At 51.6% G+C, this 115,343-nt stretch carries 108 protein-coding genes, 1 tRNA gene, 1 other RNA gene and 9 pseudogenes (1 of these 119 only partly in view); 17 read left to right on the forward strand and 102 right to left on the reverse strand.

Translation table 11 applies throughout. The features are described from left to right. Positions 1-24: 24 nt before the first annotated feature. From QSJ10_RS13380 to QSJ10_RS13410, 7 genes are all read right to left on the reverse strand, one after another. Positions 25-189, reverse strand: coding sequence for a hypothetical protein (locus QSJ10_RS13380; RefSeq protein WP_230581331.1), 165 nt, complete (start codon positions 187-189; stop codon positions 25-27). Between the two features lie 472 nt (positions 190-661). Then, positions 662-1,013: a transfer-messenger RNA gene (gene ssrA, locus QSJ10_RS13385) on the reverse strand. Between the two features lie 341 nt (positions 1,014-1,354). After that, positions 1,355-1,822 carry an SsrA-binding protein SmpB gene (smpB, locus tag QSJ10_RS13390; RefSeq protein ID WP_013144268.1) on the reverse strand — a complete coding sequence of 156 codons (468 nt, stop codon included), beginning with the start codon at positions 1,820-1,822 and terminating at the stop codon, positions 1,355-1,357. An 81-nt stretch (positions 1,823-1,903) separates the two neighbouring features. Next, complete coding sequence (gene rnr / locus QSJ10_RS13395) at positions 1,904-4,180, reverse strand: ribonuclease R (protein ID WP_033015117.1); 2,277 nt, start codon at positions 4,178-4,180, stop codon at positions 1,904-1,906. A gap of 22 nt (positions 4,181-4,202) precedes the next feature. Beyond that, positions 4,203-4,943, reverse strand: a complete 741-nt coding sequence (gene estA, locus QSJ10_RS13400) for a carboxylesterase (RefSeq protein ID WP_033008930.1) — start codon at positions 4,941-4,943, stop codon at positions 4,203-4,205. A gap of 74 nt (positions 4,944-5,017) precedes the next feature. Continuing rightward, complete coding sequence (secG, locus tag QSJ10_RS13405; RefSeq protein WP_033015116.1) at positions 5,018-5,254, reverse strand: preprotein translocase subunit SecG; 237 nt, start codon at positions 5,252-5,254, stop codon at positions 5,018-5,020. A gap of 254 nt (positions 5,255-5,508) precedes the next feature. Next, positions 5,509-6,645, reverse strand: coding sequence for an IS110-like element ISGka2 family transposase (locus QSJ10_RS13410; RefSeq protein ID WP_064213609.1), 1,137 nt, complete (start codon positions 6,643-6,645; stop codon positions 5,509-5,511). 676 nt (positions 6,646-7,321) lie between these two features. On the opposite strand from QSJ10_RS13410, the gene QSJ10_RS13415 reads away from it, so the two are divergent. Then, a complete protein-coding gene (locus QSJ10_RS13415; protein WP_033015115.1) occupies positions 7,322-7,537 on the forward strand; it encodes a hypothetical protein in 216 nt (71 codons plus the stop codon). Between the two features lie 100 nt (positions 7,538-7,637). Here QSJ10_RS13415 and QSJ10_RS13420 read toward each other — a convergent pair whose 3' ends face one another. The 3 genes and pseudogenes from QSJ10_RS13420 to QSJ10_RS13430 all read right to left on the reverse strand — a co-directional run. Then, positions 7,638-9,134 carry a carboxylesterase/lipase family protein gene (locus QSJ10_RS13420; RefSeq protein ID WP_033015113.1) on the reverse strand — a complete coding sequence of 499 codons (1,497 nt, stop codon included), beginning with the start codon at positions 9,132-9,134 and terminating at the stop codon, positions 7,638-7,640. A 241-nt stretch (positions 9,135-9,375) separates the two neighbouring features. Further along, a complete protein-coding gene (locus tag QSJ10_RS13425) occupies positions 9,376-9,555 on the reverse strand; it encodes an RHS domain-containing protein (protein WP_121625796.1) in 180 nt (59 codons plus the stop codon). A 183-nt stretch (positions 9,556-9,738) separates the two neighbouring features. After that, a pseudogene (locus tag QSJ10_RS13430) lies at positions 9,739-10,149 on the reverse strand (transposase); the annotation flags it as partial. On the opposite strand from QSJ10_RS13430, the pseudogene QSJ10_RS13435 reads away from it, so the two are divergent. Further along, a pseudogene (locus tag QSJ10_RS13435) lies at positions 10,132-11,121 on the forward strand (IS701 family transposase); the annotation flags it as partial. The pseudogenes QSJ10_RS13430 and QSJ10_RS13435 sit on opposite strands and share 18 nt — an antisense overlap. A gap of 154 nt (positions 11,122-11,275) precedes the next feature. Continuing rightward, complete coding sequence (locus QSJ10_RS13440; protein ID WP_029761341.1) at positions 11,276-11,548, forward strand: hypothetical protein; 273 nt, start codon at positions 11,276-11,278, stop codon at positions 11,546-11,548. A gap of 1,061 nt (positions 11,549-12,609) precedes the next feature. Here QSJ10_RS13440 and eno read toward each other — a convergent pair. From eno to QSJ10_RS13490, 10 genes and pseudogenes are all read right to left on the reverse strand, one after another. Further along, entirely contained in the window at positions 12,610-13,902 is a 1,293-nt protein-coding gene (eno, locus tag QSJ10_RS13445; RefSeq protein WP_033015097.1) for a phosphopyruvate hydratase, read from the reverse strand. Positions 13,903-13,943: 41 nt separating this feature from the next. Beyond that, positions 13,944-15,479: a 2,3-bisphosphoglycerate-independent phosphoglycerate mutase gene (gene gpmI, locus QSJ10_RS13450; protein WP_033015095.1), complete on the reverse strand. Its 1,536-nt coding sequence runs from the start codon at positions 15,477-15,479 to the stop codon at positions 13,944-13,946. Next, complete coding sequence (gene tpiA / locus QSJ10_RS13455) at positions 15,472-16,233, reverse strand: triose-phosphate isomerase (protein ID WP_033015090.1); 762 nt, start codon at positions 16,231-16,233, stop codon at positions 15,472-15,474. Before tpiA ends, gpmI begins: the two co-directional genes overlap by 8 nt. A gap of 61 nt (positions 16,234-16,294) precedes the next feature. After that, entirely contained in the window at positions 16,295-17,479 is a 1,185-nt protein-coding gene (locus QSJ10_RS13460) for a phosphoglycerate kinase (protein WP_033015089.1), read from the reverse strand. Positions 17,480-17,600: 121 nt separating this feature from the next. Then, positions 17,601-18,608, reverse strand: a complete 1,008-nt coding sequence (gene gap / locus QSJ10_RS13465) for a type I glyceraldehyde-3-phosphate dehydrogenase (protein ID WP_033015082.1) — start codon at positions 18,606-18,608, stop codon at positions 17,601-17,603. Positions 18,609-18,650: 42 nt separating this feature from the next. Continuing rightward, the gene (locus QSJ10_RS13470; protein ID WP_033015080.1) at positions 18,651-19,670 is read right to left on the reverse strand and encodes a sugar-binding transcriptional regulator; all 1,020 of its coding nucleotides are present in this window, start codon (positions 19,668-19,670) and stop codon (positions 18,651-18,653) included. Between the two features lie 122 nt (positions 19,671-19,792). Beyond that, positions 19,793-20,038, reverse strand: coding sequence for a glutaredoxin family protein (locus QSJ10_RS13475; RefSeq protein WP_033015078.1), 246 nt, complete (start codon positions 20,036-20,038; stop codon positions 19,793-19,795). Between the two features lie 29 nt (positions 20,039-20,067). After that, positions 20,068-20,316, reverse strand: a complete 249-nt coding sequence (locus QSJ10_RS13480) for an RNA polymerase factor sigma-54 (protein ID WP_230581333.1) — start codon at positions 20,314-20,316, stop codon at positions 20,068-20,070. Between the two features lie 28 nt (positions 20,317-20,344). Next, positions 20,345-20,401 (reverse strand): annotated as a pseudogene (locus QSJ10_RS15680) (hypothetical protein); the annotation flags it as partial. Between the two features lie 118 nt (positions 20,402-20,519). After that, positions 20,520-20,591, reverse strand: a tRNA-Arg gene (locus QSJ10_RS13490). 315 nt (positions 20,592-20,906) lie between these two features. Here QSJ10_RS13490 and clpP point away from each other — a divergent pair. Further along, positions 20,907-21,497, forward strand: a complete 591-nt coding sequence (gene clpP / locus QSJ10_RS13495; RefSeq protein WP_049625145.1) for an ATP-dependent Clp endopeptidase proteolytic subunit ClpP — start codon at positions 20,907-20,909, stop codon at positions 21,495-21,497. Positions 21,498-21,623: 126 nt separating this feature from the next. Here the strand turns inward: clpP and QSJ10_RS13500 are convergent, their stop codons facing one another. The 26 genes and pseudogenes from QSJ10_RS13500 to QSJ10_RS13625 all read right to left on the reverse strand — a co-directional run bounded on the left by QSJ10_RS13500 (position 21,624) and on the right by QSJ10_RS13625 (position 47,477). Beyond that, a complete protein-coding gene (locus QSJ10_RS13500; protein WP_033015070.1) occupies positions 21,624-21,881 on the reverse strand; it encodes an HPr family phosphocarrier protein in 258 nt (85 codons plus the stop codon). 14 nt (positions 21,882-21,895) lie between these two features. Then, positions 21,896-22,858 (reverse strand): DNA-binding protein WhiA, encoded by a 963-nt coding sequence (gene whiA, locus QSJ10_RS13505; RefSeq protein ID WP_033015064.1) that lies wholly within the window; start codon positions 22,856-22,858, stop codon positions 21,896-21,898. Positions 22,859-22,995: 137 nt separating this feature from the next. After that, positions 22,996-23,949, reverse strand: coding sequence for a gluconeogenesis factor YvcK family protein (locus QSJ10_RS13510; RefSeq protein WP_049625143.1), 954 nt, complete (start codon positions 23,947-23,949; stop codon positions 22,996-22,998). Then, entirely contained in the window at positions 23,946-24,842 is an 897-nt protein-coding gene (gene rapZ, locus QSJ10_RS13515; protein WP_033015060.1) for an RNase adapter RapZ, read from the reverse strand. Before rapZ ends, QSJ10_RS13510 begins: the two co-directional genes overlap by 4 nt. Before the next feature lie 18 nt (positions 24,843-24,860). Continuing rightward, positions 24,861-25,337: an NUDIX hydrolase gene (locus tag QSJ10_RS13520; RefSeq protein WP_053532260.1), complete on the reverse strand. Its 477-nt coding sequence runs from the start codon at positions 25,335-25,337 to the stop codon at positions 24,861-24,863. Positions 25,338-25,668: 331 nt separating this feature from the next. After that, positions 25,669-26,625, reverse strand: a complete 957-nt coding sequence (gene trxB / locus QSJ10_RS13525) for a thioredoxin-disulfide reductase (protein WP_013146376.1) — start codon at positions 26,623-26,625, stop codon at positions 25,669-25,671. A gap of 75 nt (positions 26,626-26,700) precedes the next feature. Then, complete coding sequence (locus QSJ10_RS13530; RefSeq protein WP_033015056.1) at positions 26,701-28,170, reverse strand: tetratricopeptide repeat protein; 1,470 nt, start codon at positions 28,168-28,170, stop codon at positions 26,701-26,703. Positions 28,171-28,448: 278 nt separating this feature from the next. Then, positions 28,449-29,096, reverse strand: coding sequence for a bifunctional phosphoribosyl-AMP cyclohydrolase/phosphoribosyl-ATP diphosphatase HisIE (gene hisIE, locus QSJ10_RS13535; protein ID WP_033015053.1), 648 nt, complete (start codon positions 29,094-29,096; stop codon positions 28,449-28,451). Continuing rightward, positions 29,093-29,851 carry an imidazole glycerol phosphate synthase subunit HisF gene (gene hisF, locus QSJ10_RS13540; protein WP_049625142.1) on the reverse strand — a complete coding sequence of 253 codons (759 nt, stop codon included), beginning with the start codon at positions 29,849-29,851 and terminating at the stop codon, positions 29,093-29,095. Before hisF ends, hisIE begins: the two co-directional genes overlap by 4 nt. Then, positions 29,848-30,582 (reverse strand): 1-(5-phosphoribosyl)-5-[(5-phosphoribosylamino)methylideneamino]imidazole-4-carboxamide isomerase, encoded by a 735-nt coding sequence (gene hisA, locus QSJ10_RS13545; RefSeq protein WP_053532259.1) that lies wholly within the window; start codon positions 30,580-30,582, stop codon positions 29,848-29,850. The genes hisF and hisA overlap by 4 nt, the downstream gene beginning before the upstream one ends. After that, positions 30,582-31,223, reverse strand: coding sequence for an imidazole glycerol phosphate synthase subunit HisH (hisH, locus tag QSJ10_RS13550; protein WP_053532258.1), 642 nt, complete (start codon positions 31,221-31,223; stop codon positions 30,582-30,584). Before hisH ends, hisA begins: the two co-directional genes overlap by 1 nt. A gap of 225 nt (positions 31,224-31,448) precedes the next feature. After that, positions 31,449-32,036, reverse strand: coding sequence for an imidazoleglycerol-phosphate dehydratase HisB (gene hisB, locus QSJ10_RS13555; RefSeq protein WP_033015142.1), 588 nt, complete (start codon positions 32,034-32,036; stop codon positions 31,449-31,451). 3 nt (positions 32,037-32,039) lie between these two features. After that, on the reverse strand, positions 32,040-33,314 hold the full coding sequence (hisD, locus tag QSJ10_RS13560) for a histidinol dehydrogenase (protein ID WP_033015041.1): 1,275 nt from the start codon (positions 33,312-33,314) through the stop codon (positions 32,040-32,042). 136 nt (positions 33,315-33,450) lie between these two features. Continuing rightward, entirely contained in the window at positions 33,451-34,074 is a 624-nt protein-coding gene (hisG, locus tag QSJ10_RS13565) for an ATP phosphoribosyltransferase (RefSeq protein ID WP_033012052.1), read from the reverse strand. 175 nt (positions 34,075-34,249) lie between these two features. Further along, the gene (locus QSJ10_RS13570) at positions 34,250-35,425 is read right to left on the reverse strand and encodes an ATP phosphoribosyltransferase regulatory subunit (protein ID WP_033015039.1); all 1,176 of its coding nucleotides are present in this window, start codon (positions 35,423-35,425) and stop codon (positions 34,250-34,252) included. A gap of 304 nt (positions 35,426-35,729) precedes the next feature. Continuing rightward, entirely contained in the window at positions 35,730-36,227 is a 498-nt protein-coding gene (locus tag QSJ10_RS13575; RefSeq protein ID WP_033012103.1) for an acyltransferase, read from the reverse strand. A 20-nt stretch (positions 36,228-36,247) separates the two neighbouring features. Further along, a complete protein-coding gene (ppaX, locus tag QSJ10_RS13580; protein WP_033015037.1) occupies positions 36,248-36,892 on the reverse strand; it encodes a pyrophosphatase PpaX in 645 nt (214 codons plus the stop codon). Further along, positions 36,889-37,828, reverse strand: a pseudogene (locus QSJ10_RS13585) (nucleoside recognition domain-containing protein). Before QSJ10_RS13585 ends, ppaX begins: the two are co-directional and overlap by 4 nt. A gap of 229 nt (positions 37,829-38,057) precedes the next feature. Further along, a complete protein-coding gene (lgt, locus tag QSJ10_RS13590) occupies positions 38,058-38,870 on the reverse strand; it encodes a prolipoprotein diacylglyceryl transferase (protein WP_033015140.1) in 813 nt (270 codons plus the stop codon). A 66-nt stretch (positions 38,871-38,936) separates the two neighbouring features. Then, complete coding sequence (hprK, locus tag QSJ10_RS13595; RefSeq protein ID WP_033015032.1) at positions 38,937-39,872, reverse strand: HPr(Ser) kinase/phosphatase; 936 nt, start codon at positions 39,870-39,872, stop codon at positions 38,937-38,939. A 249-nt stretch (positions 39,873-40,121) separates the two neighbouring features. Then, positions 40,122-40,484, reverse strand: a complete 363-nt coding sequence (locus QSJ10_RS13600) for a phage holin family protein (RefSeq protein WP_033015030.1) — start codon at positions 40,482-40,484, stop codon at positions 40,122-40,124. Positions 40,485-40,586: 102 nt separating this feature from the next. Then, the gene (locus QSJ10_RS13605) at positions 40,587-40,913 is read right to left on the reverse strand and encodes a magnetosome magnetite crystal formation protein family (protein WP_011232554.1); all 327 of its coding nucleotides are present in this window, start codon (positions 40,911-40,913) and stop codon (positions 40,587-40,589) included. 128 nt (positions 40,914-41,041) lie between these two features. Next, positions 41,042-43,900 carry an excinuclease ABC subunit UvrA gene (uvrA, locus tag QSJ10_RS13610; protein WP_049625150.1) on the reverse strand — a complete coding sequence of 953 codons (2,859 nt, stop codon included), beginning with the start codon at positions 43,898-43,900 and terminating at the stop codon, positions 41,042-41,044. Positions 43,901-43,916: 16 nt separating this feature from the next. Next, complete coding sequence (gene uvrB / locus QSJ10_RS13615; RefSeq protein ID WP_049625137.1) at positions 43,917-45,893, reverse strand: excinuclease ABC subunit UvrB; 1,977 nt, start codon at positions 45,891-45,893, stop codon at positions 43,917-43,919. 175 nt (positions 45,894-46,068) lie between these two features. Then, positions 46,069-46,290 (reverse strand): CsbA family protein, encoded by a 222-nt coding sequence (locus tag QSJ10_RS13620; protein WP_033012047.1) that lies wholly within the window; start codon positions 46,288-46,290, stop codon positions 46,069-46,071. Positions 46,291-46,304: 14 nt separating this feature from the next. After that, positions 46,305-47,477, reverse strand: coding sequence for a PDZ domain-containing protein (locus tag QSJ10_RS13625; protein ID WP_033015020.1), 1,173 nt, complete (start codon positions 47,475-47,477; stop codon positions 46,305-46,307). Between the two features lie 220 nt (positions 47,478-47,697). Between QSJ10_RS13625 and QSJ10_RS13630 the strand changes: the two genes are divergently transcribed. The 4 genes and pseudogenes from QSJ10_RS13630 (at position 47,698) to QSJ10_RS13645 (ending at position 52,518) form a co-directional block, all read left to right on the forward strand. After that, entirely contained in the window at positions 47,698-48,240 is a 543-nt protein-coding gene (locus QSJ10_RS13630) for a MerR family transcriptional regulator (protein ID WP_033012045.1), read from the forward strand. A gap of 283 nt (positions 48,241-48,523) precedes the next feature. Further along, positions 48,524-49,711, forward strand: a pseudogene (locus QSJ10_RS13635) (IS701 family transposase). A gap of 124 nt (positions 49,712-49,835) precedes the next feature. After that, complete coding sequence (locus QSJ10_RS13640) at positions 49,836-51,509, forward strand: DUF6044 family protein (RefSeq protein WP_080985662.1); 1,674 nt, start codon at positions 49,836-49,838, stop codon at positions 51,507-51,509. Positions 51,510-51,525: 16 nt separating this feature from the next. Continuing rightward, positions 51,526-52,518 carry a glycosyltransferase family 2 protein gene (locus tag QSJ10_RS13645; protein ID WP_033015013.1) on the forward strand — a complete coding sequence of 331 codons (993 nt, stop codon included), beginning with the start codon at positions 51,526-51,528 and terminating at the stop codon, positions 52,516-52,518. A gap of 88 nt (positions 52,519-52,606) precedes the next feature. Here the strand turns inward: QSJ10_RS13645 and QSJ10_RS13650 are convergent, their stop codons facing one another. From QSJ10_RS13650 to hpf, 15 genes are all read right to left on the reverse strand, one after another. Continuing rightward, a complete protein-coding gene (locus QSJ10_RS13650; RefSeq protein ID WP_033015012.1) occupies positions 52,607-54,067 on the reverse strand; it encodes a S41 family peptidase in 1,461 nt (486 codons plus the stop codon). 366 nt (positions 54,068-54,433) lie between these two features. Continuing rightward, entirely contained in the window at positions 54,434-55,147 is a 714-nt protein-coding gene (locus QSJ10_RS13655; protein WP_053532305.1) for a pirin family protein, read from the reverse strand. A 195-nt stretch (positions 55,148-55,342) separates the two neighbouring features. After that, entirely contained in the window at positions 55,343-55,567 is a 225-nt protein-coding gene (locus QSJ10_RS13660) for a heavy-metal-associated domain-containing protein (RefSeq protein WP_053532312.1), read from the reverse strand. Positions 55,568-55,756: 189 nt separating this feature from the next. Next, positions 55,757-57,004: an RNA-guided endonuclease InsQ/TnpB family protein gene (locus tag QSJ10_RS13665; RefSeq protein WP_289493437.1), complete on the reverse strand. Its 1,248-nt coding sequence runs from the start codon at positions 57,002-57,004 to the stop codon at positions 55,757-55,759. A 271-nt stretch (positions 57,005-57,275) separates the two neighbouring features. Then, the gene (locus QSJ10_RS13670) at positions 57,276-58,574 is read right to left on the reverse strand and encodes a murein hydrolase activator EnvC family protein (protein ID WP_049624811.1); all 1,299 of its coding nucleotides are present in this window, start codon (positions 58,572-58,574) and stop codon (positions 57,276-57,278) included. Between the two features lie 24 nt (positions 58,575-58,598). Then, positions 58,599-59,492 carry a permease-like cell division protein FtsX gene (gene ftsX / locus QSJ10_RS13675; protein ID WP_053532700.1) on the reverse strand — a complete coding sequence of 298 codons (894 nt, stop codon included), beginning with the start codon at positions 59,490-59,492 and terminating at the stop codon, positions 58,599-58,601. Further along, the gene (ftsE, locus tag QSJ10_RS13680; protein ID WP_053532701.1) at positions 59,482-60,168 is read right to left on the reverse strand and encodes a cell division ATP-binding protein FtsE; all 687 of its coding nucleotides are present in this window, start codon (positions 60,166-60,168) and stop codon (positions 59,482-59,484) included. Before ftsE ends, ftsX begins: the two co-directional genes overlap by 11 nt. A 217-nt stretch (positions 60,169-60,385) precedes the next feature. Continuing rightward, positions 60,386-60,718, reverse strand: a complete 333-nt coding sequence (cccB, locus tag QSJ10_RS13685; protein ID WP_053532702.1) for a cytochrome c551 — start codon at positions 60,716-60,718, stop codon at positions 60,386-60,388. Between the two features lie 61 nt (positions 60,719-60,779). Next, positions 60,780-61,643: a YitT family protein gene (locus tag QSJ10_RS13690; RefSeq protein ID WP_053532703.1), complete on the reverse strand. Its 864-nt coding sequence runs from the start codon at positions 61,641-61,643 to the stop codon at positions 60,780-60,782. Positions 61,644-61,779: 136 nt separating this feature from the next. Continuing rightward, positions 61,780-62,040, reverse strand: a complete 261-nt coding sequence (locus QSJ10_RS13695) for a type II toxin-antitoxin system RelE family toxin (RefSeq protein ID WP_053532704.1) — start codon at positions 62,038-62,040, stop codon at positions 61,780-61,782. After that, positions 62,009-62,266: a hypothetical protein gene (locus tag QSJ10_RS13700; RefSeq protein WP_080729666.1), complete on the reverse strand. Its 258-nt coding sequence runs from the start codon at positions 62,264-62,266 to the stop codon at positions 62,009-62,011. Before QSJ10_RS13700 ends, QSJ10_RS13695 begins: the two co-directional genes overlap by 32 nt. Before the next feature lie 112 nt (positions 62,267-62,378). Further along, positions 62,379-63,483, reverse strand: a protein-coding gene (gene prfB / locus QSJ10_RS13705) for a peptide chain release factor 2 (RefSeq protein ID WP_145956593.1) whose coding sequence is annotated in 2 segments (ribosomal slippage) — positions 62,379-63,407 and positions 63,409-63,483 — 1,104 coding nt in all. Because the reading frame shifts where the segments join, the coding sequence is not laid out codon by codon here. Between the two features lie 91 nt (positions 63,484-63,574). Next, on the reverse strand, positions 63,575-66,088 hold the full coding sequence (secA, locus tag QSJ10_RS13710) for a preprotein translocase subunit SecA (protein ID WP_053532705.1): 2,514 nt from the start codon (positions 66,086-66,088) through the stop codon (positions 63,575-63,577). Between the two features lie 46 nt (positions 66,089-66,134). Then, entirely contained in the window at positions 66,135-66,734 is a 600-nt protein-coding gene (locus QSJ10_RS13715; protein WP_230847143.1) for a hypothetical protein, read from the reverse strand. An 85-nt stretch (positions 66,735-66,819) separates the two neighbouring features. Beyond that, on the reverse strand, positions 66,820-67,368 hold the full coding sequence (gene hpf / locus QSJ10_RS13720; RefSeq protein ID WP_053532706.1) for a ribosome hibernation-promoting factor, HPF/YfiA family: 549 nt from the start codon (positions 67,366-67,368) through the stop codon (positions 66,820-66,822). 175 nt (positions 67,369-67,543) lie between these two features. Here hpf and QSJ10_RS13725 point away from each other — a divergent pair. Then, positions 67,544-68,622, forward strand: a pseudogene (locus QSJ10_RS13725) (HD-GYP domain-containing protein). A 140-nt stretch (positions 68,623-68,762) separates the two neighbouring features. Here QSJ10_RS13725 and QSJ10_RS13730 read toward each other — a convergent pair. From QSJ10_RS13730 to QSJ10_RS13765, 8 genes are all read right to left on the reverse strand, one after another. After that, positions 68,763-69,149 carry a DUF8042 domain-containing protein gene (locus QSJ10_RS13730; RefSeq protein ID WP_053532707.1) on the reverse strand — a complete coding sequence of 129 codons (387 nt, stop codon included), beginning with the start codon at positions 69,147-69,149 and terminating at the stop codon, positions 68,763-68,765. A 12-nt stretch (positions 69,150-69,161) separates the two neighbouring features. Continuing rightward, positions 69,162-69,515 carry a flagellar protein FliT gene (gene fliT, locus QSJ10_RS13735; protein ID WP_053532708.1) on the reverse strand — a complete coding sequence of 118 codons (354 nt, stop codon included), beginning with the start codon at positions 69,513-69,515 and terminating at the stop codon, positions 69,162-69,164. Continuing rightward, the gene (gene fliS / locus QSJ10_RS13740) at positions 69,515-69,916 is read right to left on the reverse strand and encodes a flagellar export chaperone FliS (RefSeq protein WP_049624805.1); all 402 of its coding nucleotides are present in this window, start codon (positions 69,914-69,916) and stop codon (positions 69,515-69,517) included. The genes fliT and fliS overlap by 1 nt, the downstream gene beginning before the upstream one ends. 202 nt (positions 69,917-70,118) lie before the next feature. Continuing rightward, positions 70,119-71,720 (reverse strand): flagellar hook-associated protein 2, encoded by a 1,602-nt coding sequence (locus QSJ10_RS13745; protein ID WP_053532709.1) that lies wholly within the window; start codon positions 71,718-71,720, stop codon positions 70,119-70,121. Between the two features lie 15 nt (positions 71,721-71,735). Then, a complete protein-coding gene (flaG, locus tag QSJ10_RS13750; RefSeq protein ID WP_044741923.1) occupies positions 71,736-72,095 on the reverse strand; it encodes a flagellar protein FlaG in 360 nt (119 codons plus the stop codon). A 216-nt stretch (positions 72,096-72,311) separates the two neighbouring features. After that, entirely contained in the window at positions 72,312-73,493 is a 1,182-nt protein-coding gene (locus QSJ10_RS13755; protein WP_289493438.1) for an IS701-like element ISBsm1 family transposase, read from the reverse strand. Between the two features lie 273 nt (positions 73,494-73,766). Further along, the gene (locus tag QSJ10_RS13760; protein WP_033014989.1) at positions 73,767-74,153 is read right to left on the reverse strand and encodes a pepsin/retropepsin-like aspartic protease family protein; all 387 of its coding nucleotides are present in this window, start codon (positions 74,151-74,153) and stop codon (positions 73,767-73,769) included. Next, positions 74,150-74,410, reverse strand: coding sequence for a hypothetical protein (locus tag QSJ10_RS13765; protein WP_033026284.1), 261 nt, complete (start codon positions 74,408-74,410; stop codon positions 74,150-74,152). The genes QSJ10_RS13760 and QSJ10_RS13765 overlap by 4 nt, the downstream gene beginning before the upstream one ends. Positions 74,411-74,888: 478 nt before the next feature. Between QSJ10_RS13765 and QSJ10_RS13770 the strand changes: the two genes are divergently transcribed. The 3 genes from QSJ10_RS13770 (at position 74,889) to QSJ10_RS13780 (ending at position 77,192) form a co-directional block, all read left to right on the forward strand. After that, entirely contained in the window at positions 74,889-76,025 is a 1,137-nt protein-coding gene (locus QSJ10_RS13770; protein WP_079935694.1) for an IS110-like element ISGka2 family transposase, read from the forward strand. A gap of 256 nt (positions 76,026-76,281) precedes the next feature. Further along, positions 76,282-76,821, forward strand: coding sequence for a hypothetical protein (locus QSJ10_RS13775; RefSeq protein WP_063210726.1), 540 nt, complete (start codon positions 76,282-76,284; stop codon positions 76,819-76,821). Continuing rightward, entirely contained in the window at positions 76,818-77,192 is a 375-nt protein-coding gene (locus tag QSJ10_RS13780; RefSeq protein WP_287136255.1) for a hypothetical protein, read from the forward strand. Before QSJ10_RS13775 ends, QSJ10_RS13780 begins: the two co-directional genes overlap by 4 nt. Positions 77,193-77,211: 19 nt before the next feature. Here QSJ10_RS13780 and istB read toward each other — a convergent pair whose 3' ends face one another. Together istB and istA are read right to left on the reverse strand one after the other, a co-directional pair. Continuing rightward, positions 77,212-77,967, reverse strand: a complete 756-nt coding sequence (gene istB / locus QSJ10_RS13785) for an IS21-like element IS5376 family helper ATPase IstB (protein ID WP_047817696.1) — start codon at positions 77,965-77,967, stop codon at positions 77,212-77,214. Further along, positions 77,964-79,166 (reverse strand): IS21-like element IS5376 family transposase, encoded by a 1,203-nt coding sequence (gene istA / locus QSJ10_RS13790; RefSeq protein ID WP_053532453.1) that lies wholly within the window; start codon positions 79,164-79,166, stop codon positions 77,964-77,966. Before istA ends, istB begins: the two co-directional genes overlap by 4 nt. Positions 79,167-79,578: 412 nt before the next feature. Here istA and QSJ10_RS13795 point away from each other — a divergent pair, with 412 nt between their 5' ends. Both QSJ10_RS13795 and QSJ10_RS15605 read left to right on the forward strand, forming a co-directional pair. After that, positions 79,579-79,740 carry a hypothetical protein gene (locus QSJ10_RS13795; protein ID WP_160270287.1) on the forward strand — a complete coding sequence of 54 codons (162 nt, stop codon included), beginning with the start codon at positions 79,579-79,581 and terminating at the stop codon, positions 79,738-79,740. 525 nt (positions 79,741-80,265) lie between these two features. Beyond that, positions 80,266-80,403 carry an IS66 family transposase gene (locus QSJ10_RS15605; RefSeq protein WP_434543309.1) on the forward strand — a complete coding sequence of 46 codons (138 nt, stop codon included), beginning with the start codon at positions 80,266-80,268 and terminating at the stop codon, positions 80,401-80,403. A 156-nt stretch (positions 80,404-80,559) separates the two neighbouring features. Here the strand turns inward: QSJ10_RS15605 and QSJ10_RS13800 are convergent, their stop codons facing one another. The 28 genes and pseudogenes from QSJ10_RS13800 to QSJ10_RS13945 form a co-directional block, all read right to left on the reverse strand. Beyond that, entirely contained in the window at positions 80,560-81,696 is a 1,137-nt protein-coding gene (locus tag QSJ10_RS13800; RefSeq protein WP_289493439.1) for an IS110-like element ISGka2 family transposase, read from the reverse strand. Positions 81,697-82,116: 420 nt separating this feature from the next. Continuing rightward, on the reverse strand, positions 82,117-83,253 hold the full coding sequence (locus QSJ10_RS13805; protein WP_079935694.1) for an IS110-like element ISGka2 family transposase: 1,137 nt from the start codon (positions 83,251-83,253) through the stop codon (positions 82,117-82,119). A gap of 398 nt (positions 83,254-83,651) precedes the next feature. Continuing rightward, positions 83,652-84,932, reverse strand: a complete 1,281-nt coding sequence (locus tag QSJ10_RS13810; RefSeq protein WP_033013870.1) for an IS110 family RNA-guided transposase — start codon at positions 84,930-84,932, stop codon at positions 83,652-83,654. 511 nt (positions 84,933-85,443) lie between these two features. Next, on the reverse strand, positions 85,444-86,580 hold the full coding sequence (locus QSJ10_RS13815; protein WP_064213609.1) for an IS110-like element ISGka2 family transposase: 1,137 nt from the start codon (positions 86,578-86,580) through the stop codon (positions 85,444-85,446). Between the two features lie 402 nt (positions 86,581-86,982). Next, positions 86,983-88,050 (reverse strand): glycosyltransferase family 2 protein, encoded by a 1,068-nt coding sequence (locus QSJ10_RS13820; protein WP_183084015.1) that lies wholly within the window; start codon positions 88,048-88,050, stop codon positions 86,983-86,985. Beyond that, a complete protein-coding gene (gene rfbD / locus QSJ10_RS13825) occupies positions 88,047-88,907 on the reverse strand; it encodes a dTDP-4-dehydrorhamnose reductase (protein ID WP_053532792.1) in 861 nt (286 codons plus the stop codon). The genes QSJ10_RS13820 and rfbD overlap by 4 nt, the downstream gene beginning before the upstream one ends. Further along, positions 88,904-89,917 carry a dTDP-glucose 4,6-dehydratase gene (gene rfbB, locus QSJ10_RS13830; protein ID WP_053532793.1) on the reverse strand — a complete coding sequence of 338 codons (1,014 nt, stop codon included), beginning with the start codon at positions 89,915-89,917 and terminating at the stop codon, positions 88,904-88,906. The genes rfbD and rfbB overlap by 4 nt, the downstream gene beginning before the upstream one ends. Then, a complete protein-coding gene (gene rfbC, locus QSJ10_RS13835; RefSeq protein WP_053532794.1) occupies positions 89,914-90,477 on the reverse strand; it encodes a dTDP-4-dehydrorhamnose 3,5-epimerase in 564 nt (187 codons plus the stop codon). The genes rfbB and rfbC overlap by 4 nt, the downstream gene beginning before the upstream one ends. 21 nt (positions 90,478-90,498) lie before the next feature. Beyond that, a complete protein-coding gene (locus QSJ10_RS13840) occupies positions 90,499-91,239 on the reverse strand; it encodes a sugar phosphate nucleotidyltransferase (protein ID WP_053532795.1) in 741 nt (246 codons plus the stop codon). Between the two features lie 35 nt (positions 91,240-91,274). After that, positions 91,275-93,584, reverse strand: coding sequence for a glycosyltransferase (locus tag QSJ10_RS15655; RefSeq protein WP_053532796.1), 2,310 nt, complete (start codon positions 93,582-93,584; stop codon positions 91,275-91,277). Between the two features lie 983 nt (positions 93,585-94,567). Beyond that, positions 94,568-95,662, reverse strand: a pseudogene (locus QSJ10_RS15660) (glycosyltransferase); the annotation flags it as partial. A gap of 13 nt (positions 95,663-95,675) precedes the next feature. Further along, positions 95,676-97,604: a glycosyltransferase gene (locus QSJ10_RS13865; protein ID WP_230847159.1), complete on the reverse strand. Its 1,929-nt coding sequence runs from the start codon at positions 97,602-97,604 to the stop codon at positions 95,676-95,678. 156 nt (positions 97,605-97,760) lie between these two features. Further along, a pseudogene (locus QSJ10_RS13870) lies at positions 97,761-97,877 on the reverse strand (flagellin); the annotation flags it as partial. Between the two features lie 343 nt (positions 97,878-98,220). Then, on the reverse strand, positions 98,221-98,940 hold the full coding sequence (locus QSJ10_RS13875; protein ID WP_053532800.1) for a flagellin N-terminal helical domain-containing protein: 720 nt from the start codon (positions 98,938-98,940) through the stop codon (positions 98,221-98,223). A gap of 185 nt (positions 98,941-99,125) precedes the next feature. Next, on the reverse strand, positions 99,126-99,365 hold the full coding sequence (gene csrA, locus QSJ10_RS13880) for a carbon storage regulator CsrA (RefSeq protein WP_053532801.1): 240 nt from the start codon (positions 99,363-99,365) through the stop codon (positions 99,126-99,128). Between the two features lie 176 nt (positions 99,366-99,541). Then, complete coding sequence (locus tag QSJ10_RS13885) at positions 99,542-100,678, reverse strand: IS110-like element ISGka2 family transposase (RefSeq protein ID WP_064213609.1); 1,137 nt, start codon at positions 100,676-100,678, stop codon at positions 99,542-99,544. A 210-nt stretch (positions 100,679-100,888) separates the two neighbouring features. Next, entirely contained in the window at positions 100,889-101,371 is a 483-nt protein-coding gene (gene fliW / locus QSJ10_RS13890; protein WP_053532169.1) for a flagellar assembly protein FliW, read from the reverse strand. Between the two features lie 22 nt (positions 101,372-101,393). Beyond that, positions 101,394-101,953 (reverse strand): annotated as a pseudogene (locus QSJ10_RS13895) (DUF6470 family protein). A gap of 15 nt (positions 101,954-101,968) precedes the next feature. Continuing rightward, positions 101,969-102,868 carry a flagellar hook-associated protein FlgL gene (gene flgL, locus QSJ10_RS13900; protein ID WP_031212447.1) on the reverse strand — a complete coding sequence of 300 codons (900 nt, stop codon included), beginning with the start codon at positions 102,866-102,868 and terminating at the stop codon, positions 101,969-101,971. Between the two features lie 10 nt (positions 102,869-102,878). Further along, entirely contained in the window at positions 102,879-104,420 is a 1,542-nt protein-coding gene (flgK, locus tag QSJ10_RS13905) for a flagellar hook-associated protein FlgK (RefSeq protein WP_053532168.1), read from the reverse strand. Positions 104,421-104,541: 121 nt separating this feature from the next. Beyond that, positions 104,542-105,075: a flagellar protein FlgN gene (locus tag QSJ10_RS13910; protein ID WP_023633641.1), complete on the reverse strand. Its 534-nt coding sequence runs from the start codon at positions 105,073-105,075 to the stop codon at positions 104,542-104,544. Further along, a complete protein-coding gene (gene flgM / locus QSJ10_RS13915; RefSeq protein WP_023633640.1) occupies positions 105,072-105,341 on the reverse strand; it encodes a flagellar biosynthesis anti-sigma factor FlgM in 270 nt (89 codons plus the stop codon). Before flgM ends, QSJ10_RS13910 begins: the two co-directional genes overlap by 4 nt. A 68-nt stretch (positions 105,342-105,409) precedes the next feature. Beyond that, a complete protein-coding gene (locus QSJ10_RS13920; RefSeq protein ID WP_044744237.1) occupies positions 105,410-105,817 on the reverse strand; it encodes a TIGR03826 family flagellar region protein in 408 nt (135 codons plus the stop codon). Positions 105,818-105,841: 24 nt separating this feature from the next. Next, the gene (locus QSJ10_RS13925) at positions 105,842-106,282 is read right to left on the reverse strand and encodes a YaaR family protein (RefSeq protein WP_020756448.1); all 441 of its coding nucleotides are present in this window, start codon (positions 106,280-106,282) and stop codon (positions 105,842-105,844) included. Continuing rightward, entirely contained in the window at positions 106,269-106,532 is a 264-nt protein-coding gene (locus tag QSJ10_RS13930; protein WP_023633638.1) for a hypothetical protein, read from the reverse strand. Before QSJ10_RS13930 ends, QSJ10_RS13925 begins: the two co-directional genes overlap by 14 nt. Then, entirely contained in the window at positions 106,529-108,238 is a 1,710-nt protein-coding gene (locus QSJ10_RS13935; protein WP_147438208.1) for a hypothetical protein, read from the reverse strand. Before QSJ10_RS13935 ends, QSJ10_RS13930 begins: the two co-directional genes overlap by 4 nt. Positions 108,239-108,304: 66 nt before the next feature. Further along, complete coding sequence (locus tag QSJ10_RS13940) at positions 108,305-108,997, reverse strand: ComFC family protein (RefSeq protein WP_053532165.1); 693 nt, start codon at positions 108,995-108,997, stop codon at positions 108,305-108,307. Beyond that, the gene (locus tag QSJ10_RS13945; protein ID WP_053532164.1) at positions 108,994-110,391 is read right to left on the reverse strand and encodes an ATP-dependent helicase ComFA; all 1,398 of its coding nucleotides are present in this window, start codon (positions 110,389-110,391) and stop codon (positions 108,994-108,996) included. The genes QSJ10_RS13940 and QSJ10_RS13945 overlap by 4 nt, the downstream gene beginning before the upstream one ends. Between QSJ10_RS13945 and QSJ10_RS13950 the strand changes: the two genes are divergently transcribed. Continuing rightward, the gene (locus tag QSJ10_RS13950) at positions 110,384-110,557 is read left to right on the forward strand and encodes a hypothetical protein (protein WP_155266788.1); all 174 of its coding nucleotides are present in this window, start codon (positions 110,384-110,386) and stop codon (positions 110,555-110,557) included. The two genes, QSJ10_RS13945 and QSJ10_RS13950, sit on opposite strands and share 8 nt — an antisense overlap. A 547-nt stretch (positions 110,558-111,104) precedes the next feature. Here QSJ10_RS13950 and QSJ10_RS13955 read toward each other — a convergent pair. The 3 genes from QSJ10_RS13955 to QSJ10_RS13965 form a co-directional block, all read right to left on the reverse strand. Further along, complete coding sequence (locus QSJ10_RS13955; RefSeq protein WP_053532162.1) at positions 111,105-111,950, reverse strand: DegV family protein; 846 nt, start codon at positions 111,948-111,950, stop codon at positions 111,105-111,107. Positions 111,951-112,193: 243 nt separating this feature from the next. Continuing rightward, the gene (locus QSJ10_RS13960; protein ID WP_053532161.1) at positions 112,194-112,868 is read right to left on the reverse strand and encodes a response regulator; all 675 of its coding nucleotides are present in this window, start codon (positions 112,866-112,868) and stop codon (positions 112,194-112,196) included. Further along, positions 112,865-114,046: a sensor histidine kinase gene (locus tag QSJ10_RS13965; protein ID WP_053532160.1), complete on the reverse strand. Its 1,182-nt coding sequence runs from the start codon at positions 114,044-114,046 to the stop codon at positions 112,865-112,867. Before QSJ10_RS13965 ends, QSJ10_RS13960 begins: the two co-directional genes overlap by 4 nt. Positions 114,047-114,260: 214 nt before the next feature. Between QSJ10_RS13965 and QSJ10_RS13970 the strand changes: the two genes are divergently transcribed. Together QSJ10_RS13970 and QSJ10_RS13975 are read left to right on the forward strand one after the other, a co-directional pair. Continuing rightward, a complete protein-coding gene (locus QSJ10_RS13970; RefSeq protein WP_033014932.1) occupies positions 114,261-114,902 on the forward strand; it encodes a YigZ family protein in 642 nt (213 codons plus the stop codon). Positions 114,903-114,934: 32 nt separating this feature from the next. Beyond that, a protein-coding gene (locus tag QSJ10_RS13975; RefSeq protein ID WP_033014930.1) for an LCP family protein crosses the window boundary here: on the forward strand, positions 114,935-115,343 show its 5' portion. The gene runs 599 nt beyond the window's last position; only the first 409 of its 1,008 coding nucleotides appear in the window; the start codon lies at positions 114,935-114,937; its stop codon lies off the right edge, out of view.

The raw sequence follows: 115,343 nt of genomic DNA on the forward strand, positions 1-115,343 counted from the left end.
GGCCGGACAGACTAGTCCGCCTCGTCATCCAATCAACCCAAGACGTAGCGCTTTTGCCACCGCTTCCGTCCGATTTTTGGCGCGAAGCTTCCTTTTGCCAAGCGCTTCGCCGATCCGCTTCCATTCCCGGTTCAATTCCGCCGCATACCTATGCAAGATGTCGGCCGCTTCATGAAGCAAACGAAGCAAATGATCATTTCATTCCTTCGACATCCACATCCTCCCCCCGCATCCCCGCTAGTGATCGACTACTTTGATCATCTACTTTCTTAATTCGATGGGTCAATTCCTTCTTTTACCCGTCACGGTTGTCCAACAGCACTAAAAAAATCCGACAAACATAGGGATGTAATGGAATGCATAATTATCATAAAATTTAAACATATTTAATGAAGCGCTTACAGGTCTGATCATTCAAAAAAGGGGGAGGAGAAACGCCATGGAAATGGCAACAAAACCGGTCATCAACGCAATCTGTTTCAAAATATGTTACATCTTCAAAAACAACGTACAATGCAAGGTAAAAACGCGGTGCAAAATCCGCGCAAAATTCTTGCAAATTCGATGGGCTTCTTTCGGATTCTTGAAAAAGCAAAAACGACCGCAAACACGGCCGTATCAAGAGGTTCACTATTTTTAATCCGAAACAGCAACATGTTGGAAATGGAGACGGTGGGAGTCGAACCCACGTCCAGAGGCATCGCCACTTAAGCATCTACGAGCGTAGTCGGTATATTTCGCTTCGCCGTCCGTTCCGCCTACCGACAGGCCTCCCGGCGGCTAGCCTGGTTCATCTCTTCCCTCATCCTCAGGCGGCGGATTTGGGCGTAGCCCGCTTCATATGAGCCCCTCGAACGCCACGCGGGCGATGGCGGGAGGAGCTAGCTGCAGCAATTAGGCAGCTAAAGCGTAGTTTTGTTTGCCAGTTATCTTTAGGTGACGTTTTTACGAGGACGTCCCCCTCGGCTCGCCGCTTAAGCTCGACCTACCCCTGTCGAATCCGGATCGTCCCCGCGGTGCGAAGAGATCGGAACAGCTTAAGCATCGGATAACTGGCTGTTGCACTTTTTATTATACCATGACGCGGTGCATTTTCAATGGGAATGTTTTCAATCTCGCCAAAAAACAGGCTCTTCTCCGAATGTTGTGCCGGATGATTGAGAACACGGCTTCTTGGCACTTGCCAAGAAAAATCAGCCCATCCCATTTTCCGTACACGGCGACGCAAGAAATGCCCCCGCTTGCCGCGATGAACCAAACATCCCTCCGCCGTTCCCAAACCGGCAATGCCCGCCAAAAGCCCGATGTTTCAGGCTCCCGCCCTCGACAAATGCCCGCTCGGCGGCTTGCCTCTCTACAGTTTTTGCCGCTCGCGGAACGCCCGCTCGATTTCGCGCTGCGCTTCTTTCCGCTTCATGTCTTCCCGTTTGTCGTATTTTTTCTTCCCTTTGGCCACCCCGAGCTCCACTTTGGCAAAGCCGTTTTTAATGTACAGTTTGAGCGGAACGAGCGTATACCCTTGCTCTTTCGTGTAGCCGATCAGCTTGTTGATTTCGCGGCGGTGCAAAAGGAGCTTTCTCGTCCGCAGCGGATCATGGTTGTAGCGGTTGCCTTGTTCATACGGGCTGATATGCATGTTATGGAGAAACACTTCCCCTTTTTCCACTTTGGCGAACGAATCTTTCAAGTTCACCCGGCCGTTGCGGATCGATTTGATTTCCGTCCCTTGCAAAACGAGGCCGGCTTCATACGTTTCTTCGATGAAATAGTCGTGGTGCGCTTTTTTGTTTTGGGCGATCACTTTTCCTTCGCCTTTCGGCATCCGTTTTCCCCCTCCTCATTGTAGCGTTTCTTATTTTACCAAAAACGAAAAAGAAGGAAAAGCCGCCCGTTCGGCTTTTCCTCACCGTTTTTTCTTTTTCTTCTTTTTCGCCTTCGCGCTGCGGTTTGAGCCGCTTTGCGCTTTCGGCTCCGCCTTCGCTTTTCCTTTCTTTTGCTTTTTCCCTTCAATGACGACCGGAGCGGCTTTCGCTTTCGGCGGACGGCGTCCCTTCATGCCGACGACTTCAAAATCGACGATCCGTTCGTCTTTGTTCACGTTGATGACGCGGACGGTGATTTCATCGCCGATGCGGTACATTTTCCCGGTCCGTTCGCCGATCAATGCGTAGTGGCGTTCGTCATAGCGGTAATAGTCGTCCGTTAAGTAGCTGACGTGCACCAAGCCTTCGATCGTGTTCGGCAGCTCAACGAACAAGCCGAAGTTCGTCACCGAGCTGATGATGCCGTCAAACTCCATCCCGATTTTGTCTTCCATAAACTCGGTTTTCTTCAGATCGTCCGTCTCCCGCTCCGCCTCAACGGCGCGCCGCTCCATATCGGAAGCGTGTTCCGCAATTTCAGGCAGCTTTTCCGCCCATTTTTGCTGGGTGTCAAGATCCATCTGGCCGTTAATGAGATACGTCCGGATCAACCGATGGACGATCAAATCCGGGTAGCGGCGGATCGGCGACGTAAAATGGGTGTAAAACTCAGTCGACAGGCCGTAATGGCCGAGGCTCTCGGCGTCATAGCGCGCCTGCTTCATCGACCGAAGCATGACGGTCGAGATCACCATTTCTTCCGGCTCGCCGCGCACCGCTTCGAGAATTTGTTGCAAAGCGCGCGGATGGATTTGGTTGCCCGTTCCTTTCACGACATAGCCGAAGTTCGTGATGAACTCTAAAAAGCGTTGCAGTTTTTCCGGCTTCGGATCCTCGTGAACACGGTAAATAAATGGCACGTTCAACCAATGGAAATGCTCAGCGACCGTTTCGTTCGCCGCCAGCATAAACTCTTCAATCAACCGCTCAGCGACCGACCGCTCGCGCAAGACGACATCGTACGGCTTGCCGTTTTCATCGACAAGCACCTTCGCCTCCTTAAAATCAAAATCAATCGCCCCGCGCTTCATCCGCTTCGCCCGCAAAATGTCGGCAAGCTCAGCCATCAACTCAAACATCGGCACAAGCGGCGCATATTTTTCCCGCAAGGCTTCGTCTTTGTCAACGAGAATTTTATTGACATCGGAATACGTCATCCGTTCCGCCGTGCGGATGACGCTTTGGAAAATGTCATGGCGGACGACTTCTCCTTGCGAGGTGATTTCCATTTCGCACGACAGCGTCAGCCGATCGACTTTCGGGTTGAGCGAGCAAATGCCGTTCGACAGCCGATGCGGGATCATCGGGATGACGCGGTCAACCAAATAAACGCTCGTGCCGCGCTCATACGCCTCGCGGTCAATAGGCGAGCCTTCCTCAACATAGTAGCTGACATCGGCGATATGAACGCCGAGCTTATAGTTGCCGTTTTCAAGCTTTGTCACGGTGACGGCATCGTCCAAATCCTTCGCATCTTCCCCGTCGATCGTGACGATCATCTCGCCGCGCAAATCGCGGCGCCCTTCCAAGTCTTTCTCCGTAATGACATCCGGCACCCGGTTGGCGTGCTCGATCACGTCTTCTGGAAATTGAAGCGGAAGGCCGTATTTATAGATGATCGCCAAAATGTCGACGCCCGGGTCGTTTTTATGGCCGAGAATTTGGACGACTTCCCCTTCAGCGCTCATTCGTCCTTCCGGGTACGAGGTGAGCCGGGCGACGACTTTATGCCCTTCGACCGCGCCGTTCGCCGCGTTTTTCGGAATGAAAATGTCGTTGACGATCCGCTTGTCATCCGGGATGACAAAGCCGAAATATTTGCTTTCCGTGTACGTGCCGACGACTTCTTTCACCCCGCGCTCCACAATGCGGACGATCGTTCCTTCGCGGCGCGCCCCCGATGAATCGGCTTGGACGCGCACAAGCACCGTGTCGCCATGCATCGCGTTTTTCAGTTCGGACGGCGGGATGAAAATATCATCCAGTCCCGGCTCCTCCGGTGTGACAAACGCGAATCCTTTCGGGTGGCCAATCACCTTGCCGCGCACGAGATTCATCCGCTCGGGCACACCGTAGCGGTTGCTGCGCGTCCGGACGACGAGTCCTTCCTCTTCCAGGGCGACAAGCGTTTTGACAAACTCCTTGAATCCATCGGCATCCTCGATGCCAAACGCTTCTTCCAACTCTTCGACCGTCATCGGCTTATACGCCTCATCGCGCATAAACGTTAAGATGCGTTCGGCCAACACATGATCCATTGTCCATCCCCTCCTTTCTCCATTACCAATCTAACGATTCAAGAAATGCATAAATATCTTCATGCAGCTGATCTTTTTCTTGATCAAGCGTAATCACATGGCCTGATTGCTCATACCACTTGATTTGTTTGACCGGCGATTCAATTTCGTTATAAATGATGTTCGCGCTGTCCGGGTTGATCATCTCATCATGGCGCGCCTGCACAACAAACGTCGGGGCATAAATCAAATCAAGATGGTCACGCACATCGGCGATCAGCTCCTGCAGCGCCTTTAACGTCTTCATCGGCGTCTGCTTGAACTTCTCCATCTCCTGTTCGATCTGCTCCTCTGATTTTCCTTCCCGCTTTTTATACTCGCGCGCATACTCGAGCACGCCTTCGTACATCGTTTCCTCGCTTTTGATGTACATCGGCGCGCACATCGTCACAATGCCCTCTATAGGTACAGTGTAACCTAATTTCAATGAAAATACGCCTCCAAGCGACAGTCCGGCGACGGCGATTTTTTCGTAGCCCTTGTTTTTCAAAAACTCGTAGCCGTTCATGACATCTTGCCACCAGTCATCCGGCCCGGTGTGGACGAGCTCCTCAGGCGGCACGCCGTGTCCTTTGTAAATAGGCGCATGGCACGTATAGCCTTTGGATTCTAAAAAACGCCCGAGCATCCGAACATCAGCGGAATTGCCGGTAAACCCATGCAACAGCAGCACCGCCCGCTCCCCGGCTTCAAAGAAAAACGGCTTCGGCGGAACAATTTTCATCATTCGTTCTCCTTCCTTTCTTGCTGAAATAGAAAAGGCAGCCCGCTTCTCTTTGGACCGCCCCCGTTTTTTGCTTATGATGGTTGGACATAAACAACAAGAATCGCCAACACAAAGAACAAAACGGCCAACACAACCGTCACGCGCTGAAACACCGCATCGAGCCCGCGTGCTTTCTGCTTCCCGAACAATTTCTCGGCGCCGCCGGTAATCGCCCCCGACAGCCCGGCGCTGCGGCCCGACTGCAACAAGACCACCGCGATCAGCGCGATCGACACAATGACAAGCAGCGTCACAAGCAAGGCATGCATGCCTGACACCTCCAACGACCGACATTGCAATACTTTCACTATACCATAGATCGCCGTTGGCGGCAACTGGCGGGCCTGTCTCAACACGACGAAAGGCACAAATTCACTTTTCCGTGAAAATCCCCACCACTTGGTGAGTGCGGTATACGCTCCTGATCCGTGAGGGTATACTGAAAATGGCCAAAAAAGGCAATAGGAAAGCAGAGGTGCCCGATTTTAGGCATCTCGTATAACCTGTCTGCCTTTTGGCTAGACTAAATAAGTTGTGGTTGGCGGAACGGCTCTTTGCGGGAGATCATGCAAAAGATGATCACCAACATCCGCCGAGCAATGGCGATGAGGGCTTTTTTCTTCCCGCACCGGGCCGCCAACGACCAAAACTTTCGGGACAAGGGATGCGTCTTGGATCGAGCTGCTGACCATGCCGCCTCGCATAACGCCGATCGGAGATGGGGATTGCCTTTTGTCGTGCGCGTGCTCTTTCGCTTTCCGGCGCTTTCATGGTTGCCGGGGGACAATCCAGTCCATGAAGCCGCCCGTTCCGGCGTTTCAAAGACGCTCATGTCGGTTCCCATCTCGGCGATGATGACGGCGGCGGTTTGTTTTTTCACTCCGGGCATGGTCATCAGCAGGTTCACTTCCTCGCGATACGGCTCGAGCAGGCGGTCGATGTGTTGGTCGACTTCTTCGATGAGCCGCTCCAATTCCTCAACGTGTTTCCACAAGAGGCGAAGGAGACGGAGCTCGTGTTCGGTCAAGGTGCCGAGCAGCGAATCGTACACCGCTTGCTTTTTCTTTTTGAGCCTTCCGCGCAGGCATTCATCCAACTCGTCCTTGTCCACGTATCCCTTCTCCAGCAGCCGGGCGAGGATGTCTTTTCCGGAAACGCCGAAGAGATCGGAGAGGACCGAGCCGAGTTTGACATTGGAAGACTCGAGCACTTTTTGAATCCGGTTTTTCTCCGAAGTCAGCTGTCCGACCCACTTTTTGCGGAGGCGGGTAAAATCCCGCAATTCGCGAATATCCGCTGGGGGGACGAAACTTTTTTCAACGAGTCCATGGCGGAGCAGCTTGGCGATCCACTCGGCGTCAGAGACATCGGTTTTTCTTCCCGGGACATTTTTGATCCGCTGCGGATTGGCCAGTGTCAAGTCGACATAGCCCTCGAGGAAGGCGAAGACCGGTTTCCAATACACGCCGGTGGATTCCATGGCGACATGGGTGACGCCATGTTCTTCGAGCCACTCAAGCAGGTCGCCAAGTCCCTTCGAGAACGTGGAGAAGGTTTGAATGTCCTTTTGAATGTGTCCATCTTCTTCCCATAGCGCGCAGGCGACGATGGTTTCGGCATGAACATCCAATCCTGCGCAGCGAGGATAGATGACATCCATGATGAAAATCCTCCTTTTCGATGATCGAGTGCGCAAACAGTGAATCCACGGGAGACATGCGGCAGTTTTCCGTTCGTCGTCACCTTTCCTCTATCACAGGAAAGGGCGGACAATGGGTGGTGCACCCAGTGGATTCAAACACTTTTCCGTACAGGGTCTAAGCCACCATTAAGCATAACGTCCTGTTAAACTGTTTGCGCCTATTCTTCATTATGGGAAGAAAAGGGGGATTTTCATCCCTGGGTGGAGGGCAAACCATTGCCCATGGATCTTTTCCGTGAAACATTTTTGTGAAACATTAGATTGGAAAGCCCCTCATCTAAAAGTTTTAAAAAAATACAAGCCAGAAGATGCTCAAATGGAGGAAATCGATGAAATCATTGACGAATGCCTGGCAAAAATCGCAACGTATCTGACCTGATCTGATCGGCCTGGAGGCAACGGAAGAATGGAACGGTGTTGAAGGAAAGACTGCGTTTCCTGTCTTTGCAAGACAGCTGAATCGGAGGGCGGGGGCCAAAAAAATTCCCTGCCTCTACCCCTTTGCATAGATGGGGGAACGTTTCATCCTCCATCTGCTTGACGCTCCATGCCTCGGGCGCGGTATGATCATTGTCGTCCGCAGCCGAAATGCGTTACAATAGAAAGCAAATCGGCAACGACTGGAGGGACTTCAATGGCAAGACCGGACGAACGAGTCGTCATCGCGATTGACGGCTATCAATTCAAACGGGCGCGCGAGGCAAAGGAAGGGAAAATTTTCGTCACCTCGCCGATCGGGGCGAACTTTACGTTTGACATCAACGTCATGCGCAAGCTCATCGAGGCCATCGACCGCGACCCGGCGCTCGCGGAACAGTTCGGGCTTCCTTCCCGAGGGGCGAACGAATAAAAAGGAACGGCGGTTGGCCGTTCCTTTGTTGGTTTAGCGGAGAGAGGCCGAAGCTCCATTTTTTCCGCAGACGGCGGTGCTCCCTCACGAATCAAATCTTCTAGCGTCCTTGCCATGCCGCCCGCTCGCGGCCGAACGGGTCGTCCTCGACATGGCTGGCGGCCGAAAAGACAAAGGCCGCCTTGCGCTCGTTCGTATACGCCGGCCACGCTTCCGGCAAGTGAGCACCGTTCGGGTCTCCGGTGCGGGCAAACGAGAGCCAAGCGTAATGCATTTCATTGGCGATCGCCTCGCGCTCCGGCCGGTTGCCGACGAAATTCGCGACGCCCGGCTGATGGAGATTGTGAAACACAAACGGCAGCTCGAGCGCGTGGCATGCTTTCAGCTGGCCGCCGAACACCGGCGTCTCATAGTCAAAGCGGTACATGTACACATCCGCCCCTTGCGCCGCTTGGGCGTCCGCCGTCCGCAGCATCCCCTCGACAAATACGCGGTACGTCATGATGCGAAGCCACGTTTGCCAAGTAGGCGCCGACGGCTCCGCCGTTTCTTTGTAATAGCGGATGGCCTCTTCTGGCACCGGCCCGACTTCCCGGTTGATTCGGTCAAGAAGTTCCTTTTCGCCAAGCTTTGTCCATGACGGATCCGTCAAGGTAAACAAGTTGTACTCGTCTTTCGTCACGCCGATGAGAATCGGAATGCCGCTGGCCGCCCCGTAGCGGAGCGCTTCGATCGGATGGCGGCGCAATACGCGGCCATCCACCACCGGACCGTACATGACCCCTGGACCGAGCGACAGCGCCGCCCGCAGCAGCTCCTCGGCAGGAATCGACAACAGCCGTTCGCGGTCGCCCGGACGGATGCCAGCCTTATCAAGAATGCGTTCGGTCATCGCCATCGCGGTCTCCGGCGAACGGAGAAGAAGCGATCCCGAACCGCTTTGCAACATGGCGCGCCGAAACAGCCCGCTGGCCTCCGGAAGCGACAACAGCACGCCGACGCTCGCCGCTCCGGCCGATTCACCGAAAATCGTGATGTTGTCCGGATCACCACCAAACGCCGCAATGTTCTCCTTCACCCAGCGCAGCGCCGCCACTTGGTCCAAAATGCCGAGATTCCCGGCTTGCGCGTACGCTTCGCCGAACGAATCACCGAGATGCAAAAAGCCAAACACGTTCATTCGGTAGTTGATCGTCACGACAACGACATCGCCGTGTTTCGCGAACGCCGTCCCGTCATACCACGGCGAAGAACCCGAACCGAACAAAAAGGCGCCGCCGTGAATCCAAAACAACACCGGGCGCTTCTTCCCATCCGCCGCCGGCGACCAAATGTTCAAGTACAGCCCGTCTTCGCTCGGCGCCTCGCTCATCCGCCCGAGCAATCCGCTGAAAATCGGATCCGACGGCTGCATCACGACAGGACCGAACGATGTCGCCTCCCGCACCCCATCCCACGCATCGGGCGGCTCCGGCGGCAAAAACCGGCGCTCACCGACCGGCGCTTTCGCGTACGGAATTCCTTTCCAAACAAAAACGCCTTCATTCATTTCCCCGCGCAACCGTCCGTACCTTGTTTCAACAACGGTTCGCTCCATCCCCATACCTCCTGAATATTCAAATGATTCAAGAAATATTATAAACCACCACCCCTCCCACGTCCATCGTTTTGCACCCGCATGAGAGGTGCTCATGCTGCTTCGAAAAGAGAGATGCCTCGCCCATGTACAAAAGTAAAGATAGCCGCAGCCGAAGCAGTGAACACCATGAAGGAGATGATTCGAGGCGCGATCACGCCAAAAACATTTTGTTTAAGTCACTCCATGCATGGTATCAAACTCAAGCCCCCAATGTATACGGATTTCCCGGACTGCCGCCAATGCCAGCGCGCCGGTTCACAATGTTGCCCCATGCGTCATACTCGTATTGGACAACGACATTTCCGCTTGCGTCCGTCAATGCCACGACATCTCCATGACCGTTCAAATGATAGTAGTAAGTGGCTCCGCCTTTCGTCATCGTGACCGGGTGGCCCAATGCGTCCCATGTATATTCCGCTGTGATGATGTTGTTGGCGTCTGTTTCAGCCGATAAACTAAGAAATACGTATCATCCCCTAAAAACAGATCCATGATGCCAATCCTAGCATCATGGATGCTCATTAGTTAAAGAAATGGACGATCCATTCCATATCTTCCAACTATAACACATAATAATCACATCGCTTTCGTTACACCATTCTCCTATGATTTGACGTTCTTCCTCCGTCAACTTCTCTAGGCATTAGCTCAATAACCGGCAAACGTAACGAACATTTCCGTGTTTCTTGCCCCCCTTTGTCCACATATTTGCGACAACGTTCTAACACATCGGTAAACAGCTGAATGACATGAAAATAATCCACCACATGTGTCGTCTCTGGGCAAACCCCTTGAATCGCTTTTTTCATCGCTTGGGACCCAATCGCTCACGACACACATGAGTCCATGCACGTCCAATGGCTTCCTGTTCTTTCCTGCTTCACTGGCATACACTTCTCCCGGCATCCATGATCGCCACTCCGTAGTCATGCCCTTTTCGAAAAGCAAACTCATTTTCACGAAAAGCCCTTGGAACGAGGAAAGGCTGTTTGAGAAGCTTCAAGAACGGGTTCTTCCCCAGATCGAACGCCTGGCCAAACGGACCCCAATCAGCCCCTTTTCCTTTCGATGGATGATACGATTTGCCAAAAAACGAAGCCTTCGTCACGGGCAACGCACGTCATTCAAGGATGTGATTGTCATGACTCCCATAAAGATCATCAAATGGTCTGGGGGCATTCGCTCGTTTGGCTGATGGTGCACACCTTCACGCAAGCGTTTCCGTTCGCGTTCCACTTGTATGACAAAAAGGTGGAAACCAGCAAAATGGACCTGGCAATCGAGATGCTTTCCTTGTTCAAAGGGAAACGGGCTCGTCCGATGTATGTGCTTATGGATTCATGGTATCCGTCCAAGGAACTCATCGAAGCCTGCCTGAAACAGGGATTCCATGTCATCGCCATGCTCAAGACGAACCGGATTCTTGATCCGAAAGGCATCGCCATCCAAACCAAGTCGTTGGCCCGCTATATCAAGCCTCAAGCCCCCGCCTCGTCACGGTGGGTCAGGAGCGTTACCGCGTGTATCGCTATGAGGGGTCGATCCATGGCCTCGATGACGCGGTGGTGCTGCTGGCTTAGAAGGCGGATCAGCCGATGACTCCGGACCATCTCCGTGTCTTCTTGAGCACCGATCGGGAGCTTAGCGACGAAGACATCTCGCGTTACGATGCCCAGCGTTGAACGAGCGAATGCGCTTTCCAGCAGGCGAAAGAGCAACTGAAGCTAGATGGATACCGCGTTCGCCATGTTCGGGCGGTGAAACGGTATGGGGCAGTGGTGCTTTAGCCTGCGTGTACAGCATTGCCGAATCCCAACAAACCCTTTCCGCTGGGCTGGAGTTGCTTCGATCGCGGAAAGGCCACAGCATCGTCGAGTTCATTGATAACGCTGCGAAGCAAGATATTCCCATTGATGCGATCAAAAAACAGCTCCATGTCGCCTAAGGAGTACCCTGTTTACCTCTTATGACATGGAAATTATTATAATGAAAAATACTCATCTACAGATAAAAAAACTATTTAAAACATTTCTATATTTTGTTAAAATTATATAAAAGATTTTGTTCAATCCATTTTCCAGTAAAAGGTGAAAGTGTAAATGAAGAAAATAATTCTTCCTGTAATTTTATTTATCAATCTTGTTTTTATAGTGGGTTACCTCATAGATACCGGGTTCCCCTTCGGTTCTTTATGGCTGGTATGGCTACCCTTTTTCGTTGCTGGTATCATCCTGTCCATTATGTTTCTAGTTCGTTATAGAAAGGAATCCAATGCCAACCTATTTTTATCGCTTGCTGTCTTGTTAAGTAGCCTTAGTTCTTTAGGTCTTTGGAGTTTTTATTATTATTTAGCCCGTGTTATGGGAGGATAAGAGCACGAAAAGAGAAGGTTGGAATAGACCTTCTCTTTTCATAAAAACATTTAGAAAATGCTACCTAATTTTCCTTGCGAGCACAATAATCCAAACTCGGCAACCATCCACCAGTCCGGATCATAAGTAGCGTATGCACAGAGATATCATTCGTAATCGCAACCATCGTCTCCTTTCCCAAAATTAGCCCAACAACGATCGTGAGCTTGGCAGCATCGGTCTAATGCGTTAATTGGTGTTCCACTTCTACACTTAGCTCCAAAGTAATTTTGGTAACAATATTTTTCATTACCAGAACCATAGGAAACTAAGCATCCCTCATACCAGGCTTCGGGTGCGATTTCACCTTCCATTATTTTATCAGTCCCCATTGGTTTTTTAAGCTCTTCTACAAACAAGAAGTAAGAAGCTTCAAAAGGAATTTCAACTTATCTCTAGGAGCCCGGTGATTTACTTAGCAACGAGGTAAAACCTATATTTTCTCAAATTCAGAAACCTTGATAAAACGTGCTTTTGTTTCTCATTCAGCTTCGTCGATTTCTCAAGTATCCTCGTTTTTCACCGGCCTTCTAGAGACAAAGATGTGATTGTTTAAGTATGAGAGTGAAATCATGGGAAATATTTGCAAGAAAATTAAAAAATATAATCAAATCAAAATTGATCTTCTCAAAATAGTTAAGTGTATTGATTGTTGTACGGAAGATGAAAAAGAACTTTACCAGAACAAAGAAGTGACAAGCTTGTTGCCCAAATGATTCGCCGATTTGTTTGAAATCCCTAAGACCCAATATTCAATCACTGTGTATGTAATGGGTGTAATATGGGAAAACGATTGCCTTCTTTTTGTCTCCACCGCCCTTGACGATTCTTTCCCACCTTTGTCGGGTGTTGGTCAAGGGCGACTCCATCCTTGAACATCCCTCCGATACTCAAGGGGATGGTCTATGTGGAGTCTTCATAACGCGCTTTTGACGCGACCCTTTGCTATCCTCGCCCGCCGCAAAAAAAGGCACCTTTCTTGGCAAACAGCCGAAAGGTGCCTGTAATGATTCTGTTATCGGTTATTTTTTCAAATTGTAAAACGAACGAATGCCTTGGTAAATAGCCGTATGGCCGAGTTCATCCTCAATGCGGAGCAGCTGGTTGTATTTCGCGACGCGGTCGGTGCGCGACGGCGCGCCTGTTTTGATTTGGCCGGCGTTGGTGGCGACGGCGATGTCGGCGATCGTGCTGTCTTCCGTTTCGCCGGAGCGGTGCGAGACGACAGCCGTGTAGCCGGCGCGTTTCGCCATTTCGATGGCGTCAAACGTTTCGGTGAGCGTGCCGATTTGGTTCACTTTGATCAAAATCGAGTTGCCGACGCCTTTTTCAATGCCTTCGGCCAGTTTTTTCGTGTTCGTGACGAACAAGTCGTCACCGACAAGCTGCACTTTTTTGCCGAGTCGCTCGGTCAGCAGTTTATGGCCTTCCCAGTCGTTTTCATCGAGCCCGTCTTCGATCGAGATGATCGGATATTTCGATACAAGCTCTTCATACCAAGCGACCATTTCTTCCGACGTTTTCACAACGCCTTCGCCTTCAAGATGATATTTGCCGTCTTCTTTGTTGTACAGCTCGGATGAAGCAACGTCCATGGCGAGCATCACTTGTTCGCCCGGTTTGTAGCCGGCTTTTTCGATCGCTTCGATGATCGTTTGCAGCGCTTCTTCGTTCGATTTCAAGTTCGGGGCGAAGCCGCCTTCATCGCCGACCGCGGTGTTGTAGCCTTTCGATTTCAGCACCGCTTTTAAGCTGTGGAAAATTTCCGCCCCCATGCGCAGCGCTTCGCGGAAGCTTTCCGCCCCGACTGGCATGATCATAAATTCTTGAATGTCGACGTTGTTGTCCGCATGCGCGCCGCCGTTTAAAATGTTCATCATCGGCACCGGCAGCGTTTTGGCGTTAAAGCCGCCTAAGTAGTGGTACAGCGGCAAACCAAGCTCGTCCGCCGCCGCGCGGGCCACGGCAAGCGAAACGCCCAAAATGGCGTTGGCGCCAAGTTTGCTTTTGTTTTCCGTGCCGTCAAGCTCAATCAACGCGCGGTCGATCGCCACTTGGTCGGTCACTTCAAGGCCGATGATTTCCGGCGCGATGATTTCGTTGACGTTTTCGACCGCTTTTAACACCCCTTTGCCGAGGTAGCGGTTTTTGTCGCCGTCGCGCAGTTCGACTGCTTCATATTCCCCAGTCGAGGCGCCGCTTGGCACCAGGGCGCGGCCGAAACCGCCTTCTTCTGTATACACTTCCACTTCTACGGTTGGGTTGCCGCGCGAATCGAGCACTTCGCGAGCGTAGACATCGATAATGGCAGACATGGGAACACACTCCTTTTCGTATCGTTTTCTCAAGATCATCATTATTTGACAATCAACGATTTCCCCGTCATTTCTTTCGGCTGCGGCAAGCCGAGCAAATCGAGCATCGTCGGCGCCAAATCGCCTAAGATGCCGCCGTCTCTAAGCTTGATGCCTTTTTTCGTCACGATGACCGGCACCGGATTCGTCGTATGAGCCGTTTGCGGCTTGCCGTCCGGCGTCAATACTTCATCGGCGTTGCCGTGGTCGGCGGTGATGATGGCGATGCCGCCTTTGGCCAAAATGGCATCGACGACTTTGCCGAGGCATTCGTCCACTGCCTCCACCGCCTTGATCGTCGGTTCGAGCTTGCCCGAATGGCCGACCATATCCGGGTTGGCGTAGTTCAAAATGATCGCATCGTACTTATCGGCTTCAATTTCCTTGAGCAGCGCATCGGTCACTTCATAGGCGCTCATTTCCGGCTTCAAGTCATACGTCGGCACTTTCGGCGAGTTGATCAAAATCCGGTCTTCGCCTGGAAATTTCTCTTCGCGGCCGCCGCTCATAAAAAACGTCACGTGCGGATATTTTTCGGTCTCGGCGATGCGCAGCTGGCGCAGTCCGTGCTGCGACAGCACTTCCCCGATCGTGTTGTCCAAGTTCGTCGGCTTGAACGCCACGTACCCTTTCACCGTTTCGCTGAAATGGGTCAAGCAGACAAAGAACAAATGCTTCGGATGTTTCGGGCCGCGGTCAAACTCGCGGAAATCTTCGTTCGTAAACGTGTTTGAAATTTGGATCGCCCGGTCAGGGCGGAAATTATAGAAGATAATCGCGTCATTGTCTTGAATCGTCGCCACCGGCCGGCCGTCTTCGCGGACGATGACCGACGGCAGGACGAATTCGTCGTAAATGCCGTGTTTGTACGAGTCCTCGATGCACTCGAGCGGATCGCGGTACGTCGGCCCTTCCCCGTACACCATCGCCCGATACGCCTTTTCGACGCGGTCCCACCGCTTGTCGCGGTCCATCGAGTAGTAGCGGCCCGATAACGTCGCGATTTCGCCGACGCCATATTCCTTGATTTTTTCCTGCAGTTCTTTAATGTATTGCGGCGCTGTTTGTGGGCCGACGTCGCGGCCGTCCAAAAAGCCGTGGATGTACACGCGCTTCACGCCTTCTTTCGCCGCCAAGCGCAAGAGGGCGTACAAATGGTGAATATGGCTGTGCACCCCGCCGTCGGAAAGCAAGCCGAACAAATGCAAACTTGTCCCGTGTTGTTTCACATGGTTCATCGCCGCCAAAAACGTTTCATTTCGGTCAAACTCGCCTTCGCGAATGGCAATGTTGATTCGCGTTAAGCTTTGGTACACAATGCGCCCGGCGCCGATGTTGAGATGGCCGACTTCCGAGTTGCCCATCTGCCCTTCCGGAAGCCCGACCGCCTCGCCGCACGCCTTGAGCGTTGTGTGCGGGTATTCGTTCCAATAGCGGTCAAAGTTCGGTTTGTTCGCCTGAGCGACCGCATTGCCGTACGTTTCGTCGCGCAGCGCAAATCCGTCTAAAATGATGAGCGCAACCGGTTTTTTACTCATGACGCCCCGCCTCCACCAATTGCAAGAATGAAGCCGGCTCGAGGCTCGCCCCGCCGACTAAGGCGCCGTCGATCTGTTGTTGCGCCAAGAAGTCGCGGATGTTGTCTGGTTTGACGCTGCCGCCGTATTGAATGCGGATCGCTTCCGCCGCCTCCGGGCCAAACAGGCGCGAAACAACCGAACGGATATGGCCGCAGACGCTGTTGGCGTCTTCCGGTGTTGATGATTTGCCCGTCCCGATCGCCCAAATCGGCTCGTAAGCGATGACCGCTTGCTTCACTTGTTCCGGCGTCAAGCCGGCGAGCGCTTTTTCCACTTGCGAGGCGACAACCGCGTTCGTCTGCCCCGCTTCCCGCTCCTCAAGCGATTCACCGCAGCAAATAATCGGTATAAGCCCGCGGGTGAAGGCGGCCAACACTTTTTTGTTCACGGTCTCATCTGTTTCGGCGAACATTTGCCGGCGCTCCGAATGGCCGAGGATGACGTACGTGACGCCGAGGTCTTTCAGCATGACCGGGCTCACTTCGCCTGTGTACGCCCCTTGATCGGCAAAGTGCATCGTTTGCGCCCCGATTTTTAAATCCGTGCCGTCTGCCGCTTGCACCAACCGATCCAAAAAGAGAAACGGCGCGCAAACGACGGAATCGACTTCGTCGGCCGGCGGCACGTGCCCTTTTACGTCCTCGACAAATTGAACCGCTTCCGCTAATGTTTTATGCATTTTCCAGTTGCCTGCAATGATCGGTTTTCTCATCGTTCACCCTTCCTTTCAATGGGCGGAGTCAGCCGCCATGCGCCAAATCCGGCGCCGTGGGTCATTTGTCTTCGAGTGCGACGACACCCGGCAGCTGTTTTCCTTCCATAAACTCGAGCGAAGCGCCGCCGCCGGTGGAGATATGATCCATTTTGTCGGCCAAGCCGAATTTCTCAACCGCCGCCGCCGAATCCCCGCCGCCGATGACCGAATAGGTGTCGAGCGCTTCCGCCAGTGCTTCGGCGATCGCTTTTGTCCCGTGGGCGAACGCGTCCATTTCAAAGACGCCCATCGGGCCGTTCCAGACAACGAGCTTCGACTCGCGAATGACATCGCGGTACAATTCGCGCGTTTTCGGGCCGATGTCAAGCGCCGACCAATCGGCTGGAATCGCGTCAATCGGCACGACTTTCGTGTTGGCGTCGTTCGCAAACCGGTCGGCGACGACCACGTCCACCGGCATATAAAAACGGACGCCTTTTTCTTTCGCCTTTTCCATAAACGATTTGGCGAGTTCGATTTTGTCCTCCTCAAGCAGCGACTTGCCGACGTCATGGCCGAGCGCTTTGACGAACGTATACGCCAGTCCGCCGCCGATGATCAAGTTGTCGACTTTTTCAAGCAAATTGTCGATGACGCCGATTTTGTCTTTCACTTTCGCCCCGCCGATGATCGCTGTAAACGGGCGGTCCGGATTCGAAAGCGCCTTGCCAAGCACTTCAAGTTCTTTTTCCATCAAAAATCCGGCCACCGCCGGCAAGTAATGGGCGATGCCTTCCGTCGACGCATGAGCGCGATGGGCGGCGCCGAACGCATCGTTGACATATAGATCCGCAAGCTCCGCAAACGCTTTGGCGAGCTCGGGATCATTTTTCTCTTCGCCAGGGTAAAAACGGACGTTCTCAAGCAAGAGCACATCGCCTTCGTTCAAACGGTCGACCGCCGCTTTCACCTCATCGCCGACCGCTTCATTCGTTTTGGCAACCGGCCGTTCAAGCAGCTCGCCGAGCCGCTTCGCAACGGCATCCAAACGCAATTCTTCGACCACTTTTCCTTTCGGGCGGCCGAGGTGGCTCGCCAAAATGACTTTCGCCCCGTGCTCGATCAAATAGCGGATCGTCGGGAGTGCGGCGCGAATGCGCGTGTCATCGGTGATAGCGCCTTGCTCCATCGGAACGTTGAAATCGACGCGGCAAAAGACGCGCTTTCCCCTCACATCAACGTCGCGGATCGTCTTCTTGTTCATCGTTCGTGCCCCCTTTTGGCTACAGTTTGGACAAGGAAAAGGAGTGGGGATCATTTCCCCGCTCCCCTCCATTTTCCTATTATAGACTTGAACAGGCGGAAAACTCAGCGCCAAGCTGGTTTTACAGCCCTTTCGAGGCGATGTAGGCAGCCAAGTCGACGACGCGGTGCGAATAGCCCGTTTCGTTGTCATACCACGAAACGACTTTCACCATTTTGCCATCAATGACCATTGTCGACAACGCGTCGATCGTCGACGAAACGGTGCTGCCATTGTAGTCGCGCGACACGAGCGGTTCTTCGCTGTAGGCCAAAATGCCTTTCAGCTCGCCTTCAGCTGCTGCTTTCAACGCGGCATTCACTTCTTCGACCGTCACTTCTTTTTCCAATTCCGCCACCAAGTCGACAACGGATACGTTCGGCGTCGGCACGCGCATCGCCATGCCGTTCAACTTTCCTTTCAATTCCGGCAAAACGAGCGCGACCGCTTTCGCCGCCCCGGTCGTCGTCGGAATGATCGATTCGGCCGCGGCGCGAGCCCGGCGCAAATCTTTATGCGGCAAGTCCAAAATTCGTTGGTCGTTTGTGTACGAGTGAACGGTCGTCATCATGCCGCGGACGATGCCGAATTGTTCATGCAGCACTTTGGCAAACGGCGCCAAGCAGTTCGTCGTGCACGACGCGTTCGAGATGACATGATGGGCTTTCGGATCGTATTTGTCTTGGTTGACGCCCATGACGATCGTAATGTCTTCGTTTTTCGCCGGGGCGGAAATGATCACTTTTTTCGCACCCGCTTCCAAATGTTTGGCGGCGTCTTCGCGTTTCGTGAAGCGGCCGGTCGACTCAACGACGATGTCAACGCCGATCTCGCCCCACGCCAAGTTCTCCGGATCGCGTTCCGCCTTGACGATGATTTCTTTGCCGTTGACGACCAAGTTGTTGCCGTTCACTGACACTTCGGCATCCAAACGGCCATGGACAGAGTCGTACTTCAACAAATGAGCAAGCGTATTCGCATCGGTTAAATCGTTCACCGCCACCACTTCAATGTCCGGGTTTTTCAATGCCGCGCGGAAGACGTTGCGTCCGATGCGGCCAAATCCGTTGATTCCCACTTTGACTGCCATCTTATTTTCCTCCTTGCGATTGGATTGTATCAGCAAGGGAGATTACTCCCCTACGAACGCTTTTGCGGCTCCTTCGTCCGTCACCAATATCGAGTGCGGCGCCCGTTTCATGTACGCGCGAATGGCTTTCGCCTTCGACGCCCCTCCGGCGACGGCGATGACATGCTCGACATGCGGGAGGTGTTCAAGTTGAATGCCGACTGTTTTCACTTTATGGACGACGTCGCCGTACTCGTTGAAATAGTAGCCGAACGCCTCGGCGGCCGCATGGCGGGCGATGATGTTCTCCATCTCTACAGGCGGCGTCTTCCGCCGCTTGGCCATCGTCACCGCTTCACCGATGCCATGGACGACCATGCGGCATGATTGGATGAGCTCAAGCACTTCTTTCACCGCCGGCTCTTCGACAAGCGACGCGTACGCTTCATCGCTCAGCTGGTCAGGCACGTGCAGCAACCGATAGCGGCCCATCGCTTTTTCCGCCATTTTCGCACAAATCGTGTTCGCCTGATTCTCGACATCTTCGCCAAGGCCGCCGCGCGCCGGCACGAACAACACATCACGAAGCTTCGAATCCGGCGTCATCATCTCCGCGACCGCCGCCATCGTCGTTCCGCCGGCCACGGCGACGATGTCCCCGGGCTCAAGCAGCTCCTTCATGCAGGCGACACACGCTCTACCCATTTCTTTTTTTACCCAAGGGGAACGGTCGCTATCCCCGGCAACGACAATCACCCGCGGAATGCCGAGCTGTTCCTGCAGCGCGGCTTCCAGCTCTTTGAGTCCGAGCGCTTCCCGCATCAAATCATTGAGCGTATGAAGGAGCGCCTGGCCTTCCTCCGTCAACCGCATGCCCGACACATCGGTGGAAAGCAAGTTTTGTCCTTTCAAAAATTCTGTTTCCGACCGGAGAACCCGCTCGCTCATGCCGAGGCTCGCCGCCAGCGCCCGCCGCCCGATCGGCGCCATAAGCGAAATAGAGTACAAAATTTGATATCGTTTTTGCATAACGTCAAGCAAGTCGGGCGATAATTTTTTTAATGCCTCTACTAACGGTTGCATCGATCCTTTCCCTTAGCAGAACATAGGGACGTTTTTTGTCCCGGTATGACATATTATGTCCCGCCAATCGATAAAAAATTCCTCCCGCGCTATTTTCATTATAGCAGGAGGACGATAGCAGTTCAACTATTTTTTGCCCGCCGCAACCGTTTTCTCACCGTTTCTTTTTCAATCATCCCATACCCGATTTCTTCCCCGTCAAGCTCGACGACCGGAATCATCAACTGATATTTCTCGAGAAGCGCGTCGTCTTCATAAATATCGATCTCTTCCATCGTAAACCGATAGTCTGCCTGCAGCTCCGTCAAAACCGCTTTCGCTTTGTCGCAAAGCGGACAGTTCGTCTTCGTGTACAACCGGATGTGCATCGCGTTCTTCCTTTCTTTCACCGGTCGCATCAAGCTCCGGTGTATTGCTTTCGTTTCGCCGAAGAAGGAATGCGCAGCTGCTCGCGGTATTTGGCGACCGTGCGGAGCGAAATGGCGATGCCGTATCGGCCATGAAGCAAATCAGCAAGCTGTTGGCCAGAAAGCGGCGTCTGTCGGTCTTCCGCCGCGATCAGCTCTTGGATGATCGCTTTCACTTGAGCGGAGGAAAGCCACCTCGATCGTTTCCGCCAGCTCGTCGCGCTCAGGAAGACGTTCAAGCTGCAGCAAGAGGCATTCCGCCAAATCGCGGGCGCCGACTCCCGGCGGGTCGAGCGACTGCACAAGGCGCAGCCCCCGTTCCATCTCTTGTTCCGATGCGGAAAACCGCGCCGCCAGCTCGGCAAGCAATGAAAAACGACCGCAAACGCGGTCGTATCAAGGGGGTTGGGAATCTCAATCCGAACTTGTCAGATCGTTGGAACGCCCTCGGCAGGATTCGAACCCACGCTAAGAGAACCGGAATCTCTCGTGCTATCCACTACACTACGAGGGCATGGAAGTTCATGATTTCTCTATTTCGTTCCGTTGCATGTTCTATTATAGCAGGATCGTGCAAAAATGCAAGGGGAAAATGCAATAAAAAAACAGGAAAAATCAGGCCTTTGTTCCTTCCACATCAATGCCACCGCCACAGGCAACTGGTTAAAAAAATAAAAAAGCGGTTATGATGAAAAGAGGGATGTTCCCGCTAGCCGCGAATATGTTATAAAGAATGGGGAAGGTCGTTTTGTTTGACCTTCATTGACCATTCGTGTATGATGAAGGCGTACATATTGATCCATTAGGATGGAAAAGGAGGCGTTTTGGGATGTATTTGATTCCGACTGTCATCGAACAGACGAACCGCGGGGAGCGGGCGTACGACATTTATTCGCGCTTATTGAAAGACCGAATCGTGTTCCTTGGCAGCCCGATCGACGACCAAGTGGCCAACTCGATCGTGTCGCAGCTGTTGTTTTTGGCGGCGGAAGACCCGGACAAAGATATTTCCTTGTACATCAACAGCCCGGGCGGCTCGATCACAGCTGGCCTGGCGATTTACGACACGATGCAGTTCATCAAACCGGACGTATCGACAATTTGCATCGGCATGGCCGCTTCCATGGGGGCGTTTTTGCTTGCCGCCGGTGCGAAAGGGAAACGGTTCGCCTTGCCAAACAGTGAAATCATGATCCACCAACCGCTCGGCGGCGCCCAAGGGCAGGCGACGGAAATCGAAATCGCAGCGAAGCGCATTTTGTTCTTGCGCGACAAATTGAACCGCATTTTGGCGGAAAACACCGGCCAGCCGATCGAAGTGATCGAACGCGATACGGACCGCGACAACTTCATGACAGCGCAAAAAGCGATGGAATACGGCATTATCGACCGGGTGCTGACGCGCGCTGATGAAAAATAAGGCATGCACACGTTGGTAGAACCGCTATAGAGCTGCGCCTGCACCGACATTGACGAAAAAAGGCTGCTTCCGACAAAAACGGAGCAGCCTTTTCCATTCCTTTCCCCGCCAGCCCCACACGCTGCTTTACTTTTCCTTTTGCACATAGGCGGCGAGCTTTTCGATCGCTTCTTGCTCATCCGGACCGTCGGCAATGAGCGTGATCACCGCTCCATGGCCGATGGCGAGGCTCATCAAGCCCATAATGCTTTTCGCGTTCACCTGTTTTCCATCTTTTTCCAAAAACACATCAGCGGAAAAACGGTTCGCTTCTTGGACAAACAACGCCGCCGGGCGCGCCTGCAGCCCGGTTTCTAATTTTACTTTCACTTGTTTTTCCACCATTCTCCATCTCCCCTTTACAGCGATTTATGGAAATCGATCGGCTTTCCAGCCCGCAGCCGCTCCGCGATCTCATCAATTTTGCGTAGCCGGTGGTTGATGCCGGATTTGCTGATTTTGCCGCCGGCGACCATCTCGCCAAGCTCTTTCAGCGTCACGTCTTGATGCTCGATGCGAAGCTTCGCGATTTCCCGCAGCTTCGCTGGCAAGGCGTCGAGGCCGATCGTCTCGTCGATGTAGCGGATGTTTTCCACCTGGCGAAGCGCAGCGCCGATCGTTTTGTTCAAATTGGCCGTCTCGCAATTGACAAGCCGGTTGACCGAGTTGCGCATATCGCGGACGATGCGGATGTCTTCAAAGCGGAGCAGCGCCTGGTGAGCGCCGATGATGTTCAAAAACTCGGCAATTTTCTCTGCCTCTTTTAAATACGTAATAAACCCCTTTTTCCGTTCCAACATTTTCGCATTTAAAAAAAAGTGGCTGTTCATCAGTTCACATAAAGAGCGGTTATGATCCTCGTACAAAGAAAAAATCTCCAAGTGATACGAGGACGTCTCCGGATTGTTGACCGAGCCGCCGGCCAAAAACGCACCACGCAAATACGAGCGCTTACAGCATTTTTTCTTGACAAGTTCCGGATCGATGTCATGAATGAACGAAAAATCGCCGTTCCAAATGCAAAGATCACGGAGCAGCGGGGCGGCGCCGTCGGTAATGCGGACGATATACACGTTATTTTTCTTTAAACGCATTTTTTTGCGGACAAACAGCTCAACCGCGACGTCATACCCTTTTTTCAACAGCGTATAAATGCGCCGGGCGATCGCCGCATTTTCCGTTTGGACATCGACCGCCATCCGCCCGCCGGAAAACGACAGTGAGCCGTTCATGCGCAACAGCGCCGACAGCTCGGCCCGCAAGCAGCAGCGCTTGACCTCTAAATTCGTCAGCTCCTTCTTCGTTTCGGACGCAAAAGACATGATCGTTCCACCTCCATTCGCTCCCGTACCGGCCGGTTGGAGGTGCCCAACTCTCGGCGCGGCCATGCGGCCGCCGCCCCTCGCGCCCCGTCTCCTTGGCCTATGCGTATGCGGATCAGGCACACAGCGCCCGCCGTCTAGCAGCGGGGAAGCAGCCCGAGAAGGAGGGCGGCGACTTTCCCTGTATTATGGCGAATGACCCCATCATCGTACGTAACAATATCGTCACGGATCACCTGCACGCCGAGCGTGCCGCTGTCATCATGCACCGGCTCGGCCCGCTCCTCTTCATACCGGCGGCGGATGGATTCCGGAATCGCCCCGCTGTTGACGATGACGGCATCCAAAAACGGGACGCCAAGATGGTCATGAAGCGCCTTCACATGGTCGCTCACCGTATAGTGCGGCGTCTCGCCGGCCTGGGTCATAATGTTGCATATATAGACTTTTTTCGCCTTCGCCTTGCACACTTCCTGCCCGATTTTCGGCACGAGCAAGTTCGGCAAAATGCTTGTGTACAGACTCCCCGGGCCGATGACAATCAAGTCGGCGCCGCGGATGGCGGCGGTCGTCTCCGGCAACGGTTCAATATCTTCCGGGGTTAAAAACACCCTCTTAATTTTTTTCCCCGCGCCAGGAATTTTCGACTCGCCCGAAATAATGGTACCATCTTCCATTTCCGCGTGCAACACGACGCTTTTGTTCGCCGCCGGCAACACTTGGCCGCGTACGTTCAACACTTTGCTCATTTCGCGGATCGCCTTCACAAAATCGCCGGTGATCGATGTAAGCGCCGCCAAAATCAAATTGCCGAGCGAGTGTCCCGATAAGCCGTTGCCGTTTTGAAAACGGTGTTGAAACAGCTCAACAATAAGCGGTTCGACATCAGACAGCGCGGCGAGCACGTTGCGCACATCCCCAGGCGGCGGGATGTGCAGTTCGTCCCGGAGCCGCCCGGAACTCCCCCCGTCATCGGCGACGGTGACGATAGCCGTCAAGTCAAGATCGTGCTGTTTCAGACCCCGAAGCAGGACGGGAAGCCCAGTGCCGCCGCCGATGACGACGATCTTCGCTGCTCGTTTGTCTCTCATCGATGCGCTTCCTTTCTCCTCTCCATGTCCCGGTGCGAGACAACCGTTTTATAATTGGCGGAAAAATGGCGGGCGATATGCTCAGCGAGCGCCACGGAACGATGCTGACCGCCCGTGCAGCCGATGGCGATCACCAGCTGGCTTTTTCCTTCGCGCTGGTAATACGGCAGCATAAACGCCAGCAAATCAATCAGCTTTTCCAAAAACTTTTGCGTTTCTCCCCATTTGAGCACATATGACGCCACTTCCTCATCGAGCCCGGTTTTCGGCCGCATATGCTCAATGTAGTGCGGGTTCGGCAAAAAGCGGACATCAAACACCAAGTCAGCGTCAATCGGGATGCCGTATTTAAATCCAAACGACATAACGTTGACCATAAAGCCGGACTGGGCGTGCGATGAAAACTGGCGGACGATTTTCTCCCGCAGTTCGCGCGGCTTGAGCCCAGTCGTGTCATAAACGATTTGCGCCCGCCCTTTGAGCTCCTCAAGCAGTTTCCGCTCCAGGCGGATGCCTTCAAGCGGCGGCTCATTCGGCGCGAGCGGATGCGTCCGCCGCGTTTCTTTATAGCGGGCCACAAGCGTCGAGTCTTGCGCATCCAAAAACAAAATTTGCGGCATAATCCACGCCTGCCCGGCCAACTCATCGAGCGCGGCAAACAAGTGGTCGAAAAAGTCGCGGCTGCGCAAATCCATGACGAGCGCGACTTTATTCATTTTATTCCCGGACTCTTTCACAAGCTCCAAAAACTTCGGCAACAGCGTCGGCGGCAAGTTGTCGACGCAAAAAAAGCCGAGGTCTTCAAAGCTTTGGATCGCCACCGTTTTGCCTGCCCCGGACATGCCGGTGATGATAACGAGTTGAATCGGTTGCTGCGCCCCGTGTTTCCCCATTTTTCTGCTCCCCTTCCGCTAACTTGGATCAAGACGATATGAAAGCAGCTCAAACTCCTCCGTATATACAAACGTTCCGTACATGACCCCTTTGCCTTTGACAGCGTATTCTAAAATATGGTAGTCTCCTGGGGCCATCGGCAACGTGGACAGCGCTTCAACCTTATGCCAAGCGAGCGTCCCTTCTTCGGAAGACGGCACGTTTTCGCCGATGAAGTCGTCGGCGAAAAACGTAAACATCATCCACTCCGATACCGTTTCATTCCCGTTTTTCATCACGATCGTAAAGACGCCTTTCAGCTCTGGATTTTTCAAATAAATGCCCGTCTCTTCCCGGTATTCACGAATGCATGCTTCGCGCACCGTCTCACCGGGCTCCATTTTCCCGCCCGGAGCGACCCACCAGCCGCGCCTCGGCTTTTGCAACAGCAGCACTTGGCCGTCTTTATATAATACGCAGTTTGTCACCCGTTGCAATTCGTCCACCCCAACCATCCGCAAACACGCACATAATCATCTTTATTTTACCATAAATAGTTAGGCCGCTCCACCTTCAAACCGCTGGAAACCGTCCGCTTCCCGTCTGCAAAAACCTCGGGGCCCAACATTCCGCTTCCAGCCGAAAGACGCCATCCCCGCCGTTTCAAGCGAAACGGCAGGATGCAAGCGCCCGGCAAAAAAAGAGACGCGGACAAACGCCCGCGCCAAAAAGGATCTATATAAAAGGGGGTCAATTACTTACTTATAGCATACGACAAATGTGTTGCGCCCGTGTTACATCTGGGTTAAATAACCATTACGATTTGATTGCGATTTGGTTACCGGATCAGCTGACCCCTTGCTTATGGAGCTTTTCTTTCAGTTCCTCAACGTAATGCTGGGCGCTTTGCGCGGCGATGCTGCCGTCGCCGGTAGCCGTCACGATTTGCCGGAGCGTTTTTTCCCGCACATCACCGGCGGCGAAAATGCCCGGCACTTTCGTCTCCATCTTTTCGTTCGTGACGATATAGCCGTTTTCATTCGTGATGCCAAGATTGGCAAACGGCTTCGAGAGCGGCACCATCCCGATGTAAATGAAAACGCCGTCGCACGGAAATTCGCGCTCCTCGCCCGTTTGCGTATGCACAAGCGTCACGCTGCCGACTTTTCCGTCCTTTTCGTTGATTTGTTTCACCGTATGGTTCCAGATGAAATCAATTTTTTCATTGGCGAACGCCCGGTCTTGCAAAATTTTTTGCGCCCGCAGCTTGTCGCGGCGGTGAACGATCGTCACTTTATTGGCAAACCGCGTCAAATAGACGCCCTCTTCGACCGCTGAGTCGCCCCCGCCCACGACAACCAAATCTTTCCCTTTGAAAAACGCCCCGTCGCACACCGCACAGTACGAAACGCCGCGGCCGCCGAGCTCCGCTTCACCCGGTACGCCGAGTTTTTTATATTCCGCTCCGGTGGCGATGATGACCGCGCGGGCCTTGTACTCTTTGTCGCCGACGATGACCGTTTTGTACGCCTCGCCATCGATGATTTCTTTCACATCGCCGTATGCGTACTCCGCGCCGAATTTTTTCGCATGCTCAAACATTTTCGTCGCCAATTCCGGGCCTAAAATCGTTTCAAAGCCAGGATAGTTCTCGACTTCCTCAGTGTTGACCATCTGCCCGCCCGGGACGCCACGCTCGATCATCAGCGTCGACAAATTGGCGCGCGATGTATAGACAGCCGCCGTCAGCCCAGCCGGCCCGGCTCCGGCAATAATGACATCGTAAATTTTTTCGTCTGCCACACCGTCCACTCCCTCGCTTGAGAATCATTCCATTTTCATCGTATAAAAGTCGATTCGCCCTGTCTATTGATTTGCTCATGTATAGAGACGGCGCGCTTTTTGCACGTATTTTTGCACCGTCGACGCCGAAACGCCGTATTTGGCCGCCATCTCTCTTTGCGTCACACGCTCTCCTTGCTGACGACGCCACATGTATTCAATCGCCGCCGCCCACGCCGCTCCGTTCGCAAACCGTTCGCCATCGGCCAGCGGATGGACGGCAATCGCAAACGCAAAGCGGCAGAGTGCTTCCTTTTCTTCATTATTTGCCGAAAGCGCATCGACCATACGGCCGACGTTCCCCGCCCGGGCGGACGAGCCGTCGGTCAAGCCAAATAAAAACGAGTCGATGAATGGACGCAAGCGCGGGTCGGCCGGCAACAAGCGGCAGATCGCCAGCGACATGGCCGTTTCCTCCGCTTGCTTCGAGCGGCTGAACAAATATAAGCCGTACAACTGGTCAGCCAATCCTTCCTGCTCAATCCAGCGGATGATGCGGGCAAACGCTTCGTCGAACGACGGAACAGCCCACGGCTCCTCGCCGCGCTTTTCCGGATGAAACACGAGAAACTCTTCCCACATGTTCCGAGCGAGCGATTCATGCCCCGTATGGTAGGCGGTGCAGGCGAGCCAGTAGTAAAACGGCCCGTCGCCGCGAAAGCCGCTTTTGTACAGGCGGTGCAGCCAGCGGAACGCCAAATCGAACCGCCCGACAAGCGCGAACGTCGCCCCGAGCTTGTATTGATGCTCATGGAAAAACGGATAAAGCCCGGCGAGCGTCCGGCAAAGGGAAGAGACTTGCTCCTGATCATGCAAGTAATACGCGAAAACGAGCGCATTGCAAAGCGCATGCAAATTGCCGGGATCGCGTTTGAGCACTTCACGCACTTTCTGTTTCGCTTTGTCGACATCGCCGCTGTAAAAATAAGCAAGCGCCAGGTTGTTGTGCGCCGCCCACACGTCCGGATAGCGGACGACAATCGCCTCGAGCGCCTCAATCGCTTCCGCAAACCGCTCCTCCTCAAGCAAACGGCGGGCCCGATCCTCCAGCACCATCAGTTGCTCCTCTTCTTCCGTCCATTCTGAGCCATCGAGCCGAAGCAGCTCAAGCAAGTCGGCGGCATCGTCGGCAAACTCCCCGTCCGGCTCATTCGCCAAGTACTGTTCAGCGTATTGCCGAGCCTCGCGGAACAAGCCGAGGCAGGCGAAATTGTTCGCCAAAAAATACAAACAGTCGTCCATCGTTTCATCGAGATCATGAATAATTTTGAACAGCCATTGGTTTGAAAACTGGTATTCACCAAGTTCAGACAATACTAGCGCCAGCTGCAGGGCAAACGACGCATCGCGCTCATCCAAACGGACGGCGCGCTCGAAATACTTCCTCGCCTTATGCAAATCGCCCCGATCGTATGCTTTCATTCCTTTTTTGAAAAAATACTCTCCGTTCTGGATAAACGGCACAATCGTCGCTTTTCGTGATGACTGCTTCAGTTGTTTTCCCATTCTGTCCTCCGTTGTCCGTAAAATTCGTCGAGCAACAGTATATCATATTGGCCGCTGAAACAAACAACAAAACTCAGCTCAAAAACATGGCAGCAGCGCCATTGCCGTCCGCCAAACGGCGGAGACGTCAAAAAAGGATGCCCCGCCCTCCGGCTGCCTCCGCGGTTCGCTCACGCGAGCCATGAGCCCGGCAGTCTGAGTGGCGGGCATCCCGTTTTTCCATTCCTCCGTTTCCAATCGTTCCCGTGAACAAGCCTTCGCCAACCATCGGCTTACGATTAGGTTTGTTCCGCTGCTTCCGTTTTTTGTGCGTGCCGCTCGGCAAGCGTTGCCAGCACGGCGTCAAGCGGCAACTTTTGTTCCCGCAACAGCACAAGCAAATGGTACAACAAATCAGCCGCTTCCCATTTCAGCTCGTCATGACTCCGGTTTTTCGCCGCAATAATCACTTCGGCCGCTTCTTCGCCGACTTTTTTCAAAATCTTATCGACGCCTTTTTCAAACAAATACGTCGTGTACGACCCTTCTGGCCGTTCGGCGTCGCGCTTGGCGATGATCTGTTCGAGCTCGTTCAAAATGGCGAACCGGTCGGCCTGCGGCGCGCGCGCCGCGCCGTCCAGCGAGCGGGAAAAGCACGAATACGCGCCCGTATGGCACGCCGGACCCGCCGGCTCGATGAGCACGAGCAACGCATCGGCGTCGCAGTCGTAGCGGATGTCGACAACGCGCTGCACGTTTCCAGATGTCGCCCCTTTATGCCACAACTCTTGGCGCGAGCGGCTGTAAAACCATGTTTCTCCGGTCTCGATCGTTTTTTCGAGCGACTCTTTGTTCATATAGGCGAGCGTGAGCACTTCCTTGCTTTGCGCATCTTGGACGATCGCGGGCACCAGCCCTTTTTCATCAAAGCGAATGTCTGCCGTCATCGCACGTTCACCCCTCTTTCTTTCAAGTACGCTTTCACTTGTCCGACCGACGTTTCTTTGTAATGGAAAATCGATGCCGCCAGCGCCGCGTCCGCTTTCCCTTTTTCGAACGCTTCGAGGAAATGCTCGGCCTTGCCGGCGCCGCCGGACGCAATGACCGGAACGCTGACCGCTTCGCTCACCCGCCGCGTCAAGGCAATATCAAAACCGTTTTTGCCGCCATCGGCATCCATGCTCGTCAGCAAAATCTCCCCGGCGCCAAGACGGACCGCTTCCTGCGCCCACGCGACCACTTCCCATTCGGTCGCGTTGCGGCCGCCGTGCGTATAGACGCGCCATGAACCAAGCGTTTCATCGTATTTCGCGTCAATGGCAACGACGATGCATTGCGAGCCGAAAAAGTCCGCCCCTTCTGCGATCAAGGCCGGATGGAGCACCGCGGCGGTGTTGAGCGATACTTTGTCGGCCCCGGCGCGCAGCATCCGCTTCATATCGTCAAGCGAATGAATCCCCCCGCCGACCGTAAACGGAATGGCGAGCTCGGCAGCGACGCGCTCGACGACATCGACCATCGTTTTCCGGCCTTCATGGGAAGCGGAGATGTCCAAAAAGACGAGCTCGTCCGCCCCTTGCTCATCGTACGCCTTCGCCAGCTCCACCGGGTCGCCGGCATCGCGCAGCTGGACAAATTGCACTCCTTTGACGACGCGGCCGTCTTTCACATCGAGGCACGGGATGATGCGTTTCGTGATCATCGCTCGCTCACCGCCTTTAACGCTTCCGCTAGCGTAAACTGATTCGTATAAAGCGCCTTGCCGACGATCGCACCGCCGATGCCTTGTCCAGCATATTGGCAGAGCGCGCGCAAATCGTCAAGCGAGCTGACGCCGCCAGAAGCAATCACTTCTTTTCCCGTCGCCTCGGCCAACCGGACCGCGGCGGCGATGTTCGGGCCCGACAGCGTGCCGTCCGTTGCAATGTCCGTAAAGATAAACGTCTCCACCCCCGCCTCGGCGAGCATCCGCCCGAGTTCTTCCGCTTTCACGTTGGACGTCGCCAGCCACCCTTCCGTCGCCACGAAGCCGTCGCGGGCGTCAATGCCAATCACGATGCGGCGGCCGTATGTTTGGAGCATCTTTTTCACAAACGGCGGATCGGCAATGGCGGCGCTTCCTAAAATGACGCGGGCGACCCCATTTTCTAAATAATACACGATATCCTCTTCCGTCCGGATGCCGCCGCCGACTTGCACGTTGACGCCCAGGCGGGCCGCTTCAATGACAAACCGGTCGTTGACGCGCCGCCCTTCTTTCGCCCCGTCCAAATCGACCATATGAATCCACTCCGCCCCTTGGGCCGCGAATTGCTCGGCCATCGCGACCGGCGAATCGCCGTACACCGTTTCTTTGTTGTAATCGCCTTGCAGCAGGCGGACGCACTTGCCGCCGCGCATATCGATCGCCGGATAAATCGTAAACGCCGCCATCAGCCGTTCCCCCTTCCCGTGGCGATGCCGACATAATTGTTCAAGATGCTCATGCCGACCGCACCGCTTTTTTCCGGATGAAACTGTGTGCCAAACACACAGCCGCGCCCGACGACCGCCGGAACATCAACGTCATATTCACTGCTCGCGAGCACGACGTCCTCATCCCCTGGAATGACATAATACGAATGGACAAAATACACATGCCCTTCCTCGACGCCACGAAGGAGCGGCGACGGACGATGAAAGCGGAGCCGGTTCCAGCCCATGTGCGGCACTTTGTATGGCTCGCCGGTTTTCGTGACGCCCGGAAAACGGACGACGCGGCCGCGAAGCAAGCCAAGCCCTTTTGTCGGCCCGTTTTCTTCGCTTTCGTCAAACAACAGCTGCATCCCTAAACAAATGCCGAGCAGCGGCGTGCCGTTTTCAACCGCCGAACGGATGAAAGCAGCTAGGCCTGTCTCATTTAAAATGTGCATCGCATCGCGAAACGAGCCGACACCGGGCAAAATCAGCCCGCGCGCCTGCTCGAGCTCCTCTTTGTCGCCGCTCACGATATACGGGCAGCCGAGCCGCTCGAGCGCTTTGCGGACGCTGTATAAGTTGCCCATGCCATAATCGATGATCCCGATCATCGTCATCCCATTCCTTTCTTCCCTGATCCATGCCCATCCCCTTGTTCAATGAACAACGGTATGGCGGCATGCTTTTTTACGGCGCTCCTTCCATGTGCAAACCTCTCCTTGGCATCCGGTCGCCTTTCCTGCATCCATGGAGCTTTTCCCGCAGGAAGCGCTGCCTCGATCCGACCGCCTTTCCTGCGCCTGCGGAACTCTTTCCCCACGGGGGGCGCCCCACTCCATCGGCTACAGCATCCCTTTTGTCGACGGAACGCCTTTGACGCGCGGGTCGATCATCGTTGCTTCATCGAGCGCCCGCCCGAGCGCCTTAAACACCGCTTCGACCATATGGTGCGTATTGCGCCCGTAATGGACGATGACATGCAAGTTCATCCGCGCTTCAAGCGCCAGTTTCCATAAAAACTCATGCACGAGCTCGACATCAAACGCGCCGACTTTCGCTGCCGGAAACTCGCCGCGAAACTCAAAATGCGGGCGATTGCTCAAGTCGATCACAACTTGCGCCAAGGCGTCATCCATCGGCACAAACGCGTTGCCGTACCGCTTGATTCCTTTTTTGTCGCCAAGCGCTTCCTTGATCGCCTGCCCGAGGCAAATGCCGATGTCTTCCGTCGTATGGTGGTCGTCAATATGCGTGTCGCCTTTCGCGTCAATGCGCAAATCGAACTGGCCGTGCTTGGCGAACAAATCGAGCATATGGGTTAAAAACGGCACGCCCGTTTCCAGTTCGGCTTTTCCTTCGCCGTCAATCGCCAAACGCAGCTCAATGCTCGTCTCGTTCGTCGTTCTTGCGATCATCGCTTCCCTTGCCATCATTCATTCCCCTTTCTCGAGCCGCACCTCAATGGCGCGCGCGTGCGCCTCTAGCCCCTCGAGGCGGGCAAAGGCGGCGATTTTGTCGCCATGTTGTTTCAATGCGGTTTCACTGTAAACAATCACGCTTGATTTTTTCACAAACTCGTCAACGCTCAAGCCGCTTGAGAATCTGGCCGTGCCGTTGGTTGGCAGCACGTGGTTCGGCCCGGCGAAATAGTCGCCGACCGGCTCGGAGCTGAAGCGGCCGAAAAACATCGCTCCCGCATGGCGGAGCCGGCCGAAAAGCGCGAGCGGTTCTGCCGTCATCACTTCCAAATGCTCCGGGGCCAGTTCGTTCACGACATCCACCGCTTCCTCAAGCGTCTCAGTGACGTAAATGGTGCCATAGTTCTCGAGCGCCGCTTGGGCAATGTCGCGGCGCGGCAGCGTTTCCAGCTGCCGTTCGACTTCGCTCGCCACCGCCAGCGCCAATTTCATCGACGGCGTCACCAAAATGGCCGACGCCCGCACGTCATGCTCGGCTTGCGACAACAAATCGGCCGCAATCTCATCCGCATGCGCCGTCTCATCGGCGAGCACGACAATTTCGCTCGGCCCGGCGATCATGTCGATCGCCACATGCCCAAACACTTCCCGCTTCGCCAATGCCACATAAATATTGCCCGGCCCGAAAATTTTGTCAACCGGCCGGATCGTTTCCGTCCCGTAAGCAAGCGCGGCGATCGCCTGCGCGCCGCCGACTTTGTAAATTTCCGTCACGCCGAGTTCATAGGCGGCGGCCAGCACCCCAGCCGGGAGCGTGCCATCTTTGTTTGGCGGCGAGGTGATGACAATCCGTTTCACCCCCGCCACTTGTGCGGGAATAACGTTCATCAGCACAGACGACGGATAAGCGGCCGTCCCGCCTGGCACGTACAACCCGACCGCATCGAGCGGCGTCACCTTTTGTCCGAGAATGGTGCCGTCTTCTTTCGTCATCCACCATGATTCGCGCTTTTGCCGCTCATGGTAGTCGCGAATGTTCGCCGCCGCTTGGCGAATGATCTCCAGCATCTCCGCGTCCATCGCCGCATGCGCGCGCTTCATTTCCGCTTCCGTCACCTTGAGCGAATCCAAGCGGACGCCGTCAAACCGTTCCGTGTATTCTTTCAGCGCTTCGTCGCCGCGGGTGCGCACAGCGGCGATGATATCGAGCACCGCACGCCGCTGCTCCTCCGTTCCGCTTTCAATCGTCCGCCTTAGCGACACGCCACCTCGGATCCGTTCGATTTTCATCGTTCGCTCCCCTTTCTATAGCATCGATCCGTTTTCCTCCACCAAGCCCCCATCAGCGCCGCGGACGCCGTTCCGCCAACGCCGCGCCGAGCCTCCATCAAGCTCTCTGTGGACAACCGCCCGTTTCCATCTTTTTCTATGGTTGTGGAATCACCGCCGCCAATCGGTCGACCAACCGCTCAATGTCCCCGCCGTTTAGCCGGTAGCTCGCCGGGTTGACAATCAGGCGCGACGTCACCTCGGCGATTCGTTCCAGCTCGACAAGCCCGTTTTCTTTCAATGTCCGTCCGGTCGAAACGATATCGACGATCCGGTCGGCAAGGCCGATCAGCGGGGCGAGCTCGATCGAGCCGTTTAGGCGGATGATCTCAACTTGCTCACCTTGTTCGCGAAAATACGTCGACGCGATGTTTGGATATTTCGTCGCCACCCTTGGCGCGATTTCATTCATCTTGGCACCGGGCAGCCCGGCGACCGCCAAATGGCAGCGGCTGATGTGCAAATCGAGCAGCTCATAGACGTTCCGTTCTTCCTCCATTAAGACATCTTTTCCCGCTATGCCCAAATCCGCCACCCCATGTTCGACATAGGTGACGACATCCATCGGTTTCGCCAAAATAAAGCGCATCTGCTCCTCCGGCACGTCAATGACAAGCTTGCGCGACTCGTCAAATTCCGGCGGCAGCACATAATCCGCCCGCCGCAGCAGCTCGACCGCCTCATCAAAAATGCGCCCTTTTGGCATCGCAATCGTCAGCATCACTCTTCCTCCCTGCTCGTCGTCATGTGCAAACGCGGCGCTTTTCCGCCAAACTCTCCCTCTCGCCGAACTAGCGCAGCCGGACACCCTCGTGGCTTTAGCCGTTCCATCTCCCGCCTCATCGACAGCCGTTCCAGTCGTTCCTGTTCGAGACGTTCTCCTCTTTTTGCGGCATTCATTGCCCGCTGCGGCCAAGCAAATAGACGATCGACCGGTAGCGCTGGCTGTAGGCGTCAATATCACGAATGCCGGCAATATGCTGCAAGACGACGCGCTTGCCTTCCGCCCGTTTCGCCTCGGCGAGCTCCACCGCTTCCGCCAGCCGCTCTTGGCTAAAGACGATGCACTCGATGTCGCCGCGCACATCCGTTTCCCCAATCGCCTCAATCAACCGATCGACGCGCAACCCAACCCCCGTCGCCGGCGCCGGGCGCGAGAACTTCGCCAGCAAATCATCATACCGCCCGCCGTTGCCGATCGGGAATCCGACTTGCTCGGCGTACACGTCAAATAAAATGCCGGTGTAATAGCTCATATGGCTGACAAGCGCCATATCGAGCTTCACCGCCTCGGCCACCCCATACGTCCGAAGCGCTGCCATGAGCGCCGCCAGCTCGTCAGACGCCCGCCGCCCCTCCTCGCTTGTGACGAGCGTTTTCGCCTGTTCGATCACGTCCGTTCCGCCGCGCAAGGAAAGAAGATCCAACAGCCGCTTTTGATCGATCGACGAAAGCGGCCACGACTTCACATGTTCGCGGTAACCGACGTAATTTTTCTCATATAAAAAACGGCGCAATACACTCGCCCGCTCCTCATTCCCTAAAATCTCCAAAAACAGCGCATTGACATACCCGATATGGCCGATGGCCACCGAAAAGCGGCCCAACCCCACGCGCTTCAACAACGCGACCATTAAGCTGATGACTTCGGCGTCGGCGGCCACCGTGCCGTCGCCGATCAGCTCGACGCCGATCTGCTCAAACTCCGCCGGCCGACCGCCCTCGCGCTGCTGGGCGCGGAACACGTTGGCGTTGTACGCCAACCGGAGCGGATTGCCGTCGTCATAAAGCCTTGACGCCGCCACCCGGGCGATCGGCGCCGTCATATCGGGCCGAAGCACGAGCGTATGCCCTTGCTGATCGAGGAGCTTAAACAGCCGATGATCGGCAATCGCCGACGCCGCCCCGACCGTTTCATAATACTCAAGCGTCGGCGTTTCGATAAACTCGTACCCCCAGCGCTCAATTTCTTCCGCCATCACCGAGCGCACTTGCTTTTTCAACTCATATAAAAACGGCAGCGTATCGCGCATGCCCAACGGTTTTTCAAACATGAACAGCTTTTTTGCCATGTCCCCACGCCCTTTATCGAAATACTTCAGGAAATACTTTAGTTTGCTAATATGGTAGAGAAGTGAAGTTATTAGTAGTTTACTCCTTTGCGGCCACAGCGTCAAGGGGAAAACGCTTTGCCAATAACAAAACGGACAAGATCGCTTCAAAAAACTAGAAGCGCTTGTCCGTTTCGTTCCACACGGCATAGGCAGTGATCTGCACTCTAATGAAAATAGCGGCGATCCATCTTGCCAAAATCCCCAATTCTCCTTTTTTGTTTCTTTCCTTTTTTCCTATTCCAACATGGAAAACCGCCCCCGTTCAATCGGAAGGCGGTTCACTCCGGCGAACGATGCGCATCGGGCAGCCGGCGACCATCGCTCCGGGCGGGACGTCTTGATGAACGACCGTGCCGGCGGCGACGACGGCGCGGTCGCCGATCACCACGCCGGGCAAAATGGTCGAGTTCGCGCCGATCATCACCTCATCGCCGATCACGACATCGCCGAGGCGGTATTCGTCAACCAAATATTCGTGGGCGAGAATCGTCGTGTTGTAGCCGATGACGCAGTTGCGGCCGATGTGAATTTTTTCTGGGAAGAGAATGTCCGGCATGACCATAAAGGCGAGCGCCGTTTGCTCGCCGATGTTCATGCCGAGAAACGTGCGGTACAGCCAGCGTTTTAGCGGCAAAAACGGCGTGTAGCGCCCGATTTGAATGATGATGACGTTTTTCAGCACTTTCCAAAACGATACGGTGCGGTACAATTGCCAGAGCGAGTTCGCTCCTTGGACAGGGTATTTGGTCGTTCGTCTCACCGGGAGGATGATTCCTCCTTTCATTCGTTGATGCCGACAATGGCGAGCAAGTCGCTCATTTTCTCGAGCATATAGTCCGGTTTATATTGTTCCAAATATTGGCGCCCTTTAATCGCCCACGCGACGCCGGCTGTTTTGACGCCGGCGTTTTTGCCGGCCAACATGTCGTGGTAGTTGTCGCCGACCATGAGCGCTTCGTCCGGTGTTGACTGCAGCACCTCAAGCGCCTTGTAAATCGGCTCGGGGTCCGGCTTTGGCCTCGTGACGTCATCGAGGCCGATGACGCACGAGAAAAACGGCGCCAGCCGCGTTTTTCTTAACCCCATTAGGGCGGTGTCGTGCATTTTCGTCGTCACAACGCCAAGGCGGAAGCCATGGCGGTGGAGCGTTTCGATCGTTTCATACACGGTGTCAAACTCGCGAATCAGTTCGTCATGATGGGCGTGGTTGAACGTGCGGTACGTCTTCACCATCTCCTCGACCCGTTCCGGATCGAGCGAGCCGAACGTTTCATAGAGCGACGGGCCGATGAACGGCAGGACGTCCTCACGTTTGTAACGGCCTGGATAGTACTTCTCCAACGTATGCAAAAACGACTGGATGATGAGCTCGTTCGTATCAATCAATGTGCCGTCAAGATCAAACAAAATGGTGCGAATCGTCATGAAGCGGCTTCCTTTCTAGTCGGTTGTTCAAAGCGGCGCCAAACGAACGCCACCGCCATTGTCAGCAATACGGCCGTCACCAAGCGGATGAAAAGCAGCGGCCAAACAGAGATGCCAAGCGGGACGAAAATGAGCGTATCTTCGACGACCGCATGGCAAGATACGAGAAAAATGAACGCCAGCGTCAAGTCGCGCTTCGAGACGCCGTCTTCTTTCGCCGCCTGAATCATCACCCCCGCCCCGTACGCCAAGCCGAACACAAACCCGGCAGCGAGCGTGAGCGATGTGTTCGCGCTCATGCCCAGCATCTTCGTCGCCGGCGCCATCCAGCGCGAAACGGCTTCGATCCAATGGCGTTCTTTTAAAATTTGAATGACCGTCATGAGCGGAATGACGATCGCGACAAGCTGCACAATGCCGGCGGCCGCTTTTTTCAGCGCCGCCAAGATGATCTCTCCCCAGCCGGACGGCGGGGCGGCTTCATGCGTGACAAACCCGTATTGGGCGATCTCCTGCCCCCCCGTCCCATAGATGGGCGATCAACAAACCTGACACGACAGCGAGCCCGACGCGCACGACGATCATCAGCCAGACGCTCATGCCGGTGCGCGAGGCGACGGATGACTCGACGATCAAGTTATGGGAAAAGGAAAGCATGACCGCGAGAATGAACACTTCCTTCACCGTCAACTCGATCGTCAGCATCGCCCCGATCGCCGCGTACAATCCAAGCAAATTGCCGAGCACAAGCGGCACAGCCGCATCGCCGGATAAGCCGAACCATTTCATCAGCGGCGTAACCCCATCAATGATCCATGAAAAAAGCGGCGTCGGCTGCAGCAACGCCAACAGGAGCGTCACGGGGAAAATGATTTTCCCCAGCGCCCACGATGTCTTCAGCCCGGCGAGCACACCGCGCTGCAACGTTCCTGTCATGGTCTCCTCTCTCCTTTGCTTGCCTTGATCACCGCGATGCGGTGAAACCTTGATTCTCTGGATGCCGCGCACCGCATCTTGTTCATCCGTCCGCACCTAACCGAAAAAAGCGGGAATGCAGCTCCCCGACAAGATTGTTCCCGCTGCGAAGCGCGGCGGCGAAGGGGCTGCATTCATCGCGGTTTCCCGAAAACCGAACAAGTCCGCAACGTTTCGCCGCCTCAAACGGCTATTCATCCCGATAGCGCGCGTCCGCCCAGCCTTTTGTCCGGCGCACGATCCAAAGCGCGACGGACAAAACGATGAGCGTCACGGACACGACTTGCGCCGCGCGCAGGCTGCCGGCGAGCATCAAGCTGTCGGTGCGCATCCCTTCAATCCAAAAGCGGCCGATCGAGTACCAAATCAAATACGACAAAAACAGCTCTCCGCGCCGCAAGTTGACGCGCCGAAGCCAAAGCAAAAGACAAAAACCGGCCAAATTCCAAAGCGATTCGTACAAAAACGTCGGATGCCAATAGCGCCCGTCAATGTACATTTGGTTGATGATCCAATCCGGCAAATGCAAATTTTCAAGAAACTGGCGCGACACAGGGCCGCCATGCGCCTCTTGGTTCATAAAATTGCCCCAGCGCCCGATCGCCTGGCCTAAAATGATGCTTGGTGCGGCAATATCGGCGAGCTTCCAAAACGACAGCCCGCGCGCGCGGGCGAACACCACGCCCGTCGCCACCGCCCCGATCAAACCGCCGTGAATGGCGAGGCCGCCTTTCCAAACTTTTGGAATCTCTGACAAATGCTTTGAATAATAGTGCCATTCAAACAACACGTAATACGCCCGCGCGCAGACAATGGCGATCGGCACGGCAAACAGCACTAAATCGACAAACGTCTCTTTCGGCAAGCCGAGCCGCACCGCTTCGCGCGTCGCGAGCCATAGCCCAATCAACACACCGGTGCCGATAATGACCCCATACCAATAAATCGTAATAGGGCCAAGGTGCAAAAACACGCGGTCAAGCGGCTGAATCGTCGATTCCATCGTTTCCACCTCCTATGCTCCATGCCCAAACGAGATCCATTCCTTTGACGCAAGAAACGCCGACGATCAGTCGTAATCGTGCGCGCCGTCTTCGATGGCGTCGCTCAATCGCGCCGAAAACTCCTCAGCCGCGTTGACCCCGAGCCGCTTCAGACGGAAATTCATCGCCGCCACTTCGACGATGACCGCCAAGTTGCGCCCTGGGCGGACCGGAATCGTCAATTTCGGCAATTCCGTGTCCAAAATTTTCACTTTCTCTTCTTTCAACCCAAGCCGGTCGTACTGTTTGTCCGGGTCCCACAACTCCAAATCGATGACGAGCGAAATGCGCTTATGCGTCCGCACCGCCCCGGCGCCGAACAGAGTCATCATGTTGATGATGCCAAGTCCGCGAATTTCGAGCAAATGTTCAATCAACTCGGGCGCGCTGCCGACGAGCGTATCTTCATCTTCTTGGCGGATTTCCACACAGTCGTCGACGACCAACCGATGGCCGCGTTTGACGAGCTCCAGCGCCGTTTCGCTTTTGCCGACGCCGCTTTTGCCCGTGATCAACACCCCGATGCCGTACACATCGACCAACACCCCGTGCACCGCGGTGGTGGGGGCGAGCTTGCTTTCCAAATAGTTTGTCAATCGGCTTGACAGGCGGGTCGTTTTCATCGTCGAGCGCATGACCGGCACCGACTGGCGCTCAGACGCTTCGATCAGCTCCGGCGGAACCTCAAGTCCACGCGAGACGATGATCCCTGGCGTAATGTCCGTGCAAAGCCGTTCCATCCGCGACTTTTTTTCTTCCGGCGTCAACATTTCATAAAACGACAGCTCCTTCCGTCCGAGCAACTGCAGACGCTCCGCCGGGTAATAGGCGAAATAGCCGGCCATTTCAATCCCCGGCCGCGACAAATCGCTTGTCGTAATCGGGCGGTAAATGCCCTCCGCGCCGCTGACGAGCTCGAGCTGGAACTGTTCAATGATGTCTTTCGTCCGCACTTTTGGCATACGTCGCCTTTCTCCCCTTTCTTCATCTTTCTTCCATTGTAACACGTTTCGTTCCGCCCTTGAATGGAAAACATCGGGGAAAACAAAACAGGGACGGCTCACCCCGTCCCGATCAAGCCAAACACATCAAACCGAAACGATCTTCACCGCATCGTTTCTCCCATTGCAACCTCTTGCCGCATTCGCCATCTTTTCACACGATCACGGAAAAACCATGGCGCCACCGGCCTTCCAATGGATCACGCCCCGTTACGACCGGTTGTGGAGCGGCTCGATCACCGCTTTTTGCACAAGCAAATGGAAAAACGACAAGACGATCGACGCAAGCAGCGCCGTGCCAAAGCCGCCGATTTGAAACGCATCGCCCATCAGCCCTGCAGTCATCATGAGCGTGATGGCGTTAATGACAAACAAAAACAAACCGAGCGTCAACACGGTCACCGGCAGCGTCAACAAGATGAGCACCGGGCGAACGACGGCGTTGAGCACCGCCAAAATCACGCTCGCCAAAAACGCCGCGCCGATGCCGCTGAAGTGAATATCGTCAAAATAGCCGTCAATCGCCATGAGCAACACCGTATTGATCAACACACCGATCAGCCAATTGAGCATTTCATCACCATCTTTATTCGAGTCTCGCGCCCGCCGGCCACACCTTGTTACAGTCCCAAAGAAACGGGGCCACGGCATTCGCCGGCAAACGGGCGCTTTCTCTTATTTTAACACTTGAATCCCTTTTATGACATTCCAAACAATGACAACAAGATTCACCGCCCCAGCAACGAGGAACCCAAGCCAGACGAGCCCGCCGCCAAAAAGAAGCGATTCCTCGCCCCAATGGCCGAACAGCACCGGCGACGCGGCCAACGCAATGAACAAGAGGATCGTAACGGCCGGAATCAAATGCGACACGAGCGACCGCTTCGCATGGCGTTTGACTTCAAGATCTTCGACAACAAAATAGACGACAATCGGCAAAATGAACGGCGCAAAAAAGACGCTGAAATAACAAAGCGCGGATAACACTTTGTTCGTCGACAATCGGCAATCCCCTTTCCAAGTTTCCTTTACCTGTATATACGACGGCCGCTAGGAAAAGTTTCCTGCCGACGGCAAAAAAAGGCGGAGGCCGCCGGTGTCCCAAGCGGCGGACAAAGCCGCAAAGGCCTTTACGCCTTCGCCGCTTCATATTGCGCCTGCATGCGCGCCCGGTCGCGTTCGAGAATCGGTTTTAAGTAGCGGCCGGTGTGCGATGCCTCGACCTCGGCCACCTCTTCCGGCGTGCCGACGGCCACGATTTGCCCGCCGCGGTCGCCGCCCTCTGGGCCTAAATCAATAATATAGTCCGCGGTTTTGATGACGTCCAAATTATGCTCGATGACAAGCACGGTATCACCGTTGTCGACGAGCCGATGGAGCACGTCAAGCAGCCGGGCGATGTCATCGACATGAAGCCCGGTCGTCGGCTCGTCCAAAATGTAGAGCGTCCGGCCGTTGGAGCGGCGGTGAAGCTCAGCGGCGAGCTTGACGCGCTGCGCCTCGCCGCCCGAGAGCGTTGTCGCCGGCTGACCGAGCTTCATATACCCAAGCCCGACGTCATAGAGCGTCTCGAGCTTGCGTTTGATTTTCGGGATCGAGGCGAAAAAGTCGAGCGCATCTTCGACCGTCATGTCCAAGACATCGGCGATGTTTTTCCCTTTATACGTCACCTCGAGCGTTTCACGATTGTACCGTTTGCCGTGGCACACTTCGCACGGGACGTACACGTCCGGCAAAAAGTGCATCTCAATTTTGATGATCCCATCGCCATGGCACGCCTCGCAGCGCCCGCCTTTGACATTGAAGCTGAACCGCCCTTTTTTGTAGCCGCGCACTTTCGCTTCGTTCGTTGAGGCAAACACGTCGCGGATGTCGTCAAACACCCCGGTGTACGTCGCCGGGTTCGACCGTGGCGTGCGGCCGATCGGCGACTGGTCGATGTCAATCACTTTGTCGAGATGCTCCAGCCCGCGGATGTCGCGATGCTCGCCCGGCTTGGCTTTCGCCCGGTTGAGCTTTTGCGCCAGCGCCTTATACAACACTTCGTTGACAAGCGTGCTTTTGCCCGAGCCCGACACCCCGGTGACAGCGACAAACGTGCCGAGCGGGATGTTCACCGATACGTTTTTCAAGTTATGCTCGCGCGCGCCGACCACCTCAAGCCAACGTCCGTCCGGACGGCGCCGCTCGGCCGGAATCGGGATGAATTTTTTTCCTGACAAATACTGGCCGGTGAGCGAGTTCGGATTGTCCATCACCTCTTCCGGCGTGCCGGCGGCGACGACCTCGCCGCCGTGGATGCCCGCCCCCGGGCCGATGTCAATCAAATAGTCCGCGGCTAGCATCGTATCCTCGTCGTGCTCCACGACAATGAGCGTATTGCCGAGGTCGCGCATGCTTTTCAACGTCGCGATCAAGCGATCGTTGTCGCGCTGATGAAGCCCGATCGACGGCTCGTCGAGGACGTACAGCACCCCCGTCAGCCGCGAGCCGATTTGCGTCGCCAAGCGGATGCGCTGCGCCTCGCCGCCGGAGAGCGTGCCGGCTGAACGGCTGAGCGTCAAATAGTCGAGGCCGACGTTTTGCAAAAAGCCGAGCCGGTCGCGAATTTCACGCAAAATAAGGCGGGCGATTTGCGCCTCTTTTTCGGTCAGCTCGAGCCCGTCAAAAAAGGCGAGCGCCTCGGTCACCGACATGGCGGTGACCTCGCCGATATGCTTGCCGCCGACAAGGACGGCCAGGCTTTCTTTTTTCAGCCGGTAGCCTTGGCATGTCGGACACGGTTGTTCCGCCATATACTTTTCCATCTGCTCGCGAATGTAATCGGAGCTTGTCTCCCGGTAGCGGCGCTCGATGTTGCGAACGACGCCTTCAAATGCGATGTATTGTTCACGCACTTGGCCAAAATCGTTCGTATAGCGGAAATAAATCGGCTCACCGCCGCTGCCGTACAAAATTTTCGCGAGCTGCTCTTTCGGCAACTCCTTCACCGGCACGTCCATCGGGATGCCGTAGTGGCGGCACACAGCTTCGAGCAGCTGCGGGTAGTATTGCGAGCTTTGCGGCTCCCACGGAGCGATGGCGTGTTCTTTTAACGTCAGCTCATCGTTCGGGATGACCAAATCGAGATCCACTTCGAGCTTCACCCCGAGCCCGTCGCAGTCCGGGCAGGCGCCGAACGGACTGTTGAACGAAAAGAGGCGCGGTTCAAGCTCCCCGATCGAAAAGCCGCAGTACGGACAAGCGTGCTTTTCACTGAACAAGAGCTCCCCCTCGCCGATCACGTCAACGACCACTTTGCCGTCGGCGAGCTTCAGCGCCGTCTCCAACGAATCGGCAAGCCTTGATGCGATGCCGTCCTTGATGACAACCCGGTCGACGACGACATCAATCGAATGTTTTTTGTTTTTTTCCAGCTCAATGTCCTCCGTCAACTCGCGCATCTCACCGTCAATGCGAACGCGCACATACCCTTGTTTGCGAATATCCTCCAATGTCTTGGCGTGCGTCCCTTTTTTTCCCGAGACGATCGGCGCCAAAATTTGCATTTTCGTCCGCTCCGGGTAAGCAAGCAGCCGGTCGACCATTTGCTCGATCGTCTGCGATTGGATTTCAATGCCGTGCGTCGGACAAACAGGGCGGCCGATGCGGGCGAATAGAAGCCGCAAGTAATCGTAAATTTCTGTCACCGTGCCGACGGTTGAGCGCGGGTTGCGGCTCGTCGTTTTTTGGTCGATCGAAATGGCCGGCGACAATCCTTCAATCGCATCGACGTCCGGTTTTTCCATCTGCCCTAAAAACTGGCGGGCGTACGCCGACAGCGATTCGACGTAGCGTCGCTGACCTTCCGCGTAAATCGTATCAAACGCCAGCGACGACTTCCCCGACCCGGACAGCCCGGTCAAGACGACGAGCTTGCCGCGCGGGATTTCAACGTCAATGTTTTTCAAGTTGTGGGCGCGCGCCCCTTTGACAATGATTTTCTCCATTCCGTTCACCCGGCCATCATCCTTCCGCTTTCAATTCGAAAATGACGTCGCGCAGCTGGGCGGCCCGCTCGAAGTCGAGCGCTTTGGCCGCCTCTTTCATCTCCGTCTCGAGCGTTCGAATCAGCTCTTCCCGCTCTTGTTTCGTCATCGCTGCCGCCGGCTTCGCCTCGTACATCTCCGTCTCTTCCGCCGCATACGTCGCGCGGATGACGTCGCGAATCTCCTTTTTCACCGTGCGCGGCACGATGCCGTGCTTTCGGTTGTACTCTTCTTGAATCGCGCGGCGCCGCTTCGTCTCTTGAATAGCGATTTCCATCGATTTCGTCACTGTATCGGCGTACATGATCACATGGCCGTTCGCGTTGCGCGCCGCCCGGCCGATCGTCTGGATGAGCGAGCGCTCCGAACGCAAAAACCCTTCTTTGTCGGCGTCCAAAATGGCGACAAGCGACACTTCCGGAATGTCCAATCCTTCCCGCAGCAAGTTGATGCCGACCAGTACATCGTATTTGCCGAGCCGCAAATCGCGGATGATTTCAATGCGCTCGAGCGTCTTAATTTCCGAATGCAAATACGCCACCTTGATCCCCGCTTCTTTTAAATAATCGGTCAAATCCTCCGCCATTTTTTTCGTCAGCGTCGTCACGAGCGTCCGTTCATTCCGCTCGACGCGCTCATGAATTTCGCCGATCAAATCGTCGATTTGTCCTTTTGTCGGACGGACGTCGATCGTTGGGTCAAGAAGCCCGGTCGGGCGAATGATTTGTTCGACAACGCCCGGGCTGTGCTCGAGCTCGTACGGCCCCGGCGTCGCCGAGACGTAAATAATTTGATGGATTTTTTGCTCGAACTCTTCAAACGTGAGCGGTCGGTTGTCGAGCGCCGACGGCAGACGGAAGCCGTGGTCGACGAGCACTTGCTTGCGCGCCCGGTCGCCGTTGTACATGCCGCGCAGCTGCGGCAAGGTGACGTGTGACTCATCGACGATAATCAAAAAATCGTCCGGAAAATAGTCAAGCAATGTATACGGCGTCGATCCCGGCGGCCGCAGCGCCAAATGGCGCGAGTAGTTTTCGATGCCGGAACAAAAGCCCATCTCGCGCATCATTTCCAAATCATAGCGCGTCCGTTGCTCCAGCCGCTGCGCCTCCAACAGCTTTCCTTGGGCGCGCAGTTCGGCGAGCCGCTCCTCAAGCTCTTGTTCGATGTTTTGAATGGCGAGCCGCATTTTCTCCTCGCGCGTGACGAAGTGCGACGCCGGGAAAATGGCGACATGCTCGCGCTCGCCGAGCACTTCGCCCGTCAAGGCGTCCACCTCGCGGATGCGCTCGATTTCATCGCCAAAAAATTCGACGCGAATGCAATGTTCATCGCGCGACGCGGGGAAAATTTCGACCACATCGCCGCGGACGCGGAACGTGCCGCGCCGAAAGTCGATATCATTGCGGTCGTATTGGATGTCAACGAGCCGCCGCAGCAGCACGTTGCGCTCGATTTCCATCCCCACGCGCAATGAAACGACAAGCTCGCGGTATTCTTCCGGCGACCCTAAGCCGTAAATGCATGAGACGCTGGCCACGATGATGACATCCCGGCGCTCAAACAACGCCGACGTTGCCGAGTGCCGCAATTTGTCGATTTCATCGTTGATTTTCGCATCTTTTTCAATGTACGTATCCGTCTGCGGCACGTACGCTTCCGGCTGATAATAATCGTAATAGCTGACAAAATATTCGACGGCGTTGTGTGGGAAAAACTCTTTCAGCTCGCTGTACAATTGACCGGCGAGCGTTTTGTTGTGGGCGATGACAAGCGTCGGCTTGTTGACTTGGGCGATCACGTTCGAGATCGTAAACGTTTTGCCCGTCCCCGTCGCCCCAAGGAGCGTTTGATGTTTCACACCCCGCTGCAAGCCGTCCACAAGCTTGGCGATCGCCTGCGGCTGATCGCCTTGCGGTTCGTACGGCGACACTAATTGAAAACGGCCCTCCACCGTTTCGCCTCCTTCTTCAATCCATCTTTCCCCATTGTATCATATCCTCTGCGCAGATGCACAAAAAATGCGAACTGGTATTCGTTCCAACCTGCACAGCGATTTCCATTCCGTCAGGCCGCTTCCAGCTGCATAGATAAAAAAGCGGACCGCTGCAGATGGGTCCGCTTCTCTGTCATTTCTTTAAGTTGTCCAACATTCGCCCCGCCAACAGAAAACCGGCAATCGTCGAGGCGATGTCGGCGACGATTTCGTGCAGCTCGTCCGTATACCCTTTGGCATACGAGGCGACAAGCAAGGCAACGGTCAACAACAACGCAATGTAACGGTTGTACGTCACCCGCGCAAACAGCAGCAACAAAAGGCACGGGATGATAAGGGCCGCGAGAAACCACATACGTCTAGTCTCCTTTACGACACAGCTTCGGACGCCGAAGAGCCTCGTTGATGAACGAACAGCAGACCAAGTTCGTGGTGGCCGTCTTCATACACCGCTCCTTGAACGAAGCGGATCTCGCCGTTATGGCTGATGACTTCCAGCTTGCAAAACGCGCGGTTGCGCTGGAGCGCCTCGTAAAACTCGGCCTCAGTCTGCACTGGAACGCCGTTCGCTTTTACAATCACTTCACCAATGCTTAACCCCATTTGTTCCGCTTTGGAATTCGGGAGCACCCCGACGATCACCACGCCTTGCGGATGGCGGGCAAACCGGGGCGGGCGGGCGCGGTCGGCGCGGTGACCGGAAAAGGCAATCCACTCCCGCCCAATGATGGCTGCAGCTCCTGCGGCAGCCCCTAGCAACGGATGCCATAATCCGAAGACGGCCAGCACGGCGACAAGCCAAGCGAGGCGAAGCACGCGCCGCCCTTCTTCACGAGCTGCTTCCGCCGGCAGCACGTGCTGCCGGCGCTGCGAAAAGCCGAGAAGAAACGGCACAAGCCAAAACGAATAGCCGTCCCCAGCTGGAATGAGCGGCCACCACGAAACCGACGGCAACGCGCCGTCGGATATCGGCAGCACGACCGGCACAAACCAAAACCGTTGCGTCCACTGCATGCCGACAATCATTCCACGTTTGCTTCTCGCAAGCTGCGGCGAGGCCGCCCCATTTCGCGAGCGGAGAATCAGCCATCCTTCCGCCAACAGCAACAACACAAGCAGGGCGGCAAGCGCCCCTCCATCCGCCGCACCGTCTGACAACAGATGAGCGGCAAGTCCGCTTGGCCCCGCCAAGCCGAGCAAGACGAGCGCTCCGCCCACTGTATAAGCCGGTGAAAGGAGGCGCGCCTCCATCGTCAGGCCAAGCAGGATCGTCAACCCCGTCACCGCCCACACCGCATCCGGCGGCAACGCGAGCCCGATGCCGGACGCAATGACAGACAGCACAGCGCCCGCAACCCATCCCCACGTCCAAAGCCCACGCCATTCTTGCCCCAGCCGATAGACGCGCACATGAAAATCGCGGCGCTCCCGCTTCACCCGCCGCCAGCCGGCACCCCAGGCCAACAGCAGGCCGTAATACAAGAGCGGCTGCCGCCACACATCGGCGACGCCTTCCAACCATTCCAATCCCCAAGTTGCCATCCGCCTTCCCCCTCGCTTCGTTCCCCATTCTTTATCTTCTATTCTACCAAATGACTGGGACAAATCCCATGCCTGCCGCCATCTTTTTTGCCTGAATGGCGAATTTGCGCTGTTTTCCACTTTCTTTGCCGAATGGACACTAGTTTTGTCGCCCGGGCAGGATTTCTTATGCCAATGAAAAAAGGGATATAGAAGAAGACAAAAAAGGAGGAGTGGAACGATGGAGTTAAAAACACCCGACGTTGCCGCCCGTCTCGGAGTGTCGCCAAAAACGATCCAGCGCTGGGTGCGGAAATACAACATTCCGCTGCAAAAAAATGAAGCCGGCCACTACTTGTTTGACGAAAAAACGATCGCCCTGCTTGAGCGGGTCAAATTTGAACAAGGCGCCGCGCTGGAAACGCAGCCGAAAGCAGAACCGAAAACACCGCCGGCCCCTAGCCGTCCTTCAACATCGCCGCCGAACGTTCCTATTCATGCCCTGTTTCAAGAATATGTCGGACCGGAAATCAGCCGCGTCTCCCTGCGCCTTGATCAACTCGAGCAGCAACTGGAACAAAAAGCGGATGACGTCGTTTCCGTTCAATTGCTGCACCACCGACGGGAGATGGAAGAAATCACCGCCCGCCTGACCGCCTTGGAACAGCTCGTTGCCCGCCTCGAGCAACAGCTGAATCACCAGCCGCCCGCCCCGCACAATCCGTCCGAAGAACCGAAGCGGAAACGGCGCGGCCTCGGGCGGGTGATGAACTTGTTTGTCTAACCGTGCAAAGGCACAATCAGCCCCACCAAACAGGCAACGAGTTTATCGTGCGCTCTGCCTTAGGCAGGGCGTTTTTTCTGTCCTTCCTTATGATCCGTCCTTTTCCTTCTCTTCACTGCTTCTTTACTCTTTTTTCATTCTTTTTTAATCATCGTTCTTTATAATCTGTAGATGAGCAAATTCACTGACATAAATTGACAACTAAACAAAAAAGGAGACATGAACCGGATTCCTTGGTTAGAATAGATGTACCACCAACTATCCACAAGGAGGTTCATGTCTCATGAATAGATTAGCACATCACCAAGGAATCCACAAGTTTTTCTTCACGCTGGGGTTGACGCTGCAGCTTTCCAAACCGGTCATCAAGCATCTCATTCATATTGTCGATGCCTTGACCACCAAGGGATTCTCGGGAACATTGACTGATATTCATTACTGGAGCTTTCATCAGAATCATCGAACGACGCTCCGTCACTTTTTCACGAAAAGCCCTTGGAACGAGGAAAGGCTGCTTGGGAAGCTTCAAGAGTAGATCCTTTCCCAGGTCGAACGACTGGCCAAACGGAAGAATCAACCCCTTTTTGTTTCGATTGATGATACGATTTGCCAAAAAACAAAGCCTTCGTCACGGGCTGTGCACGCCATTCAAGGGTGCGACTGGCACTACTCGCATAAAGATCATCAATCGGTCTGGGGGCATTCGCTCGTTTGGCTGATGGTGCACACCTTCACGCAGGCGTTCCCATTTGCGTTCCGCCTGTATGACAAGAAAGCGGGAAAAAGCAAGATCGACCTGGCGATCGAGATGCTTTCCTCGCTCAAGGTGAAGCGGGCTCAGCCGGTGTATGTGCTCATGGATTCGTGGTATCCGTCCAAAAAGCTCATCGAAGCCTGTCTGAAACAGGGATTCCATGTCATCGCGATGCTCAAGACGAACCGGATTCTCTACCCGAAAGGCATCGCCATCCAAGCCAAGCAGTTTGCCCGCTATATCGAGTCCAAAGACACCCGCCTCGTCACGGTGGGGCAGGAGCGTTATCGCGTGTATCGCTATGAGGGGGCCATCCATGGCCTCGATGACGCGGTGGTGCTGCTGGCTTGGAAGGCGGATCAGCCGATGGCGCCGGAACATCTTCATTGCATCTTGAGCACCGACCGGGAACTCGGGGACGAAGACATCTTGCGTTACTACGCCCAGCGCTGGACGATCGAGTGCTTTTTCCGGCAGGCGAAAGATCAACTGAAGCTGGATGGATACCGCGTTCGCCACATTCGGGCGGTGAAACGGTATTGGGCGGTGGTGCTCTTGGCCTGCGTGTACAGCATCGCCGAATCCCGACAAAACCTCTCCACCGGGCTGGAGCTTCTTCGGTCGCGGAAAGACCACAGCGTCGTCGAGTTCATTTATGACGCCGCAAAGCAAGATATTCCCATTGATGTGATCAAAAAACAGCTCCGTATCGCGTAAGGGGTACCCTGTTTGTCTCTCTAACCATGGAAATTATTGTAATGAAAAATGCTCATCTACAGTTTATAATGTATAATGTCCCGTGTTGCCAATGCTACACCTGTCCAAAAAGGGGGAGCAACAAGTGAAACAGATTGAACGCAGGGCCATCGCCGCTTCCTTTCTTATCTTAGCGCTCTATCTTTCCCCGCTTTACCTTCTCGGCGAGCATGCTCACATTCGTGTCCATGACAATATGGACTCAAACATCGCCTGGTACCGCGTGCTTGCCCGAAGTGGACAATTGTTTGGCCCGCTTGACGCCGTGATTCCGCAAGTGATCAACGGGTTGCCGCGCAACGCCTTCGGCACTGAATTCAGCGGCATCGTGTGGCTGCACGCTTTGTTTCCCTCCATGGTGGCGTACGCCATCAGCCAAACGATCACGAGGGTATTCGCCTTTTTAGGCATGTATTGGCTGCTCAGGCGCCACTTTTTGTCTTCACCGGAATCATGGCTCATTCGCGTCGGGGCGGCGCTTGCTTTTGCGCTGACACCGTTTTGGCCGTCCGGCATGTTAAGCACGCTCGGCATGCCGCTGGCGCTTTGGGCGTTTCTGTCGATCCGCAACGGAGAAGCGACATGGAAAGAATGGCTGGCGATCATCTTGCTTCCGTTTTACGCCAGCTTTGTGCTCGGATTTTTCTTTTTCCTCGCCGCGATGACGGCGGTGTGGCTGTTTGACGGCGTTGTCCGCAAGCAATGGAACAAGCGGTTTTTCGCCGCGATCGCCCTCATGACTGGCATCTTTTTGGCCATCGAGTACCGCCTCGTGTACTCGCTTGTCTTCAGCGGCGAACCGACGAGCCGGAACGAGTTCCTCTCCTCGCGGCTCAGCTTCGTCCATTGCCTTCGTTTAACGTTGAAAAATTATGTGCTCGGCCATACGCATGTGATGACCGTCCATGGGCCGATCATCTTGCCGGTGCTTTGGGCAGCGTTTTTTCTCGTTTTGCGCCGCCATCAGCGCGGGCCATTGGAGCGACGCTTCCTTTTGTTGTTTTGGTTGAACATCGCCTTATCGGCTTGGTATGCGTTTTGGTTTTACAAAGGGTGGCAGCCGCTGAAAGAACGAATTTCCCTTTTGAATACGTTCAATTTCGCCCGCTTCCATTTTTTGCGGCCGATGGTCATTTACATCGATTTTGCCTTGGCCTTGCAAATCTTAGCCAAGGAACGGACCGCATGGCGGCGCCTCGTGCCGATCGCCTTGGCGCTGCAGCTGCTTTTGCTTGGCGGGTTTAATGAAGAAATCCGCTATCGCCTCGCTGGCACCCCATCGTTCGAGCAGTTTTATTCCGAACATTTATTTACCAAAATCAAGCAATACATCGGCAAGCCGGTATCGTCCTACCGCGTCGCCAGCGTTGGACTTCACCCGGCCATCGCCCAATACAACGGGTTTTATACGCTCGATACGTACAACAATTTTTACCCGTTATCGTATAAGCGGAAGTTCCGCCGCATCATTGCCAAAGAATTAGACAAAAGCCCCGTGCTGAAAGACTATTTCGACCATTGGGGCAACCGCGTCTATTTGTTTTCGGCAGAGCTCGGGAAACATTACATGTTCACGAAACGCTCGCATAAGGTCATCCGTCATTTCGAGATCGACACAAAGGCGTTCAAACAGCTTGGTGGCAAGTACATTTTTTCCTCCGTTCCGATCGAAAACGCCCGCGACATCCATCTCCGCTTCTTGCGGGCGTTCACTGATCGACAGTCAGTCTGGAAAATTTATGTGTACGAAGTGGAGTGAAAGGGAGGTAAGAAACATGGTGGACAAACCATTGTTAGCCATCGTCGTCCCCTGCTACAACGAAGAAGAAGTGCTGCCAGAAACGGCCCGGCGGCTGACCGCTTTGCTTGAGCAGCTGCTCGAAGAAGGAGCAGTCGCCATCGGCAGCCATATCGTGTTTGTCGACGACGGCAGCCGCGACCGGACATGGGCGCTCATTGAAGAAGAAAGCGAGCGAAATCCTTTCGTGGCGGGCATCAAGCTCGCGCGCAACGTCGGCCATCAGCGGGCGCTGCTCGCTGGACTCGAAACGGTTCGCGCGTACGCCGATTGCGCCGTATCCATTGACGCCGATTTGCAAGACGATGTGGAGGCGATCCGCGAATTTGTGCAAAAATACCGCGAAGGATATGACATCGTGTATGGCGTGCGGCGGAGCCGAAAGACAGACACGTGGTTCAAGCGTACGACCGCCCAAGCCTTTTATCGGTTCATGAGGGCCATCGGAATCGAGCTGATTTACAACCATGCCGACTTCCGGCTGATGAGCAAGCGGGCGCTCGATGAACTGAGCCGTTATACGGAAGTCAATCTCTTTTTGCGCGGGTTGGTTCCGCTCGTCGGCTTCCGCTCGACGTGCGTCTTTTACGACCGGCATGAGCGGTGGGCTGGACAGTCGAAATACCCGCTCAAAAAGATGCTTGCCTTCGCCTTTGACGGCATCACGTCCTTGAGCGTCGCACCGATTCGCGCCATTACGCTCATCGGTTTTTTGGCCTTTCTCGCGAGCGGTGCATCCGGGCTGTACGCCCTCATCAGCAAACTTCTCGGGCACGCCGAATCAGGCTGGACGTCGCTCATGATCTCCATTTGGTTCATCGGCGGGCTGGTGCTCATGAGCCTCGGCCTCATCGGGGAATACATCGGCAAAATGTATCAAGAGGTGAAACGGCGGCCCCGGTTTGCGGTCGAAAAAACCGTGCAGCTGCCGCTTCCATCAGAAAAGGAGAAAACACCAGCCCATTTGTAGGAAGCCAGCGATAGTCCACAGGCAAATCAGTCACAAAGAAAAGGGTGCCTCTGCGTTGTCAGAGGCACCCTTTTCTCTTTACTCGTCATCATTGGCTCGCGCGCGACGGAAACAACACGCCAAGCGCTTTTTTCAACTGCACATCATGCTTCGGATCGCGGACGGCTTCCATGATTTTCGTTTGCAACACATCCGCCGTCGTCTCATCGATTCGCCCCGTAACCGGGAGCTGATTCGCTTTTTGGAACGCTTGGACGGCTTGCTCGGTGTCTTTGCTGAAGTAGCCGTCCGTGCGGCCCGGGTTGAAGCCAAGCCCTTTGAGCATTTTTTGCGCATTGGCGATTTGCTCGTCGTTCATGTCATACCGAAGCGGTTTTTCGACATGAAGCGGAGCGACGTGGAAATAATCCGGCTGCGCCACCGCGACATCCGGCTTGATCCCTTTTTTATGGATCCAATGCCCGTCTGGCGTCAGCCATTTGTACAGCGTCAATTTGATGTTGCTGCCGTCGCCCATCGGGATCGCCTGCTGCACCGTCCCTTTGCCGAACGTTGCCTCGCCGACCAGCTTGTAGCCGCCCGCTTCCTTCATCGCTCCGGCCAAAATCTCTGACGCCGATGCGCTTCCTTTGTCGATGAGCACGACGATCGGGTATGGCTTTTTCGCCGTTAAATCGGAATAAAACTTTTGCCGATCGCCATCGCGTTCTTCAATTTGCACATATGGTTTGCCTTTCGGGATGAGTTGCTTCAAAATTTCCTCAACGCTTTGCAAATAGCCGCCCGGGTTGCCGCGCACATCGATGATCAAGCCATCAATATGTTCGGCCTCAAGCTTCGCCAGTTTCTTTTTAAAATCGGCGGCCGTGTTTTCCGAGAATGATGTAATTTGCAAATAGCCGGCCTTTTTGCCTTCATACGTTTTGACCGACTCATACACCGTCTGAATCGGAATTTCGTCGCGGACGACTTTGACTTTCATCACGTTTTTGACGCCCGGGCGCAAAATGTCAAGCTCCACTGTCGTCCCTTTTTTGCCGCGGATTTTCAGCACCGCTTCATACAAGTCAAGCCCCTCTAGGCTTTCCCCGTTCACTCGCAAAATTTGGTCGTTCGGCTTCAGCCCCGCTTTTTCCGCCGGCGAATTTTTGATCGGAGCGACGATCGTCACCTTGCCGTCGATCATGCTCACTTCGGCGCCGATTCCTTCAAACGACGAGTCGAGCGACTCATTGAACTGCTCCGTCGTTTCCGCATCCATGTAGACGGAATACGGATCATGGAGCGTGTCGATCATCCCTTGAATGGCGCCTTCCGTTAATGTTTCTTCATCCACTTTTTCCACATACCGGTTTTTAATGAGTTCGTACGCCTGGCGGATTTTTTTCATTTCGTCATGATCGCTGGCCGTCTTGGACAGTTCCTCAGAAATGGCCTCCGGCATCGGCCCGTCTTCTGCTCCGCCAGCCAGCTGCAAACCGGCATACGTTCCGCCGGCCCCGATGAGCATCGAGATGGCCATGAGTGCGGCCGTTGTCGTTTTCTTCACGTTGTTTCCTCCTCACCCTAAACCTGCCCTTTCCATTGCCTGCAACGGAAGGGAAAGGGGGTCTCTTCGTTCTCCTTCGGCGAAACAAGCGGATGCCTCTAACGCCAATGAGAAAAGGAAAAGCACCGCCCAAACGCCGTGCCATGCCTTTATCTCCATCATATGTTAGGCTTGTACCGAGTATGCTCATTCGTTGTCTATCCTTTACTAGTTTACACGCTGCGTTTTGATTTCTCAACTCATACGGGCGCGGAAAAAAGAGGCACCCCCCGCCATTTTGGCGAACGATGCCTCTTTTTGATTCGTCTTCTTAGCCGCATCCGAAGTGGCCGTCAAACGAATGAACCGCACAAAAACGAAATGCTCTTACTCCTCTTTGGGCAAATCAATGAGCATGAACTGCGCTCCTTCGTTCGTCACCAAGCGAAGCGCCGGCGTGTCCGTAATACGGGCCGCATCGCGCCGTTCGAGATGGGCCTCACCGTTTAACGCCAAATCCCCCTCAATGACAAAGACAAAGATGTTCCGCCCTTCCGGCTGGGTAAACGTCAGCTCATGCCCGGCTTCCAAATCGGAAAGATAAATCGTCAAATCTTGATGAATGTGAGCAATCCCCGGGGAAGACGGGTGTTTCGTGACAATCGGCAGCAAGGCGTTTTTCATCTTGTCGACCGGAAACTCGATCCGCTCGTACGACGGCGGCAACCCGTATTGTTCCGGCAAAAACCAAAGTTGCAAAAAGTTCACCTCTTCCGTCGCCGACGGGTTCACTTCCGAATGGACGATGCCGGTGCCGGCCGACATCCGCTGCACGCCGCCGAACGTTGTCACCGCCTTATGTCCGGTGCTGTCTTCATGTTGCAAATAGCCTTTCAGCACGATCGACACAATTTCCATCTCCCGGTGCGGATGGGCGCCAAACCCCGCAAGCGGCGCGACGAAATCGTCGTTTAACACCCTCAGCGGCCCGAATTGAATGTTGTCCGGGTCGTAATACTCGCCAAACGAAAAACTATGATATGTTTTCAGCCACCCGTAATCGGCGTAATAACGGGATGAAGCCCGGTCGATGCGGATCATCTTTTCCACTCCTTCATTGCAAGAAATGATGGGCCATCAAGCGCTTGCTGTTCCGAATCCGCAAGTGCCATAACCACCAACGCCTACGCTATTGATTCCCGTTTTTTCTTGTCTCATCCTCGTTAGGCGCAACCATTTATCTTTATTCAATAAATCTTGAATTCGAGATAATTATATAAAACTTCCGTTCGCCTGTCAACCTAAAAACAGGCGAAAAATGTCCCCCGGCTCGTAATGGGCGTTTTTGACCGCTTGTCTCGCCATGTCAACGTCCGTGTCCTCAGGCAACGCGAATACCGCTTCACCGCGCTGGAAGCTGACATCCATCAGCTTGGCCCCAATCGCCTCCAGCGCTCTGGCGACATGTTGTTCACAGCCGGTGCATGTCATGCCTCGGACGGTCATTCGGTATGTTTTCATGGTAAAAATCACTCCTATCCAGAAATGTCTCTTTCTTAATTTGTTCAGATCCTCGATCATGAACCCTATATCACTCATTCTCCTTTCGACAACGGGAAGATTTCCATTGTTGTGTACCATTGTGAACTACCCCCACTTAATTTTCTAGCGAAAATTTGAAGTGGGGGCTTCCAAAGAAGTTTGACTGCTTCAAGCAATCCTTATTCTTTGAGGCGTGTCCACTTCGCCGCTAGAGCATAAGACACTCAGGTCTACAGCTTTACTTTTCTTTAAGATGTTTAATGCGCCATTGACATCAGCATTAATTAGTTTGCCAGACTTTGTTCGATACAAGCCGCGCTTAATACGTTTGCCGCTGAACTTATATTCTTTTGGATTGTCGGCATTATATTCAGGAATCTCATCGCCGTCAAAAAAGCTGGCTTGAGACGTATATGATTCTTCCTGTTTCAAGAATTCAATGCCGTAAAATTCACAAAGATATTCTAGTTTTTCTTTTATGTTACCGAGAGGAATATTGACAAAGTTTTGATTTGTCTTTTTTCCTAGATTAATATTGCGTTGCCATGTTTCCGCATAGCCAATGACAAGTTTGCCAATTTGATTTTCAATACAGTAGTTAATGATGTAACGGCAAGTCTTGTTGATATAATCATTCACTTTATTATTGCGATTCATAGCAAGCAAAGCCTGTTTACGAGTGGTGCCTTTGATTTTTTGCTTATCTTTTATGCTTTGAAGTCTGGCATTTTCTTTGTTAAACCATTGATTTATACTTTTTAATCTCCGCCCATCAATGATGAATGATCTGCCGTCTGATGTGACACAAGTGGCAACATTGTTTAATCCTAAATCAATTGCCAGTGCTTTTTGGTCATTTAATTCTCTTTGCTCTTCAGGCATTTCATATTTGTACTGAATCTCAAAGAACCTGGCATGATGCTTAGGAATGATTTCAATCTGCTTAATCTTTTTGTCCAGTAACACAGGCGGAATCGTTATCGTGATAGGCTTGTGAGTCTTTTTAAATAGGCGAGAATACGGTATCGTGAATTTGTTGCCGTCTATACGAATCTGGCCAATGATCAGTGAATGAAAGCCATCTTTTTTAAGATATTTTGGAATACTGATAGCCTTGTGGTCATATTTTCCTTGTTTGGCAAGACTGATCAAACCAAAGAAAGATTTAAAGGCTTCATTGACCTTTTTTAAAATTTGCTGTGCCATGTTGCTGTTTAACAGCTTATAGTTTTCGTTAGTTTTTGCAAGATGATAGTTTTTCTCATAATTAAGAAATTCCTTGTGTTTAAAATAGTATTGTCTGACATTGTACAATCCGACGTTGTACATGTTCTTGGCAATATGGCACAGTTCTCGAAGAGTCAAGTATTCTTCTTTGGTCAAACCATTTAGCTGTTGTTTGATACAAAAATACATTTTTTCACCTCCCATCTAACTATATTATACTATATTTTACTGAATCTATCCTATTTTCAGCAAAATATAGTTAAGGCGATTCATCTCCCACTTACTCCGCTTCGCTTCGTTGAAGTGGGAGTCTTCTCGCCTAATTAAGATAAACAGTGTACTAAGGTACAGAGTCAAGGGGGGATGTGGTGCAGCCAAACCATTTTCCTTGATGTCCAATCAATCAAAAAAATACGCAACTTGTCCGCCTCATAGACAGACAAGTTGCGTATAGCAGAATTTAGAAAGCGATGTAATTACGCGGATCGACCGCATTCGTTTTTCCTGGGTTCCAGCCGCCGCGGTGCAGTTCAAAATGAAGGTGCGGACCGGTCGAATTTCCAGTATTACCCATATAACCGATGACTTGTCCTTTGCGAACGTGCTGCCCTTCGCCGACAAGACGCGCTTCTAAATGAGCATACACGGTCGTATAGGTTTGCCCATTAATCACATGGCTGACGAAAATGACGTTGCCGTAGCTGCTAGAATAGTAGGAGCGGAACACAATGCCGTCCGCTGCCGCGACAACCGGCACAACAGGAGCTCGCTTGCCAATGTCGACCCCGGGATGGAAGTCCGTGCCGCCAAACCGGTAGCCAAAGCCCGAGGTGATCGGACCGTTGGCTGGACGGGTGAAGGCCCCGCTCGACACAGGCGGTGTGCTGCCGCCCGATGGCGCTTCTTCTGATGACGATCCTCCATCGTTTGGCGCGGTATATGTACGTCCCTTCTGTTTCGCTTCTTCTTCGGCCCGTTTTTGCCGTTCGAGTTCGGCAAGCTGCTCTTTCACCGCCGCTTCTTGTTTGGCGATCAGTTCTTTTTCTTCTTCAAGCGCCATCTTATGATCATGCTCTTCTTCCTCTTTTTGCTTCAAATCGGCCATCAGGCGATTTTTTTGTTCCAGCTGGCCAGCCAGTTCAGCCTGCAGCTGCTTCAATTCTTGCAAATCCGCCTGCAGCTTGTTCCGCTTTTCGGTCAATTCTGTTTCCTTTTTTTCTTTCAGCGCTTTGTCCGCTTCCTGTTCACGGATGATTTGCTGGTCCGCTTCCATAATCGTGGTGACAGCGCTCATCCGGTCGATGAAGTCGCTGAAGCTTTGGGCGCCAAGCAATACTTGCAAGTAGCTGATCGCCCCGCCGCTTTCCTGAAGCGAACGCATCCGCCCTTTTAAAATTTCGTTCCGCTTTTCAATCCGCTCTTGAATTTCGGCAATCTCTTGTTTCAGTGTCTCGATCGCCTGCTCGGTTTCATCAATATCTTTGCTGACGTTGCGGATTTTACCGCTCGTTTCGTCAATCGCCACGTTGAGTTTTTGAATGTCATTGGCAACTTGGCGCTGTTGCGAGCGAAGCGATTCGATCGTTTTTTGCGCCTCATTGATTTTTTGCTCGACATCGGACCGCTTCGAACGCAGCGAATTCATTTCATCCCGCTTCTGCTCGATGTCGCGCGTACTGACGGCGTTCGCTGCCGGCGGGAGAATGCCCAGCCCAAGCGCCCCGGCAACAGCGAGCGCCAACATGCGTTTCTTTTTCATCTTTCCCCTCTCCCTTTCTATCATTTATACTTTTAAAAACTTGCGCACAGACATAACGCTTCCCCAGACGCCGATGCCGGCGCCAATCACTAGCAGCAGCCCGCTTAACTGCCACATAAACGGCGAAAACGGAAGAAGTTCAAAAAACGGCAAGGAAACCCACTGTTCATACACCTGATACACGTTGTAGTACACGATCGAAAGCGCCGCGATCGGGAAGAGAGCGCCGAGCATTCCAAGCCATAGCCCTTCCAAAAAAAACGGCCAGCGGATAAACCCGTTCGTCGCGCCCACGAGCCGCATGATTTCAATCTCGCGGCGGCGGGCGAAAATCGTAATTTTGATCGTGTTGGAAATGAGAAACATCGCCGTAAACAACAATCCGAGAATGAGTACGAGCCCAACGTTGCGCGCCACTTTCAGCGCGTCAAACAGCTTCTCGACCGTCCCTTGGCCATAATTGACTTTATGAACGAACGGCAATGTTTCGATTTGTTTGGCGATTTTCACTGTATCTTGCGGATGGGCCGCTTTCACGACGTATACATCGCTTAGTGGGTTGTCCTGTTCAAATAAGCGGAACGACGAGCCTTCCTCCCCCATGCTTTTGATCAGCCGCTTCAGCTCTTCGTCCTTTGATGAATAGCGCACTTCCTTCACGTTTGGAATGGCTTCAATTTGCCGGCGCAAGGCGTCTTTTTGCCGGCTGTCAGCGGTCAGCTCGATATGGACGCGAATTTCGACATCGTTTTCGACTTTTTTGGCGAAATGGTTGATGTTAAACATGACGACAAAAAAGACACCGACAAGCAACAACGTCACCGTGACGGCGCTCGCGGACGCAAATGTCATCCAACCGTTGCGGCCGAGGCTTTTCATGCTCTCCCGAACGTGGCGCTTGAACGTATTAAGCGTCATAACCGTATTCCCCCTTCGCCTCGTCACGGACAATTTTTCCGTTTTCGATGGCGATGACGCGCCGACGAGTCGCGTTGACGATCTCTTTGTTGTGTGTCGCCATCACAATCGTTGTGCCCCGGTCGTTGATTTTCTTAAACAACTCCATAATGCCCCATGACGTTTCTGGATCCAAGTTCCCTGTTGGTTCATCGGCAATGACGATTTTGGGGGAATTGACAATCGAGCGGGCAATCGAAACGCGCTGCTGTTCGCCCCCGGACAGTTCGTTCGGGTAAGAGCGGACTTTATGTTTGAGGCCGACTAAGTCGAGTACTTCCATCACTTTTTTGCGGATCGCTTTCGGCGATTCTTCAATGACTTCCAACGCAAACGCCACATTTTCATAGACATTGAGCTTCGGAAGCAGCTTGAAATCTTGAAACACAACGCCGATGTTGCGGCGCAGCAACGGGACTTTGCTGTCTTTGATTTTAGCGAGGTTCACGCCATTGACGATGATTTTGCCGCTCGTCGGCTTTTCCTCGCGGTACATCATCTTAATAAACGTCGACTTTCCAGCTCCGCTGGGTCCAACGACATAGACGAATTCTCCTTGCTTGATGCGAACGTTGATGCCGTTTAACGCCACAACGCCGTTTGGATACGTTTTGTATACATCTTGCATTTCAATCATCATCATCACCTATTTTCGACTTTCCTGTTGCCCTTTCTCGAGCTGTTTCGAATGAATCTTGCAAAATTCCGCAAAGATTATTATAACACGATTTTCTATTGTCGAATTTTACATTTATATTTCAAATGGCCAACAAAAGCAAGAGTAGGAAAAACAGCCCAAAAAAACACCGTCTGGTTTTCGGTTCAACCAGACGGTGCACATGCGGTGATCCTTTTCATTTTTTCGAAGCGAGCCATTCCGCCACTTTATCAGCGTCTTCCCCTTTAATGATTCCGGCCGGCATGGCGCCGCGGCCGTTGGCAATGATCTCTTTGATCTGCTCTTTGGAGTACTTGCTTCCAACCTTTTGCAAGTTCGGGCCGACCCCACCCGACAAGTCTTGTCCATGACAGGACGCACAGTTTTGTTTAAAAATTTGCTCGGCGGACGCGGCGGTATCCCCTCCACCATTGTTGCCGTTGTTGTTTCCAGCGTTGTCCCCGCCACCGCCGCACGCGGCAAGCGCGAGCGAAACGCCAAGGAACATCGCAGCCAACTTCCACTTCATGGCGAACTCCCCCAGAAAACAAAAATTTCATTCTCTTTTATTATAACTGATTTTTTCCGTTTTACGTACGTTGAAATCCCTCTCCAAGCACTTCGACGGCGTTGGCCACGACGACAAACGCTGTCGGATCAATGGTTCGGACCAATTGTTTCAATTTCGTGAACTCGGATTGCGCGACGACGCACATCAGTACCGGCCGTTCGTGTTCGGTGTAACCACCGTACGCCGGCAGCCGCGTCACCCCGCGATCGATTTCGTGCAAAATGGCGCGGCGCACTTTTTCCTCTTCATTGGTAATAATCAAGGCAATTTTCGAATAGCCAAGCCCGACTTGGACGAGGTCGATCGTTTTGCTCGTCACATACAAGGCGATCAGCGCGTAGAGCGCTCGCTCAATGTCAAAGACAAACGCCGCGGTCAACACGATCAAGCCGTCAATCAAAATCACACACATGCCGAGCGACAGCCCGGTATATTTATGGATGATTTGCGCCGCCAAATCGGTGCCACCCGTCGAAGCGCGGCCGCGAAATACCATGCCAAGGCCGAGCCCGACACCGATACCGCCAAAGATCGCGCCAAGAAGCGGATTCGTCGTCGCCGGCTCCATCCCTTTCGTCATGTAGACGACCAGCGGCAAAAACACCGTCCCGACAAACGTCTTGACGCCAAACTGCCGGCCTAGCAGCACAACGCCAGCGATAAAGAGCGGAATGTTGAGCGCCCATTGGACGTAGGCAGGCTCAATGCCAAACAGCGCGTGCATAATCGTGCTCACGCCGCTTACCCCGCCCGAGGCGATCCGATTCGGCAGCAAAAACACGTTAAACGCCACCGCTACAACTGCCGCGCCGACCAGAACATACACATACTCCAAAGCTCCCTCCAACGCCGGAGGCATGGTCTTCTCTCTTCGCTTCCGCATGCTTCCCCACCTTCCTCTGTGAGTATAGCATGCCCGTTTTGGCAAGTAAATGACAGCCGGTTAACGCGATAACGGTCTGCTATGATAAAGGAAAAAAGGACGATCCGATGATCGCCCTAGCCAAAAAATACAAGCCTCAATACACATCGCCACGGTTGCCGATCGCCTCAATATAGATGATTCGTTCATCATGATCGATGCGAAACAAAACACGATATGTTCCGATTCGCAGCCGATATAATCCATCCTGCCCCTTCAACTTTTTAATATCCCCCTGTGGTGGGATCGCAAGCAGACCTTGCAACCCAGAGGCCAACCGTTCTTGAACCTCTTTTTCTTGCCTAGCGATGAATTTGACCGCAGCCTTACGGTAAATCAACTTGTAGTCCGAATTCACGCTTGGCTTCTCCCCCGGTGATATATCCTTCATCGCTTTGCAGCTGCTGGCGCTCTTCTTCCGTCAACGCTTCTTCATCTGTTTCGTCAATCCGCTCCCATACCATTCGTTCCTTTCTGGATCGATCAAGCAAGTACATCAAAAAATCGTACGCGGTTTGATGATCCGTTTCATCCAACCGGTCAATCAGTTCGTAAAGCAATTGTTTGCGCACAGCCAAAGCCATCGCCCTCCTTTTTCCTTATCATTACCTTCAGCGTATCACGAAAGCATAGATGCGTCAAAAGGCCAAAACACGATTTTGAAGCGAAAAAAAAGGACGATCCGATGATCGCCCTTTACTTCAACTTCGCACGCAAATACGCGTCAATAAACACATCAATTTCCCCATCCATCACCGCTTGCACATTGCCGACCTCGACGTTCGTCCGATGGTCTTTGACAAGCGAATACGGATGGAAGACGTACGAACGAATTTGGTTGCCCCAGCCGATTTCTTTTTGCTCGCCGCGCAGCTCAGCGAGTTCGGCCTGCTGTTCCTCGAGTTTCTTTTGGTACAACTTCGCCTTCAACATGTTCATTGCTTTTTCGCGGTTTTTAATTTGCGACCGCTCCGACTGACACGTCACGACAATGCCAGTCGGCAAGTGAGTGATGCGCACGGCCGAGTCGGTCGTGTTGACGTGCTGCCCGCCCGCTCCGCTCGAGCGGTACGTGTCGATTTTCAGCTCTTCCGGCCGGATCTCAATTTCAATGTTATCATCCATCTCCGGCACGACTTCGCACGAGACGAACGACGTATGGCGGCGGCCCGAGGCATCAAACGGGGAGATGCGCACAAGGCGGTGCACCCCTTTTTCCGCTTTTAAGTAGCCGTAAGCGTTATGCCCTTTAATGAGCAGCGTGACGCTTTTAATCCCCGCTTCCTCGCCCGGGAGGTAGTCGAGCGTCTCGACTTTGAACCCTTTTTTCTCCGCCCAGCGCGTGTACATGCGCAACAACATCGACGCCCAGTCTTGCGACTCCGTGCCGCCCGCGCCCGGGTGGAGCTCCAAAATAGCGTTGTTTTGATCGTACGGCTCATTGAGCAGCAGCTGCAACTCAAACTCGCTGAAGTCTTTTGTCAGCTTTTTCGCTTCCTCGACCAGCTCAGCTTGGAGCTCGTCATCCGGCTCCTCCTTGAGCAATTCGTACGTCACTTCCAAGTTGTCAAACCGTTCTTCCAGTGAAGAAAATTCCTCAACGAGATCTTTAAGCGCATTCGCTTCCGAAATAACCGCCTGCGCCGCCTTTTGATCATCCCAAAAGTTGGGCGCGGCCATTTGCTCCTCTAATTCGCGAATGCGCGCCTGCTTCGCTTCGAGGTCAAAGAGACCCCCTAATTTCCGCTAATCGCTTAGCCATTTTCTCAAGCTCTTGCTTAATTTCCACCAAATCGATCATGTTGTCCTCACCTCATCATGAATATAGTATGTCAATGGTTCATATCTGCCATTCAAAAGGGAGGCAGCGCCCCCCTATTATTTATAAACCGTTACACCGTTCTTCCGCAACAATGTTTATATTTCTTCCCGCTCCCGCACGGGCACGGGTCGTTGCGGCCGACGCGCACCGCCTTGCGGACCGGTTTTTTCTTCGGCTCTTCGCCGTCTTCTTTCGGGTGAACCGCTTCGCCTTTGGCCACCTCTTGGCGCTCAAGGTTATGGTGGATTTCCGCCTTCATGATATAGGTGGCGACTTCCTCTTCAATCGCGGCAATCATGTTTTCAAACATCACATAGCCTTCCATTTGGTATTCGCGCAGCGGGTCAACTTGCCCGTAGGCGCGCAAATGGATGCCTTGGCGGAGCTGCTCCATCGCGTCGATATGGTTCATCCATTTCATATCGACAGCGCGCAAGACGACGACGCGTTCAAACTCGCGCATCTGTTCAGGCGGGATTTGCGCTTCTTTCTCATCATAGCGCGCCTTCACTTTCGACCAAATGAGCTCGATCATCTCTTCGGGCTCTTTGCCGCGCAAGTCAGCTTCCGTTACATCCCCTTCCGGAAGCAGATGGGCGTTGAGATACTCAACGAGCCCTTTCAAATTCCATTCTTCCGGAACCTCTTCTTTCGGCGTATGAGCGTTGACGACGCGCTCGATCACCGATTGGATCATCTTTTCGATAATGCCGCGCAAGTTGTCGGAATCAAGCACTTCATAGCGCTGGCGGTAAATGATTTCCCGCTGTTCGCGCAGGACATCGTCATATTGAAGCAGTTGCTTGCGGGCGTCGAAGTTGTTGCCTTCGACCCGTTTTTGCGCCGACTCAACGGCCCGTGTCACCATTTTGCTTTGGATCGGCTGCGAATCGTCCATCCCCAGGCGGTCCATCATCGCCATCAAGCTCTCGGAACCGAAGCGGCGCATCAACTCATCCTCAAGCGACAAATAGAACTGCGACACCCCCGGATCGCCTTGGCGTCCCGAGCGGCCGCGCAGCTGGTTGTCAATCCGCCGGCTTTCGTGACGCTCCGTGCCGATGACGGCCAATCCGCCAAGCTCCTTGACCCCTTCGCCAAGCTTAATGTCCGTCCCGCGCCCGGCCATGTTCGTCGCGATCGTCACCGCGCCTTTTTGTCCTGCTTGGGCGATGATCTCCGCCTCTTTCGCATGGTTTTTCGCGTTTAAGACGTTGTGCGGGATGCCGCGTTTTTTCAACATCTCCGACAACAGCTCCGACGTCTCGATCGCCACCGTGCCGACCAACACCGGCTGCCCTTTCGCATGGCGGGCGGCGATGTCCTCAACCACGGCGCGGAACTTCCCTTCCATCGTCCGATAAATCAAATCCGGACGGTCCTCCCGGATCACCGGGCGGTTCGTCGGAATGACGACGACGCGCATGTTGTAAATGTTGCGGAACTCTTCCTCTTCTGTTTTCGCCGTCCCCGTCATCCCCGCGAGTTTTTCATACATGCGGAAATAGTTTTGGAACGTAATCGTGGCCAACGTCATCGACTCGTTTTGAATCTCGAGCCCTTCCTTCGCCTCAATGGCTTGATGAAGCCCATCGCTGTAGCGGCGGCCATGCATCAAGCGCCCGGTGAACGGGTCGACGATGATCACTTTTCCGTCTTGCACGACGTAGTCGACATCGCGCTGCATCACAACATGCGCCCGCAGCGCCAGCTGAATATGGTGGTTGAGCGTCACGTGCTTCAAATCAAACAAGTTGTCGATGCCAAACGCCCGCTCGGCTTTGTTCATTCCTTCTTCCGTCAGCTGGACGCTTTTCGATTTTTCATCGTATGTGTAATCGACATCTTTGCGCAGCGTGCGGACAAACGCGTTCGCCTGCACATACAGCTTGGTCGACTTCTGCGCCGTCCCTGAAATGATGAGCGGCGTCCGCGCTTCATCGATCAAAATCGAGTCAACCTCGTCGATCACGGCAAAATGCAGCGGCCGCTGCACCATATGCTCCTTATAAAGCACCATGTTGTCGCGCAAATAGTCAAAGCCAAACTCGTTGTTCGTCCCGTACGTAATGTCGGCGTTGTACGCCGCTTGCTTCTCCTCGCGCGACATGCCGCTTAAGTTCAACCCGACAGTCATGCCTAAAAACTCATACAGTTTGCCCATTTCCGTCGCATCGCGCGTCGCCAAGTATTCGTTGACCGTCACGACATGCACGCCGCGCCCCGTCAAGGCGTTCAAATAGACGGGCATCGTCGCCGTCAACGTTTTCCCTTCACCCGTTTTCATCTCGGCGATGTCGCCCTCATGCAAAACGACGCCGCCCATAATTTGCACTTTATATGGGTACAAACCGAGGACGCGCTTCGCCCCTTCGCGCACAACGGCAAACGCCTCGACAAGCAAATCATCGAGCGATTCGCCTTGTTGGTAGCGGGCTTTGAATTCCTCGGTTTTTTGCCGCAACTGTTCATCGGACAGTCGGGCCATCTCCGGACCGAGCGCGTCGACTTGATCGGCAATTTTCTCAAGCCTTGCCAAATGACGCTTGTTCGGGTCAAATACTTTTTTTAAGACTCCAAGCATAGGAAACGCTCCTTATTTTTCATGGACTCACTTCTTCATCATATCATTATACAGGGATCAGTGACAACTGTTGCACAGGCTTCAAGAGGGGGCATGTCCAAGAGAGGGGATCACACTTGGACTGAAGTTGCTCAATCGCCGCTTCCGCATGGTGAAGCCGCCGATTCAGCGCATCCATTTCAAAACTTTTCTCCTCCACTTTTTCGTGAATTTTGCGAAGCAAGATTTGCACATCATCCACAAGCTGCGTTTCGACGCGATAAAGCGTTTCTTTCACTTCCATCAATTCAGTTTCCACGCCGTCCAATCGGGTCTCTACGCCGCCCAATCGCGTTTCCATGCCGTCTAACCGAGTCTCCACGCCATTCAACCGCGTTTCCACGCCGTCCAATCGGAACTCTACACCATCCAACCGGGCCTCTACGCCGTCCAATCGGGCCTCTACGCCTTTCAACCGCGTTTCCACACGGTCTAACCGCTCTTTCACCGCGCCCATTTCCCGTTCGAGGCCGACGAGGCGCCCGTTCATCTCCGTCAAACGGCCATCCATCTGCTCAAACCGTTGGCGAGTTTCTTCTTGGAACACCAAAAACCCTTTTTCCATGTTGTCCAACTTGGACAAAATTTGACGCAACAATTCCTCCATTGCTCTCCCCCATTTTGATTTTTCTCATGCATATTATAACATCCCCTGCCCAAAAAAGCAGGGGATGCGCACAAGAGGCAACCGTTTAATTCGCCTCGATCAATCCGTATTTTCCGTCTTTGCGGCGGTAGACGATGTTCGTCCGGTTCGTCTCGGCATTCGTAAAAATGAAGAAGTTGTGCCCCAACAAATTCATCTGTAAAATCGCCTCTTCGCTGTCCATCGGCTTCAAGCTGAAGTGTTTCGTGCGCACGATTTCAAATTCCTCGTCGTTCTCCGCCGCAGCAGCGCCGCTTGGCACAGGGGCGGCCAGCTTCGCTTCTTTCTCGCGGTCGCGCAGCTTCCGATTGACTTTCGTTTTATGTTTGCGGATTTGCCGCTCCAGTTTATCCGTCACTAAATCGATCGCCGCATACATATCGTTATGGCGCTCTTCCGCCCGAAGCGACAAATGCGGCATCGGAATGGTCACTTCGATTTTCCCTTGTCCATCGTTGTAGACTTTTAAATTGACATGGACATTCACGTCATCGGTGCGGTCGAAATAGCGCTCCAACTTGCCGATTTTTTTCTCCACGTACTCGCGCAGCGCTGGCGTGACTTCAATGTTTTCCCCGCGAATGTAATACATCATCGCTGACCACTCCTTATTTTCAAACTATAGATCCCTACATTCTTTCATTACCCATCAAACCCCTGCTTCAATCAAAAATATTTTCGAAGATTTTGTGAAAAATATAGAAAAATATGGTAAAACAGGCATGGGTGTTTTTTCTTAATTGGTGTGGAAAGTACGGAGTGTGGAAACGATGCGAAAAATCCATATTTCCCATGCGAAAAGCGGTGACGTGCTCGCTGTCGACTTATTCGCCGCCAACGGCAGCGTGTTGCTCTCGCGCGGCGTGCGGCTGACAAACGGCTACATCCGCTCGTTGGCGCAAAAAGGGGTTCAATACATTTATATTGACGACAAACAAACCTATGACATCCGCCCGCGCTCGCTCATCAGCCCGACCGTGCGCCAGCAGGCGGTGAAAAAAGTGTACGAGACGATGACGGCCTTGATCGAGCAAAAAAGCTGCTCAGCCGCGTGTCTTCCCTCGATTTAGGAAAAGAGCACGAAAACGTTTTCAAAGACATTTTGGACTATTTGCTCAAACAAGAAGATTTGCTCATCAACTTGTCGGATTTGGTCATCTCAAACGACTACTTTTTCCACCATTCGGTCAACGTCGCCACGATCGCGGGCGTCATCGGCATCGCCAAAGGGTATCGCCCCCAACAGCTGCTTGACCTTGGCATCGGCGCGCTGCTGTTTGACATCGGCATGACCCAGCTGCCTGACGGACTTTGGCGAAAAAAAAGAGCCTTGACGGAAGAGGAAAAGGAAATCGTCCGCCGTCATACATATCTCGGCTTTGAACTGCTGCGGCGCCAGCGCAACATCTCGCTCTTTTCCGCCCACTGCGCCTTGCAGCACCACGAGCGGTGCGACGGCAGCGGCTACCCGCGCGCCTTATCAGGCGATGACATTCACGAATACGCCCGCATCGTCGCCATCGCCGACGTCTTTGACGCCTTGACATCGGCGCGCTACCATCGAAGACAATACTCGCCGCACGAAGCAGCCGAATACCTATCCGCCGCCGGCGGCATGCTGGACTACGAACTCATTAAGCTCTTTCTTTCCTACATCGCCGTCTACCCGGTCGCCACGACCGTTAAGCTCAACACCGGGGAAGTCGGCGTCGTCTCGCAAGTGTTTCCGGGTTTCCCGCTCCGCCCCATCGTCCGCGTCATCAAAAATCCCGCGGGCGAGGAGCTGAAAAGCCCGTATGAGATTGACTTGCGGAAAGAGATGAACATCACCATTGTCAAGGCCGTTTGACTCTTTTGCCGCTCACGGCAAAAACAGGCGAACGAATGCCGGTTTCATTCGCCCTGCCGCACAAAAGCGGGTGCCCTCGATTCCAGCAAGAGGACACCCGCTTTCGCTTGCACGGCTGGCAAAGCACCGCCGTTCATTCTTCACTGCACAACATACCGCCGCAGACCGCTCTCCATCGCACTCTTCCACGCCTGAAACGCCGGCGACAACCGTCCACAGACAATGCGCTCTTTCGCCGCCGCATCGGAAAATTGCCCGTCAAGCGCCGCTGCCGCTTCCAGCACATCCGCAAACCGTTCGATATGGCCGATCAAATCGCTCTCGTCAGCGAACAGCTGGCATAAATAAACGTTCGTCTCACCGATTTTCCCAAGCGCCAATAAAAGATCCGCCAGCAACACATCCGCATGCATCCGCCGCGGGTCAGAAAAACTCGCCTCCACATAATCGAGCCCTTCTTCGACCGTCTCAAGCAGCGCCGCGTATTGGCGGATGATATTCAGCGCCTCGCTTGTCAATTCCGCCATCCTGAATCCCACCTATCGCCGTTTGTCGTAAAACATCCCGTCAATCGAAAGCGGCTGCTCGTACGGATGAACGTAGCAGGCGTTCGCCTGCCGCTTCGCCCCCACCATGCGCAAATCGTTTCGAATCTCATCACCCACGCGGTGAAGCCGCCTCTCAATTTCTTCATTCCAAGCGATGATCTCGCGGCCAAGCCGCTGCTCTTCCTCGCTGTACGGCGGACGCAGCTTCCAAAGGAGCTCCTGGCGCTCCTGAAGCAATCGATCAACCGTCCGAAGCCGCTCTTCCCGATCCTCGGACGGCCACGGCAACGCCGTCGCCTCCAGCAGCTCCTTCGTCACCCGCCATACATCATGCACCACGCCCATTACGCCTGCCCGCCTTCCGCGTATTGGCGCTGCCGATGGAGCTGAATCACTTGCTTCCACGTATCGCGAAACTCGACGACATACCCTTCCACTTCATCCAAAATCGCCGCATCGCTTTTCACATTCGCCTCAACCAGGCGGCGGTAGATGTAGTCATACATGGTCATCATGGATTTCGCGACTTCATACTCCATCTTCAATGTCTTCATGAGTTCCAAAATGATGTTTTGCGCCTTAATCAAATTTTCATTGCGCGCCGCAATGTCCCCTTTCTCGATCGCCTGGCGCGCGAGCTTGATAAACTTCAAGCAGCCGTTATACAGCATCAATGTCAACTCCCCAGGCGACGCCGTCTGCACAGCGTTCGCTTGGTAGTGTTGATACGGATTGTTCGTTGCCATCCCGATCACTCCTCTTCCACGTCAAGTGCTGCACACGTTTCAAGACTGAAGCAAGAACGTTTTTTTCAGCCAAACCGCCCCTTTCAAGAGGCGTCGCGCCTTTTCAGTTGTCTCAGCCTAAAACCTCCATCATCAGGAAGCGGATCGCTTTCCGATGATGGCCAAGCGCCAACGGACGCCTGCATGCCACAGCCGCTGATCGTTATCTTTGCATGCCGCCAAAGGCGTTCATCAAGTACATGCTTTGCTGGTTGGCGCGCTGAATCGCCTCTTCCATCGCCGTGAATTGGCGATAGTAGCGGTCTTCAATTTGTTTCAAACGGTCTTCGAAGCGGTCAATTTGGTCATTGATTTCGATTAAATCGCGCCCGATCGCAAACTGCTGGTTCGTCCAAATCGTCTTCCCCGCTTTTTGCTCAATCTTCCCGATCGTCGCTTTGATCGTATCACGCAGGCGGCGGGCGATCCCTTTTTCCGCATCCGTCGCCCCGTCTTGGTTAAACAGTTGATAGACGGCATCCGGGTTTTCCTTGATTTTCTCCCGCAGCTTCGTCTCGTCAATGATCAACTTCCCGCCATCGAGGTAGTTCGACGACGTCGAGATGCCAAGCTGCGCCAGCTGGGAAAACCCGCTCGGGATGTTCGCCCCTTCCACTTTCGTGTACACATTCATCCGCATTTGGCTTAAGGCGCTCGACAAAATCGAATCGCCGCGAAGCATCCCGCTGCGCGCCTTTTCTTCCCACAGCTCCACTTGTTTTTCCGTCATCGCTTCTTTTTGCTCATCGGTGAGCGGCGGATAGTCGCGATAGCGCTCTTCTTTCAACTCGGCGTTGATTTTGGCGATCGTTTCGTTGTATTTGTCGACGAATGACTTGATCGAATTGAAAATGGCATCAACGTCCGTCGAGGCAGTCACGGTTACTTCGCTTGCGGTTGTTTGCTTTAATGTGTACTCATACCCGTTAATCTGAAACACATTCGTTGGACGTTCCGTTGGTAAACCGTTAATTGTAAACTGAGCGTTCTTTCCTTTTCTCCCCAACATGATCGTATTATTGCTCGGATCCTGTGTCGCAGCAGCAATATCACTGTCTTGAGGTAGCTTTAACACGTCAATCAAAAACCTGTCAGCTGTACCATCAATTACAATTTCAGCACCTTCTGACGCATCGCCTGTATTTTTCGCCGTCAATGACACTCTGCCCGTTCGGCTATCGTAAAAAGCCACTACCCCGGCCTGTGAGCTATTAATTTTATTAATCAACGAGTTTAATGAATCAACACTCGGATCAAATTGAATCGTTGTCCACTCGGTCGGCATCGTGCCATCGCTCTTAATCGCCTTAATGCGAATCTCCTTTGTCCCGCTGCTCAACGTGTAGCCGTTATTTTTCGTGATGTTGCTATCTTGACTAAGCAACGTTTGGGATGGATCGAAATTGGCATTGCCTACGGCAACAGCTCCATACATATAAGCATTCTCTGCCAGTTGTGTCACTTTGATAGTTGATGTCAATTGGGAAGTAGAGCTAATGTTTCGAACAGAAACAGCCGCTTCATTCGAACTGATAACCGTCTGCTTCGTAAACGTCGCCTGCCGATAGATTCCATCAAAGATCGATGTATCTAACTCGCTGAGCAGCTTATTCATCTCTCGATAATCATCACGCTGCCACTCGAGCAGCTGCTTTTTCTGCTTCAATTTATCAAGCGGCATCCGCTCTGCTTTCATCAAATCGCTCACGATTTTGTCAATATCCATCCCGCTCGCGAGGCCGCTGATGCGCAACGTATTCGCCATGTCGACTCACCACCGTTAAATTTTTTTATCCACCAAAAGCCCGACAAACTCCATCATCGCCGCGTACATATCCAACAGCTTTTTCGGCGGGATTTCTCGAATGACCTCATCCGTTCGCTCATCAATGATTTGTACGTAATATTCCTGCAGCTCGTCATGCAGTTCAAACTTTAACGACGTATGGCTTGGCTGAAGGAATTCGTTTAAGCCTTTCACTACTTCTTCTAGTTTTTCTTTTGGAATGTTTTGCTGCGGTGCTTCCGAAGTGCTAGCATGATTCTGCTTTTGCGACTCGATCACGCTGCTTGCCTTTTCATTGCGAACACTTTCATACAAATAAGAAGGAGAATGCGAAGAGACCCTTTCCACCGACATAACGCCCGCTCCTTTGCATGAACACTATCTATGTTTTATATCGGATAAAGATGGAGAATTGTGAAGGGGGAGGGAACAATAAATGCAATCCATATAAAAATCAGGAGATGATGATAATTTCATTTCTTGTGTATAATACTTGTCAATTATTGAACTGTAGATGAGCAATTTTCATAACAATAATTACCATGTAAAAAGAAACAAACAGGGTACCCCTTATGCCACATGGAGCTGTTTTTTCACGGTATCAATGGGAATATTTTGTTTCGCTGCACAGTAAATGAACTCCACGAGGCTATGTCCTTTTCTCTTGCGCAAGAGATCGAGCCCATCAGAAAAATCGCTGTTCGACTCGAATAGGCTGTACACGTAAGCAAGCTGCACCAAGATCCAGTAGCGTTTCACCGCCCGAACCTGACGAACACGGTACCCATCGAGCTTCAGCTGGTCTTTCGCTTGTCGAAAAAAGCATTCGATCGACCAACGCTGGGCATAGTAGCGCAAGATCTCTTCATCGTTTAGCTCCCGGTCGGTGCTCAAGACGCAGTGAAGATGTTCCGATGTCATCGGCTGATTGGCTTTCCAAGCGAGCAGCACCACCGCATGGTCGAGACCGTTGAGCGCTCCTTCGTAACGATAGACGCGATAATGCTCTTCTCCCACCGTGACGAGGTGTGTGTCATTCGGTTCGATGGAGCGGGCCAACTGCTTCGCTTGGACGGCAACGCCGTTCGGATAGAGAATCCGGTTCGTCTTGAGCATCGCGATGACGTGGAATCCTTTTTTCAGACAAGCTTCCACGAGCGCTTTCGATGGATACCACGAATCCATCAGCACATAAACGGGACGGCGTACATCCAACGAAGAAAGCATCTCGATCGCGAGTTCCCCTTTGCTTTTTCCCGCCGTCTTGTCGTAAAGGCGGAAGGCAAAGGGAAACGCCTGGGTTGCAGTATGAACCATGAACCAAACAAGAGAATGGCCCCAAATCGATTTTTTCTCTGAGTGAGAGTAGTGCCAATCACATCCCTGAATCGCGTGTGTTGCCCGTGACGAAGGCTTGGTTTTTTTGCAAATCGTATCATCGATCGAAACAAACAAGGGTTGATTCTCCTGTTTGGTGATGCGTTCGACACGACGAAGGATCCACTGCTGGAGTTTGCGAAGCAGTGTCTCTTCCTCCCACGGACTTTTCGTGAAAAAATGGCTGAGTGTCGTGCGGTGGTTCGGATGAAAGCTCCCATGATGAAGATCGGTCAATGTTCCCGAAAAGCCCTTCGTGATCATCGCATCCACGATATGAACGAGATGCTTCATAACAGGTTTTGAAAAATAAAGGGCCAACCCCAACATCGTGAAAAACTTGTGAATTCCTTGATGATGTGCTAATCTATTCATGAGACATGAACCTCCTTGTGAATGGTTTGGTAGCACATCTATTCTAACCAAGGAATCGGGTTCATGTCTCCTTTTTTGTTTCGATGTAAATTTATGTTAGTGATTTTGCTCATCTACAGTATTGAAAATAGCGGGGGTATCATAAGCAAAAACTAACGAGGGGGAAGTAGAAACTTAAAAGGGGAATATAAAAGAGTAAAATCACATTAAAACAAAAAAACAAGATGAGGAATATAAGCACAAAACATTCTTGGCAAAACTCAAACATTGCTTTTATCCATATTTAATAATGAAATTTTTAAAATCAATAATCATTCCCGTTCTCTCCATAAAGTCTACGCCTAAAATTCCGTCAAAACCATATATTTCTTTAGTCATTCCCAGTTGTAATAAAAATGATGCTAGCTCCTTTCCATCAATTATAACGTTGTTTACGATTTGTTCATAACAAATCTCGCTGTATCCGCCTACTCCGTACATTCGTTTTGTTCTTCCATTAATAATATCTAATTCGATACCAATTTGTGCGAGTGCATCCGTATCAAAAATGGTCGTAGCACAACCTGTGTCCAACAACACGTCTGTTAAAAGAACAGTTTTTTCACCACACTTTATTTCGACAGAAACAATAGGTAATCCATTTTCTATTCTTATATTCATACTCTCCCCCGAATCCCTATAAAATATTGTTCTTCTACCTCTATTTGCTCCTTACTTGTGTGAAAAATATATAATTCTTTCTCCGGAAAAGTTTTGTGCTGCTGTTTATAACCATTCCATGCATCAGACACACTATGATACCGATCGATCACTGCCATTTCCTTAATGATACGTTTGCCATTTTGTGAACAAGCCGAAATAGCCTCCACCAACACAAATTGATTCGGATATTGCTTACGTAACTCTGACCATTTCATTTGTTTGCCTCCATCTCTTTTTATTACATTTTATCACTAATCACCTTACATATATTTTAAGCGTGGCAAGCAGTATGAGTACAATTTAATGCCAACGTCTAACATCATATCGATAGAAACAAACTATACTAAGGGAGTTTGCTTGTCCTCTGCTTTTTCAATCGGGACCCTATTCGATATCGAGCAAAAATTTTTGACTAATATCCACAGTAATAAGTAAATTTTCATGTCCTTGCTACCATCTGAATACAATTTACAGAAAAGTTCCATGAGCAATTTTTGCTCTCCACCCGGGATGAAAATGGCCACTCCAAAGGCGCGCATTTTCACGGAAAAGTGTTTGAATCCACTGGGTGCACCACCCATTGTCCGCCCTTTCCTGTGACAGAGGAAAGGTGACGACGAACGGAAAACTGCCGCATGTCTCCCGTGGATTCGCTGTTTGCGCACTCCATCATCGAAAAGGAGGCGTTTCATCATGGATGTCATCTATCCTCGCTGCGCAGGATTGGATGTTCATGCCGAAACCATCGTCGCCTGCGCGCTATGGGAAGAAGATGGACACATTCAAAAGGACATTCAAACCTTCTCCACGTTCTCGAAGGGACTTGGCGACCTGCTTGAGTGGCTCGAAGAACATGGCGTTACCCATGTCGCCATGGAATCCACCGGCGTGTATTGGAAACCGGTCTTCGCCTTCCTCGAGGGCTATGTCGACTTGACTTTGGCCAATCCGCAGCGGATCAAAAATGTCCCGGGAAGAAAAACCGATGTCTCTGACGCCGAGTGGATCGCCAAGCTGCTCCGCCATGGACTCGTTGAAAAAAGTTTCGTCCCCCCAGCGGATATTCGCGAATTGCGGGATTTTACCCGCCTCCGCAAAAAGTGGGTCGGACAGCTGACTTCGGAGAAAAACCGGATTCAAAAAGTGCTCGAGTCTTCCAATGTCAAACTGGGCTCCGTCCTCTCCGATCTCTTCGGCGTTTCCGGAAAAGACATCCTCGCCCGGCTGCTTGAGAAGGGATACGTGGACAAGGACGAGTTGGATCAATGCCTGCGCGGAAGGCTCAAAAAGAAAAAGCAAGCGGTGTACGATTCGCTGCTCGGCACCTTGACCGAACACGAGCTCCGTCTCCTTCGTCTCTTGTGGAAACACGTTGAGGAATTGGAGCAGTTAATCGAAGAAGTCGACCAGCACATCGACCGCCTGCTCGAGCCGTATCGGGAGGAAGTGGACTTACTGATGACCATGCCTGGAATCAAAAAACAAACCGCCGCCGTCATCATAGCCGAGATGGGAACCGACATGAGCGTCTTTGAAACGCCGGAACGGGCGGCTTCATGGACTGGATTGTCCCCCGGCAACCATGAAAGCGCCGGAAAGCGAAAGAGCACGCGCACGACAAAAGGCAATCCCCATCTCCGATCGGCGTTATGCGAGGCGGCATGGTCAGCAGCTCGATCCAAGACGCATCCCTTGTCCCGAAAGTTTTGGTCGTTGGCGGCCCGGTGCGGGAAGAAAAAAGCCCTCATCGCCATTGCTCGGCGGATGTTGGTGATCATCTTTTGCATGATCTCCCGCAAAGAGCCGTTCCGCCAACCACAACTTATTTAGTCTAGCCAAAAGGCAGACAGGTTATACGAGATGCCTAAAATCGGGCACCTCTGCTTTCCTATTGCCTTTTTTGGCCATTTTCAGTATACCCTCACGGATCAGGAGCGTATACCGCACTCACCAAGTGGTGGGGATTTTCACGGAAAATGTTTCGTATATCGTTTGTTTCATCGTTATTTTCTGACTCATCTACCCGTTAGCCGCCAAATAAGATATAATAAAAAATGACAAATATTGTATAAAGGAGAGTTTGTAAATGGGAATGGAGAATTTAGAAGAATTTTTGAAAAGAAAAAAGAAAGACGCCGAACAGAATAAAATCGATTGGGAACAGAGAAAACAGCAGTGGCTGGCGGAAATTGCAGAGTTTTATAATCAAGTTAAAGCATTTCTTGCACCCCTTCAAGAAAAAGGGCTGCTGTCTTTGAATTGGGAAGAAGTAAAAAAATATGAAGAATACCTTGGCGAATATACAACAAACAAATTATACGTAAACTTTCCTGATCAAAAAGTAGTCATAGAGCCAATCGGAAAAAATATTATAGGCGCTATGGGGAGGATAGATATGATTGGTAAAAATGGAAATATTACCTTTTTGTTAGTAGACAAAGAAGCAGAATCCCCAAAAATTATCGTTCATTTCAACGATGAACTGGCAAAAGGTTTAGAAAAAATTCGTGAAACGAAAAATCCCGAATATGTTTGGAAAATCGCAACTCCTCCCCCAAACATAAAATTTATTGACTTGAACAAAGATTCCTTTTCTGATGCTTTGTTAAAGGTCGTTGCTAAGTGAAGAAACGTATCACATTTTCGGGGGAGAATAGAAACCTTGAAGATATTGTGAGTTTTTATAATTTATGTAAAAGCGCGCTTTTAAAATACAAAGAAAATATCAAAAAAGGGTTGGAAATACCCGAAGAATTCATCGGCTTTACACCAGAAGAATTAGATCAGCATTTTAAAGACAAAATCGAAGAACTGGAAAATCTAATATGTTTAGACTTACTAGCAGCCGTGGAGGCAAAACTAAGAATGGACTATTTAACAAGAGTATATAATCGTAAAAAAGATAACCTTAGCAGGATCTTCCGACATATTTACAAAGAAAAAGCAGAACGCGCTTTGTCAAGGCCGATTATTTTTTCCCCAAAATCGCCGGTTTAAAATTCCCCAGAAGGACCTTTCATTGATCCTTCTGTTTTTCTTCTTGGAGCCTCTTTTCCCGTAATCGATAGCTTTCCCCCTTTAGGTTGAAAATGATGGAATGATGCAGTAATCGATCTAACATCGCTGTCGCCAAAACCGAGTCTCCCACGATTTCTCCCCATTCCCCAAAGCTTTTGTTGGAGGTGAGGATAATCGGGGCATGCTCGTACCGCCGGGCGATCACTTGAAATAAGTAATGAGCGCTGTTCGGGTCCAGTTTTAGATACCCCATTTCATCAATAATGAGAACGGTTGGCTTCACAAAGACACGAAGCTTTTTCTCCAACTTTCCTTCCTGGTCGGCTCTTCTTAACTGATTGACCAAATCGTGAGCGGTAATAAAATACGTTTTATATCCTCTTGCGATCGCCTCCATTCCAATCGAAATTGCCAGATGTGTCTTCCCAATACCCGGTGGACCGAGAAAGAGGATATTTTCTTTCCGGTCAATAAAGGACAACGTAAGCAGTTCTCGAATCCGGCGCTCATCCACCGAAGGCTGCGCGGTAAAATCAAACGTATCGATCGTCTTGCGATACGGCAGTTTGGACAGCTTGATGAGCGTTTGGATCGATCGTGCCTGTTTTTCGACGATTTCTGCCTCTAATAAGCGGAATAAAAACTCTGAATATGATATATTATGAGTAGAGGCGTATTCTGCCATGGCGGACCATCGTTCCGCCATGACAGGCAAATGGAGTCGGTGGCAATACTCGTGTATTCGTTCTTTCATGAGCTTTCCCCTCGCAGGAATGCGTCATAAACGGACAATGGACGAGTATCCACTTCCACCGAAACAGGCGAAATGGTGGCGGCCATTTCCGTTTGTTTCTTTTTTATTTTTTCGGCGAATGAAATCACTTTTTTCTGTTGGTCCACGTGAGAAATCTCCTCCCCTCGAAAGTACAATCGAATATCTCCATTTAATCGCTCCTTCACCAGAATTTCTTTGCCCGCATACTCCGCCGATAAGAGCCATTGTTCCCCTTTGTAGGAGAAACTGCCATCCCAATGCACCTTCCGATAGGAAAGATAGCTCGTATCGTAATCTTTCAACGGAAGAGGCTTGAGTGACTCCTCGGCCCAACGCTCTTGCGGAGAAATACCGGTAGTGGCGTTTGGCTTCCGATTCGCCACTTGATCGAGCCAACGATGGAGAAGGAAATTTAATTCCTCGATGCTTTCAAACGCTGTCCCCACATAGAAGTGATCCATGATATACTGAATGGCTCGTTCGACTTTTCCCTTTGTCTGGGCCCGGTAAGGCCGGCATACTTTTGGAATAAATCCATAGTAACTCGCAAATTCGGAAAATCGTTGATTCCATTTCACCACTCCTTGTTCTCGCCCGTCTGTAACGGTCTTCATATTGTCAAATAACACCTTCTTCGGAACCCCGCCAAAGTACTTGAAGCTCTGAATCAGGCATTCCATTAAGTGTTCCTGATCCTGGCTGGTCGTAAATACCGCGTATTTCATCCGCGAATAGCCTAACGTGGCCACAAATAGCGATAACTTGACTTTTTTCCCTTCGATCACGACCTCCCCAACTTCTTTCCAATCGACTTGCATTTGTTCGCCAGGAAGCGTTTCATAACGAACGGTGTATTTCTTTTTCGCCGTCTCTCGGAAAGGTTTCATATAGTCTTTTAAAATCGTCTTTCCTCCCGTATAGCCCTGTTGTCGAATTTCAAAAAACAACTTTTCGCTATTAAACACCCCATCTTCTAACATTCGTTTTTGAAGATACGGCTTAAATGGATCTAACTTGCTTTTTCTTTGTTTTCGCTTGGATTTGGAAGGAGGATTGGGGGAGTGAATATATTTTCGGACGGTTTTCCGATCGATCCCCAATTCCCTCGCAATATCGGAAATACTCATTCCCCTTTCATACATCTCTTTGATCATAAAAAATTCCCCTCTCGTAATCATGAACCATAGCTCCTCTCGTTGACACTATGGTTCTATTGTAAGTGGGGAATTTTATTCCGGCTATATTGGGGATTTTATCATCGGCTTTAACACTTCTCTCGATGAAGATATTCTCGAAAGCTGGAAAGAGCAATATCCACAGGCGAAAAAATATATTAGCGATTATAAAGGCGCACTGCAATTGCGCCATTGGTTGGCTCATGGGCGGTGCTGGACACCAAAGCTAGGGAAGAAATATGACCTGTTAACAGTATACACGATATGTAAAAACTTAGTCGATTATTTGCAAATATAAAGAGAGCCAGCAACTATTCAGCCTCCAACTAGAGAAAGTTAGAAAGATGCGTTTAAAACTTCCTATCTCCTGTTTAAACGAGGGGGATTACTACTAATCAAACAGATGGTGAAGACGATGAATCGGGAACAAATTTTATCGGTGTACCAACAAGGACCGGAGGCAGTCGCACAATTAGTAGAAAAACTGCTTCGACGCATCGAACAACAAGAAAATACCATCCATCAGCTACAGGCACGTGTTGAACAGTTGGAAGCACACACAAAAAAACAGGACTAACAGCCATTGGCCTCCTTCTTCGGATTCGTTTCGCCCTCGAACCTCCTTACGGAAGAAAACCGGAAAGCGTCCAAGTGGAACAGATCGGACATCGATGTCACATGCTCCAAAAGGCGGCAACCCTCATCATATCGTGGTACATCGGGTGACTCATGCCAAAGCTGCGGGGTATCCTTGGAACACGTTCCTGCTCTTCGGCATCTCACACCCGGCAAGTATGGGATCTTCCATCGTTGCCGATAAAGGTGACTCAACACGAATGCGAAATCAATCTTGTCCCTACTGTCATCGTCTTCACCAAGCGGAATTTCCCACATATGTGACCAGTTCCGTGCAATATGGCCCAAGGGTAAAAGCGTTGCTTGTCTCTATCTTACCTAATACCAACCGCTTCCCTAATCGCCGGACTACAGAGTTCATGAAAGATATCTTTGGCCATCGGATCAGTGAAGGAACGCTGGTGAAATCAACAGGCAGGCCGGCGGCATCCTTGCCGGCATCCGTTTCCTTTTCCACGAAGCCTTATTGCCTTCTCCAGTTCTTCACGTGGATAAAACGGGCTTTCGGGTACAGGGGAAACGGCAGTGGCTCCATGTAGCCGGCACCGATCAGGCGACATGGTACTCCTGCCACCCGAAAAGGGAAAGGAAGCTACTAATGTGACTTATTATTTTTTCCGTGAAAATCCCCACCACTTGGTGAGTGCGGTATACGCTCCTGATCCGTGAGGGTATACTGAAAATGGCCAAAAAAGGCAATAGGAAAGCAGAGGTGCCCGATTTTAGGCATCTCGTATAACCTGTCTGCCTTTTGGCTAGACTAAATAAGTTGTGGTTGGCGGAACGGCTCTTTGCGGGAGATCATGCAAAAGATGATCACCAACATCCGCCGAGCAATGGCGATGAGGGCTTTTTTCTTCCCGCACCGGGCCGCCAACGACCAAAACTTTCGGGACAAGGGATGCGTCTTGGATCGAGCTGCTGACCATGCCGCCTCGCATAACGCTGATCGGAGATGGGGATTGCCTTTTGTCGTGCGCGTGCTCTTTCGCTTTCCGGCGCTTTCATGGTTGCCGGGGGACAATCCAGTCCATGAAGCCGCCCGTTCCGGCGTTTCAAAGACGCTCATGTCGGTTCCCATCTCGGCGATGATGACGGCGGCGGTTTGTTTTTTCACTCCGGGCATGGTCATCAGCAGGTTCACTTCCTCGCGATACGGCTCGAGCAGGCGGTCGATGTGTTGGTCGACTTCTTCGATGAGCCGCTCCAATTCCTCAACGTGTTTCCACAAGAGGCGAAGGAGACGGAGCTCGTGTTCGGTCAAGGTGCCGAGCAGCGAATCGTACACCGCTTGCTTTTTCTTTTTGAGCCTTCCGCGCAGGCATTCATCCAACTCGCCCTTGTCCACGTATCCCTTCTCCAGCAGCCGGGCGAGGATGTCTTTTCCGGAAACGCCGAAGAGATCGGAGAGGACCGAGCCGAGTTTGACATTGGAAGACTCGAGCACTTTTTGAATCCGGTTTTTCTCCGAAGTCAGCTGTCCGACCCACTTTTTGCGGAGGCGGGTAAAATCCCGCAATTCGCGAATATCCGCTGGGGGGACGAAACTTTTTTCAACGAGTCCATGGCGGAGCAGCTTGGCGATCCACTCGGCGTCCGAGACATCGGTTTTTCTTCCCGGGACATTTTTGATCCGCTGCGGATTGGCCAGTGTCAAGTCGACATAGCCCTCGAGGAAGGCGAAGACCGGTTTCCAATACACGCCGGTGGATTCCATGGCGACATGGGTGACGCCATGTTCTTCGAGCCACTCAAGCAGGTCGCCAAGTCCCTTCGAGAACGTGGAGAAGGTTTGAATGTCCTTTTGAATGTGTCCATCTTCTTCCCATAGCGCGCAGGCGACGATGGTTTCGGCATGAACATCCAATCCTGCGCAGCGAGGATAGATGACATCCATGATGAAAATCCTCCTTTTCGATGATCGAGTGCGCAAACAGTGAATCCACGGGAGACATGCGGCAGTTTTCCGTTCGTCGTCACCTTTCCTCTATCACAGGAAAGGGCGGACAATGGGTGGTGCACCCAGTGGATTCAAACACTTTTCCGTACAGGGTCTAAGCCACCATTAAGCATAACGTCCTGTTAAACTGTTTGCGCCTATTCTTCATTATGGGAAGAAAAGGGGGATTTTCATCCCTGGGTGGAGGGCAAAGCGTGCTGCCCATGGATCTTTTCCGTGAAAATCCCCACCACTTGGTGAGTGCGGTATACGCTCCTGATCCGTGAGGGTATACTGAAAATGGCCAAAAAAGGCAATAGGAAAGCAGAGGTGCCCGATTTTAGGCATCTCGTATAACCTGTCTGCCTTTTGGCTAGACTAAATAAGTTGTGGTTGGCGGAACGGCTCTTTGCGGGAGATCATGCAAAAGATGATCACCAACATCCGCCGAGCAATGGCGATGAGGGCTTTTTTCTTCCCGCACCGGGCCGCCAACGACCAAAACTTTCGGGACAAGGGATGCGTCTTGGATCGAGCTGCTGACCATGCCGCCTCGCATAACGCCGATCGGAGATGGGGATTGCCTTTTGTCGTGCGCGTGCTCTTTCGCTTTCCGGCGCTTTCATGGTTGCCGGGGGACAATCCAGTCCATGAAGCCGCCCGTTCCGGCGTTTCAAAGACGCTCATGTCGGTTCCCATCTCGGCTATGATGACGGCGGCGGTTTGTTTTTTGATTCCAGGCATGGTCATCAGTAAGTCCACTTCCTCCCGATACGGCTCGAGCAGGCGGTCGATGTGCTGGTCGACTTCTTCGATTAACTGCTCCAATTCCTCAACGTGTTTCCACAAGAGACGAAGGAGACGGAGCTCGTGTTCGGTCAAGGTGCCGAGCAGCGAATCGTACACCGCTTGCTTTTTCTTTTTGAGCCTTCCGCGCAGGCATTGATCCAACTCGTCCTTGTCCACGTATCCCTTCTCAAGCAGCCGGGCGAGGATGTCTTTTCCGGAAACGCCGAAGAGATCGGAGAGGACGGAGCCCAGTTTGACATTGGAAGACTCGAGCACTTTTTGAATCCGGTTTTTCTCCGAAGTCAGCTGTCCGACCCACTTTTTGCGGAGGCGGGTAAAATCCCGCAATTCGCGAATATCCGCTGGGGGGACGAAACTTTTTTCAACGAGTCCATGGCGGAGCAGCTTGGCGATCCACTCGGCGTCAGAGACATCGGTTTTTCTTCCCGGGACATTTTTGATCCGCTGCGGATTGGCCAAAGTCAAGTCGACATAGCCCTCGAGGAAGGCGAAGACCGGTTTCCAATACACGCCGGTGGATTCCATGGCGACATGGGTAACGCCATGTTCTTCGAGCCACTCAAGCAGGTCGCCAAGTCCCTTCGAGAACGTGGAGAAGGTTTGAATGTCCTTTTGAATGTGTCCATCTTCTTCCCATAGCGCGCAGGCGACGATGGTTTCGGCATGAACATCCAATCCTGCGCAGCGAGGATAGATGACATCCATGATGAAAATCCTCCCTCTAGAAATGTTGATGTATCAAGGCTTTTCGGCCCCTCAGGGGTGTCCAAAAAATATTTTTCGACAAAATCCCTTACATCCTTTTTCAGTTTTGTGGATATCTTACAGACCTAGGGTGCGCTTCGCGGCCACGGCTGGGGATATTTTCCTGCCGTGGGGGGGAAGCATATTCGATGCACCCTTTGGATCTCCGCGTCGCTGATGAGGACGAACCCTCCCATGTCTCCGGGCGTCTTCGCGCCAACATTCCCTCGTTCGGTCTCGTCATCAGGCGGAGGCCGGCCAAGCTCCTTTAGGGACTCAAGGTCGAATGGATGAAATCACGCCAGCTTCTCCGGTGTCATCTCGTTGTCCAACGATTCTTCCGTTCGCAGGGGGAGGCCTTAGGCCGCCCGTTGCACTTGGGACAAGACGTCCTGTTTCATTCGCTCCGCGTCAAACGCTTGTTTCTTCGTACAAATCGCAAACAGCACATTCAACAGCTTCCGGCACAAGGCGACGATGGACTGCTTTCCGGTCAGCGGATTGACGGATCGGGTCGTATAATACTCATGCAGCTCGCGAAACGCCTCGTTATGCCGAATCAGCGGAATCATCGCCCGAAACAGCACCGAGCGCAACCGTTTCCGTCCCCGTTTGGAGATGTGCTTTTGCCCTTTGCGCTGGCCGGAGGAGTTCTCCTTGAGCGTCAGGCCCGCCAACTTCACCAATTGGCGCGGGTCCCGATAATGGGCGAAGCTGCCGATCTCCGCCAACAGATCGATGATCGTGGCGTCTCCCAACCCGTCGACCGTTTTCAACCATTGGTACTCCATCGTCGTTTGAACCAATGCCTTCAACTCGGCGTCCAGTGCAGCGATCTCCGCCTCCAATTGGCGGTATCGGCGGACGAGCGCGGCGATCTCAAACCGGGCCATCGCTGTCCCTTCCGTCACCCCAATCGAGTCCTTCGCGGTGTTGATCAACGCCTGAATTTTGGCCTTCTGCGGGCATTTCATCCCTTTGCTTTGCCGGTACACCTCGATGAGCTCCTCGGCGGTCCGACCGGCCATATCAGCCGGAAGCGGCGTCCACTCCAACACCGAAAGCGCCGTTTTCCCCAAGTCACGAAACACGGTCCAAAACTCTGGAAAATACCGATCCGTCCAGCGGACGATCGCGTTTTTCACCGCCGTCTGTTCCTTGCGGAGCTTCTCTTTGAGCGTGCTTCCCACGCGCAAATCGGCTTCGATCTCGTGCAGCAGCCGGGGAACGAGGAATCGTCCGTCTTTTGCCAGTCTGGCAATGACCAGGGCGTCTTTGGCGTCGTGTTTCGTCGGCAGGTTGTCATCGAGTTCTTTCGACCGGCACACATGCGCCGGGTTGACCATGACCAACGGGATCCCGTGCTCCTCGAGGAAGTAGGCCAGGTTCAACCAGTAGTGCCCGGTCGGCTCCACCGCGACGATCACCTCTGACTTCCCAAACGCTTGCATCGCCTCCTGAATCGCTTTATACAGCTGCTGAAACCCCTCTTTCGACTGGAAGATCGGGAACGACTTGCGAAGCACGCGCCCCCGGTCATCCACGAAGCAGGCGTAGTGGGTTCGTTTCGCGATATCGATGCCCACGACAAGCGTTTGTTCCGTAACTTGATCAATTTTATAGTTTTGTGTACAATTCATCTGAAGTCCTCCTTGGTATGGTGAGTGATGTGGTTGACACCCCTGCATCATACCAAGAGGGCTTTTTTTGATCAAGTCCCCGGAAAAGCTCCTAACGGGAATGCTCCTTTTCGATGATCGAGTGCGCAAACAGCGAATCCACGGGAGAAATGCGGCAGTTTTCCGTTCGTCGTCACCTTTCCTCCGCATCGGGAAAGGGCGGACAATGGGTGGTGCACCCAGTGGATTCAAACACTTTTCCGTACAGGGTCTAAGCCACCATTAAGCATAACGTCCTGTTGAACTGTTTGCGCCTATTCTTCATTATGGGAAGAAAAGGGGGATTTTCATCCCTGGGTGGAGGGCAAACCATTGCCCATGGATCTTTTCCGTGAAAATCCCCACCACTTGGTGAGTGCGGTATACGCTCCTGATCCGTGAGGGTATACTGAAAATGGCCAAAAAAGGCAATAGGAAAGCAGAGGTGCCCGATTTTAGGCATCTCGTATAACCTGTCTGCCTTTTGGCTAGACTAAATAAGTTGTGGTTGGCGGAACGGCTCTTTGCGGGAGATCATGCAAAAGATGATCACCAACATCCGCCGAGCAATGGCGATGAGGGCTTTTTTCTTCCCGCACCGGGCCGCCAACGACCAAAACTTTCGGGACAAGGGATGCGTCTTGGATCGAGCTGCTGACCATGCCGCCTCGCATAACGCCGATCGGAGATGGGGATTGCCTTTTGTCGTGCGCGTGCTCTTTCGCTTTCCGGCGCTTTCATGGTTGCCGGGGGACAATCCAGTCCATGAAGCCGCCCGTTCCGGCGTTTCAAAGACGCTCATGTCGGTTCCCATCTCGGCGATGATGACGGCGGCGGTTTGTTTTTTCACTCCGGGCATGGTCATCAGCAGGTTCACTTCCTCGCGATACGGCTCGAGCAGGCGGTCGATGTGTTGGTCGACTTCTTCGATGAGCCGCTCCAATTCCTCAACGTGTTTCCACAAGAGGCGAAGGAGACGGAGCTCGTGTTCGGTCAAGGTGCCGAGCAGCGAATCGTACACCGCTTGCTTTTTCTTTTTGAGCCTTCCGCGCAGGCATTCATCCAACTCGTCCTTGTCCACGTATCCCTTCTCCAGCAGCCGGGCGAGGATGTCTTTTCCGGAAACGCCGAAGAGATCGGAGAGGACCGAGCCGAGTTTGACATTGGAAGACTCGAGCACTTTTTGAATCCGGTTTTTCTCCGAAGTCAGCTGTCCGACCCACTTTTTGCGGAGGCGGGTAAAATCCCGCAATTCGCGAATATCCGCTGGGGGGACGAAACTTTTTTCAACGAGTCCATGGCGGAGCAGCTTGGCGATCCACTCGGCGTCAGAGACATCGGTTTTTCTTCCCGGGACATTTTTGATCCGCTGCGGATTGGCCAGTGTCAAGTCGACATAGCCCTCGAGGAAGGCGAAGACCGGTTTCCAATACACGCCGGTGGATTCCATGGCGACATGGGTGACGCCATGTTCTTCGAGCCACTCAAGCAGGTCGCCAAGTCCCTTCGAGAACGTGGAGAAGGTTTGAATGTCCTTTTGAATGTGTCCATCTTCTTCCCATAGCGCGCAGGCGACGATGGTTTCGGCATGAACATCCAATCCTGCGCAGCGAGGATAGATGACATCCATGATGAAAATCCTCCTTTTCGATGATCGAGTGCGCAAACAGTGAATCCACGGGAGACATGCGGCAGTTTTCCGTTCGTCGTCACCTTTCCTCTATCACAGGAAAGGGCGGACAATGGGTGGTGCACCCAGTGGATTCAAACACTTTTCCGTACAGGGTCTAAGCCACCATTAAGCATAACGTCCTGTTAAACTGTTTGCGCCTATTCTTCATTATGGGAAGAAAAGGGGGATTTTCATCCCTGGGTGGAGGGCAAACCATTGCCCATGGATCTTTTCCGTGAAAATGCGCGCCTTTGGAGTGGCCATTTTCATCCCGGGTGGAGAGCAAAAATTGCTCATGGAACTTTTCTAAGCCAGATATCTACATCAGCAATTTTGGAGAGGCTATAGCATTTATAAAAACTACCTTAGAAGTTCTAAACGTTTTATAGCTCTTTCATATTGCTCATTGGCTGCTTGTTGATAGAATGAAATGGCTTTATCCGTATTGCCAAGAACCTCATGGAATACTCCTAAATTGTAAGAAGCAAGGAAACTTCCTGTTCCTTTTACACTGTCATACTTATCCGTATCTCCTATTTCTAAACATCGAAGAAAAGATTGTTCAATGAGCGGAAATAAATGAATATATTTATTGACATTGCTAAAAATTAAGTCCATATAAAATAAACCGCATGCAAAATGGAAATCTGGAGAATCGGCAAATCGGTCCCGCTCGGTTTCAATTAATTTTAAGCCTTTTTCGAACGATTTATTTCCTATAATCGTATATAAATAATCAATAATGAGACTATGGCGGTACCACGATTTCAATGCGACAAGATTGTAACTCTTTTCGAAATATGATTCCGCTTGTTGCAGTTGTTGCCGCAACTTATATTGTTTTCCTACTTGATACAAAACATAATCATTAAGAGGATCTCTTTCCAATTCTAGCAACAACAACTTGAGGTTTCGATCCGTTTTGTCTGTATAAACATATCCGTCATGGTATACTTCTATATCCAAGTTTTCTCTTGGTAAATCAGAGTTTACCTGTTCATGAACTCTCCCGACATATTTTACTCCTTTAGGCAGTAACCGAGATAGATAAGACTGCGCATACCTCTTCTCACCATCTTGAATGAACTCATCAATTCTTTTAATCCGCCCAATTACTTTGTCATTTTTTTCTATAAAATTACGTATAACGCTTCCGCAGTCATTCATAATATATTCATCCGCATCTAATACGAAGTTCCAATCACTTGTGGATTTTTCAAGTGCATAATTCCGGGCAGTGGAAAAATCATTCACCCATTCAAAATCAAATACTTTCGCACCAAATGCATAAGCTATTTCCTTTGTACGATCGGTAGATCCTGTATCGACAATAACCATCTCATCAACAATACCTTTGACACTTTGCAGACAACGGCTAAGATGTCGCTCCTCGTTTTTTACAATCATGACTAATGCTAATGTCGTCAAGGTTTCACCCCATAAACTTTAATAAATTCCTTTAACGCCTCCCGCCAATGCCTTAATTCTTTAAATCCATTTAATCGTAGAGCCATATGATCCAATACAGAATATAGAGGGCGTTGAGCAGGTCTTGGATAATCTTTTGTTTTACATGGATTAACTACTATATTAACATTAGCCTCTTCGAAAATGGCTTTTGCAAATTCATACCAAGAGCAATGGCCTGAATTAGAAATATGGTAGACCCCATATTTCTCAGTATGAATAAGTTGAAAAATGCAGCTAGCTAAATCAACTGTATAAGTTGGGCATCCAATTTGATCATCAACGACAAACAATTCTTTTTGTTCTTGTGCAAGTTTTAACATTGTTTTCACAAAATTATTTCCATGTTTCCCGTAAACCCACGATGTTCGAATAATAAAAAATTTAGAGTGAAGGTCTCTTACAAACTGTTCACCGGCTAGTTTACTTTTTCCATATACGCTTATCGGACTCGTAAAAGCAAACTCGTTATAAGGTGCGTTGGCGGTGCCGTCAAACACATAATCGGTACTTATATAAACAAACTTAGCACCTATATGTTCTGACGCTACGACTACGTTTCTTGTTCCGTATGCATTCACGAAAAATGCTTGATCTGGTTCGGACTCTGCTGCATCTACATTTGTATAAGCAGCAGCGTGAATAACAACATTAGGATGGATATGGTCAATAACACTTTTCACTTGCTGAAAATCCGTTATATCGAGTTCTGCTCGTCCATATCCATATACTTCATATTCCATGTCTTTTAACAATTTGACCATCTCTGCGCCGAGTTGTCCTTTCGCACCAGTAACTAATATTTTGTGTTTACTCATTCCCTTTCACCATATTGCTTTTGATAATAAGCCATGTACTCTCCGGATTTAATACGTTTCCACCAATCTTTATTATTGATATACCATTGAATCGTTTCCTCAATTCCCTTGTCAAACGTATATTGTGGTTTCCATCCGAGTTCTGTCATAATTTTCGTAGGATCGATTGCATAGCGACGATCATGCCCTGGACGATCTGATACATATTTAATTAACGACTTTGAAACCCCAAGTTTTTCAACAATTAAATGGACTATCTCGTTATTTGTCCGTTCATTATGCCCGCCGATATTATATACTTCTCCTGGCTTTCCTTTATGAATAACTAAATCAATAGCGGCGCAGTGGTCTTTAACATAAAGCCAATCACGAATATGTTGACCATCACCGTAAATAGGAAGCTCTTTCCCTTCTAATGCGTTTGTTATGATTAAAGGGATTAGCTTTTCAGGAAAATGGTATGGTCCATAGTTATTTGAACAACGTGTAATATTCACATTTAATCCATATGTTTCATGATATGCTCGTACAAGTAAATCTGCACTGGCCTTACTTGCTGAGTAAGGGCTGTTTGGAGCAAGCGGCGTTTCTTCCGTAAAATACCCTGTATCTCCTAAACTGCCGTACACTTCATCGGTAGAGATTTGGACATACTTTTGAATACTGTTCGCCTTCGCGACATCTAACAATACCTGAGTCCCCAATACGTTCGTTTTAACGAAAACACTTGGGTCAGAAATACTGCGATCCACATGTGATTCAGCAGCGAAATTAACAATCACATCAATATGATGAGACTTTACAATATAATCAACGAGTTGATAGTTTCGGATATCTCCTCTAACAAAAACATACCGTGGATTTTCTTGAATATCTTTTAAATTTTCCAAATTCCCAGCATAAGTTAATAAGTCATAATTAACGATTTTATATTCAGGATATTTGTTCAACATATAACGCACAAAATTGCTACCGATAAAGCCTGCTCCACCGGTTACTAAAAGATTCATAGAGTTCTCTCCCACACAAAATTAATTTCTGCATCCGCTAACAATGGATGATTTGCATCTTTTTCCGAAAGAATAGGATTCGTTACTGGCCAGTCAATGCTTAACGCTGGATCATTCCAAAGAATTCCTCGATCATGCTCAGGTGAATAATATTCGTCAACTTTATATTGAACTTCTGTGTTCTCTACCAATGTACAAAAACCGTGTGCAAATCCTTTAGGAACTAACAATTGTCGTTTATTGTCCTCACTCAAAATAAATCCTTTCCATTTCCCAAACGTCGGTGATCCTTTCCGAATATCAACGATCACATCATAAATAGCACCGCGAGTAACACGAACAAGTTTTGTTTGGGCTTTTGGATTTAGTTGATAGTGTAACCCACGAATCGTTCCCGCTTTTACGGAAAGAGAATGGTTATCTTGCACAAACCGGACATCAAAACCTAATTTACGAAATATTTGTTCATTATAACTTTCCATAAAAAAACCGCGCTCATCTTTATACACAATAGGCTCAAATATAACCGCTCCATCCAATTCGGTTTGAATAATCCTCATATCATTCATCCTTCAATGATTTCATATTTTCTTATTAAACAAGCTACCGAAATCGACATCTTTAGCAAGCTCATTAGCCCGCAAATAGGATGCATGCGTACCAGCATCCGTCCACCATCCGTCCAAAATGTCATACGTTAGCTCATTTCGTTCAATGTAAGCGTTATTCACATCCGTAATCTCTAACTCGCCTCGTGCAGACGGCTTTAACGTTTTAATAATGTCAAATACTTTAGCATCATACATATAAATTCCCGTAACTGCATACCGACTTTTCGGGTTTTTTGGCTTTTCTTCAATACTCTTAATTTGATTACCTTCGAGTTCAGGTACCCCGAATCGCTCAGGGTCCTCAACTTCTTTAATTAAAATTTTCGCCCCTGTTGCCTGTTGTTTAAAGTTTTCAACATAAGGAACAATGCTGCCAGAAAATACATTATCCCCTAAAATAACCGTCATTAAATCATTGCCAACAAACGATTCACATAACCCTAGCGCCTGAGCAATTCCACCAGCTTGATCCTGTACTTTATATGTAAACTGAACATCAAATTCAGAGCCGCTGCCTAAAAGATTAACAACGTCCCCCATATGTTCGCGTCCAGTTACAATTAAAATATCAGTAATATTCGCTTCTTTCAGTTTATAAATGGCATGATAAATCATCGGGTATTTGCCGACTGGCAACAAATGTTTATTCGTTACTTTAGTAAGAGGATAAAGGCGGGAGCCTGTCCCACCTGCGAGGATGATGCCTTTCATTTAAGTAATCCTCCTGTAAATTCATCCTTACTTAACTAATTAACTAACCCTGCGCGTACTATAAACTGATAAGTATCCGCGTGAGGTAGTGATCTCAAATAATCAGCAACTTGCTGAGGAAATACATTCAAATTAGTTCTAAATTCTGTTTGCTCCGGTGGACACACTGTTCTATTCATTTCTTTAATCGTTAATCCAGCGTCTTGGAACAACTTGATAACTCCGGATCTAGTAAAGAATCTAATATGAGTATTATCTAAAAGACCTAATTCTTTATAAGGGAATCTACCTTGTAATAACTCTGCTATGACAGAGCAATGAGCTATGTTAGGAATAGATACAAGAATTTCCCCATTTGCACTTAGATAGGGTTTGACACGCTTTAATACATCCAAAGGATCATATAAATGTTCCAAAACATCCGCAAAGATAATAACATCGAATTCCCCTTTTTGGAAATGCTGACTAAAATCGAAATTGTTAAGATCGCCTACAATAACATTATTAGAATATCTTCTTGCCTTTTCAGCAGCCACCGCATCATATTCTACACAACTAACTTCACAGCCCAATAAATTAGTTAATATATTAGTCATATATCCAGTGGCACAACCTAATTCTAAAACTTTTTTATTTTTTCCAACCATTCTCAGTATCATAGCATGAGAATTGTTTTCAGCGTTTATATCTATGTTAAAATCATATTTAGTTCGCTTTAATTGTTGAACAAGTTTATGATACTCTGTTTCCATTAATAGTTTATATTTTTGTATTTCTCCTATTCTATCTGAAATATTTGAATTAAATATTTCTGTAATCTCCGAATTATTCAATATTTCATCTATGAATCTATTTATATAATCTAACCAATGTTTTAAGGCTAATTCGTAGTTCCTATCACTTTGTAAAAAACCTTTTTTTCTAGCCTCTATAATTGAATGAGCAAAATCTATTATTCCATTTAACTGCATTTCAATTGATTGTGATTGCTGATCATCATGAATCCTAAAATAACTTAGTGTTTCGCTAATATAAACAACTTTTCCTTTAGCCAAAAGATTAAACCATGAAGCTAGATCAACATTGCACAAATATTTCCTTCCAAGGAAAGTACCAAAAGGCTCATCTAAATCACTCTTCCTGAATAACACTGTAGTAGGCTCACCAATATAGTTAATCAGTGACATTAATACATAATCTGCCATCATTTTTCCATCTATAATAGTATCTGATTCAAAAAGCCGTCTCGTACTAACAATATCCTTTAAAAAATTCCCATTTCTATCAATTAATTGTCTATGTGATGTTACTAACTTTATTTCATTATTTTTATCATGTAGATAATAATTCATCATTTTTTCAATTTTTTGGGGATGAAATAAATCATCGTCCATTAAATAATTAATATATTCTCCTCGTGCAAGGTTAAACAGCTTAACATCATTTTCAAACTGACCCAATCTGACCGGATTTTTAATATAGGTTAAGTTATCATATTTACAAGTATATTTAGATATAAGTCTCTCAATTTCATCGTTCATGCTATCATCACATACAATAACTTCAATATTTTCATATGTTTGATTTAAAGCGCTTTGTAAAGCAAGCTCAAAATAATGCAGACGATTGTAAGTAGGAATTAGTATGCTTACAAGGGGAAGAAATGTCTTGTTTAATCTCTGAACATTTTCCCCATAAACATCAACAAATTTTTTTCGATCATTATCAAATCCGTTTTCCGCACTCGCTATACCGCAGTCATGAACACACCATGGCACGTTTTGGCGCACAACCCCTACATCGTAACCCGCTAATAAAAATTCTTGACACTCGGAGAGATCATAAAAATGCCAACCCGTAAACAAATCTTCTCGCCATGGGATATCGTATTGAGTAATCATGATTAACCCATCGATAGCTTGAACGGGTTCATATTCTAGTTCTGTTTCCTTAAAACTTAATAACTTCATTTCTCCAGTATGACTGTCATAAACCTTTCCAAATCGTTGCGTGCTCTCCCACCAAATTCCATTTCTCGGAATTGTTTTCGCTCCAACTACTCCAATCATCCCTAATTTAGGATACTTTTCAAAGAGAGCAATAATATCATATAAGAAATTTTTATTCACAATAAACGCATCTTGATGCAAATACACTTTATACTTTGCATCTGTTTTTTTCATCGCTTCGTTATATCCAGAAGTAATGCTTTTTGCCCCTTCTATTGTTATAATTTCGATTTTGTATCCTTCTGGTACGTAAAGCGACCTTACGTAACGGACAGATTCCTCATATAATTCCCGATTGTTGACGCAATAAATAAAAGCGATTTTTTTGTCGTTCATAGTCAAAACTCTCCTCTTGCGATCTTCAACAGTTGTAGCACTTGTTCATCTGGTTGTTGAATTTTTTGTAAAAATGTCTCTGCTAACGCATGCTCTCCATAAGTAATAAGCACATAGCCTAAATTGTATAACGTATCTACGTTTGTCGGCTCTTGTTCATACGCAAGTTGTAAATATGGTAATACATGTTCGTGCAATCCTTGTTCAAAGCATGCAATCGCAATAGCCTGAAGCACTTTTACTTTATGGATCATGCTTGTATCAATAATTTCCTTAATAAGCGGTTCATCAATCTCACCACAAGCGATTTTCTCAACAAGTGCCTGCTTTGTTTCGTCAATATCGACATCAAACTCAAGGCGACGCAACAAAAATGTCAGTTCTTGCGCCTTTTTCAATGAGTGTTCATTAATTTCTTCAAATAGTTTCTTCACCTCATCGTCTGGTTGACGAATGAACGACAAATAACGATTTGCTAGCTCTTTCTCGCCATAAGAGTTTAACACAAATGCTAAATTATATAATGTATCTGTATCATCTTGACATAACTCAAACGCCGCCTGCAAATATGGTAAAACATGCTCATGATTCCCTCGCGCAAAATTTTCAATCGCAAGTTCATTCAGCAGCTTGGTTGCTTCATCCATTTTCTTTATCATGTCAATAACTCCGGTAATGGGAAAATGATTTAATTTTTCTAAGACTTGATGACAATCTTCTTTGGATACGAAAGCTTCAATTAGTTTTCGCATATTCTCATTTTGTTTATAGGCCCGTACAACAAACGATTGTGGCATAAGCAAAGACTGAATAGCTTCTCCGTAAAGTACTTTCAAATGGTTGACGAATCGATGTTGGTTGTCAGTCTCTGAGAGCATCAAACCTGTAACAGATATCGATAGCGGATATCGTTTAAACAAATCATCCAATTGACCTAGACTGTACAACCTCGTACGAGCAAACGGATTACGCCCAGCAATCAGTTCTTCAATTACGCGAAAGTGCCCCGCATTTTGGACATGAGCAAAAAACTGCCCATTTGGTTTTAAATGGTCAACGACAAAACGAAGGAAATGATCATTCAACTCAAACGCGCGATCGCTGTACAAAATAAGATCAAACATTTGGTTTTTTATCTTATCGTCTTTTAAGTCATTCGCTACGTATGCATACCGTTGCGCTTCCTTCATGGCAAATGCATTTTGTTCTATGCCGTACAACGTTGCATATGGATACTCATGTTTGATTTTCAACAACGTCGCCCCAGCACCGCAACCAATGTGCAACACACTAACATGAGATTGACGATCTACCTCGATTCGATCAATCATCTCTCGTTCAATGTTATACGCCTCAACATCAACGTTCCATTTTTCTTCGAACTTTTTTTGATTATCCCGCAACAACTTCGAATAACCGCTACCATCGTCTTTCCATGATACGCTACCGTAATGATGGATAAACGTATCTTTGCATAGCATTAAACGATAACCAGCTTGTCTCAAACGAACAGAGTAATCGTCGTCCTCAAAATTTCCTGGAGTAAACCGCTCATCCAACAGCCCTACTTTATCAATCGCTTCTTTTTTAATTAGCATACAGAAGCCAATTAGTTTTAATCTTTCTTCCCATTTATTCGGATCCAAAACATTATGTTGAGAAGCGAACACATGCATTTCATCGATCGATGTATAACTTACAGGAATCGTTGAATAGTAAGCTGCAGAATTTGTAACCGGTCCGACCGCTCCAATATCGTCAGCGCTATATAAGCAAGCTAACAAATGATCAAGCCAGTGCTTTGTAACGACTACATCGTTATTTAGTAAAAGAATGTTTTCCCCTGTTGCAATTTGTATTCCTTGGTTGCATCCTTTCGGAAAACCAACGTTTTCATCATTAAAAATCGTTCGAGTGTCTGCTTGTTTCTTTAACCACTCCACTGTTCCATCGGTAGAATGGTTGTCAACTACGATAATCTCATATGTGCCTGATCTCGTATATTGGCGAATGCTTTCAATACATTGTTTTGTATAATCTAGCTTATTGTGAGTTAATATAACGATACTTGTCTTCATCGTGCTCTCCCTTTTATTTTTCTTTCTCCTTTAACCATTCACTGTCTGGATATATACGTTTAGCTTGTTGAACGACCTTCTTTCTCTCTTCACTTATTCCACATATGTTCATCAGCTCAATCACATATTTGTACAAACGAAAATCACGATGACCGAAACTGATAGCCAACAGTCCATATTGCACCGCTTCTATCGTTTCATTTTTTACTGTTAGCGCTTCGATCACATTCACGAATGACTCTGCATCCCAAGCGCTCATATTCTCAACTGAACGATACAATTGAAGTGCCACGTCCATAAATTCATAACGATGGAGCAAATGACCAATTTGAATATGAACACTCGCAGGAAATTTATCACTTAAAGCAAAAAATTGTTCAAATAGCTCATACTCTTTCAACTGAATCGTCCGCTCAAGTAAAAGCAAATAAAACATCGGTTCAGATGCTTCCTTATATTCATTCATCATGAACAATAAAAACTCTTTTTCTTTTTGCTCAGAAACAAGATGAAGCAAGAGGCGAACGACATCGAGTTGATTCGTTTTGAACGCCGTCACTAATAGATCGTACGAGTCCAAACTGCCTGTTCGAATGTATGTTTGCAAGTTAGACACAGAACTTTTCAATATTTGTTGTAACGCTCTTTCATAATTTTTTTGTAATATATTTACTTTTATTTGGAAACCACGTCGAGCCGTTTCATCGCTTAGTTTCAAAGCATACCATTGTATCACCTTTTCTAAATGTAAAACGGAAGCAATGCGCAAAATCAAAGAAATAGCTAGCTCATCGTTCGCTAATTGTTTATCTTCGATAAATTGAATCATTTCTTCCTGATGATGAGCACGCGCTAATAGCTGTAACACGTGATACAATGCTTCATAACTTTTGCGATTGAAAGATAATGCACTAGAGTAGTGATACATTGCTTTTTGTAAATTTCCTTTGTGTCTGTAGATATGACCGAGCAACATATGCGGATCATATTCGACATATTCAAACGTTTTAATCGTATAAGGATATTTACTTTTATTTTCAAGCAAATATTCTAGCTGCTTTGCCGCATCATCATAACGATGTTGCAAGTAGTAAATTTCCCCCCGCAAAAATGGAAAATCGGCGGTTTCACTATATAGAGTTTCTGCATCCGTGATTACCCGCAAAGCATCTTCAAATCTCTTTAAATACTTCAAACATAAAATGATTTGCACAAGACAATATGATACCCAGCTTAGACGAATATCTTTTTTCTCTTGATATGCTTTAACAAATGATTCCAGCGCCTTCTCTATTTCACCTTTGGAAAGATACTCGTTTCCTAAATTGAAATAGTCAAAAGCAACACTCTCTCCTGCTTGAATTTCACGCTCAATAAGCGGAGCATTTCGATCGTGTTTTTTCTTTTCTACCACTGCTTGATGCATGTAGCCTGTATGATAAACAGTTAAAATCCCTTGTTTAGCCTGGACATATTCTCCATTTACTCTCTGCAACTGTTCATGAATGGCACGATCATATCGTAAATGTGGACAATTACGATAGATTCTTGTATGACGATGTTGAAGAATACGCTCACCATACACTCCCATGAAGTTGTAGATGACAACATCATAGGCTTCAACGCTTTCGTCTGTTTGCTTTAATACATCAATCATTGCTTGTAAATTTGCTCGTTCGACATATTCGTCTGCATCTAATACGAGAATCCATTCCCCTGTCGCTTGTTGCTGGGCGAAGTTGCGGGCCTCAGCAAAGCTGTTTGTCCATTCAAAATCATATAATTTATTTGTATATTTGAGTGCAATCTGTTTTGTTGAATCCGTCGAGCCTGTGTCAACAATGATAATTTCATCCACAATGCCGTATACAGAATCTAAACAACGTTGCAACACTTTTTCTTCGTCTTTAACGATCATACATAACGATACAAATGGTTTCATCCTGCTCTTCCTTCTCCAATAAGTTTCAATAATCCACTTTTTATATCGGCTGGAGGTCAGCGGTTGTGAAGGATAAAGGATAAACAATAAGTTAGAGCGGTTCAATACACTTATAAAAAAGAGACCTTAGATAGCCTAAGGCCTCTTGACGCTTCATTAGCGAAGCAATTGCAATACTCCTTGCGGCTGCTGATTCGCCTGAGCGAGCATCGCTTGTGCAGCTTGCATTAAGATATTGTTTTTCGTGAATTCCATCATTTCTTTGGCCATCGTGCCACCCGCCCTTTCGGTACGGGACAAGACTACATCTTCACCCTCAGCTTCACCTGGTAGGGGCCGGGCGCTTCGGATGAACGAGGACGATGGAAATCCTCTCCACCCTACGGGCTTCATCGCCATAGCACAAGCCGTAGGCGGTATGCCCTAGTCGTTGAACCTTCTCCACCCTTTCGGGACAGGAGCTTGGCTGCTGATTGCCCAATCCTTTGGCTTTTTCCGCCGTCACGTCTGCCGTTTCCAGCTCCGTTGTGGCGCCAAAGGCTCTTAGGGCTTCCCAGCAATTCACCCGGTGGTGATCCTAGCCGTTTCCAGCCAGGACGACTGTGCCTGTCGCCGTTTACGCGGCTAAGGCATAATCGACGTCGCGGATACGGGATTCTGCGGCTGTTAAGTTTTCCGCAGAAGTAGATAAGTTGTTAATTGTGTACTCTAAACGGTTTTGTAATGCACCAAGTTTTGAGCGCTCTTGCGATACAGCATTGATCGCAGCATCAATGTTAGCAATCGATGAACTAGCTAGAGAGTTGTTAGCAACCGAAATATTAGCTGCACCAACTGTTAACGAAGTTGAGTTCATTGTTGCAATCGTCAAGTTAATAATTTGACCGCTATTGGCGCCCACTTGGAAGGTTGCGTTCAACGAACCATCAAGCAAGTTTTTCGTGTTGAATTGTGTGGTATTTGAAATACGGTCAATTTCTGAAATTAACTGATTCAACTCTTTTTGGATTTGATCGCGGTCAATCGTTGTGTTCGTATCGTTCGCTCCTTGTACCGCTAACTCGCGCATACGTTGAAGGATAGCATGTGTTTCATTTAAAGCTCCTTCCGCTGTTTGGATCAACGAGATCGCGTCTTGCGAGTTCTTCGCAGCCATTTCTAGTCCGCGAATTTGGCCTCTCATTTTTTCGGAGATCGCAAGGCCTGCCGCATCGTCACCAGCGCGATTGATACGAAGACCAGAAGATAGCTTTTCAATGTTTTTTGCCGCCTGCGTGTTGTTGAACGTCAACTGCCGATACGTATTCAACGCCGCGATGTTGTGGTTGATTCTCATGTTCTCTTCCTCCTTGAAATGATGTTTTCCACGTCCTTGTGGAACGGCGGGGCTAGGGCGAAAGTCGGCCGCCTTTCGCCGCAAACCGCGCTCACTTTTTATATCGGCGCGTTTTTTGGAAGTTTAATAGGGAAATTTAATTTTTTTCGATGGAGCGAAAAAAGCGCCGTTTGGGCGCTTCGGCGTTATGGATGTTTCCATTGTTTCAGCTTGGCGGTCAGTTCGGCGAGCGAGGCTTCGTGTGCTTCGGCGGCGGCACTGTTTTCCGCTTGGATGGCGAGGTACACTTCTTTGCGGTGAATGTCGATGTGTTTTGGCGCGTTGATGCCAAGCTTTACTTGATCGCCTTGGATGGCGAGGACGGTGATTTCGATGTCATCGCCGATTTGGATCGCTTCTTTGAGTTTGCGCGTTAAAACAAGCATGGTTCGCCCGCCTCCTTTACGTCGCCGCTTTTTCCGTGAAAATCCCCACCACTTGGTGAGTGCGGTATACGCTCCTGATCCGTGAGGGTATACTGAAAATGGCCAAAAAAGGCAATAGGAAAGCAGAGGTGCCCGATTTTAGGCATCTCGTATAACCTGTCTGCCTTTTGGCTAGACTAAATAAGTTGTGGTTGGCGGAACGGCTCTTTGCGGGAGATCATGCAAAAGATGATCACCAACATCCGCCGAGCAATGGCGATGAGGGCTTTTTTCTTCCCGCACCGGGCCGCCAACGACCAAAACTTTCGGGACAAGGGATGCGTCTTGGATCGAGCTGCTGACCATGCCGCCTCGCATAACGCCGATCGGAGATGGGGATTGCCTTTTGTCGTGCGCGTGCTCTTTCGCTTTCCGGCGCTTTCATGGTTGCCGGGGGACAATCCAGTCCATGAAGCCGCCCGTTCCGGCGTTTCAAAGACGCTCATGTCGGTTCCCATCTCGGCGATGATGACGGCGGCGGTTTGTTTTTTCACTCCGGGCATGGTCATCAGCAGGTTCACTTCCTCGCGATACGGCTCGAGCAGGCGGTCGATGTGTTGGTCGACTTCTTCGATGAGCCGCTCCAATTCCTCAACGTGTTTCCACAAGAGGCGAAGGAGACGGAGCTCGTGTTCGGTCAAGGTGCCGAGCAGCGAATCGTACACCGCTTGCTTTTTCTTTTTGAGCCTTCCGCGCAGGCATTCATCCAACTCGTCCTTGTCCACGTATCCCTTCTCCAGCAGCCGGGCGAGGATGTCTTTTCCGGAAACGCCGAAGAGATCGGAGAGGACCGAGCCGAGTTTGACATTGGAAGACTCGAGCACTTTTTGAATCCGGTTTTTCTCCGAAGTCAGCTGTCCGACCCACTTTTTGCGGAGGCGGGTAAAATCCCGCAATTCGCGAATATCCGCTGGGGGGACGAAACTTTTTTCAACGAGTCCATGGCGGAGCAGCTTGGCGATCCACTCGGCGTCAGAGACATCGGTTTTTCTTCCCGGGACATTTTTGATCCGCTGCGGATTGGCCAGTGTCAAGTCGACATAGCCCTCGAGGAAGGCGAAGACCGGTTTCCAATACACGCCGGTGGATTCCATGGCGACATGGGTGACGCCATGTTCTTCGAGCCACTCAAGCAGGTCGCCAAGTCCCTTCGAGAACGTGGAGAAGGTTTGAATGTCCTTTTGAATGTGTCCATCTTCTTCCCATAGCGCGCAGGCGACGATGGTTTCGGCATGAACATCCAATCCTGCGCAGCGAGGATAGATGACATCCATGATGAAAATCCTCCTTTTCGATGATCGAGTGCGCAAACAGTGAATCCACGGGAGACATGCGGCAGTTTTCCGTTCGTCGTCACCTTTCCTCTATCACAGGAAAGGGCGGACAATGGGTGGTGCACCCAGTGGATTCAAACACTTTTCCGTACAGGGTCTAAGCCACCATTAAGCATAACGTCCTGTTAAACTGTTTGCGCCTATTCTTCATTATGGGAAGAAAAGGGGGATTTTCATCCCTGGGTGGAGGGCAAACCATTGCCCATGGATCTTTTCCGGGAAAAGGCGATGTTTCGTTTTGTACGGGGTGTTCGATAAGATCACTTGCTTGCCGATTCGTTTTCGGGCGTTGATGACCACGGGCGCCTGCAAGTTCGCCGTCGTGTTGTCGAACGGGTCAGCGACCGTCAAGATGACGTACACCGCGACGTCGCGTTCGGTTTCGATGTCAAGCTGTTCGACCATCGCTTCATCCAGTTCAAATTCGTACGCCGGAAAGTACGAAAACGGCTCGATCAACACAAACCCAAGCGCGGGCGTCTCGACGGACTGCAAGATGACAAACGGCGTGTCGGCAAGCGGCAAAAGGATGAACCGCTTCTCGTCCGCAAATCCGGGCAGGCCGTGGGGGAAGCGGATGATGTCTTCGTCCTTCACCGCCACCGTTCCGTGGTATTTCGTGTCGATGTTCAATGCTTGCTCCTCCTTATGTTCCTCAAATGACGACGTCAATGTGAAGCGACGGACGCTGGGCGAGGCGGATCGCCACCTCGCCCGGCATGTAGCGAATGACCGGTGGATGCGTGCGGGCGCGGATGACCGGTTTGCGTGCCTCAAAGCGAATATCCACATCCGCCGGAGTATAGGATATGTGAACGCTGAACGGGGACGGCACCCAGCCGATGTTGAATTCGTACATCGGAGTTTCGCTGTTTTCTTTCGCCTGCTCGGCGATCGGGTTGCCGCCGTCCTCAATGCGCATGAGCTCGTCGCCTTGGCGAGAGACGCGGGCCAGCCCGTCAAGCCAATCGTTGTATCCTTGTTCAGCAAACTTTCGATGCGGCGGAAGATATGTTCTAAGTTCATGTCTTCCCACGCTTTTGTCTGATCGATCGTTAGCTTGGACGGCGTCGTACGGATCGTGAGTCGGGCCGGAGATTGCTCGATTTCCAACTCGGCAGGCGGCTGTTGGATTTCTAGTTTCGCCGGAACGGTTTCGATGGCGATTTTCGCCATCGTTGACTGCAAGCGGATCTGCGGCAGCTGCATCGTCATCTCCCCCTTATCCGCTTAGCGCAAAAAATCGAGCAGCGTCGGCTGAATGATGCGGGCGCCGACGCCAAGGGCGGCGCGGTGCACACTTTCCTGTGTTTTCAAATCGGTAATGACCCGTTCGATATCGGCGTCTTCATTGTCCGACAAAATTTGTTGGGCGATCACTTCCTGTTCATCGACACGCGCTTCCATCAGCTCAAGGCGGTTGCTTCGCGCGCCAAGCTCGGCACGCTCGGCCAAGACGTTGTCGATGTGCTTGTCAATATAGGATAAATAACCGTTCAGCTCTTGGCCGCTCTTGCCAGCTTCCAAGTCATTCACAAGCGCTTCTAAATCGCTGAACAGCCCTTGTCCTGGAGTCGCGCTGTACGTAAAGACGCGCGTCGGATTGACGTTGACCGGGAGCTGGATGCCTTTTAACAGCTCGATTTTCACTTGTTCTGTGTTCGTCGACACTTTGTTCACTGGGTCGTCCAAGTTGACCGGCGGTCGAAGGGTATCCGTGCCATTGAAAATGTATTTGCCCGCAATTTGTGTGTTGGCAATGGACACTAAATGGTTTTTTAGCTCATCGATCTCTTTCGCGATATGCTCACGCTGCGATTGCTCATACGTATCGTTGCTTGCCTGGACGACGAGCTCGCGAATGCGCTGGAGCACTTGCGTCGCTTCGTTAAGCGCCGAGTCGGACGCATCGATCCAGTTATGGGCTTCGGAGAAATTGCGTTTAAACTGTTCCACCTCAGTTAAGTTCGTCCGGTACGCCATCCCTTTGATGGCCACGACCGGGTCGTCAGACGGGCGGGCAATTTTTTTGCCGGTGGACAGCTGGTCTTGAATTTTGCCGAGCCGTTCATAGCTTTGGCTCAAGTTACGCAGCATATTTTGCGTCAACATCGATTGCGTGACGCGCATCATCGCTCACCTACCTTCCGACAATTCCCATGCCGTTAATGATTTTATCGAGCATTTCATCAATCGTTGTAATCGTGCGCGCCGCCGCGTTGTAGGCGTGCTGAAACCGAATCATGTTCGTCATTTCTTCATCGAGCGACACCCCGCTGACGGACTGCTGCCTTTCCTCCACCGACTGGCGGAGCACTTCGGAGTTGTTGACGAGGCGGTTCGCCTGTTGGGTGTCGACCGCCAGCTGGCCGATCATGCTTTCGTAATACGCCTGCAGCGTGCCCGCTGTGATCGGATACGAGACCGACGGCGCCGGATTTTGCAGGTTGGCAAAATTGCTGTTTTTGACATTGGCGAGACGAATGGCGTTTAAGCCGTTCCCCGGTTCGTTCGGCGCTGATGAAGCGGCGATATTGTTTAAATCATCAATATTGGATGACAATTGGATCGCTTTCGCTGCCCCGTCCACTTGCGTCAAATCGCTGAAAAACAGCCCTCCCGGGTTGCTCGGGCTGAGCGTATACCCTGTTTGGTGCACTTCGTTAAACCGTTTGGCGAACGAATACGCGAGCGTATCGAGCTTTTTCAACATATCGGGATAAATGCCTTTGACACCGCTTCCGTCATCATATCCGTAGGCCTCGATCAACCCTTTCAACTTGCCGGAGGCGACAAACGGGATGGAAGAGCCTCCAAGCGAAAGTCCGGTAAGCGGACCGGTCGGCATCTCCGGGGAGGAGCTGGCGCTCGGCGATACGGACAGCGTCTGGTATCCTTGGTTGCCATTGACCAGCAGCTGACGCTGGCCGTTGCCATCAAAAATATATACATCATAAGACCCCTCCGCTATTTTCAGCGCATTGCCGCCGCTTGGCTTCGGCTCGACTTCGATTTTGACGAGCGCAGACAGTTCATCGAGCAGTCGGTCGCGCTCATCGTACAAATCGTTCGGCAAGTAGCCGTGCGGTTCGACTTCGGCGATTTGTTGGTTGATTTTATACAGCTGTTCCGCGATCGAGTTGATCGATTTGACGGTCACTTGAATTTCATTGGCGAGATCGTTTTGAATAGAGGTTAACGAATCGGCCAAATAATGAAACGTCTCGACCACCGCCAGTCCGCTCTGGCGCACGACCGAGCGGGCCCCTGTATTTTCTGGGTTTGCACTTAAATCCTGGAGCGCCTGCCAAAATTGATCCATGGTTTTGGATAAACCGCTGTCGGACGGTTCGTTCATAATGTCCTCCATTTTTTTTAACGCATCGGCTTGGGCTTGCCAATAGCCCAGTTTGTTGTTCTCGCCGCGGTATTGCCAGTCAAAAAAGCGGTCGCGCACCCGCTCAATCGACCCCGCCTCGACCCCCGTCCCCATCTGTCCCGGAATTTGCGGGCGGTTGAGGGACGCCGGCGGGTACGGCTCGCTTTGGACAAAATTGACACGCTGACGGGAATAACCGGGCGTGTTGGCGTTAGCAATGTTATGGCCGGTCGTGTACAGCGCCATTTGCTGCACGGCCATGCCGCGCTTGGCGACTTCCAGCCCGTGAAATGTTGATCCCATCGTGCCCCTCCTTTTCATCTTCTAATGATTGTCCGCTGTTTTCTGCCTAGCGGCTCTGTTTCGTTTTGACGGCTGTTGGATGGATCGATCTCTCCTTATTTTCCGTCGGTGACTTGTGCTGCTATGCTTTGGAATCAAAGAGTGAACGGCTTCGTCCATGTCCATATTGTCTCGTTGATTGGTTTGGCGCGGTATAGTTCACGTTGGGCGGCTGCGGCATCAATTGGTCCAACATCAGCGTCACCCATTGCAGCGACTGGCGGATGAGCTGCCCATTCAGCTCGTTGACTGCCTGGAGTTCGTTGATCACGTCGAGCAACTCGCTAGCCAACTGTTCGGCTTTTTGCCGCTCCTCCTCGTCCATTTTCGGCAAGCAATCGGCCAATGTCAGCGGATGCCCGCCATCGGACCATGCGGCGACGAGTTGTGCCCGCTCGCGCTCGAGCTGCTGGATGGCGGCGATAGCAGTTTGTTCTTTTTGGATCAGCTGCATTAATCCGTCCATATCGCCTCGTTTTAATACGTCCGTTTTTTGATAGGCCAATTGAAGCAAATGCCGGTGCAGCGTCAAGTGCCGGTCAAGGAGCGCCATCAGCTGCAGCGCTGGCGCACGCTGTTCATCATCGGTTCGGCGATTTTCTACCCTTGTGTTCATTGGCCATCGCCCTTATAGAACTTGTATAGTTTCTCCGCAATGGCGCGGGCATCGATCTCATACGTTCTGTTGTCGATTTGTTCCTTCAACCGGCGCACTTTCTCTTCCCGCTCGGCGGCCCAAGTGGAGCGTTGCTGCAGCTCTTTTGCCGCCTCGGAAATTTCGACGCGATCCCGCCGCCCGGTTTGCCCTGTTTTTCCTTGTGGGGCGCCCGAGTACTGACGGTAGGGATGAACGCCAATCGAAAACCGGTTATCGATTCTCACTGCGATTCCTCCTATCCGTTCCTCACGTTGTTGTCTTACTACTATTATCGGTCAATCCATTCATTTGTTTAGCGGCCATTTCGCTCTTTGTCGGTGTAATACGTGCGAAACACCTGTTTTTTCTTCTGTTCTTCTTTTTTCACCATTTCCAGCTGCCCTTGCAAATCTTTTGAACAGTCAGCGCACATTCTGCCTTCGCGGATCAGCTTGCCGCAACGGTCGCACGGATATCCTAAATTCGGCAGCTGCGCCAACGTTAAGCGGCCGCTTTTGATGAATTTGACCAGCAGCGTCTCAGGCACCCCTGTCGCATCGACAATTTGCTCCATCGTCGCCAACCGGTTTTCCCGGCGCCGCAAAAATTGGACCACGGTTTGAAATTGCCGTTCTTCTTCTTCATGACAAGACGGGCAAATATCGCGAAACGGCGAGCGGACAAACAGACGGCCGCAAACCGGGCAATTTTCTAAGTTCATCATTCTCCCCTCCCAATGTGCCCATTACGTATACAAATTGACGATCAACCCTTGAATTTCCCCCAACGTCTGCAGCAAATCAATCCTCGGCCGTTCTTGCTCGAGCACCGCGTTTGTGACGTCCAGCAGCTTTTGGTCGATCGTTTTGACGATATGATAGACGCGGGAACGGCCGCTCCAATGGAACCCATACTGCTCCGTCAGTTTCAAGCCATGGTTCACCGCTTCATCGAGCAATTGTCTGACGAGCTGTTTATACCGCCGCAAATCGTCAACCGTCCGCAACTTGGCCAGTTTTTTTCCTTGCTGTTCGATTTCATCCGCCAGCTGCCTCAGCCGCTCGTTTCGCAGCTTTTCCTGCTCCTTGGCGGTCAGCTCGGCAAATGACACGGATGGCGAAAAAGAAGCCGCCGCTTTTTTGCCGATTGGAACCGATGGGGTGTTGGCAATTTTATTGATCTCCATCTTCTTCGCTCCTACCGCCTTGTTCATCAAGCTTCTGAATCCATTTTAAAACTTCCCCGATCACCGCGTAAAGCTGCGGCGGGACGCGCGGCACCGGATCGACCAGCTGTCTCAGCAACTCCCGGTCATGGGGCAGCGGAATGCCCGCCCGCCCCGCCTTGTCGGCCACCTCATCAGCGAGCTGCCGCGGCTGTCGGCCAAGATGTTGCTCATATGATTTGAAAGCAGGGGCGTAACGGTGTCTGTTCATATCGTCCACTCCCACTGGCTCGTTTCGTTTTCCGTCTTCACTCTGTCTGTCGCCGCCCGCTCTTGGTCTTGGGTGTTCATCGGTTGGAAAGTGAGGCGTTGCACCCGATAACCGATCTGTTCCAAATGGTCTTTGACTGTCGCCGCACATGACTGCAACACCGCCGCCAACCGCTCGTGTTCTGTTTCCACCGTCACGGACAGCTGCCGTTCGACCGACTGCAAGGAAATGCCGACTTTGCCTTGATTCGTGTCCAACAAAAAGTAGAGGCGGCAGTTTTGCCAGTCAAGCTGTCCGTCACCGCTGCGAGCGTTGACGTGCACATGTACGGTCGCCATCTCACCATGAAGCGAGAGTGGCCACTGGTACAACATAGTTTGGGTGTGGCTGTCAACAGTAAATTTGTTGAGCAACTGTTGGCCGGTAAGATTCATGAGCAGCCGTTCCGCCTGCGCAGGAACCGTTCCTTCCTCAACCCATGACAGCAGCATCGCCTTCAAATTCTCGACCGGCTGTAATCGCTCTCCGCTCAAGAGCGCACGGGCGGTCTCTTGTTCATGGAAAAAGCCGAGGCGGCGCAGCGATTCAAAGACTCCTCTCGCCGATAATGCGCCATCGTTGGGCGCTTGGTCCACATGTTTCAGAAGGCGCGACAGCTGCTCGTGCGGCTTCGTGCCCTGCCACGCTTCCGATTCCATGAAAAACCGCTGTACTTTTTGTTCAGATGGCTGAAAGCGGAGCGACTCCAACAACGCTTTCACTTCACGCGCCGTCTTGGCCGCTTCGTCCGTCTTTCCTTCAGCAAGGCCGCGTTTCGCTTCTGCCAATTTCGCCCCCGCCTCAAGCAACTTCGTTTCCGTTTTCATGTCAGTAAACAACAACCATTCCCCGTGCAACAGCATGCGGTCGAGTGAATGAATGAGCGACTCAACAAGCGGCGCGGCTCGCTCTGTCGACTGTTGGGCAGCGGCATGCGCAAATTGTTCGAGCTGACGGACCATATCACGCTGCCAAACACGAAAATCGTGCACGAGTTGCACCATTTTTTCCGTCACTACCGTCACGGCAAACGTCCGGGCCTCTGCCGTCGGAAGAACCAGCTCCGATGCAACCGCATACGCGCGCGAACCTTCCAATCGCTCCGTTTGTTCACGAACAGGCGCCGCTTTTGCTTCATGGGTTTCTTCCGGTTCCGTTTTCGTCAACAACGGCGCCAACAGATCTCCGAGCGGCGGGCCATGGAGCGCTTCATGCGCTAGGCGCAAATGCGTCTCGGTCACCTCGAGCTGTTTCGCCGCCAAAGCAGCGACGGTTTCCTGTTTTTTCTTTATCGAGCCGCCTTCCGTCTCCCAAAAACGACGAACGGCTTCTTTTTCCTTTTCGGTCAGGCGAATGCCACGGGCCGACAGCCATGAATCGATTCCATCGTCCAACGAAGATGGCAGAAACCGCCCTATAGACGATAGTGGCACCGCTTGCGCCATCCAAGTTCCACCTTCTTGCTTCACAAGCCGCACCATAAACGAACGGTCGCTTGGGACGCCATCCACAAAGTGGACGCGTACATCCTGTTGGCCGATGGCGACCACGGCCTCTTGATCGTTGAACCTTTCTTTCATTACCGCCATCTGCACGCTCCCCGGCTGCAATGAAACAGCCGGTGCGGCGACCTCATTGGATAGTTGATCGTGACGAATACGCATCATTATTCTTCCTCGCTCTTTGTTCTCCTACTTTTTATATCGGCACGTAGGCTTCCAATGTTTACACTGTTACGCGCGAATGAGCGTCAACGCCCCCACCTCTGCCGCCCCCGCTTCAAGCAAAACAAGGGCCGCGTGGCGGACGGTGATGCCCGTCGTGTAAATGTCATCGATGAGAACGATTCGTTTTCCGTCAATCGGCGGATGTCCGGAGAGAAAAAACGGGTTGTCGGTCTCCATCCGCTCGCGGCGCGATTTTTTCGATTGTTTTTCGGAATGCTTGCGAGAAAGCCAAGGGAAATACGGAAACGGAAGCAGGCGGGCGAGCGCTTCCGCTTGGTTGAAGCCGCGCTCATACAGCCGTTCGGGGCTCAGCGGGATTGGGACGATGTGCCAATCGCGGCCGAAATGTCGGCGAAACGCTTGGGAAAACGGACGGCGGAATGCCTCGACGATGACATAGTCGCCGCGGAATTTCCATAAGGCGACGACGTCTTTCATCCAGTCGTTGTATAGATAGACGGATCGGTTTTTCACGAGCACCCTCCCCCATTGTTCATCTTCCTGCCACCGAAGGCAGTCGGCGCACAGCGATGGCTTGGCTTCCTCGAGCGGGCGGCCGCACATCTCGCAAAGGCGGCCGTCAATGAGTTTGAACGACCCGCGGCAGCGTGGGCAAAGGACGTCTGGGTCTTCAAGAAGAATCAGTTGGCGCCAGCTCGTGATCGGGTTGTACGGAGAATGGCAAAGGAGGCAGTTCATCGATGCAGCAACCCCCTTTTCTTCGCTGTCTCATTCATGCGGACAATGTGGCGGCGCGCCCGCACCATCTCGTTCGTTTTTCCGTGATGGAAAAAGCGGACGTCGCCATCCGGAAACGCCGCGTGGCGGCCGACGCGGCCGGCGATTTGCACAAGAGCGCTTTCCGTAAAGATGCGGTCTTCGGCACCGAGAACGGCGACATCGATGTTCGGCACCGTCACGCCGCGCTCAAGAATCGTCGTCGTCACAAGCAGCGGAACGCGCCCGTCGCGAAACGCCTGCACATGATCGGCGCGATCCGGGGCTTCGGCGTGGACGCCGACGATGCGGGGATCGACGCGCTGCAAGAGGCGGGTGACAGCTTCAAGCTCATCGATATGGGGAACGAACAAAAACGCCTGCTTTCTCTGTTCCAAACGATGGAGAACCCACGCAAGGACGTTTTCGGGCAAGCGGCCGCGCTCTAACCGCTTGCGCCAATTGCCGCACCATTCGAACACGGGGACGGGGAGCGGATGGCCGTGATAGCGGGCGGGGATGACGACGGCGTTCCGTTTGCCACGCGCAATGTCACGCTGCCAAGCGCGGGAGGGAGTGGCGGTGAGATAGATGAGGCTTGATCGTTCTTTCCGCGCTTGACTGACGGCGTATTCAAGCATCGGTTCAACCGAATACGGGAAGGCGTCGACTTCATCGATGATCATGACATCAAACGCGCGGTACGCGCGCAACAGTTGGTGGGTAGTGGAAAGAACGAGCGGGGCGATTCGCCCGCGCTCATCGCTTCCGCCGTGCCATACGGCGAGCGAAACGCGCGGGAACGCCTGGCGGAAGCGCGGAGCCAGTTCGCGGACAACGTCCACTCTAGGCGTGGCGAGGCCAACGCGCCAACCTTCCTCCAAGGCGGCAGCGATGGCGGGAAACAACATCTCGGTTTTCCCTGCCCCGCATACGGCCCAAACGATCAGCTCGCTTCGGTCCAGCACCGCCTGTCGGACAGCCTGCGCGGCCTCCGCTTGAGCGGCGGACAGCGTCCCATCCCAAACAAGCGGCGCCTCGTGCGGCTCGGACGGAAGCGGCATCGTCACGTGCACAAGGTGAGTGCAGGAGCTGATGCGCCCCATCACGAGACACTTGCGGCAATACGCACAATCTGCCCCGCAGCGGGCGCACGGAAACGCGGCAAAAAGATGAGGATCGTTATTTCCGCAACGGACGCAGCGCCAGGCGCGCGCTGTTTTGATGAGCCCGGGCTGTTCGTGAAGCAAACCGGTCTGGATGGCGGCAGCGACTTCTCCATCGGGAAACGGCAGCTGCTCTCGGGGTAGGCGCTGGCCATTGAGCCAGACGACAAGCGGCGAAGCAGCGGTTGATGGGGGATGTACAATGAGCATCACTCCTTTTGAAATTCAAGAAAAGCATGTTCCCGAGCTGGGAGCCAAAAAGAGCGGGTGGCGCAGTGATGCGGTAAAAACGCGCTCCCCCAGGTTGAAAGGCTTTGAGCGCATCAATGAGCCAGTGTTATGGAGAAAGAGCAGAGCTGACGATGTTTTTCCCTAAAAGGCGGGTGGAAAACCGCTGTTCCCCTTGATCGATGAGTTGAATGTGTGAAAAGAAGGAACGACGCTACAAGGTTTTTCTAGTTGAGAAACGAAGCGAGAAAGCGGTTGTGCTAGCAAATCACCGCCCTTCTAACAAAATGATGAAAAGATGGGGAGGAAGCAAAAAACGGCAGCCTTCGATCGGCAAAGAAAGTGGAGGCAAAAAGGGCTTCCCAATGGAGTCAAGATGTGGTTTGACCCTCTTTTTCACGACATATCGACCTTCGAAAGAAAAGGATAAAGCGAAATCCGACAACATCAAAGATCCACAGAGAGTCATCGAGTCGATCGACAACGTGTTTCGACAACATTCCCAGGGAAATAGCGACAAATTTTTCAGGAATAGAAAACGTTCGACAAGTTCGGCCAGTACCGCATCTCCGGTCCGTTTCATAAGGAGGTGAGAAAACGAATGTAAAACAAATTCGCCGCCGCACAAGGCGGGGCACACCGTTCCGCCTTGTGCTCGGCTGCAGCGCCTCAAGGCGGCGCTTTGCGGCCTCGACTTATGGCTGATACCACGTCAGCCCGAGCGCCCCTTCGCCGACGTGCGTGGCGATGACGGGGCCAAAATAGCTGATCGAAAATTCGACGTGCGGATAGCGGGCGGCCAGCTCATCGCGCCAACGGCTCGCTTCATCGGGCTGGTTGGCATGGATGATAGCGGCTTTGAGCGGAACGCCTTTGTCCGCATCTTCGTCAAACAGCTCCTCGATGCGTTGCACCGCCTTTTTGCGCGTGCGGATTTTTTCAAACGGCACGATCACTTTGTTTTCAAAGCGAAGGAGCGGCTTGATTTGCAAGAGGCCGCCGATGAACGCCTGCGCGCCAGTGAGCCGTCCGCCGCGCTGCAGGTGGGACAAGTCGTCGACCATAAAGTAGGCGCGCAACGTCCGCTTCATCTCATCAAGACGGGCGAGAATCTCCTCCGGCATTTTCCCCGCCTTCGCCATCTCGGCGGCTTCGATGGCGTAAAACCCTTGCGCCATGCAGCTGATTTCCGAATCATAGGCGTAAACGCGCAGACCATCGACCATTGTTCCCGCCGTCACCGCGCCTTGATACGTGCCGCTGATGCCGCTTGAGAGGTGGATGCTGATGACAGCGTCGTACCCTTCCTCACGAATGGCAGTGAACAAGTCGACAAATTCGCCGACTGAGGGCTGCGATGTCGTCGGCAGCTTAGGACTCTGCTTGATTTTGACAAAAAATTCATCCGCCGTCATATCGATCTCTTCGCGATATGTTTCGTCCCCAAAAATGACGCTGAGCGGAATCATCCGGATGCCGAGCCGCTCGCGCACGTCTTTCGGCAAATAAGCCGTGCTATCGGTGACAATCGCAATTTTCACAGGCGCCATTCCTTCCTGATTCAGCCTTTTCTGCCATTATACCAAAAAGACTCGTTGTCCACCACCGCTCGATGCATGAGGAGGCAAAGAACGCGGGCAGGCCGTGAAGCGGAACATCGTTGATCCTCATGCAACGCTTTGCCCAAGCCGCTCCTTCGCCGTCAAACGGCGCATCGATGCCACAGGAAGCCGCTTCGATCGTCAACGCACCGCTGCAAAGACTGACGAGAGCCCCCGTTCCGTTCAGCGCACCTCCACCCAGCCGTTTTTGATCGCAACCACAACGGCTTGCGTCCGGTCATTGACGTTTAATTTTTGCAAGATGCTGCTGACGTGGTTTTTCACCGTTTTTTCGCTAATGTACAGCGCTTCGCCGATGGCGCGGTTGCTTTTGCCGTCGGCCAACAGCTGCAGCACTTCGCACTCGCGCCGCGTCAATAAATGCAACGGACGACGCACTTCTTGTTTGACCGCCACGCCGCCTTTTTCCGACGTCAAGCGGCGGTATTCGCGAATCAAGTTGTGCGTCACTTTCGGATGCAAATACGATCCGCCTTCCGCGACGATTCTCACCGCCTCAATGAGCGTATCGGTATCCATCTCCTTCAGCAAATACCCCGTCGCCCCCGTCTGCAAAGCGCGCATCACATAGTGTTCATCGTCATGGATCGACAGCACGACGACTTTCGTATCAGGGTAAGCTTCGATCAGCTGTTTCGTCGCCTCCACGCCGTTGATGTCCGGCATGTTAATGTCCATCAGCACCAAATCGGGGCGGTATGTTTCGACGATTGAAAGCGCTTCGCTTCCGTCGCTTCCTTCCGCCACGACTTCAAAATCGCCCTCAAATTCCAAAATGCGCTTGATGCTCTCGCGAAACAGCTGGTGATCGTCGATAATCGCGATGCGTGTTTTCATCGTTTCCTCTCCTCCTTGTTCGCTTCGTCAGTCGAACGGTCGAGCGGAACGCGAATGAACACGGTCGTTCCGCTGCCAATCTTTGAGCGGATGTCGAGCGTGCCGCCGAGCAGCTCCACCCGCTCCCGCATTCCAATCAAGCCGAACGCATTTTCTTTTTTGACCGATGGATCAAATCCTTTGCCATCGTCTTTGACACTGACAAGCAGATGGTGGCACGTCACTTCCATTTTGACGTCGATATGGCGCGCTTCGGCATGCTTTAAGGCATTTTGCACCGATTCTTGGACAAGGCGAAACACGGCCGCCTCCATCCGCGACGGCAGCCGAATTTCTTCGCCGATATGTACAAAGGAAATATGGACTCCGTTATTATATTCTTCGGTCGTTTGCAAGTATTTTTTTAGCGTCGGAACCAATCCTAAATCATCAAGCGCCATCGGCCGCAAATCGTAAATGATGCGGCGCACTTCGGACAAAGCCGAACGCACCATTTTGCGAAAATCACGAATCTCGGCGATCGCCGCCTCTGTCCCTCGCTCTTTGATCACCTTTTCGACGAGATCCGATCGAAGCAGGACATGCGCAAGCAGCTGCGCCGGGCCGTCATGGATTTCCCGCGACAGCCGACGCCGCTCTTCTTCCTGGGCTTCGGTGATTTTCAGCCCAAATTCCTGCTTTTGCTTCGCTCCTTCAACGAGCTCGCTGACCTGGCGGAAATCGCTGTTTAAGTAGTGGAGCACGACCGTAATTTGCCCGACTAAATAATCGGCGCGTTCGATAATTTGCGCAAAGCTCGCCAATCTCCGCTCGAGTTCATCACGGCGCAGCCGCAGCTGTTTCTCCCGCTCGCGCACCATCGTCAGCTTCATATGCAGCTCGTGCGCCGCTTCATACGCCTCGCGAATATCTTGCTCCAAGTGGGTCGAAAAGTTTTGGCTCACTTCCGACAGGCGGCGGCGCGCCCGGCGCGCCTCCATTTCGAGCCGGTCCGCTTCTTCGATCGCCTGCACGGTCAGCCGCTTCACCTCCTCAAGTTCGCGAAGCAAATGGTCGTGCTCTTGACGCGACTGCTCCCCGATGCGGAAAATTTCGTCTTTGCTATGTTGAACGGTGTCGATCATTTTTTCGACAATCCGATCTAACTGCTTTACGTCCCACTGTTTTGCCTTAGCCATTTGCCAACCTCCAACATCGCTGCCAAGCGGTGCGCATGGGCGCCAGCAAAATTTGTTTGAAGGAAAAAAGTTGTCGATTTATAATAATAAAAGCATGCTCTATCTATTGCTCTTTTATTTTTAGTTTACCATAATGAGAGTAGAGCGCTAGCCGTTCTTGCAAAAATAAACAAATAAACCGTTTGCACGATGTTGATCGTTGAGGTGTTTCGTTTTGTTGCAAAAATATTACACGGTTAAAGGATACGGTGAACACGAAATCGTAATTGAAAAATCACGGTTTATCTGCTATGTCAACCGCGCGGAAACGGAAGAAGAGGCTATCGCCTTTATTCAACAGATCAAGAAGAAGCATTGGGACGCCACCCACAACTGCTCCGCCTATTTGATTGGGGAGCATGACCAAATCCAAAAAGCGAACGATGACGGTGAGCCGAGCGGCACCGCAGGGGTGCCGATGCTTGAAGTGCTGAAGAAAAAAGGATTGAAAGACACCGTCGCCGTCGTCACCCGCTACTTCGGCGGCATCAAGCTCGGTGCGGGCGGCTTGGTGCGTGCATACAGCCGCGCCGTCTCAGAAGGCCTGAACGCCGCAGGCATCGTCGAACGCCGGCTCATGCGCGTCATGCAGGTGACGATTGACTATTCGTGGCTTGGGAAGGTGGAAAATGAGCTGCGCTCTTCCGTATATACTATTAAAAATATCCAATATGCCGACCGCGTCACGTTTGATGTTCTCGTTCCCGAGGACGGCCAGTCTTCGTTCGGCGAGTGGATGACCGAACTGACAAACGGAAGGGCGGACATTCAGGCGGGAGCGATGGAGTATGCCGAACGGTTGCTTCCGTCTTCCTAAAACGACACCGTAAAGGAAAGAAGGGTTAAACGATGAATCATACAAGAAAAACGGTGAAAAAGCGAAAGAAAAAAAAGCGGCTCCGCCGATTATTTTTGCTCGTGTTTCTTCTTTTGCTCGGGGGTGTTGGCGCCTTTGGCTACAATATTTACTCCGAGACGAAACAGGCGTCAAGCAAAATGTATCAAGCGCTTGATCCATCAGGCAAGCCGGCAAGAAACATTGAGGTGCGCAAAGACCCATTTACCGTTCTGTTAGTCGGAGTGGAAAACCAGTACCACGACGAGGAGGGGCGGTCTGATGTCGTCATGTTGTTGACCGTCAATCCGAAGACGAACAAAGTGTATTTGTTGAGCATTCCCCGCGACACGCGCGTTTACATCCCGAACGAAGGGCGGAAAGACAAAATCACCCATTCTTACAGTCATGGCGGCATTCAAT

Source organism: Geobacillus stearothermophilus ATCC 12980 (assembly GCF_030369615.1).
Classification (GTDB): domain Bacteria; phylum Bacillota; class Bacilli; order Bacillales; family Anoxybacillaceae; genus Geobacillus; species Geobacillus stearothermophilus.

Bases quoted from the DNA above. Each gene is read 5' to 3' on its own strand.
- estA (WP_033008930.1), bottom strand. From the start codon at position 4,943: ATGAAAATTGTTCCGCCGAAGCCGTTTTTCTTTGAAGCCGGGGAGCGG.
- QSJ10_RS13410 (WP_064213609.1), bottom strand. From the start codon at position 6,645: ATGGATGTCATCTATCCTCGCTGCGCAGGATTGGATGTTCATGCCGAA.
- QSJ10_RS13470 (WP_033015080.1), bottom strand. From the start codon at position 19,670: ATGCAACCGTTAGTAGAGGCATTAAAAAAATTATCGCCCGACTTGCTT.
- hisIE (WP_033015053.1), bottom strand. From the start codon at position 29,096: ATGACGGCAGACATTCGCTTTGATGAAAAAGGGCTGGTGCCCGCGATC.
- QSJ10_RS13925 (WP_020756448.1), bottom strand. From the start codon at position 106,282: ATGGAGATCAATAAAATTGCCAACACCCCATCGGTTCCAATCGGCAAA.
- flgL (WP_031212447.1), bottom strand. From the start codon at position 102,868: ATGCGCGTCACGCAATCGATGTTGACGCAAAATATGCTGCGTAACTTG.
- QSJ10_RS13530 (WP_033015056.1), bottom strand. From the start codon at position 28,170: ATGGGAAAACAACTGAAGCAGTCATCACGAAAAGCGACGATTGTGCCG.
- QSJ10_RS13425 (WP_121625796.1), bottom strand. From the start codon at position 9,555: ATGACGAAAGGCGGAGCCACTTACTACTATCATTTGAACGGTCATGGA.
- QSJ10_RS13475 (WP_033015078.1), bottom strand. From the start codon at position 20,038: ATGCACATCCGGTTGTACACGAAGACGAACTGTCCGCTTTGCGACAAA.
- cccB (WP_053532702.1), bottom strand. From the start codon at position 60,718: ATGAAGTGGAAGTTGGCTGCGATGTTCCTTGGCGTTTCGCTCGCGCTT.
- QSJ10_RS13500 (WP_033015070.1), bottom strand. From the start codon at position 21,881: ATGGTGGAAAAACAAGTGAAAGTAAAATTAGAAACCGGGCTGCAGGCG.
- rfbD (WP_053532792.1), bottom strand. From the start codon at position 88,907: ATGAGTAAACACAAAATATTAGTTACTGGTGCGAAAGGACAACTCGGC.
- hpf (WP_053532706.1), bottom strand. From the start codon at position 67,368: ATGATGTATTACATTCGCGGGGAAAACATTGAAGTCACGCCAGCGCTG.
- hisB (WP_033015142.1), bottom strand. From the start codon at position 32,036: ATGGCAAGGGAAGCGATGATCGCAAGAACGACGAACGAGACGAGCATT.
- QSJ10_RS13920 (WP_044744237.1), bottom strand. From the start codon at position 105,817: ATGAACTTAGAAAATTGCCCGGTTTGCGGCCGTCTGTTTGTCCGCTCG.
- ppaX (WP_033015037.1), bottom strand. From the start codon at position 36,892: ATGACGATTCGCACCATTTTGTTTGATCTTGACGGCACATTGATTGAT.
- QSJ10_RS13965 (WP_053532160.1), bottom strand. From the start codon at position 114,046: ATGGCTAAGGCAAAACAGTGGGACGTAAAGCAGTTAGATCGGATTGTC.
- QSJ10_RS13660 (WP_053532312.1), bottom strand. From the start codon at position 55,567: ATGAAAACATACCGAATGACCGTCCGAGGCATGACATGCACCGGCTGT.
- QSJ10_RS13690 (WP_053532703.1), bottom strand. From the start codon at position 61,643: ATGCGGAAGCGAAGAGAGAAGACCATGCCTCCGGCGTTGGAGGGAGCT.
- QSJ10_RS13875 (WP_053532800.1), bottom strand. From the start codon at position 98,940: ATGAGAATCAACCACAACATCGCGGCGTTGAATACGTATCGGCAGTTG.
- hisF (WP_049625142.1), bottom strand. From the start codon at position 29,851: ATGATCACGAAACGCATCATCCCGTGCCTCGATGTGAAAGACGGCCGC.
- hprK (WP_033015032.1), bottom strand. From the start codon at position 39,872: ATGCCAAAAGTGCGGACGAAAGACATCATTGAACAGTTCCAGCTCGAG.
- QSJ10_RS13655 (WP_053532305.1), bottom strand. From the start codon at position 55,147: ATGATCCGCATCGACCGGGCTTCATCCCGTTATTACGCCGATTACGGG.
- eno (WP_033015097.1), bottom strand. From the start codon at position 13,902: ATGTCTGCCATTATCGATGTCTACGCTCGCGAAGTGCTCGATTCGCGC.
- hisH (WP_053532258.1), bottom strand. From the start codon at position 31,223: ATGACGATGATCGGGATCATCGATTATGGCATGGGCAACTTATACAGC.
- ftsE (WP_053532701.1), bottom strand. From the start codon at position 60,168: ATGATTGAAATGCAAGATGTATACAAAACGTATCCAAACGGCGTTGTG.
- QSJ10_RS13645 (WP_033015013.1), top strand. From the start codon at position 51,526: ATGGTGGACAAACCATTGTTAGCCATCGTCGTCCCCTGCTACAACGAA.
- QSJ10_RS13670 (WP_049624811.1), bottom strand. From the start codon at position 58,574: ATGAAAAAGAAACGCATGTTGGCGCTCGCTGTTGCCGGGGCGCTTGGG.
- QSJ10_RS13840 (WP_053532795.1), bottom strand. From the start codon at position 91,239: ATGAAAGGCATCATCCTCGCAGGTGGGACAGGCTCCCGCCTTTATCCT.
- QSJ10_RS13460 (WP_033015089.1), bottom strand. From the start codon at position 17,479: ATGAACAAGAAGACGATCCGCGACGTTGATGTGAGGGGAAAGCGCGTC.
- QSJ10_RS13810 (WP_033013870.1), bottom strand. From the start codon at position 84,932: ATGAATTGTACACAAAACTATAAAATTGATCAAGTTACGGAACAAACG.
- secG (WP_033015116.1), bottom strand. From the start codon at position 5,254: ATGCATGCCTTGCTTGTGACGCTGCTTGTCATTGTGTCGATCGCGCTG.
- QSJ10_RS13815 (WP_064213609.1), bottom strand. From the start codon at position 86,580: ATGGATGTCATCTATCCTCGCTGCGCAGGATTGGATGTTCATGCCGAA.
- QSJ10_RS13910 (WP_023633641.1), bottom strand. From the start codon at position 105,075: ATGAACACAAGGGTAGAAAATCGCCGAACCGATGATGAACAGCGTGCG.
- QSJ10_RS13805 (WP_079935694.1), bottom strand. From the start codon at position 83,253: ATGGATGTCATCTATCCTCGCTGCGCAGGATTGGATGTTCATGCCGAA.
- QSJ10_RS13795 (WP_160270287.1), top strand. From the start codon at position 79,579: ATGAATCGGGAACAAATTTTATCGGTGTACCAACAAGGACCGGAGGCA.
- QSJ10_RS13420 (WP_033015113.1), bottom strand. From the start codon at position 9,134: ATGGAGCGAACCGTTGTTGAAACAAGGTACGGACGGTTGCGCGGGGAA.
- QSJ10_RS15655 (WP_053532796.1), bottom strand. From the start codon at position 93,584: ATGAACGACAAAAAAATCGCTTTTATTTATTGCGTCAACAATCGGGAA.
- QSJ10_RS13715 (WP_230847143.1), bottom strand. From the start codon at position 66,734: ATGGAGGAATTGTTGCGTCAAATTTTGTCCAAGTTGGACAACATGGAA.
- QSJ10_RS13930 (WP_023633638.1), bottom strand. From the start codon at position 106,532: ATGAACAGACACCGTTACGCCCCTGCTTTCAAATCATATGAGCAACAT.
- istB (WP_047817696.1), bottom strand. From the start codon at position 77,967: ATGAAAGAACGAATACACGAGTATTGCCACCGACTCCATTTGCCTGTC.
- hisG (WP_033012052.1), bottom strand. From the start codon at position 34,074: ATGCTGACGATTGCGATGCCAAAAGGGCGCATTTTTGATGAGGCGGTC.
- QSJ10_RS13520 (WP_053532260.1), bottom strand. From the start codon at position 25,337: ATGGTTGGGGTGGACGAATTGCAACGGGTGACAAACTGCGTATTATAT.
- flgK (WP_053532168.1), bottom strand. From the start codon at position 104,420: ATGGGATCAACATTTCACGGGCTGGAAGTCGCCAAGCGCGGCATGGCC.
- QSJ10_RS13800 (WP_289493439.1), bottom strand. From the start codon at position 81,696: ATGGATGTCATCTATCCTCGCTGCGCAGGATTGGATGTTCATGCCGAA.
- uvrA (WP_049625150.1), bottom strand. From the start codon at position 43,900: ATGGAGAAAATCATTGTCAAAGGGGCGCGCGCCCACAACTTGAAAAAC.
- csrA (WP_053532801.1), bottom strand. From the start codon at position 99,365: ATGCTTGTTTTAACGCGCAAACTCAAAGAAGCGATCCAAATCGGCGAT.
- QSJ10_RS13935 (WP_147438208.1), bottom strand. From the start codon at position 108,238: ATGATGCGTATTCGTCACGATCAACTATCCAATGAGGTCGCCGCACCG.
- gpmI (WP_033015095.1), bottom strand. From the start codon at position 15,479: ATGAGTAAAAAACCGGTTGCGCTCATCATTTTAGACGGATTTGCGCTG.
- lgt (WP_033015140.1), bottom strand. From the start codon at position 38,870: ATGGAATCGACGATTCAGCCGCTTGACCGCGTGTTTTTGCACCTTGGC.
- gap (WP_033015082.1), bottom strand. From the start codon at position 18,608: ATGGCAGTCAAAGTGGGAATCAACGGATTTGGCCGCATCGGACGCAAC.
- QSJ10_RS13760 (WP_033014989.1), bottom strand. From the start codon at position 74,153: ATGAATATAAGAATAGAAAATGGATTACCTATTGTTTCTGTCGAAATA.
- rfbB (WP_053532793.1), bottom strand. From the start codon at position 89,917: ATGAATCTTTTAGTAACCGGTGGAGCAGGCTTTATCGGTAGCAATTTT.
- QSJ10_RS13700 (WP_080729666.1), bottom strand. From the start codon at position 62,266: ATGGCTTTGGCTGTGCGCAAACAATTGCTTTACGAACTGATTGACCGG.
- QSJ10_RS13630 (WP_033012045.1), top strand. From the start codon at position 47,698: ATGGAGTTAAAAACACCCGACGTTGCCGCCCGTCTCGGAGTGTCGCCA.
- QSJ10_RS13620 (WP_033012047.1), bottom strand. From the start codon at position 46,290: ATGTGGTTTCTCGCGGCCCTTATCATCCCGTGCCTTTTGTTGCTGCTG.
- QSJ10_RS13775 (WP_063210726.1), top strand. From the start codon at position 76,282: ATGGGAATGGAGAATTTAGAAGAATTTTTGAAAAGAAAAAAGAAAGAC.
- flaG (WP_044741923.1), bottom strand. From the start codon at position 72,095: ATGTCGGTGGAAAGGGTCTCTTCGCATTCTCCTTCTTATTTGTATGAA.
- QSJ10_RS13745 (WP_053532709.1), bottom strand. From the start codon at position 71,720: ATGGCGAATACGTTGCGCATCAGCGGCCTCGCGAGCGGGATGGATATT.
- rfbC (WP_053532794.1), bottom strand. From the start codon at position 90,477: ATGAGGATTATTCAAACCGAATTGGATGGAGCGGTTATATTTGAGCCT.
- QSJ10_RS13885 (WP_064213609.1), bottom strand. From the start codon at position 100,678: ATGGATGTCATCTATCCTCGCTGCGCAGGATTGGATGTTCATGCCGAA.
- fliT (WP_053532708.1), bottom strand. From the start codon at position 69,515: ATGGGCGTGGTGCATGATGTATGGCGGGTGACGAAGGAGCTGCTGGAG.
- QSJ10_RS13755 (WP_289493438.1), bottom strand. From the start codon at position 73,493: ATGAATAGATTAGCACATCATCAAGGAATTCACAAGTTTTTCACGATG.
- QSJ10_RS13950 (WP_155266788.1), top strand. From the start codon at position 110,384: ATGAGCATCACTCCTTTTGAAATTCAAGAAAAGCATGTTCCCGAGCTG.
- rapZ (WP_033015060.1), bottom strand. From the start codon at position 24,842: ATGGGGAAACACGGGGCGCAGCAACCGATTCAACTCGTTATCATCACC.
- QSJ10_RS13940 (WP_053532165.1), bottom strand. From the start codon at position 108,997: ATGAACTGCCTCCTTTGCCATTCTCCGTACAACCCGATCACGAGCTGG.
- QSJ10_RS13865 (WP_230847159.1), bottom strand. From the start codon at position 97,604: ATGAAACCATTTGTATCGTTATGTATGATCGTTAAAGACGAAGAAAAA.
- clpP (WP_049625145.1), top strand. From the start codon at position 20,907: ATGTATTTGATTCCGACTGTCATCGAACAGACGAACCGCGGGGAGCGG.
- secA (WP_053532705.1), bottom strand. From the start codon at position 66,088: ATGCTTGGAGTCTTAAAAAAAGTATTTGACCCGAACAAGCGTCATTTG.
- QSJ10_RS13730 (WP_053532707.1), bottom strand. From the start codon at position 69,149: ATGGCGGAATTGACAAGCGAGGCGCTGAATATCATCCGCCAATACGCG.
- istA (WP_053532453.1), bottom strand. From the start codon at position 79,166: ATGATTACGAGAGGGGAATTTTTTATGATCAAAGAGATGTATGAAAGG.
- QSJ10_RS13765 (WP_033026284.1), bottom strand. From the start codon at position 74,410: ATGAAATGGTCAGAGTTACGTAAGCAATATCCGAATCAATTTGTGTTG.
- QSJ10_RS13960 (WP_053532161.1), bottom strand. From the start codon at position 112,868: ATGAAAACACGCATCGCGATTATCGACGATCACCAGCTGTTTCGCGAG.
- ftsX (WP_053532700.1), bottom strand. From the start codon at position 59,492: ATGACGCTTAATACGTTCAAGCGCCACGTTCGGGAGAGCATGAAAAGC.
- QSJ10_RS13625 (WP_033015020.1), bottom strand. From the start codon at position 47,477: ATGGCAACTTGGGGATTGGAATGGTTGGAAGGCGTCGCCGATGTGTGG.
- QSJ10_RS13600 (WP_033015030.1), bottom strand. From the start codon at position 40,484: ATGCTCAATTGGCTGATCGGTGTGTTGATCAATACGGTGTTGCTCATG.
- QSJ10_RS13415 (WP_033015115.1), top strand. From the start codon at position 7,322: ATGGCAAGACCGGACGAACGAGTCGTCATCGCGATTGACGGCTATCAA.
- tpiA (WP_033015090.1), bottom strand. From the start codon at position 16,233: ATGAGAAAACCGATCATTGCAGGCAACTGGAAAATGCATAAAACATTA.
- QSJ10_RS13440 (WP_029761341.1), top strand. From the start codon at position 11,276: ATGAAGAAAATAATTCTTCCTGTAATTTTATTTATCAATCTTGTTTTT.
- QSJ10_RS13770 (WP_079935694.1), top strand. From the start codon at position 74,889: ATGGATGTCATCTATCCTCGCTGCGCAGGATTGGATGTTCATGCCGAA.
- whiA (WP_033015064.1), bottom strand. From the start codon at position 22,858: ATGTCTTTTGCGTCCGAAACGAAGAAGGAGCTGACGAATTTAGAGGTC.
- QSJ10_RS13570 (WP_033015039.1), bottom strand. From the start codon at position 35,425: ATGGCAAAAAAGCTGTTCATGTTTGAAAAACCGTTGGGCATGCGCGAT.
- smpB (WP_013144268.1), bottom strand. From the start codon at position 1,822: ATGCCGAAAGGCGAAGGAAAAGTGATCGCCCAAAACAAAAAAGCGCAC.
- fliS (WP_049624805.1), bottom strand. From the start codon at position 69,916: ATGGCAACGAACAATCCGTATCAACACTACCAAGCGAACGCTGTGCAG.
- hisA (WP_053532259.1), bottom strand. From the start codon at position 30,582: ATGGCGGCGTTTACGATTTATCCGGCGATCGATATGCGCGGCGGCAAG.
- QSJ10_RS13945 (WP_053532164.1), bottom strand. From the start codon at position 110,391: ATGCTCATTGTACATCCCCCATCAACCGCTGCTTCGCCGCTTGTCGTC.
- QSJ10_RS13665 (WP_289493437.1), bottom strand. From the start codon at position 57,004: ATGTATTTTTGTATCAAACAACAGCTAAATGGTTTGACCAAAGAAGAA.
- QSJ10_RS13510 (WP_049625143.1), bottom strand. From the start codon at position 23,949: ATGAGAGACAAACGAGCAGCGAAGATCGTCGTCATCGGCGGCGGCACT.
- hisD (WP_033015041.1), bottom strand. From the start codon at position 33,314: ATGAAAATCGAACGGATCCGAGGTGGCGTGTCGCTAAGGCGGACGATT.
- rnr (WP_033015117.1), bottom strand. From the start codon at position 4,180: ATGGATCATGTGTTGGCCGAACGCATCTTAACGTTTATGCGCGATGAG.